We start from the raw sequence: 109,082 nt of genomic DNA on the forward strand, positions 1-109,082 counted from the left end.
CCACTCGGAACTGGACACCGCGCCGGACGGTCTGGCTGAACCCGGACCGGGAAGACCCGCTGGTTCAACGCGATCAGCGATTAGAAGCCGCCTGATTCCAGGTTCCAACAAGCTTGACAGGCATCGCATGGCAATGGCGGCCGATTTTTCACCCTCGGCTTCGGTCACGGTGGCGCGACGCTTCCGCTCGGCGGCCATCTGTAGGCGCATGGCCGACTCGACCTCTTCCGGCATGGCGATATCCTGCACTTCCACCCGGGAGATCTTGACGCCCCACTTGGAGGCAGGCTCTTCCATCGCCGCCTGAATCTCGTTGTTGACCTCCGCGCGGGACTCGAACAGTTTATCCAGCTCCATCTTACCGACCACCGAACGGAGCGTGGTTTTCGCCAATACCTCGACGGCTTGGCTCATGTTTTCGACTTCATAGACCGCCCGCTTGGGATCGATGATTTGGTAATACAGCGCGCCATTGATGCGCACGGTGACGTTGTCCGTGGTCACCACGGGCTGGCCGGGGAAATCCATCACCGTCTCGCGGCGGTCGATGCGGGTCTCATCGGTGGTGATGGCGGTGTACTCCTCGCCCATTTTGCGATAGCGCAGCATAGTGATGGCGCGGGGCTGTTCGATGAACGGAATGATGATGTTGATACCGCTCTCCAGCACGCGGTGAAAAGAGCCGAGACGCTCGATCACCATCACTTCCGACTGGCGAACGATCACCAAGCCTTTCGAAATGATCAAAATGCCGATGACGACGATGATCAGGCTAATCAGTAGGCCGGGGCTTATCGGTAAATCCATGTCAAGACTCCTGGGTGTTGGGGGTGGCGCGTGAACGATCATCCGTGTCGGATGGCGTTAAGGTGACCAGCGCGGTCGTGCCTTCAAAGCGTTTGAACACGACCTGCGTGCCTTCGGGCAGCTCGGTTTGGCCACTTTCGAGCACACGTAAACGGAAAAAATCGCCATTCACTTTAATGCCGGTGGCCTGATCATACTCGCGTAAAAGCGTGGTATAGCGGTTGCCTTTTTCGACGCCGGTACCGGTGGTGCCGTAGGCAACCCCTTTGGGGGAGAAGCGTGGCCGAATCACCATCACGCCCACCGGCACCATCACGCCGGCAAAGATGCCCATGCTGAGCAACTGCCAGGGCAGCGATAGCCCCAATGCCGTGACGGCGGCGGTCAGCGCCGCCGCTATGCCGAGCGCCAGCAGCACCATGGCGCCCGAGGTCAGTTCGGCAAGACTCAACAGCAAGGCGAGCACCAGCCAGCTGTAAGCAGGGTTCCAATCCATATTGACTCCATGAATGACGAAAAAGATTGTTTAACAGAGTAACGCACTTAGCCCATATTGACCTGTGGGCTGCCTATAGGTTTTACACTTCGTTCGGCTTTATTGGTAAGTGTTAATGGTTGTGACACGCGATCACGCGTTCCTTCATCAGGAGAAGTCTATGTCTCGTTATGTTGCACTTCGGGCGGTGTCTGCAAAGCCACGTGTGATGCCGGTACTGAGCCTTTGTTTGCTGTCAGGCTTTTTAATCTCCTCGAATAGCTATGCGCACCATCACACAGAAGAGGGGCATGGCGGCCATCAGCAGCATGGGGGAGAGCACAGCGCTACCCATAGCGACAACCCTGCTGTTATCGCTTATCGAGCCGCAAATGATCGCATGCACAACGATATGAATATGGCGTTTACCGGCCAACCCGACGTGGACTTTGCGCAGGGCATGATTCCACACCATGAGGGCGCTATCGCCATGGCAGAAATTGTGCTGGCGCACGGCGAAGATGACGAAATTCGTCAACTGGCCGAGGACATTATTGCCGCCCAAGAGAGTGAAATTGCTTTCTTGAAAGCGTGGTTGGCTAGGCAAGGGTATTAACGCAAGCATTGAGTAGGGTGAGCTAAAGAATTAATTGTTTGACTCTGTAATAATGCGCGATTCATTATTTAAAGAGGTATGTTGCCTCGATACTCCCGCTCTTTTGTGAGTCCAAGCGGGAGTTGCATGTCTTTTTGTGAGATAGTCTCTCAGCTTTATTTTTTCTTAGCTGCTTTTTCCTAACTTTTCAGTGCCTAAGAGCCACCTCCATTGTTAACTTCGTGTCAGCTGATTTTTTAGTTCGCTACTATTATTGCTGACTTTTTGGGTAAGCCCAGTAAGAAATAATCCGGTCTTCTTCATAATCATAATTTAACTTCATCTCATAGGTTCTATGAAATCTATTAGGTGACCAAATTCGTGCCTCATTAGAATATTCACATGTCAAGGTTTGTCTAGACTGGTAAAATTCTTTACATTCTTTTGGATGCATTTTTCTCCAGTTAACTCGAAGATTGTTGGCCATCCAGTTAAGCTGTGTTATTTCATCTTCGATCCACTCTCTTGGGTTAATACTCGTCTGGCTAGCTTCTGAATAAGATGGCCACGCTCCATCGCAATCCATTTGATAAGACTGATCGCTTTCATTGGTTTTGTTTTCTCTCACATATGTTTTACGGTATATCTCTCTATTGTGAGATGAAAGCAAGTACAATGTTGCTTGCTCATGATCTTGATTCTTAATAGCTTCAATGAAGTTGGTCATTGTAGGGTGAGGGGGAGGCCCTTTTGGTTGCATGTATAAAAATATTGATACTGAAAACGTCGCTACTATTGAAAATATAATGATCTTGAGTTTCATTTTAAAAAAGCTCGCCGGTTGAACGCCAACCGAGAAATAGTTGGCGTAAAATTTTATTAAGATATTAAGATGAGTAGAGCTCAGACCTAAACAGCCGCAATTCGGCCTCTACAAATCTTTTTCTTGCTTCTTCATTTTCACAGTTGATTGTGCTGCAGAATTGTTCATCTAGACTATACTGTGAAATTGTATCGCTGGCTTCTAACGAAATATTTTTAGCCGCTTCAATATTGCTGTTTCTATGATACGCTTTGGCAACTTCCAGTTGCACGATAGTTATGCTTAGCGAATTTTGTAAACTGGGAATAACTTCGTTAGCTTCTTCAATGTTTCCTTGTCTAGCCAGCGATATCCCATGGCTTTCCAAACGGTGGTTGCGAATTTCAGGTGTGGGTATTGCATCAATGATAATACGCTGTATTTGAATTTCAGAAAGCTCATCTGATGCCCTGTCTTCGAGCGCTAATGCTTCTGATATTATATCCTCGGCAGTCAAGTCAGATGAAAGGATTGAGTTTTCGAGAAGCTCTTCACCTTTTTTGGTAGCTGCATAGCGTGTACGAAGTCTTTCTATTTTGTGTTTCGCTTGACTATAGATTGTAAGCTTTTCGATGATAGAAGTGTTGTTTTCTAACGCATCGATTGCTTCAATATCTTTCATTAAGGACTCATGTAGGCTGTTTGCTTCACGCTCTTCCTTTGAACATCCTGCCAAAAGTATTGTGATAATAATTAGGGTAATGAGTTTTATCCAAAAATTCATTTTATTCTCATCCTTGATGATGTTTTTGCTGTGATTTTGAAGTGTTAAAGAATAGGTCTTTATCTTCTTGGTTAAATTCATTTCGCATGCTTTTTGAGGTGTTTATGCTGTTGGTTTTTAAGTAAAAATTAGATAGGAGCTCCCTTGTGGTTTGCCAGGCAATACTTGCGTTCAGCCAAAGAATCATTTTTAATTTTTTTCAGCTGCACTTGCATGAGAGATAACTTTTTTCATTGTTGGAGACCTACAGCCAATACCTTGCTATTTAGCAGCTTGCGTCTCGTCATCCAGCGCCCAGGCGAGCGGCGCCATGAGCGCTGTCAGCGTTAGCCCTGCTAACTCTGCCCGCCAGCCAGAGCGTTGTATTAACGGCATCAGGGTCCAAACTTCTCTGGAAAGTAAGAGAGGGGCGGTTCGAGGTTGAGCCATTCATCCATTATGCGTTCTCCTTCCTCGCGCTGTTCTGGGGCGACGCTATCGTGGTAAGCACGCAAAGCATTTTCAGAGGAAGTGCCAGGCACCTCTTGGTTGATAGCAAGGAAGATAGCCCATCCTTCTGCCGGATTTGGTTCCGGAGCTGCTCGGCATAAGCTCCGCCCTTCTTCGTTAGGTGCTATATGACAAGCAGCTAGCCAGCCTCGCCCATTGATATGCCCTGCTTCAGAAGCTTTTGTTATCCATTTCCAGGCCTCTTCGGGCTGATCTAAATGATTCAGAACAGAAGCAAGATTATTATTGCTGGCGCATGACCCGCCTCTGCCGCTTGACGAAACCATGGCTCTGCGGCTTCTAAGCGCTCCACGTCGTTGGCGTAACTCTCTTCATCGTTACGGGCAATTTTGCCGAGCAAGTTCATGGATTCCACGTGGCCTGCCTCAGCGGCGCGCAGTAACCACTCCATGGCTTTTTCTTCGTCGGGCTCTTCGACGTAGAAGTAGATGTCATACAGGACGGACATCGCCTCAGGATCACCCGCCTCGGCCTTGGGTAAGGTCAGTTCCAGTGCCGCCTGTGGCCAGTCATCACCGTTTTCGGGGCAGACATTACCTAGTTCACAGGCACCGCCATCGAACAAGCGAAGCATGGCGTAGGGTTCACCGTGTTGGGCCGCCTGATAGTACCAGTCTAGTGCGGCTTGGTTCATGCCGCCCATGACCAAGCGGCGGTTCGCTTCGCCCAGGTAATACATCGCCTCTGCATCACCAGCCTCTGCTGCTTGTTCTAAATAAGATATAGCTGTTTGTGGTCTACTGATACCATATAGCCGCATGCCTTCATCCTTGGCAGCTTGCGTCTCGTCATCCAGTGCCCAGGCGTGCGGAAACATGAACGTTGTCAGCGTTAGTCCGGCGAATATCACGGAGCGTTGAATTAACCGCATCAGGGGCCAAACTTTTCTGGGAAATAAGAGAGAGGCGGTTCGAGGTTCAGCCACTCATCCATCATGCGCTCTCCTTCCTCGCGCTGTTCTGGGGTGACGCTTTCCCGATAAACACGCAGTGATCGTTCTGAAGAAGTGCCGGGGACCTCTTCATGTATAGCAAGGAAAATCGCCCAGCCTTTTGCTGGCTCTGGGGCGGTAGCAGAATTACATAGAGTCAACTCTTCCCAATCAGGTGCAATGTTACAGGCAGCCAACCAGGTTCGTCCGTAAATATGTCCTGCATCGGAAGCTTTGTTGACCCATTCCCATGATTCCTCGGGCTGGCCTAGGTGGTTTAATACAGATGAGAGGTTATGCATGGCAGGTGCATAGCCCACCTCTGCGGCTTGGCGGAACCATGGCTCTGCCGCTTCCAAGCGCTCAGTGTCGTTGGCATAACTATCTTCATCGTTACGGGCAATTTTGCCGAGTAAGTTCATTGATTCCACATGGCCTGCCTCGGCGGCGCGCAGTAACCACTCCATGGCTTTTTCTTCGTCGGGCTCTTCGACGTAGAAGTAGATGTCATACAGGACGGACATCGCCTCAGGATCACCCGCCTCGGCCTTGGGTAAGGTCAGTTCCAGTGCCGCCTGTGGCCAGTCATCACCGTTTTCGGGGCAGACATCGCCTAATTCACAGGCGCCGCCATCGAACAGGCGCAGCATGGCATAAGGTTCACCGTGTTGGGCAGCTTGGTAGTACCAGTCCAAGGCGGCCTGAGATAGCCCACGGCTAAGTAGTCTATTAGCCTCGCCTAGGTAATACATTGCCTCTACGTCACCACTGGCTGCGGCTATTTCTAGTGGAGGTTGCATCTTTTCCCACTGATGAATACCCCATAGCCGCATGCCTTCATCCTTGGCAGCTTGCGCCTCATCATTCAGAGCCCAGGCGAGCGGCGTCAAGAGCGTTGTCAGCGCTAGTCCGGCTAGTATTGCCCGCCAGCTCAAGCGTTGCAGTAACGACATCAGGGGCCAAACTTCTCTGGGAAGTAGGAGAGGGGCGGTTCGAGGTTGAGCCACTCATCCATCATGCGCTCTCCTTCCTCGCGCTGTTCTGGGGGGATTTGTTCACCAAAACGCTGAGTGGTCGCTATTGAGTATGTGTTTGGCACTTCTTCTTGGATTGCCAGCATCATTGCCCATCCTTGGGCTGGATCTGGCTTTGGTGCAGAGTTACATAAGTTCCGGCCCTCTTCATCAGGCACAATGTGGCAAGCCACTATCCATCGGCGGCCATTTATATGTCCTGCCTCAGAAGCCTTTGTTATCCATTCCCAAGCTTCATCGTTGCGTCCTAAATTGGTCAGAATAGCAGCCAAATTATTCATCGCTGGCGCATAGCCCGCTTCTGCCGCTTGGCGAAACCATGGCTCTGCTGCTTCTAATCGTTCCGTGTCGTTGTCGTAACTCTCTTCATCGTTTCGGGCGATTTTGCCGAGTAAGTTCATGGATTCCACATGGCCTGCCTCGGCGGCGCGCAGTAACCACTCCATGGCCTTTTCTTCATCGGGCTCTTCGACGTAGAAGTAGATGTCATACAGGACGGACATCGCCTCAGGGTCACCCGCTTCGGCTTTGGGTAGAGTAAGTTCCAGTGCCGCCTGAGGCCAGTCGTCACCGTTTTCCGGGCAGACATTACCTAGTTCGCAGGCACCGCCATCGAACAGGCGTAGCATGGCGTAGGGTTCGCCGTGTTGGGCTGCTTGGTAGTACCAGTCCAAGGCGGCTTGGTTCATGCCGCCCATGACCAAGCGGCGGTTCGCTTCGCCCAGGTAATACATCGCCTCGGCATCCCCAGCGCTGGCTGCCTGTTCTAAATAAGGGATGGCTGAATCAACTTTTCGAATACCGTAGAGCCGCATGCCTTCATCCTTGGCAGCCTGCTCCTCGTCATCCAGTGCCCAGGCGTGCGGCATCACGAGCGTTGTCAGCGTTAGTCCGGCTAGTATTGCCCGCCAGCTCAAGCGTTGCAGTAACGACATCAGGGGCCAAACTTCTCTGGGAAGTAGGAGAGGGGCGGTTCGAGATTGAGCCACTCATTCATCATGCGTTCTCCTTCCTCTCGCTGTTCTGGGGTGACGCTTTCCCGATAAACACGCAGTGATCGTTCTGAAGAAGTGCCGGGGACCTCTTCATTCCTGGCAAGCATAATAGCCCAGCCCTTAGCAGGGTCTTCCTCTGTTTGACACAATTGGCGGCCTTCTGCTTCAGGCTCTATGTAACAGGATGCTAGCCATTGCCTACCATTAATATGGCCCGCCTCAGAAGCTTTGTTCATCCAATCCCATGCTTCTTCATAACGTTCCAGATGACTCAATGTAATAGCCAAATTATTCATCGCTGGCGCATAGCCCGCCTCTGCCGCTTGCCGAAACCATGGCTCGGTGGCTTCCAAGCGCTCGATGTCGTTGGCGTAACTCTCTTCATCGTTCCGGGCAATTTTGCCGAGCAAGTTCATGGATTCCACATGGCCTGCCTCGGCGGCGCGCAGTAACCACTCCATGGCCTTTTCTTCATCGGGCTCTTCGACGTAGAAGTAGATGTCATACAGGACGGACATCGCCTCAGGGTCACCCGCTTCGGCTTTGGGTAAGGTCAGTTCCAGTGCTGCCTGTGGCCAGTCGTCACCGTTTTCCGGGCAGACATCGCCTAGTTCACAGGCACCGCCATCGAACAGGCGAAGCATGGCGTAAGGTTCACCGTGTTGAGCTGCCTGGTAGTACCAGTCCAAGGCGGCTTGAGATAGTCCACGGCTAAGTAATCTATTTGCCTCGCCTAGGTAATACATTGCCTCTACGTCACCACTTGCTGCGGCTATTTCTAGTGGAGGTTGCATCTTTTCCCACTGATGGATACCCCATAGCCGCATGCCTTCATCCTTGGCAGCTTGCGTTTCGTCATCCAGTGCCCAAGCTTGCTGTAAAAAGGATGTAATTAACCCAGCGAGCATTGCCAGAGTAATTGGTCGTATAATGTCATTCCTTTCACAGCTCATTTTAATTAGTTTGCGCATATTTCAGCTCCCAAGCCTGCGACATATCGGCGGTAATCACTTTTAGCGAGCCTTGCATCCTCATTACCTGTTCCTGAAACCTGATCCATAAACCTATCCAAGGCCAGCTTATGGTTATGGTAAGCGGTGTCTGGGTAATTATGGGGCGGCTGACCGTCGGCGGTCATTCTGACCACTGCTTTGGTAAACAGGTACTGCGAAGGGGTGGGGTCTTCGCGGCTGAAGCGGCATAGCGGGCCGTAAACGCTCATGGTGACGCCTTCCACTATCCAGCCCAAGCAGTTGGCAATGGCGATCTGCTGAAAATCCAGTGCTTCCTGAGAACTAAAGCTTTGGATTCTGCCGCCACTCCTGCCCCTGCCGGGCTCTTCTACTTCAAATGCCCTTGGCTCACTGACGAGTAGATATAACAGTGCTCCGAGTCCTTCTGGGGTTAATTGCTGCACCCAGTCGCGCATTTTGTCTTGTCTTGGGTCATTAACGATGACGTATGCAATCGGCCCCGCATTTTGGCCACCCGTCATGGCGTTGTAGAGCCGTTCAATACCGGCTTGTCCTCGTGCTGCCAGTAGGCCGACGTTCAGCAGGGTGGTGGTCGCGAGGTAGCCCAGCCAGCTCATGCTTTCGTAAGCCTCTTCGTCGATCCACTCGGGCTTCACGTAGTTGTTGTCCACCATGGCGCGATGGAGCATGGCGAGCCACAGGTCCAGGCTATCGACATCCAGCTCTACCGAGAGCCCACCCCCTGCGCCCTTGCCAATCACGACACGTGCGGCCATGCGCAACACGAACTTACCGTTCTGCATGCCCAGCGCAAAACCGAGTCGCCCCCCTAAGCCTGCTGCAAGCTCTAATGCCAGGGTAGCAGTGCCCAGACTGCGCCACCCAGTGAGTGACTGGTTGGGGTTTGCCATGCTCATGTCGGAGAGCGCTGCGCGGCCGGGGAGGAGGCGTTCCAGGTTGGCGGGGGGCTCCCAGCTCATCGAGCAACGGGTTTCGACGCCCAGCTTAGCCCCCGCGAAGGCTTCGATGGTCGCGCCCTCGGCTTCCCGTTTTGTCCAGTCAATCCCGGTAATACTGAGCCCATCTTCGCCAAGCGAAAAGCCTGTCTCTGTGGCCAGTGCCAAGCTGGCCCCGGCAAAGCCTTTGGCCACGGCATCCACCACAACGACATAGCGGCCCAGTTCACGCTGCTCGTTCACTTCATTCAAGGTGGCAACGACTTGCTGGGCCTGCTCTTCTCGGGGGAGTACCAGACGCCCCAAGGGCAGCTCTCCCCGTGCCAGGCTGAAGGTGCCCTTGGCCTCCCAGCGGTAGGCCACCGAGGCAGAGGTCTTGTTCGGGTCGCTCTCATCCAGTTGCCAATGGCCATTGGAGGGCCTTTTAATGGCTAGTTCATCGCGCCGGGTGGTAGAAAGCCCATTGCTGCCCCCACTGCTCATTTCAAGATCAGCGTCGAAGAAGGTGAGTGTGGGTTGCTGGGCGACGACTTCCCATGGCGTATCGCGCTCATCGTCACTTCGTGGCTCGTTAAGATCGAATCTGGCCATGCCGACCAGTCGCATCATTTGTGCTTGGGCGCTGGCATCAAACAGGCGTAGCTGTTCCCGCCCTGGCCCCGTAAAGAGCACTTTCTGCAAGGCGGCTCCCCAGCGTTCCTTGCTGTCGCCGTTTAGAGAGGTGATGTCATGCCCTTGTTCCTCCAGGTAGGCGAAAAAACGCTCAGGCTGGAAGAATCCCAATGGGTCATCGTGCCACTCACCTCGGTGCTCGATGGGTTCACACCCACGCCCGCGTAGCCACTGCGAAAGCGCCGTTTCCAGTGACTCCCATAGCTGAGCGGGCAGCACGCCATCCGCGCTCATCGCCGCGTCTAGCCGTTGCCGCTCGATGGGCGTCATGGCGGGCATCAACTGGTACAGGCTGAGGTGGCTAAGCGATTGATCCGCCTGAGGAGAGCTGAACTCTCTCAAAGGGAAGTCGCGACGCACCAGCAGTTCGATCTGACGCTTCTGATAACCCATGGCATGACGGTCATCTTCGATATCGGTATGCCAAATCAATACGCGGCTGGGCTCCATTTTTTTAATGGCAGCATCCGCTTGCTGGAATAGATCACCTAATTCTTCCTGAATACTTTCATAGAGCTGCCGTTCCTGCTCGAACAAAAAGATAGGCAGCTTGGCTTGGCCTGCCGTACCGCTTTCCCACTCGCTGAGTTTTTCCTCGACCGCACGGTGCAGCTCAACGCTTTGCTTTAGAGTGCTGCAGTAGGTATCGAAGGCGCTGACGCCGTCTTCTAATGGGGGAGCGCCATCTTCCGTGAACGATAGGGCCAGTTCAGGCGTGGCAATGCCCAGGGAAGCGAGCGTCAAGATGCTATTGAGGTAGTCGGTGTATTTGCTTTCTTGATGCTCTGACAGCTGCTGTACGTAGCCCACGAAACGGCACGCCTGCGCAGCCTCGTCAGGGGGCATGGATTCACATAAGCGGATGAAGGTTTGATATTCGGCGAGCACCTCTTGCAGTGAAAAAGGCGTAGCTTCTCCTTCGCTGCCTGGGTTGAAATGGTATTCACGCTGCGCCGCCGCTCGGCACGTGCGGTAGGTTTCCAATGCTTCTGCAATCTCGGCTTCCCAAGGGCCGTAATAGCGCTCGCCTTCTACGCTGTAGCCCGCTTCCTGCGCGCGTTGCAAACCTGCTTGATAAAGGTCACGTAGTTCACTTTCCAGCCGCACCGCTTCGGCATTGGTCAGGTGGCGCGCCAATTGATTCAGTAGTGCTGGCGTGGTCAACTGCCAAAGGCTTTCCAGAAAAGAGCGTTGATGTGCGATCTGTTCCTCAAGCGTGGCTTCGTCATCGGCCGTGATGTCGATCAACTGCCCGAAACATGACTGGTAACGCGCTCGCTCGCTCTCGTCGAGAAAATTTTCGGCTCTCGTCGGTAACAGGCACTCCATCAAGCCCGCTTCATCATTGAGCAGGCGAAGTCGCTCGAATGCGTCCTCTTCCTGGGTCCACGCTTTCAGTTGCTCGGCGGCCTCCAGCAGTATGTCTGAGACCTCTTCTGTCAGCAGCCAAAACGTATGGGTGCCGGGTAGATACAAAATATCGGCCCAGCACTGCTCCTGACAGACATGCGTTGCGTTTTCACCAGCGCTTTCACCATCAGATTCGGGTGGTTCGAACACATTCACCACCACAGGGTTCAAATGGCGCTCTTGGGTTTGCTCGGCACTCATAACAGGCGCTCCAACTGCTGTACTTTTTGGCGTGTAGGAAGGTGGTAGTGGAGAATGTCGTCTAACTGCTCATGCCGCCTATCGCTTTCATCCGTCATCAGCGGTAGCAGTCGTTTCAAATGATCAGAGCGGCTGATGCCTGCGCTCACCAGGGTGTTCATGCGAGCCAGCCATACAGCGGGTAAAGAGGTGAGTGGCGTCTCTGTCATGCGGCTCAGCCACCACGCTTGCTGGCTCTCCTTCAGGGCGGTTTCCATATCGCTCGTCAGTGACCAGGTGGGGGTGGCAGGCTCTTCGGATGTGCCCGGCTGCCAGAGGAGCCATTGGCTCTGTGGCGTGGGCGTGGCCACCTGGCCCAGGAGTAACGAGCACTGGGCGTAACAAGTTGGGGGTGCGCTGGCCAGCAACGCACTCCAAACGGAGGGCTGCTGAAGGTTGATGAGCGATTTGCCCCCCTGCGGGTCATCCAGCACAAATAACGTCTGAAGGTAGTTGGCGAGACTAAGTAGTGTCTGGTCAGGGGCAGGCTGGCACACCCATCCCAGGCGCTGGTGGCAGAGGGTTTGGGCATGCCGCCAAGCGGCACTGCCCACGCTGAGTTCTAGCAGCCAAGGGCTGGCGTCCAGCAACGGCGATAAAGCGGTGCCTGCAAATAGGCTCGTAAAATCGCGCTTGCCCTCGCAGGCCAGCAGAGTTCGACTTTGTTCGGGAGCACGCCGTTGATCGAGCACCATATAGGCGGTCTGGCCCGCAGTGAGGTTGCCTGTCAGCGTTTGGGCGTGGCGGGTACGTTCCGCCAGTTGGCTCAACCAGCGAGACATGGGCAATCCTCACGACTGCACTGGGTGTCGTTGATCTTGCCGCATAGCGGCATGATGGCTGCTTCGCTGAGCTGGTAATCCTTTAGCTTGGGCAGCGAGGTAGGTGGTATGGCTTCATGCACTTCCGCCACCGCCCGCCCCGGCAATAGCGGGCCTTCCACTGCCTGCCCGGAGCCGTTGCCAGGGCTGCCGCCTGCGTTGACCCGCACCTTCGGGCCGACCATCGTCACGCCGCCGCCGTCCAGCTTGAGAAAACTGCCCCCGGCGTTCAGGGTGAGTTCGTTACCGGCTTCCAGCACCACCTTGTGGCCTGCCTTGATGTGCAGCTCTCGGCCACTTTCGCTAAGCCACGCTTGACCTGCCTTGATGTGCAGCGTGCCCTGTACCGTGAGGTGCTGCTGGCCTTCGGTGTGCTCAAAGCGATTGCCGTGCACCGTGTGATGGTCGTCGTTACCGATCTCGCTGATGCGGTCGTTCTGAACTTTCAAGAAGCTGTCGTGGCGGATTTCTTCGGTGCGGTCATTCAGCGTGAGCAGCTCCAGGTCTTTCTGGGCGTGGAGCCAGATTTGCTCTTCGCCCGCTTCGTCTTCGAAGTGCAGTTCGTTGAAGCCGTCGGCCTTGTGGCTCTGGGTGCGCAGTACCGTGCGGGTCTTGTGCTCCGGCAGCGGGTACGGGGCGGTGTTCACGGCGTGGTAGGTGCGCCCGGTGACCAGTGGTTGGTCCGGGTCGCCCTCTAAAAACGATACGACCACCTCGTGGCCAATGCGGGGAATGGCGATACTGCCGTAACCGCCCCCAGCCCAGCCCTGGGCCACGCGTACCCAGCAGCTGGCGTCTTTTCCTGCGGCTGCGCCGCTAGCACCGGCGGTGTTGGGCTCCGCGTAGCGGTCCCAGGGGAACTGCACTTTGACCCGGCCGTGTTCGTCGCAGTGGATCTCTTCACCTTCCGGGCCCACCACGAAGGCCACCTGGGGGCCGTCTACCCGCGGTTTGGGGTTGGCGGTGGCGCGCCAGGGGGCGTCGCCGGGGATGAGGGTGACCTGGTTGTAGTAGCGGGTCATGCCGTTGGCATCCGCTTGAGTCATTCCGTCTTCTTCCAGGGCCTGAGGCTGCTCACCGTAGTGCACCACGTCGATGGCTTGCCAGTCGCGGTTCAAGGTGTCGGTGTCGTGGTCGGTGAGGGTGAAGCGGACGCCGGGGGCGAGTTCGGGCAGGTCGCTGTCGGCGTGGGCGGTGAGCGCTTCGCGGCGCAGCTGTTCCAGGCGAATGCGGCTGAAGGGCTTGCCGGAGGCGTCCTGCTTGTAGCGGCCGGGGTAGTCGTAGTGTTCGTAGTCGTCCCGCTGGCCGTGGGCTTCCACGTCGCGGCCCTGGTGCTCGTGGAGCTGGGCATAGGCGGGGGTCTTGAAGCTGTAGTCCTTGAGGGTGGCCGAGGCGGTGGCCACCCGAGCGGTGTGGCGCAGCTTGCGCACGTGGCGCTGGGGGGCGGTGCCGCCCGCCCGGCTGTGGTAGCTCCGTTCACCCACGCTGGTCAGTACGCTGGGGTCGTCGGCGAAGATCAGGTGATGGCTGTTCTCGTCAAATTCATGGAAGTAGAACAACCCCTCTTCGGCGGCCAGGCGCTCGATGAATGCCAGGTCGGTCTCGCGATACTGCACGCAGTACTCGCGCTCCGGCAGTTCGCGGTTCACGGCAAAAGCTACGTCGGTGATGCCCCGCTCGTCGCACAGGGTATTGATGATGGTCAGCGGGTCGACCTTTTGGAAGATGCGCGAGTTGTGGCGCAGCGAGAGCCGCCATAGAGCGGGGCGTAGTACCAGCGAGTAAAACGTGCGGCGGTGGCCACGGTCGCCCCGGCCAAACTCGCTGACGATGCCGTGTACCCGGCGCAGTGGCTCGCCATCCTGCCAGATGGTAAGGCTCGCTTCGCGATCCAGCAGTTCGGCGGCATCGAGGTTGCCGTCGCGGCTGGCCAGGTTGAGTACCAGCTCGAAAGGCTGGGAGAGGGCTTCACGGTGGGTGAAGTCGATCACGGCCACGTCGTCAACGCCGGGTAGCGTCACGGTAAAGTGCAGTCCGGTGCTGAGTGCCATGCCCCCTCCTGGGAAGTTTCAATGCTCATGAGTACAAATGAGAAACGCTCAGGTTAATCATCAGAATCGATACTGCAACCCGCCAAGGCGACAAAGCGGCAATGTCTTACAAGCCGTGTCGGCAATCTCTTACAAAATGCGCGTTGATTGATTAAAAAATGAGCAGATATGGCAGGGTGGGGCTGGCAAGAAGTGGTAATCTTCGCCTCTGATGGCGATGAAAAGGAGAGCCGCGTGTCGGGTGTGATTTATGGGTTGGATATGGCGGGGGTGATCGTGTTTGCCCTGTCGGGCGTGATTTTGGCCTGTCGCTCGCGGATGGACCCGTTCGGTATGCTGGTGTTGGCGGCGGTGACGGGCATTGGGGGCGGTACGCTGCGAGATTTGGTGCTGGGTGTGCGGCCGGTGTTCTGGGTGACCGACCCTACCTACTTGTGGGTGATCTTGGCCACGGTGGGCGTGTCGCTGGTGGGGTTTCACTATATCCACCGGCTCTCTCGGGGCTTTTTACCGGTGGCGGATGCCTTTGGGCTGGCCTTGTTTACCGTCATCGGCACGCACAAAGCGCTGCTGCTGGGCACCTCTGGCGTCGTCGCGGTACTGATGGGCATGATGACCGGCGTGGCGGGCGGCATGATTCGTGATGTGCTGGCCCAGCGGGTGCCGATGGTGCTGCGCGAAGAGATTTACGCCACCGCCGCCATGGCGGGTGGAATTGTCTATGTCGCGCTGCAGGCGCTCGATGCGCCACTGACTATCGCCATTGCCGCCTCGCTCAGTGTGACACTGGGGCTGCGCTTAGCGGCAATTCATTGGCACTTGGCTTTGCCGGTGTTTGCCTGGGTCACGCTGCCGCCTAAACACCAAGACGCCAACGCGCCGCTGTCGACACCGCAAAAGGCCAAAGAGCGTGTACGTATGATTCGTCGGGAGCGCACGCGCCGCTAAGGCCTGGGAAAACGCTGGGCGTCGCGCCAGCGGTCAAACCAGCGCTTGGGCTGGAGTACACGCAGGGCCGGTTCGCTGTCGTTCAGCTCCACGCCAAGGCCCACGGCACCAAGCCGGGCATAGAGGGCGCCATTGGCTTGGCCGTTGGCTAGGGTCACATCGGAGAGCAGTCGCAGCGGCCCGCCTGTGAGCGTGAGATCATGCAGGCGTATTTGCTCTCCGCTCATCGCCAGTGCCGCACTGCCATGGATGTCATGCGCGTTCAGTAGCCTACCCAGCCAGTCTCTCTCCCGGGCGCGGGCGAGAAAGAGCCGTGCCAAGAGCCCCGTATCGCGCATCCCTAAACGTAGCTGGCTAGTGAGTTGAATCGGATCACTCCACTCCAGTTGCGCCTCCTCCATGGTGAGCTGTACCCACCAGCCCGCATCCTGAGTGCCATCGTCGCTGCGACGAAAGACGTTTTCCAAGCGCAGGTAAGAGTCGTTGGCGGTGAACCGATGTGTCTCGATATCGCCTTCGGTAAGCTGTAAATGCAGCGTCACGTCGCCCCTCAGGCGCTGCTCCAGTAGCGCCATCTCGGTGTCGAAAGCGCGCAGCGTGATATCACCTTGGGCACGCAGCCCCTCCAGCAGCCATTCGCTTGTCAGGCTGGCGTTGCCGGAGAGAAGCTCGACTCCCGCATCTTCTGGCAGGTAGCGGTTGTAGCGGGTAATGTCCGGCACCTCGGTGATGGGTAGCGCAACGCGGGTGGTGAAGTGTTCGGGAGCGGGTGAGTCCAGCACGTCGCTAAAGCGGTCGGTTTGGGTGGTGAGCGCAAAATGGCGGCCTTCCAAATGCGCGCGGTCGTCCTCTTGCTGCCGTAGGACAAACTGCGGAATCCCCAGCGAAAGCTGCGCCTGCTCGGGGCTGTCGAGCTGGGCGGTCAGCTCGCCGCGCCCGGTGGCTAAATAGTCGAGGAACGTCACTTCTAATTGGTTAGCATTGATCCGCAGCCGCGTCGGAGCTTGCAGCGCGTCATCGATGAACGCGCCCTGCAAAAAGAGCTGGCCGTTGCCGGATAGCGTAACGCCGTGGGCATCCGGTAAAAACGTGTTGAGAAATCCCAGCCGCTGCACGCTGCCCTCCAGCGTGAACTGCCCGCTAGGCGTAGCGTTTCGGCGCTGGAAACGGCCGTTGCGCAGCACCAGCGTGCTCTCCAGCGCTTCGCTGGGATGTTGCGGGTCGGCGACTTGCCAGCTCAGCCGCGAGCCGCTGATGTCCAGTGCCGTGCCATCCAGCGCCGCTTGGCGAATCGCCAGTGTGAGCTGCGTATTGCTCACCAAGGTGCCGCGCTGCCCGCTACGTTGCCAGCCGGTGGTCAGCGCGTTGCCGGCTAGATGAAGCTCTCCGCTTAGTTGCTCGGTCGTGAGGATTAGCTGCCCATGGCTGGTGGCCGTGCCACTGTTTAACGTAAGCGGAGAAGGGCTGGGCAACACCGACGCAAGGTAGGGTTGTAGCGTTTGGATATTGGGCAGCGTGGCGTCTTCCCAGCTCAGTTGCGCCGTGGCACTTTGTTGGGCCTGCTCGGGGTCGAGGGGGCTTTGTGCCGCTAGTGTTAGCGCTGCGTTTGCCAGCAAGGTGCGCTCCTGATGGCGCAGCGTGGCGTCCGTGAAGGCCAGTTTTGCCGTTATCTGTTCCTTAGTAGAGAGCGCCGCGTCGAGGGTACCGCTGCCTTGCGCGGTGAGTTCGAGCAGCTCTGCGCCTAGCGTGGGGGCTTGAACGGTTAGCGATGCTTCGTAAAGGCGTGCATCCTGGAGCGTCGCGCTGGCGGTGATGCTCCCCTGGCCGGAAAGCCGAACCCCTTGGCCATCGAAAGCCGTTGCGAGATAGCGGTCGAGCATGTCGAGTCGTGTCACTTCGCCCGATAGCTCAAATGACGCACGGGTGGGCAAGTCGAGCTGATCCAGGCGCTGATTGGGAATGTGGGTAGCGAGGGCGAGCTGGGTATTCGTCGCGTAGGGATGCGTATCGGCTAGCGTGACGTTTTCCAACTGGGTCGTGAAGCGCAGTTGACCCTCTTCCACGGCGAGTCTGACGCGCCCCTGGCCCGTGGCGGTATGCGGCGGCGGTGTGTCATCCGCTACCAGCCAGCGGCGCGTGTTATCGGTACTTCTCAAGCGCTGCTCATCCATCGAGAGGGCCAGCTCGGGGGCTGCTAACGTCAGTTCGCTGTCCGGCTGCAGTTGGCCCTCGGCGAGCGCAAGCTCGCCTTCCAACACGCCGCTGCCTGCCAAGCTTAGCCAGGGCAGTGCCTCTAAGTAAGGCATGAACACATCCCAAGCGTCGGCTTGAGCCGTGATGGCAAGCTGGGCGGTGAGGGCGTCGAGCAGCGCCTCCGTCAGCGCATCGTTACTTTGCTGGGTGGACAGTGAGTCCAGCGATGCCGTACTGCGTAGCTGAATGTCCTGCACCAGCGTGGTTTGATCGCTCAAGCGGACGAGGCGGCCCTGGGTAATATCCAAGCCTACATAAGGCACGCTGAGGGTCTCTTGGCTGAACTGGGTATCCTCGACCTTCAGCTGGCCCTCTGCTTCCAGGGCAATGTCCCCGATGGTAAAGCGGCGAATGCCGTTCGCTTCCAGTGCTTGAATATGTAGCTCTCCGCGCAGCAGGGCAAGCAGCGATAGCGACAGGGTGGCTTGGCTGGCCTCGACGGTAATCGGTAGCGCTTCGCCTTCCCGGGCTAGGTAGAGGTTGTCGACTTCCCAACGGCCAGGGTGAAGGCTCTGGGCGTTCGTCCAGCGTACCTCGACCCCTTCGATGGTGGAGAGTCGTTGCGGTAGCCATTGGCTGTTAAGCAGCCAGTGGCTGCCTACTAGCCAGATCAGCACGAGGGCTAGCGCGCCAAACAGCAGGACGATCAGTGGGCGAAAACGACGTGGTGCAGCGGGCGTGTCACGGGACATACGGGCTTCCTAGCAGATGACTCCTGTTGGCGCGTGTTTTATGGCATTATGCGCGACGTGGGGCAGTTATGGGTTTTCGATTTCAACGCTAGGCAGGCAGCAAAGCCATGTTCAAGGATTTTTACGCGCAGCGCGGAGAGTATGTGGTGATCTCCGCGGAGCAGGCCAGCCGCTTCGCTAAAAGCGTGGCTGGCGACTACAACCCGATTCACAACCCGGATGCGCGGCGTTTCTGCGTGCCCGGCGACCTGCTGTTTACGCTGGTGCTGGTGAAGTTTGGGCTGTCGCGACAAATGGAATTTCGCTTCACCAATATGGTGGGTGCCGACACACCGATCAAGTTTAGTGAAACCGTTGACGGGGATATTCACGTTTGTGACGACAGCGGTAAATGCTATTTACAGGTCGTCCGCAGCGGCGATATGACGCGTGATGAGGCGGTGGTCGAAGGCTTTGCCCGCTGCTACGTCGCCTTCTCGGGTAAGAATTTTCCCCACTATCTCAAGCCGCTCATGGAGCAGCATGGGGTGATGTTCAATCCCAAGCGTCCGTTAGTGATCTACGACAGCATGGGGTTCTGCCTGGATCGCTTGGATGGCTTTTCGCCTCATTTGGCGCTTACACAATCCTCGTTGGACGTACAGGGAAAGCGTGCCGACGCGCTGCTGGAGTTTTCCATCGAATCGGCTGGTGAAGCGGTCGGTGTGGGCTCAAAGAAGCTCGTGGTGAGCGGTCTGTGCGACTACGATGCTACCGAAATGGCGGCCATCGTCGACGAGTTTTACCGCTTGAAAGCGGCCTACGAAGCCGCCTAGGGCAGTGGATGCCTACCCGTCATTGCGACGCTGCGTTAGCGCAATGGCGGGTGCCATTAACGCTACCGCTCAGGTATTCTCAAAGCCGACTAATTAAAAAAATACCCAAAGCGCCGACCGGCACTTTGGCTGGACAATGAGGCTTTGCATGAACCGAATGAAAACGCTGACGCTTGCCTGTGCCGCAGTGACCCTGGCCGTTACCTCTATCAGCGCCCAGGCACGTGATTTTCGTCTAGGGCTGATTACGCCCGCCCAGCACTTGTGGTCTACCGAAGCCGAAGCGTTTGCCCAAACGCTGAGCGAGCGCTCAGGCGGTGAGCATAGCGTTAGCGTGTTTCCAGCTCAGCAGCTAGGCAACGAAGCGCAGATGGTGCAGCAACTGCAAACCGGCGCGCTGGACATGGCGTTTCTGACCATTGCTGAAATCTCCAACCGCATTCCTGATTTTGGCGCGCTCTACGCCCCTTATTTGGTGGATGACGTGAACCATGCCGCGCGTCTGCTGCGTTCCGATGCCGCCGGAGAGTTGCTGGATCTGATGCCGGAAGGTGTTGGCTTGGTCGGTGTGGGTTACGGCATGGTGGGCATGCGCCAAGTATTGAGCCGCAGTCCTATCGAAAGCGCTGACGATCTGCAAGGCCAGCGGCTACGTATCACGCCCTTCGAGCCCATTCGCGATTTCTATACGGCTACCGGTGCAGCACCGGCCCCCATGCCGCTACTGGAAGTTTACGATGCGCTGGCCAATGGCCAAGTCGACGCCATCGATATGGACTTCGACTCGATTTTGATTCTGAAATTCTACGAGCAGGCGAACAACCTGCTGATCTCCAATCATATGATGTTCCCCATGGTGGGGGTGGTGTCTGGGCGCGTTTGGCGCGAGCTCTCTGAAGAGGATCGCGAGCTGATCGATACCGCCATGGCCGAACATCTGGAGAACGTGCTGACGGGGTTCGAAGAGATGGACGCCGCTCAGGAAGAGGAGATTCGCGGGTTGGACATCAATATCGTCGAAGCCGACGCTGAGTTTTTCTCTGAGGCGATTGCCGAGTGGGAGCGTATCTGGGCACCCAAAGCGCCCATGCTGGAAACCCTGCGTGCGGAAGCGGATCGCTTGCGCGACGAGTAGTGTCAATAAAGGCTAATAATCATCATGCTGCAACGCCTGTCCAACGGGCTTGCCCGTTGTGAAGAGATCACCGCCGCTGCCTTGGCAGCGGCGGTGACGTGTTTGATCCTCACGAATATCGCCTTTCGCGCGCTGGGCAGCCCACTTTACTGGGTCAGTGAACTGGCGATCTACGCCATGATCTGGATGACCTTCTTGATTGCTGGGGCGGTGCTGAAACGTCGCCACGGCATCGCGGTGACACTCGTGAGCGACCTGCTGCCGTCTGCAGGAAGAAAGTGGGTCATCGTCGCGGTAGATACGATGGTGCTGCTGTTTGCCCTGATGCTGGTGTGGCTCTGCTGGCGGTGGTATCAGCCGCTGACGCTGGCTCAAACCGGCTTCGATATACGGGCGTTCCAGGGCCAGACGTTCAATTTCATCTATGCGGAAAATACCTCCACCCTGGGCATTAAAAAATTTTGGGCATGGCTGATCGTGCCTTGGTTTGCAATCTCGCTGAGCCTGCACGGCGTGTCGAATCTAGTGCAATCGCTAACGGCCATGAGGGGACGTGTATGACGGTCGTGGTGTTTCTGCTGCTGCTTCTGGGCGCCGTGCCCATTGCGTTGGTACTGGCGCTCACGGCGATGTGGTATATCCAAGCCTCCGGCAATACGGTGCTATTCGACTCCTACCCGCAGCAGCTGTTTAGCGCCATCGAAAGCTATGGGCTGTTGGCGATTCCGTTGTTCATGCTGGCCGGGGAGTTGATGAACGAGGGCGGGTTGACCAAGCGATTGATTGCTCTGGCGCGCATTTTGGTGGGAGGCTTTCGCGGCGGCTTGGCCTATATCAACTTGGTGGCCAACATGATGATGGCGGCGATCATTGGTTCGGCGGCGTCACAAATCGCCATCATGTCTCGCGCCATGGTGCCTGCAATGGAGCAGGAAGGTTACGATACCCCCTACAGCGCGGCGATCACCGCCGCAGGGGGCCTGCTATCGCCGATCATCCCGCCCTCCATGCTGTTCGTGCTATTTGGGGTCATGGCTCAGGTGCCCATTGCAGAGATGTTTATTGCAGGGCTGTTACCAGGGCTTTTGTTGGGCGCAAGTTTTTTTGTGGTCATCGCTTTGGTGGGGCTGGTGCAGCAGTACCCGAAAGGGCAGTGGCCGAGCCGTCAACAAGCGCTGCATGATGCGTTATGGGGGTTGCCCGCACTGCTGATTCCCGTGATTATCATCGGCGGCATTTTGTTGGGTATCGCCACGCCCACGGAATCGGCGGCACTGGCCTCGCTGGCGGCGCTGCTGATGGGGCGCTTCGTGTATGGTGATCTGCGTTTGACGCAGCTTCCCATGGTACTCACACGCACGGCGATCAATGCCGGTCTTGTCATCATGCTGATTGCCGCAGCGGGTGTGTTTGGCTGGGTAGTGATCTACGAGCAACTGCCGCAAATGGCCGCTGAATGGATTGCTGCGTTGACCAGTAGTCCGTTTCTTTTTTTGCTGTTGGTGATTGGGGCGCTGCTGCTAGTGGGAATGGTGATCGATGGGATTGCCGCGCTGATTTTGGTAGTGCCCATTTTGATGCCTATCGCCCAGAGCCAGTTTGCGATTAGCCCTTATCAGTTTGGCGTGGTGGTCTGCTTAACCTTGGTAATGGGCTTGCTGACGCCCCCGGTGGGAGCTGGGCTGTTCATTGCCTCTTCCATGACCGGCGCACCGCCGCTAAAAATCTTCCGAGCGTTGCTGCCCTTTTTACTGGCCACCCTGGTCACGCTGGTCCTGCTGGCGTGGTTGCCATGGTTGACTAACGGATTGATTCAACGGTGATCGTCTCGCACGCGCGGTTTAGGCCGCGCTGTTGCCCGTGAGGGGCATTACGTCTACCTCCACCTCGAGCTGGTGGTCGCCGCCGCCATTCATCACGCCTTTGAGTGGTGCCACGTCCGCATAATCTCGCCCCCAAGCCAGCACTGGGTGCTGTTCACCGGCTACCGTACCGTTGGTTGGATCCAGCGCTAGCCACCCCCAGTCCGGAATCCACGCGGCTAGCCACGCGTGGGAGGCATCGGCGCCAATGAGTCGTGGTTGGCCAGGTGGCGGCTGAGTCTCCAAGTAGCCGCTTACATAGCGTGCCGCCAAGCCCACCGAGCGCAGTGCGCCAATGGCGAGGTGGGCAAAATCTTGGCAGACCCCCCGTCGGTTAGCCAGCACCTCACTCAATGGTGTGGCCAACGTGGTAAAGCTGGGGTCGTACTCGAAGGTGTCGTAAATCGACTGATTGAGCGCTAGCGCGGCATCGACCAGCGGTCGGCCGGGAGTGAAACAGCTGCGCGCAAAGGCCGCCAGCTCATCGTTACGACGAATGAACGGCGAGTCGAGCCGGTAGAGCTGCATATCGAAGCGGCTGTCGTTGCGCAACTGCTCGGCTACACGCTCCCACGCCGGAGAGCTGCTCGGCAATGGCCCGAGCGGTTGAGTGTTGAGCGGCGTCACGACGGTCACATCCAGCGTTTGGTGCACGTCTTCCAGTGCGAAGTAGAGCACTCGATTGCCAAACACATCGCGGCGCTCGGCCTGCACCTGAGGCATTGGGCTGATCGTCAGTTCCGAGGCACCACACTGCTGGTGCTGGGTTTTACGTGGCAGTACCCGGGCCTCGCTATGACAGAGCGTCACCGGTGCGCTGTAGTGGTAGCGTGTGGTGTGCCGCAAGGTGTAGTTCATTCGTCGGGCTCCATGCTGACAAGTTGGCGCGGCCGTTCCACGTGGCTGAAGTGGCTGTGGCTAATGGCATCAGAGAGCGCATTGAGCGGCGCAATCAGCTCGTCCAACAGTTGCTCCAGCGCGGCCTGCGCATCTGGAGTATCGGCCAAGTGGCTAATTCGGTCGATGTCGGCGAGATGCAGAGCGGCGTTGGCTTGAATGAGCAAACGTCGCTCGGCATTTCGGTAGGGCGACGAGCTGCCGGGCAGCCGATCCATCTGCCGTTCCAGACGTTTGAGCATGTAGCCCACCGAGCGCGGGTTGGTTTCGTCGAAGAGCAGCAGGTCAAGAATCGCTTCGGGGTGCAGCTCGCTTCGGTAGCGTCGCCGGTAGGCCGTAAAGTTATCGGTGGTGGCGAGCACCACCTCCCATAGCGCCAGCCCCGGTGAGTGGGGAGCGTTGAGAGTGAGTTTGAGCAGCGACAGCAGGCCTAACACGCGATCCAGGAAGCGGCCAATGTCCATGAAACGCCAGCCGTAATGGTGGGGCATGGTTTCGTTGCACAAGCCAAAAAAGGCGGCAATTTGCGCCGACAGCCCTTCGCAGGCACGCCGCGCCGCGCTGGCACCCAGGCTCGGGTTGAACGTATCTACCCGCTGTCGCAGTTGGTGTACCACTCGCCAGGAGTCATCTCCCAGATGTTCGCGCACGCTGCGAGCGTTCCGCAGCATTTGGGCGAACAGTGGCTGCAAGGCTTGGGCGTCGCGCTCATCGAACTGGGTCAGCAGCGCCGTGCGCTTTTGCGCAAAGCCCACCAGGGGCGGCTTGGTGCTTTCCCCTTCATGGTCGAGCGTGGTGATATCGAGGGCTAGCAGCAGCTCATCTAGCAGTTGATCCGCGATCTCGTCCTGGTCGTACTCCATCAAACGCAGCAGCGCTTCGCGCAGCAAGCGGGCGCGGGCATCCAACCGTTCGCCGTAGCGTCCCAGCCAAAATAGACTTTCGGCCACCCGACTGGGCAAGTCGGTGCCATCGCGGGTGGCGACCACCGGGCCACGCGCTTGGCGTAGCTGGCTGACATGGGGTTGGGGCGTATTCGCGGTGACCCAGACATCTTTGACGATCGGGCTGCTTAACGATGGTGAGCCCGGGGAGCCAACCCACGCCAGGCCGCCGGGCATGACATGATAGTCACTAGGCTGCGGACGTTGGGTCGCGATGCTGCCAGGCATTCGTGTAACGAAGCAGCGCAAGTTCAGCGTTGCGGGGGATAACCGCTGCATGTTGGCATCGAACACTGGGGCCGATGCTGGTTGGGTACTGGCATCGGCACTAGGCAGCAGCAATTCCTCACCGAGTAGATGCTGGCATAAGGCAGGGAGGTAGTCGGCCAGCTCGGCCATTTCCAACACGCCAACGCCGAGTGCATTCGACATGGCCACGCCGCTGGCGCGGGTGGCTTGTAGCAGTCCAGACACGCCGAGTTGTGAGTCGCCGCGTAGTTCGAGCGGATCGCAGTAAGCGTCGTCGCAGTGGCGCAGCACCACATCCACGGGTTGCAGGCCTCCTAAGGTACGCAGCCATAGCTGGCTATCGCGTACCACCATGTCCTGGCCTTCGGCGAGATCGATATTGAGATAGTTCGCCAAATAGGCGTGCTCGAAGTAGCGTGGGCTGCCTGGGCCGGGGGTGAGCAGCACGATCGTGGGATTGTCACGGTGCTGGTAGGCCAGCGCGGTCAACGTACGGTGATATTTGTCCAAAAAGCCCGCCAGCCGCTTGAGCGGGGCGTTTCGATACATTTCCGGCAGCGCGCGGGCCATGAGTATGCGGTTCTCCAGCGCGAAGCCAGTGCCAGACGGCGCCTGCAGGCGATCGCCCATCACCCGCCAACGCCCATCGGTATCTTGAATGACATCGATACCGTGAAAACTGATCGATGGACGGTCGCTGGGTTGCGAGCCATGGCAAGGCAGTAAAAAGTGGGGCGAAGCGAGAATGGCCTGCGTAGGAAGAAGCCCTTCATCGAACAGTGTGCGCGGGCCATAAATATCGTCGTAGAGCGCATTGAACAGGCGCGTGCGCTGGGTCAAGCCGACCTCTAGTGCTTGCCACTGCACCTGATCGATCACCCAGGGAAGCGGATCGAGCCGCCAAGAGCGGCCCTGAGTGTCTTCGTGCATGTTAAAGATCACGCCGTTCTCTGCCAGCAGGCGCTGAATCTCTTCATGCTGCTGATAGCGGCCATCCGCGCCGAGTGCTTCCAAGGCACAGAGCAGGCTCTGCCAGCCGGGGCGCAACTGCCCCTGCCGGTCGAGCATCGCATCAAACGTGCCGGGCTGTCCCTTGCCTAGCTGATTCGTGTAGTCCTCAACCAGCCCGGCAGCGCCGAGCCCGAGCAGTGAGGGAGAGACAGGGGCGGTCATGATCCTGATTGTCCTAAGCGAGTAGGGGGCGGATTATCCTGTAGCTAGCGCAGATAAGGAAGCACTCTTCATTCATCAGCGTGGGCTCCAGCGCAAATCGAGCGTGCAAGGCAGCTCCTGGCTCGCCCTTTCCGGTACGGGGGCCTGAAAGCCATGGCGGTGGCCACTGTCGCTGAAGCGTCCCAAACGGCGGGCTTCGGCTTCGAACGCATTGACAGGGAAGGTCTCGAAGCTACGTCCTGTGGGGTGTACCACATAGTAAGTGCAGCCGGCTACTGAACGTTGGTTCCAGGTGTCGATGACATCGAACACTAGTGGTGCGTGAATGGGGATTTGCGGGTGCAGCGCCGAGGGTGGCTGCCAGGCGCGATAACGAACGCCGGCCACGGCTTCGCCATTACGCCCGGTGGCGGTAAGTGGCACGGGGCGGCCGTTACAGGTGACGACGTAACGATCACCGCTCATGCCGCTGACTTTGACTTCCAAGCGCTCTACCGAGGAGTCGACGTAGCGCGCGGTGCCGCCTGCAGTCGCTTCTTCGCCGAGGACGTGCCAGGGCTCGATGGCTTGGCGAAGCTCGATCGAGAGCATCGGTGTATGCAAACGGCCGTGCACCGGGAATCGGAACTCCAAGAACGGCGCAAACCAGTCTAGCTCGAAGTCGAATCCGTGATGACGCAGGTCGCTGAGCACGTCGTTCAAGTCTTCCCACAAGTAGTGGGGCAGCATCCAGCGGTCTTGTAGCGCGCTTCCCCAGCGCACCGGCTTGCCACGGTAGGGCGTTTTCCAACAGCGGGCGACCAGCGCGCGAATCAGCAGCATCTGCATTAAGCCCATTCGCGCGTGGGGAGGCATTTCGAAGCCGCGCAGCTCCAATAGACCCAGGCGTCCGCTGTCGCTGTCCGGCGAGTAGAGTTTATCGATACAGAACTCGGCACGGTGTGTATTGCCGGTCAAGTCGGTCAGCAAGTGACGCAGCAGGCGGTCGACCAGCCAGGGTTGCACTACTTCGCCTTCGGGCATTTGCTGCAGAGCGATTTCCAGCTCGTAGAGCGTTTCGTGGCGCGCTTCATCGACGCGTGGTGCCTGGCTGGTAGGGCCAATGAACAGCCCCGAGAAAAGATATGACAGGCTGGGATGATGCTGCCAGTAGGTGACCAGACTGGCCAACAGGTCGGGGCGACGCAAGAAGGGCGAATCGTCCGGCGTGATGCCGCCCAAAGTGACGTGGTTGCCGCCGCCGGTGCCGGTATGGCGACCGTCCAGCATGAACTTTTCGGTACCTAACCGCGCTTGGCGTGCTTCATCGTAGAGACGCTCGGTTTGTGCCACCAGAGTTTGCCAACTGGTGGCAGGCATGATGTTGACTTCGATGACGCCTGGGTCGGGTGTGATCTGGAAACTTTCCAGCCGCGGATCGCGCGGCGGCGCGTAGCCTTCGATCATGACCGGGCAGGCAAGTTCGCGGGCGCACGCTTCGATACTGCTGAGCAGGTCGAGGTAGTGCTCGAGCTGAGTCAGCGGCGGCAAAAAAATATGCAGCCTGCCTTCACGGGGTTCGACGCACAGACTCGTGTGAATGATCTTGTGCTCCCGATCCTCCTCGGCGCTAGGTTGCTGCTGTACCGATTCGCCTTCCGGGTGGCTATGGCTTGGATGGGTGCTTTGGCCCAGGCGCTCAGCACTGGTGAAGCGGTGCTGTTCGGCGTTACGACGCGCCACCTCTCCGTGAATGTCGCCCAGCGCCGGGCGAGGAGCAAACAGCGACTGCGGTTGGGGCTGGTCTTCTGGGTCGGCCCAGGGCAGGGCAGAGAGCGGCAGGCGTAACCCCATGGGCGAGTCCCCGGGTACCAGGAAGAGGTGGTCGCGTTTCAGCGGCCAGCGTCCGCTCTCCCAACGGTGTGACTGGGCAATCGAGTGGCGCAGTGGCAGCGCATAGCCAACGACCGAGCTCAGATCCTGCTCCAGCAGGCGGGCAAGGCGTCGGCGCTCGGCGTCATCTTTCAAATCGGCTTTGCGTGGGTCTACGTTGACCGGCAGCGTTTGCTCTTTCCACAAATAGTAGTAAGCATCCTCATAGGCAGGAATCCAGCAGCGCTGAGCCACGCCCAGACGTTCGCTCAGCGCTTGAGTAAAGCGCTGAGCCATGGTGTCGTCGGCCACCACGTCGGGGGCACCTTCCATGCAGGCCAGCCAGCTTGGGTCGCGCCATAGCGGCACCCCATCTTTACGCCAGTAGCAGGCCAGCGCCCAGCGGGGCAGCGGCTCGCCGGGATACCACTTGCCCTGCTGCTGCTGAATCACGCTGCCAGGGGCGTAGGCGGCCTGCAGGCGCGACAATAGCGCTTCGGCGCGCTCACGTTTGTGCTCCCCCAAGGCTTCGGTGTTCCACTGAGGGCTCTCCATGTCGTCGATGGAAACGAACGTCGGTTCGCCGCCCATGGTCAGTCGAACGTCTTGCTGGTTGAGCGCTTGGTCAACCTCGTCGCCCAGCGTCAGAATGCGTTGCCACTGCTGCTCGCTATAGGGTTTGGTGACGCGCTGGTCTTCATGAATGCGCTCGACGCGCATCTCGACGTCGAACTCCACCTCGCACTTATCGGAAAAGCCAGTGATGGCGGCGGCGCTGCCGGTCGTAGGCGTAGCGGCGAGTGGAATATGACCTTCGCCTGCAAACAGGCCAGAGGTGGGGTCCAGTCCTACCCAGCCAGCGCCGGGCAGGAAGACTTCGGTCCAGGCGTGGAGGTCGGTAAAGTCCACGTCGGTGCCGCTAGGACCATCCAGCGCTTTCACATCCGGTGTCAGTTGAATCAAATAACCCGACACGAAGCGTGCCGCCAAGCCTAGATGACGCAGTATTTGTACCAACAGCCAAGCGCTGTCGCGGCAGGAGCCGCTCGCCAGGGTCAGCGTCTCTTCACAGCTTTGTACCCCAGGCTCCATACGCACCAAATAACTGATGTCCTTTTGCAGGCGCTGATTGAGGGCGACGAGGAAATCGACGCTGGTGGTCGGTTCGAGAGAGACGTCTTTCAACCAGTCCAGAAGTCGCGGTCCCGCTTCGGTTACCTCTAGGTAGGGGCCAAGCTCTTTGCTGAGTTCGTCGGGATAGGTGAACGGAATCTTTTGGGCGACGTCATCCAAAAAGAAATCGAACGGGTTGATCACCGTCATGGGGGCCACGAGTTCGACGGCAATGGTGAGCTCTTTACGTGGCTCGGGGAACACCACGCGGGCATTGAAGTTGCCGAACGGATCCTGCTGCCAATTCAAGAAATGGTCGTCGCCTGAAATATTCAGTGAATAGGCGTCGATATGGGTACGGCAGTGGGGGGCCGGACGCAAACGAATCACATGGGGCGAGAGCTTGACGGGGCGGTCGAAGCGATAGGTCGTGCGGTGATGCAAGGCAACGCGAATGGTCATGAGCCACCCTCAAAGAAAGCTAAAAGTCACCGTGCGTATTCCGCATAGCGCGTCGGTGAAGAAAATAAGTACCCAGAAGTATCGTTGGAGTTGAACTATTTTGCAGCTGCAATATGAGTAATGGCGTTTAAAGAGTGTGGAAAATTGTCATCGCACCATAATCGATAACTGGTATGCACTATTTTGGTGCTCTAATAACGATTAAGTACTAAAAAATGAGTGTTAATTTCTTTCATGTATAAAAGTTGTGCCAACCAAGCCATACAAAGAGAAGAGTAAACGCTAAGCGCCAATTGAGCGTTGAAATAGCGGGGAATATGGCGCGAGTTTTGCGTGTTTATATGGTCAAGTTGCTACGTACATTGCACGCGGCAGGCCTACACTACTGAATTAAGGAAGTTGCCGCTTCCACCCTAGCGCCAGGAGAGCGCCCATGAGCCAAGTAGATTGGAATAACTATGCGTGCCGTGACTTTTACGACGAGCTGTTGGCGGCGCCAGGCAAGCCTCGTGCTTCTGCGGACGAGTTATGTCACATGTTGGCGCGCTTTAGTGCGGAAGAGCTAGCTGAACGTAAAACTGCGGCAGAAATTGCCATTCGAACGATGGGCATCACGTTTACCGTTTATTCAGAAGGGGCGATGATCGACCGCGCCTGGCCTTTCGATATCGTTCCCCGCATCATTCCGGCCAATGAGTGGCGAAAAACCGAGGCGGGTTTAAAGCAGCGCGTACAAGCGCTGAACTTGTTCATCGATGATCTCTATCACGAGCAAAAAGTCGTCAAAGATAAAGTGTTGCCCGCCGAAGTATTGGCTCAGTCGGCCAATTTTCGACCTCAGTGTGTGGGCATCAATCCGCCCCACGGCGTGTGGGCCCATATTTGCGGATCTGACTTGGTGCGCGGCGGCGATGGCACGCTTTACGTGTTGGAAGACAACTTGCGTATCCCGTCGGGCGTTTCGTACATGCTGGAAAACCGCAACGTCACCAAGCGCGTGTTACCGGAGCTTTTCGCCTCGGGCAAGATCTTGCCAGTGGACGACTATGTCGCGCAGCTGTACGACATGCTGGCGGCCATGTCGCCCCGTCCGGGCGACGACCCGCAGGTAGTGGTGCTGACGCCTGGCATCTATAACTCTGCCTATTTCGAACACGCCTACCTGGCGCAGCAAATGGGGGTCGAGCTGGTGCAGGGCAGCGATATGCTGGTCGATGACGACGATGTGGTCTACATGCGCACGGTAGAGGGCTTGCGCCGTGTCGATGTGATCTACCGCCGCGTAGACGATGAGTTTCTCGACCCCGAGGCGTTCAATCCGCACTCCATGCTGGGCGTGCCGGGATTGATGCGCGCTTGGCGGGCGGGCAACGTCGCGCTGGCCAACGCGCCCGGGGCGGGCGTCGCCGACGACAAAGTCGTTTACGCCTTCGTCCCTGAGCTGATTCGTTACTACCTGGATCAAGAGCCACTGCTGCCGAACGTGCCGAGTTATCTCTGTATGTTCGACGAGGACCGCCAGTACGTGCTCGATCATTTGGACGAGCTGGTGGTAAAACCCGCCAACGAATCCGGTGGTTACGGCATGCTGATCGGACCGCGCTCCACCAAAGAAACGCGGGACGAGTTTGCGCGCTTGATCAATGAAAATCCGCGTAACTATATGGCCCAACCGACACTGGCGCTTTCCACTACGCCAACGCTGGCCAACGGTTTGCCTCAGCCCCGCCATGTCGACCTTCGCCCGTTCATCCTCTCGGGACCGGAAACCCATGTAACCACAGGCGGTTTGACCCGCGTGGCGCTGGTCGAAGGGTCGCTGGTGGTCAATTCGTCCCAAGGGGGCGGGAGTAAAGACACCTGGATCGTCGAAACCGACGAGAACGCGGCGGGTGCCGCTGAGCAGAAAGGAGCCTAGCGCCATGCTGTCACGCGTTGCTGAAAACCTCTATTGGATGGCTCGCTACATCGAGCGTGCCGAAGACACCGCACGGTTATTGAGCGTCAATACGCACCTGATGCTGGATTTGCCACGCCATTTACCGCTGGGCTGGGCGCCGCTGATCGAAATGACCGGGACGCTGGATGCCTTCAACGCTCGGCATACCAGTTTCGATGAGCGAAGTGTGATGCACTTTTTGTGCGCCGATGCCGAAAACGGCAGCTCGATTCTCTCGGCGCTCGCCAGCGCCAGAGAAAACCTGCGCACCACGCGGGACGTGGTGCCCCGAGAGATTTGGGAAGAGGTCAACCAGCTCTATCTCAGCGTGGCGGATCACGCGGAGAACGGCGTGAGCCCTCGGCGTCGGGATGCATTTTTGAAAAACGTCATTCGAGGCTGCCAAACGCTAACAGGGCTCATCGAAGGCACCTTGAGCCACGGCCCGGCGCGTACGTTCATCAAGCTGGGCCGTCAGTTGGAGCGGGCGGACATGACCACACGGATCGTCGACGTGCGTTCGGCGAGCTTGCTGCCGCAAAATCCTGAAGAATTGCTGCCGTTCGAAAATCTACAGTGGATGAGCGTGCTGAAATCCCTGACGGCGTATCAGATGTATCGTCAGCAGGTCAGGCTGCGCGTGCGTGGGCCGGACGTATTGCGTTTTCTGCTTCAAGATCCGCACCTGCCGCGCTCCATTGCCTGTAGCCTGGAAACATTGGGGCACGAGCTGCAGTTACTGCCTCGTCAAGATCGTGTGGCAGCCACGGTGTCACTGGTACGCGCCGATGTGGTCGATGCGGACATTCAGGCATTGGCCCACTCGCCGAGCAAACTGCACGCTTTCGTGGACGAGCTACAAATTGGTTTTGCCGCCATTCACGATACGCTCAGCGCTACGTATTTCGTGAACGGCGACGGCGTTCCTCGAGTCACTCAGCGCCAAACCCAGAGCCACGTGGGCGACCATGACAACGACTGATTAGGCCGCTTTAGGGCTGGCGTTCGCGCGTTGAATGAGATCGTGTAGATACGCCAGCTTTTCATGCACCGCGGGGGCAAGAACCCCTGGGGCCAGATCCAGTAGGCCCATGTCACGATTGAGTTCATTCACCGTCAAGCCCACCTGGTGAAACGCTTGTAGCATGCTCTCCAATGAGCCATCGTACTCGGCCCGAGAGAGGCCCATGTGCAGTGCCGTATCCAGCACGGCCACCATGTCCAGATAAAAGGCAAACGTCTCTGCGAAATCCTCCCACGGATGCATGGCGGCGTAGGCGGAGATGAACCGTGTGGGCCAGTCTGCCGGCGCGCCTTGCTGATAGTACTGCTCTAGGGCGTCGCCATAGGTGGGATGGTTGTGGTCGCCGAACACGCGAATGCTGGCGGCTTCGTCTTGGTCTTTGATCAGTAGGTCCCAGTAGTAGTGGCCGATTTCGTGACGAAAATGGCCGATCAACGTACGGTGGGATTCATTCATGTCGACACGCAGCCGCTCACGCTCGACGTCATCGGCCTCTTTGACGTTGATGGTGATATGGCCATTGGCGTGGCCGGTGTAAACTTTTTCTTGGTTTGCCGTGGAGCGCCACAGCCCTTGGTCGGGCAGCGCATCGGCCATGAACGAAAAACTCAGTGGGACGCGGATGTCCTCGCCCTCGACCCCGTGGGGAAGCTTGAGCAAATCCAGCGTATAGAAAAGCCGCCGTTTGGCGCTCTCCAGCGCTGCCCAGCGTTCCCGGTTGCCCTCGACCTCTAGGTCGGGAATCACCTCGTTGTAGCGGCAGCAGTCGCATAGCGTATCGGCGTGCCCGTCGGCCATCACCACCATCCGGTTGCAGACGTTTTCGACGGCATAGTTGTGGCACTTCATTAGTGCCGTGCCGCAGTCTTCATGGGTACAGAGGTAGCCGCCGCTATCTAACGGTTCCAGCGCCACGATGTTACAACACGCGGGGCACCAGCCAACCTCCGACTCACAGGCCAAGCAGTGGGTATTTTCGAAAAACAGCGGATTGCCACAGCGGCAGCTAAACGTCTGCATGGATACCTCCTTGTGATCACCACCGCGCATCTCACGAGGGTGAGTAGTGATACGTCATTGTCTCAGCATAGCGATGCCCTCACCGAGAGGGAAAGCCAAATCGTCGAGCGGAGGGCATATTGTCTTTGTCCAGTTGCTAATTGACGTTTACGTCAACTTGCTGATATACCCTAATGGTTCCCTATTCGATCCCATAACAAACACAAGCCGAGGAAACGCATCATGTCCGTTCGTGAAATTCCGATGTACATCGATGGCCAGCCGGTCATGTCGCAAAGCCAAGAGTGGCGCGATGTGGTGAATCCTGCCACCCAGGACGTGGTGGCGCGAGTACCGTTCTGTACGTCCGAAGAAGTCGAGCGCGCCATCGCCAGCGCCAAAACGGCGTTCAAAGAGTGGCGCAAAGTGCCGCTCGGCAAGCGCATGCGCATCATGCTCAAACTGCAGGCGTTGATTCGCGAGAATACAGCGGAACTTGCCGCCTTGATCACCGAAGAGCACGGTAAAACCCTGCCGGATGCCGAGGGTGAAGTGGGGCGCGGGCTAGAAGTGGTAGAGCACGCCTGTTCGATTACCTCCCTACAGCTTGGCGAGCTGGCGGAGAATGCGGCCAACGAGGTGGACGTCTATACCATGCATCAGCCGCTGGGTGTGGGGGCGGGCATTACCGCCTTCAATTTTCCGATCATGCTGCCCTGTTTCATGTTCCCGTTGGCGATTGCAACCGGAAACACCTTCGTCTTGAAGCCTTCCGAGCAAGACCCGAGTTCTACCATGCGGCTCGTGGAACTGGCACATGAAGCGGGTATTCCGGCTGGGGTATTGAACGTCGTGCACGGTGGGCCTGACGTCGCCAATCAAATTGCCGACCATCAAGATATCAAGGCGCTGTCGTTCATCGGTTCGACCCATGTGGGGTCGCTGCTTTATAACCGTGCGGCCGCTGCTGGCAAACGTATGCAGGCCATGATGGGTGCAAAAAACCACTGTGTCGTCATGCCGGATGCCAACCGTAGTCAAGCCATCGATAGCCTGCTGGGCTCTGCCTTTGGTGCCGCCGGTCAGCGCTGCATGGCGAACTCGGTGGTCGTGCTGGTGGGGGAAGCGCGCGAGTGGATCAAAGACATCGAAGCCGGCGCGCGCGGTATGACCGTGGGACCCGGCACCCAGCGCGAGGCCGATCTGGGGCCACTGGTTTCTCCGCAAGCCAAGGGGCGGGTCGAGCGTTTGATTACGGCAGGTGAGAAGGAGGGTGCTACGCTGCTGGTCGATGGGCGCGGCTACACGGTCGACGGCTACCCAGACGGTAATTTCGTCGGGCCGACTCTGTTTTCCGATGTGACGGCAGACATGACGATCTATCGTGAGGAAATTTTTGGGCCGGTGCTGTGTGTCGTCAACGTCGAAACGCTGGACGACGCCATCGCTTTCATTAACGCCAATCCGAATGGCAACGGCACCTCGATCTTTACGAACTCGGGCTGGGTCGCGCGACGCTTCGAGACCGACATCGACGTCGGCCAAATTGGCATAAACGTGCCCATTCCGGTGCCGGTCGCCTACTTTAGCTTTACCGGTTCTCGGGCGTCGAAGCTGGGCGACCTAGGGCCTAACGGTAAACAGGCGATTGCGTTCTGGACGCAGACCAAAACGGTCACTGCCCGCTGGTTCGAGCCCGAAAACGTCTCTAGCGGTATCAATAGCACGATCTCGCTATAGCGAGCGGCAACGCGCTGCGCCTCCTCGGTAGAGGAGGCGACCTTCACACGTCCTGAAACAGCGGTAAGCTCTCCGAGAGCAGTTGCCCTATGGGACCAAGCTGGCTCTCGTGTAGTACGAGCAGGTAGGGCGCCTCCTGCTCATCGCGAACGGGCGCCAGCAGCGCGAATTCTCCCTCTTCGAGGTGAAATTCATGAATTTCACGAAGGCCGTGGGGGGTCTCACATTGTGAGCAACGGTAGGTATCGTCCTCGCCATATACGAGGCGATGGTACATTTTGAACAGAGTGTAGAGGGCAAGCCCACCCTCGAACGCGGGCCAGCGAGCCGGTGTGGCACGAATATCGTCGGTGAGCGCGTTGCCTTCTGCTTCGGCATCGGCAATGGCATCGGCCAGGGGAGCCGCGAGAATAGCGGTTTGATCTGCGGGTAGGGGGGCATTTCGTTCCGCCGCCGCGTGAAAGGAGGTGGCCGCCGCCTCGAAATCTTGCAGGTTGTGCAGCGTAAAATCGGCATGCTGTAGGTCGGCAGGTTCGAAACCACCGTTCTCCCAGCCGTGAATCACACGAAGCGTGACCAGGCCGCGCTGCATAGGCTGGGCCAGCAGGGTGTGAAGCATGACACGGATATGCAACTGACGCTCATCCGTATCGTTCTCGAACGCACGGTACGGGTCTGCGAACAGTTCATGCAAACGCCCTGGCGTGTGCTCTTTTGCTTCGGAGTATGACATGGTGGTTTCCCTGTAAGTACGCCGCTTGGCTAGCCGAATAGCGTACGGCTTTTATGACATTAGATCACTAAAAGTATGGCGAGCGTAAAGCCATATGAAAAGAGTCTTTAGTTAGCAATTTGTTACGGATAAAAGTGAGTTGGTAGTGGGACTCTACTTCAAAATAAAAAAGGAGCCTTTATGGCTGCATCGATCAGTCGGTTCAAACTTCCTGACACTCTGGATAATGTTCCCAATGATATTCGGGAAGCCATGTTGGCCGTGCAGGAGAAAGCGGGCTTCGTGCCCAACGTATTTTTGATGTTGGCTCACCGACCCGACGAGTTTCGCGCTTTTTTTGCGTATCACGATGCGTTGATGGAGCGACCATCGGAGACGCTGACCAAAGCAGAGAAAGAGATGATTGTCGTTGCGACCAGTGCCCGCAATCGCTGCTTGTACTGTGTCGTCGCCCATGGCGCGCTAGTGCGTATCTACAGTAAAGATCCGTTACTGGCGGATAATATCGCCATCAACCATCGTGTGGCGGGATTGAGCGAGCGTCATCGGTTGATGCTCGACTTTGCACTGCACAGTGCCATCGATCTGGGCGAGTTTTCAGAAGAATGGCAGGCGCGTTTAGAGGCAGTGGGGTTCACGCTGGATGATTGCTGGGACATCGGTGCCATTGCCGCGTTTTTTGGCATGTCCAACCGCTTGGTGACACTAGCTGGAACACCGCCCAACGCCGAGTTTTACCTGATGGGGCGTGTCCCCAAGAAAGTGGAATAAGCAGCCCGGCTCCATGGGCAAGGCTTTACTAACGCACCACTTTGATTGAGGATACTGCCTCCACTCACTGTCGCCAGGGGAGCCCCAATGGGGCTGAGAATGCGCGCAACGCAGACCCTGGAACCTGATCCGGTTCGTACCGGCGGAGGAAGCGCGACATGCCTTACCTAACGTCTTTCGTGTTAGGCGCAGCGTTATGCTGCTTTGCTTTTCTGGGTCTTCGGGCACGTTTCAGTGGCGGCTCGCTGGATGATTATGTCACCGCCCGTAATTCGCAAACGTCGGCCACCCTGGGGCTCTCCTTTTTGGCGTCCGGTATGGGGGCTTGGATACTCTTTGCACCCCCTGAAATCGGCGCATTGGTAGGGCCCGTGGCGCTACTGGGCTATGCCCTTGGTTCGGCGCTGCCGTTCATCGTTTTGGGTCTCTACGGGCCTAAGATACGCCAAGCACTGCCCGAGGGACGCAGCATTGCCGAGTTTGCCGACGCCTGCTACGGCAAGGGGGTACGCCATTTCGTGGCGCTTGTTTCCGTGGCTTACATGGGCTGCTTCCTGGCTGCTGAACTCACCGCCATCGGGGCGATTACCGCGCTGCTCTCCGACGTGCCTCCCGCCGTGGTGATCATCGGGGTGGCGCTCACCACGCTGGTGTACACCGTCATGGGCGGGCTGCGGGCAAGCTTGGCCACCGACCGCTGGCAAGCGTGGCTGCTTTTGGCGCTGCTGCTCGCCGTCGCCAGCGTGACGCTCTGGCGACTGCCCAGTATGCCGAATGACGCACAACTCCCGTCGCTCCCCATCGGCAGCTCGCTCAGCGTGGCGTTGACGCTGGTGATCGCCGTGACGGCGGCCAACTTGTTTCACCAAGGCTATTGGCAGCGGGTATGGGCGGCCCAAGACGACGCGAGCCTGGGGCGCGGTGCCTGGTTGGGTGGCGGCTTGACCGTACTGGTCGTCATGGTGATCGGTGGCGTAGGTATCATGGCAGCGATGAGCGGGGTCAGTCTCGGCGAGCCGCCCATGCCGTTTTTTGCGCTGCTTAGTGATGCCCCGGTATGGATCACGCTGCCTTCATTGGTACTGGCCGTCACGCTGGTCACCTCGAGCGTCGACACCTTACAAAACGGCATTGCGTCGCTGTGGGCCAATGGTCACCGGCCCGAGGCCCTCAACAAGGCGCGCTGGCTCACCGTGGCGATCATGCTGCCCGTGATCGTGATTGCCTTGCAAGGGCTCTCCGTGCTGCGGCTATTTTTGATTGCCGATCTGCTGTGTGCAGCGATCGTGGTGCCGGTGCTGCTGGGTTTGTGGCAGCGTATGACACCGATGGCAGCAATAAGCGGCGGGTTGGCGGGGCTCGTAGGGGCCGTGCTGCCTGGCTGGATCGGTCAGGGCAGCATCAGCGCAGGGGTAATGGCCGCCACGTTCCCCGGCAGCGTACCGACGTTAGGCCCGTTCGTAGGGGCGCTGCTACTCTCAACAGCGGTCAGTGTGGCGTTGGCTCTGGTGAGCCGTCAACGTGTCGAAGTCCGTTAATCAAGGCGTTAAGCAGGACATTTCGTTTCGCGTTATGCTGTTAAGGGTTTGATGACCATTTAGGTGTGATCGCCATGAGCCACCTGTTACCCCCCAACGAAACTGCCCGTTTGGCTGCGCTTAACGAACTGGCCCTCCTGGATACGCCAGACGAGCCCGTTTTCGATCGGATCACGCGATTGGTCACCGTGCTGCTCGGCGTTCCTAAATCTACCATCAGTCTGATCGACACCGATCGTCAGTGGTTCAAGTCTCAAGTGGGCATGGCGGTATCGGAAACACCTAGGGACGTCGCGTTTTGTGCTTACACGGTACTCGAAGATGAGCCGCTAGTGGTCGAAGACGCTCAGCAAGACGCACGCTTCGTGACCAATCCCTACGTGATGACACCTGGCGGCATCCGTTTTTATGCCGGGATACCGCTGCGTAGTTCACAAGGGCTGGTCCTCGGATCGCTATGCGCCATGGACAGCCAGCCACGCAGCTTAAGTGACCAAGAAAAGGCTGCGATGCAAGATTTGGCCGATATCGTGATTGGCGAAATCCACCTGCGCGAACGGCTCATCAACGAGCAGAAGATTCGTGCCGCCACTCAGCAGGCGCTCACCGCGCTGCATCAAAGCCTCGAGCAGCGTATCGAGCAGCGAACCCGCGAACTCAATCTGGTGATCGAGTCGGCATATGATGCCTATTTGAGCGTCGATGAGCAGGGGCGCGTGCTGGATTGGAACCATGCAGCCGAGACCATGTTCGGCTGGAGTCGCAAAGAAGCCCTCACTCGACCGATTACATCGCTCATGTTTCCCGACGGAATCACCAGTGACGATGTCGCCATGCCAGTGACCGGAGAAGCCCTACGGCGCGATGGCGTTCGCTTGCCGGTCGAGGTGCGACTGAAGCGTTTCGAGGTGAATGGCCGCCCACGCCGCAGCTTGTTCATTCACGACATTACCGAACGCCAGCAGCTAGAGCGCCTACGCGACCAGCAGGCCCGAGAAGACGTGCTCACCCGTTTGCCCAACCGCCGCGCCCTAGATGAGCGTTTGCCGGAGGCAATGGCACGGGTACGCCGTACGCTCGCACCGCTGGCCGTGCTGTTTCTAGACCTCGATGGGTTCAAACGCATTAACGATCAGCACGGCCATGCCATGGGGGACGAGCTGCTGCGCGACATCGCGAGCCGTCTTCAGCGAACCGTCCGCGAGACGGATTTCGTTGCCCGATGGGCGGGAGATGAGTTCGTCGTGCTGCTCGAGGGGGTGACCAGCGACGCACCGGAGCCGCTGGCCCATAAGCTGATCGAGGTGATCGAGGAGCCGCTCAGCGCAGGTGGCGTGACCCTGCAAGTAAGTACCAGCATTGGTGTGGCGCTGTTCGTCCACGACGCGGCGGAGACACCTCAGGAGTTATTGAAGCGCGCCGATGAGGCCATGTACAACGCCAAACGCGCAGGCAAAGCGCGTATCGCGCTGGCACGTCCGGCGGATACGTCTGCCCCCCATTAACGAACCCAAGGACGAGTATGATTCGTTGTCTATTGACCACCCCAGAGGGCGACGTGCGCGAGGGCGACATTCGCCTGATGGACGAGTGGATGCGCATGCCCACGGCACACTTGTGGGTCGACATGAAAGGAGAGAGCGAAGCGCAGGAGCGTGAGATACTGGAGCGCTTCGAGTGTCACCCGATGGCCATACAAGACGCCCACAAAGAGCGCCATCCGCCGAAAATCGAAGAGTTCGACAATCACACGCTGATCATCTATCGCGGCATTTCCTCGTTCGATGCCCAGCTAAACTTCGTACCTCAGCAGATCTGTTTCTTCGTCGGCGAACGCTTTTTGGTGACCTTGCACCCCGGCGAGGCGATGAGTATCGAACGCTTACTCAATGAGCACGGCAAAACGCTATTGGCCCAGTCACCCGAGCAGGTGGCACTGAGAGTGATGTACACCTCGGCGGGCTTTTATATCGATAGCTTGCTGGAATTCGAAACGGAGCTCAGTGATCTCGAGGACGAGCTGCTAGACAATGGTAACGACGTGTTGATGCGTAAAATCACCACGTATCGCTCGCGTCTGGTCAAAATGCGCCGGATCTTCAGCTATCACAAAGGCATCACCCAAGAGCTGACGGCGTACGACTACGCGCACTTGCCGCGAGGCGAAAGCGAAACGCTGCATGCCATAACCGATGTCGAAGAACGTTTCGAGCGACTCTACACCCTAACGCAAATGTACTACGACATTTGTGGCGATCTCGTCGACGGCTATATCTCCATTTCATCACACCAGTTGAACATCACCATGCGGGTGTTGACGGTGATTACCGCTATTTTCGTCCCGCTAACCTTTATCGCCGGTATTTACGGCATGAACTTCGAGTACATGCCAGAACTGAGCTATCAGTACGGCTACTTTTTCGTTTGGGGGGCCATGCTAGGGATTGGTGGGGTGCTCATTTGGCTGTTCAAACGGAAACGCTGGTTTTAACCCCCTTGTCGAACCGCCAATTGCCGCAGACGACTGGCCAACAGTAAGAGCCCCAGCGCAATCAGTAGCCAAAGCGTGGCCAACAATATAGGAAACGCCCCCGCACCCGCCAGATCCAGCAGCGGGCCGGTCAGTGACGGAATGACCAGCGCCCCGCTGCCCGCGGCGGTAAAGATGGCGCCAGTGGTGCGCCCGCGCATGACAATCGATTGGTTGCACAGTGCAAACAGCGTAGGGAAAAACGCCGAGGCTGAGAGGCCAAACAGCAGCGCGCCAGCGCTTGGCGGCAGCGCGTTGAGGTGCAGACCTGCCGCTGCGCTCAGCCCCAGCGCTAGGCAGCCAGCGAGCACCTGCCAAGGTGAGCAAACGCGTAGTAGCGGGATGGCGAGCAGGCGTCCCGCCGAGAGCGCCAGCCAGAACAGCGTTGCCAGCAACGTCGCCTGCTCGGTGGTCAATCCAGAGAGCGTACCGTATGCGGTGACCCAGCCGGCGAACGTAATTTCGATGCCCACATAAAGAGAAAACAGTAGCATGAATAGTCCCAGCAAGAGCGGGTCGCGGTGTTTGAGCGTAGCCAAGGACGCGGGATTAGGGTCAACGGTGGGCATGGACGGGCTGACGAAGCGCGACAGCGGCCACAGCATGGCAGCCACGCTGGCCGCGACGATCCAAAACGTGAGGTGAAACTGTCCGGTGAGGGATAGCGCAGCAATCATGATCAGCGGCGTGAGCATGTTGCCGAAACTGAAACAGAAGTGCAGCGCGCTTACATTGGGGCCCGCTGCGTCTCGGTGCAGCCACAAAAGCAGCGTGTTCCCGCCCGCGTTGAGCGATACCTCCGCAAATCCCAGCAGCATGAACAGCAGCGTCAACAGCAGCAGAAGCGGGCTAAGCGGGGCCAGCGCCAGTCCGGCTACCGCCAGCACGCCCATCATCACCAACACGCGGTGGCCGTTGAAGCGATCCATGAGCAGCCCGGTGACCATGGCGCCGCTCATGTTGCCAACGGCACGTGCAGTGAACAGCACGGCGATTTGGCTCATGGAGGCACCGCTGGCCTCGGCCAAATGGGGCAGTGCTGGCCCAAGCAGTCCGCCGGTCATCCCAATGGCAATGAACAGGCCAAAGTAGGTCCAGGTGAGACGGCGATGGTACGTCGAGGTGAAGTGAAGCATACCGATCCTTGGCAGGGGCAGAAGCATGGTCGACCCGTAGCTTGACGGGTTTTGCTTACTCTCACTATTGGCGAAAAGTTGACGACCCGCCAGGCGGCTGACTGGGGGAGTGTGGCTTAAGGGGCACTATGTGCTTTACTCATCCATCGTGATCGAGGGCATGCTGTCCTTCGCTCGCCCCCTTGAACCTCGCCCGGCGTTTGTTATCGTCGCGACATATGCACTCAACAAGGAACCACCCATGGCCCACACGGATAACAGCGCAACGATTCCGGCCACGATGTCGGCGATGCTCTTGACCGGTCACGGTGATGTCGACGCTCTGCAATACCGTCAGGACGTTCCCACGCCAACGCCCGGCCCTGGGCAGGTGCTGGTGCAAGTCACGGCAACGGCGAAAAACAACACCGACCGCAAAGCGCGCGAAGGCTTATACCCCACCAAAGGCAAAGAGGACGTGACCTCGTTTGCCATGGGTGGGTCGCCGACCCTGACGTTTCCGCGTATTCAAGGCGCTGACGTGGCAGGTCGGGTCGTTTCTGTCGGCGAGGGGGTCGATCCCCGGCGTATCGGGGAGCGCGGGCTGCTGGATTTCAATTTGTATGCCGACGAGCGTCGTGACATTAACCTGACGCCGGACTACTACGGACACGGCGAAGACGGCGGCTACGCCGAGTACGTGGCAGTGCCTGCCGACCAGTTTCACCATGTCCCCAACCCTGAGCTACACGATGCCGAGCTTGCGGCCATGGGCATGTGCTCGTATCAAACGGCCTACCACATGATGACGGCGGCCAACGTTCAGGCGGGCGAGCGTATCCTCGTCAGCGGCGCCAGCGGCGGGGTGGGCACGGCGTTGATCCAGCTATGCCGTATCGTCGGCGCGATTCCCTACGCCGTTAGCCAGCTCGATAAAGCCGACGCGCTACGTGCGTTGGGCGCAGAAGCCGTCATCGATCGAGGCGACCTGCCCACTTTCGTCGAGCGTGTGCTGGCCGCCACCGATGGTCAGGCCATCGATGCCGTCATGGATCTCGTTGGTGGCGAGATGACCGATCTGTTCATCGATACCATGATCGGCGATATGCAGCGTCGTACCACCTACCCCCGGCTCTCCATTGCCGGTGCCAGCGGCGGTAACCTCAGCGAGATCATGTGGACCCGCATCTATCTCTATCAGGTGCAGATAGTCGGCGTGTCCCACGGTACTCGGGAAGAAGCAGAGCAGTTGATAGCGTGGATACGCAGCGGTGAGTTAAAACCGGTGCTGCATGGCGCGTTCAAACTCTCTGACTTGCATCAGGCCGAGCGCTACTTCGTGAACCGAGGCAGCAACTACCTGGGGAAAATCGTCATCGTTCCCGATGCCCAGTGGGACACCCACGGTGCCCCATTTGCCATAACCTCTGCCTAGGAGCCGGGTGAGTGAAAAACCTGCATACGATTCGATTGTTGGACACCCATGCCGGGGGAGATGTCAGCCGCATCGTCACGGGCGGCATCGATGCATTGCCCGGTGCGACGGTGCGTCAACAGATGGAGTACCTGCGCGACGACGCCGACGGGTTGCGCCGTTTGTTGTTAGAAGAGCCCTACGGCATTCCCGAAATGTCGGTGGATCTCTTGGTGCCTGCCACCGACCCGGAAGCCGTGGTCGGATACATCATCATGGAAGTGATGGGCTACCCGATCTATTCCGGCTCGAACACGCTGTGCACGGCCACGGCCGTTCTGGAAACCGGCATCGTGCCCAAGCAGGAGGGAATTCAACGCTTCAAGTTAGAGGCCCCGGCAGGGCTGGTTCAAATCGAGGCCCGAGTGCACAACGGCGTGGTGGAGTACGTGACCTGCGAAGGCCTGCCGAGCTATATCGATACCTATCGCGACACCATTCAAGTGCCAGGGATTGGGGAAGTCACCTACTCCGTCGCCTATAGTGGCGGTTTTTACGCCTTGGTCGATGCCGAGGCGTTGGGCTTCAAGCTGGTGCGTGATGAAGAGCAGGCGCTGGCGGCTTGTGCGTACAAAATCGTGGAGGCCATCAAGGCGCAACGCGGTTTCTCCCACTACACCCTAGGCGACGTGGGTCCGCTGCCTTTTCTGCACTTCATGGGGCCCGAAGAGCCGATCGCCGAAGGTTATATCCGCTCGCGGTCGACCACCTACGTGCACCCCGGCGTCATTTGCCGGAGTACCACGGGCACCGGCACGTCGGCAAGGCTAGCGCTAATGAATTACGAGGGGCGGTTGAGCCTCGGCGATAAGCTGGAAACCGTATCGCTTAGGGAAACCGGCTTCATTGGCACGTTTACCGGCACGCATCAAGAAGGGGCTTATCAAGTGGTGGAAAACACCATTACGGGACGCAGCTACGTGCTGGCGGAGTCGAGTATCGTGATCAACTGCGACGACCCGATGGTCGCCTGTGGCGAGTTGCATCATATCCTGAGTGATCGCCAACACGAAGAGACGTAGCCCTCCTGTTCGATTCGTTCCCACACCGGGGCCTTCTCGGCCTCGGTCATGCTTCCCCAGCAGGCAATTTCATCCAACGTGCGCCCGCATCCCTGGCACGTTTGGGTGTTCGGCTCGATCTGGCATACGTGAATACAGGGCGATAGCGGGCGAAGTGTCGATGGCATCTAGTTCACTGTGTCAAGTAGTAGAAAGGGGAAAGCGATCAGCGCTCACTGGCTGGCACTTTACCACGTAGCGACTTGAGCTTGCCTTTCCGGGTTTTGTGGTCCACTCGGCGGCGCTGAGAGGCTTTCGTAGGTTTCGTAGGACGGCGCGTTTTGGGCTGTTTGGCCACGCTCTTGATCAGCGCCTTGAGGCGGTTCAAGGCGTCCTCTTTATTCAGCTCGAGCGTGCGGTAGCTCTGAGCTTTGATGATCACTACCCCCTCTTTACTGATACGCTGGTCCGACAGGGCCATTAGTCGCTCTTTGTAGACCGGCGGCAGCGTCGAACGCTGAATGTCGAAACGTAAATGCACCGCAGACGCGACTTTATTGACATTCTGACCGCCTGCCCCCTGTGCGCGAATTTGGCTAATGTCGATTTCCCAGTCGGCCAAGCTAACGCTATTGGTAATAATGAGCATTCCGTTCCCGGATCGTTGTATGAGTCTGTAGGCTAACATACTTGACAGAGGGTAGGCGCCAGCGGCCTATTAAGGGCACCGTTCTTGCCACGCCATCAGGAGAGTCCATGAATACTCTATTGACCGAGTCGCCGCTCAGTGCAGGTAGTCTCTACCGGCTGCTATCGGGCTGCGTTTGCCCACGACCGATTGCCTGGGTGGCTACTCAGGACAAGCAGCGGAACGCCAACCTAGCGCCATTCTCGTTTTTCAACGTGGCCAGCATCGACCCGCCCATTTTAGCATTTTCGCCGCTGTTGGATGGTAGCGCCCAACCCAAAGACACGCTGCGAAATTTGGCAGAAGTCCAAGAGTGCGTGGTACATGTCGGCACCGAAGGGTTGGTCGATGCGCTCAATACCACGAGCGCCAGCCTGCCAAGACACGAAGACGAGTTCACGCTGGCGGGGCTGGAAAAGTCCACCATGCCGGGGGTGAGCGTGCCACGCATCGCAGCGGCCCCGGTGGCATTTGGCTGTACACTGTTGGAAGTGAAGCGTTTTGGCGATCGGCCGCTAGCGGGTAGCCTAGTGTTGGCGCAAATCGTGTCGATTCATATCGACGATACGCTGTGGGACGGTCGTCACGTGGATATGGCCGCGCTGCAACCGATCGGCCGCTTGGCGGGGAGTGACTACGTGCGCATCACTGACCGCTTCGCCATCGAGCGGCCTGCTTAAATCAAGACACGTTTTTTTACACTCTGTTTAAAAGCTCGCCAAGCTTAAGTCGTATACTCTTCCGCCGATATTAGAAAAAAGCATCGCGATGTGGGAGAGAACCAATGCGTCGAATCACAACATGGCTAATGGCGGCGGGGCTTTTGGCTGCTCCGCTGGCTCATGCCGCACTCGAAGTCGGCATGGTGGCGCCCGCAAGCGGCGGTGCTGCTCCTCTGGGCATTGGTATGCAGCAGGGCATCGACACCTACTTTGCCAAGCTCAACGACGAAGGTGGGATCAATGGTCAAACGATCAGCCTCACGACGTTCGATGATCAATACTCGCCGCTGCAGGCAGCCAAGTACACCCGCGAGCTAGTGGGTAACGATCGCCTGCTTGCCGCGATTGGCAATGTAGGAACGCCTACGGCAGCGGTCACTATCCCGATCTATAATCAGCAAAAGACGCTGCTATTTGGGGCATTCACCGGGGCGGGAATTCTGCGCCGCTCACCGCCCGATCGTTATGTCATCAACTACCGTGCCAGCTACGTTCAAGAAACGGCAGCAATGATCGATGGCCTTCTTGCGGCTGGTATAGAGCCCGAAGAGATCGCATTTTTTACCCAAAACGACAGTTTTGGCGACGCGGGCTATAACGGCGCAATTCGCGCGCTCAATGCCCAAGGCGTCTTGAATACCTCCCAACTGGTTCATGGTCGTTTCACCCGCGGAACGCGTAACGTTCATCAAGGGCTTGCCAGTATTCTTCAGGCACCGGTCACACCCAAGGCAGTGATCATCGTCGGCACCTTTGGCCCGGCCGCTGACTTCATTCGTGAAGCGCGACAAGACCTGCCCGATGCGCTGTTTCTAAATGTCTCATTCGTCGGTAGCCAGGCGCTGCTAGAGGCGCTTGGCCCGCAGGCGGAGGGGGTCATCGTGACGCAAGTGGTACCGCCGTTGGATGCCGATCTGCCGGCCGTCGAAGAGTATCGTCAGGCGTTGGCTGAGTACGCCCCCGACGCCACCCCCGACTTTATTTCCCTTGAAGGCTACCTAGCCGCCAAGCTGTTTGCCGAAGGCCTCAAGGCGGCGGGTAATAACCCTGATCGAGAAGCGGTGGTCAATGGCCTTTTGAGCCTGGGCAGTATCGATATCGGCGTTGGCGAACCGCTCACATTGGGCCCGAACGACCATCAAGCCAGCGATGCCGTCTGGCCTACCATTATCCGAAATGGCCAGTTCGAGCCGGTGGATTGGAACAGCCTAGCCCGCTAGCCGTGGCTCTCTATTCCGTTTGCAATCTCTGACACAGCGAATACCCCTGATGAAAAAAACCATAAGTATCCGCGCGATGCTCATTAGCCTCTTTGTCGCCGCCGTGCTGGGCAGCATCGTGTTGGCCGGCACTGGGTGGATGACCAACCAGCGGCTGATCAACGTTCAGCACTTCGTGGCCGATGAGGTGCTGCCGCTGCAAGATGCGAGCCGCAGCATGGTATTGACCATGGGTGCCTTTGGCCAGCGACATGCCGATCTACTCGCCGCTGGTAATCTCCAAGCGTTGGAAGAGGTCACGCCGCGCAGCGAGTTGACAGCACGCTATGGCCAAGCCCGCACGGGGCTTGCGCGTATCGAGCAGACCAATGCCGCAACGCAGCTCGCTGCACTGGATAGCCAGTACCAAGAGCTAATGGCTGGCGACGAGGCGTTGGAAAACGTGCGGCGCGATGCGCTGAGCCTGCAGGCCCAAATGGCCGAGCAGATTGCTCAAATGCAGGCGGCCATCACTAACGTCATGCGCAGTGCCGAAGACATCGCCGGACGTACCGCTCTGGCTCAGGTGCGCGAAGAGCGTCGGCAGCGCGAACTCATGGAAGCATGGCGGGAAGAGGGCACCACCACGCTGCCGACTCAACTGTTGGATAGCATGTTCTCTGCTCGTGTCGATATCGGTCGTCTGAGCGGCAACGCCCGTATGGCCGTTGCCACGCTGTCCGATCTGGGGCGACAAATGATGCAGGTGGAGAGCATCGATGCGTTGGTCAATCTGCGTAGCAACGAAATTTCCCAACAGGTGGCGCTGGCACGACAGTCTTTGGCGGCCATTGCCGAGGCCCCCAGCACGACCGTAGAGCAGCGCGTGCTCATTGGCGAACTCGATGAGGTCATCGTCGAGCTGAACGGGTTGATGGTGGAAGATGCCGATTCGGTCTACGCGCTACGCCAGCAGCAACTGGATCTGGGTGCTCAAGTGCAAGCGGCGTTGGCGAACGTGGCGGCGGCAACACGTGAGATGCGCTCAGCGCTAAGCGATATCGAAGCCTACACCGTCGCCCAGGCGGCAAGCGCCAGTGAAGAGGCCGAGACGTTGGCGAATGCGGGCCGTACGCTGCTGGTGTTGGTCACCTTGGGCGTGATCGTCGTACTGGCCATCTTTGGCTGGCGCACATTGGTACGCGTACTGGGGCCGCTGGTGGCCATGCGTCGTCAGATGGAGAGCATCAGCGGTGCCGCCGGTGAAAATGCCGACCTTTCCATGCGGCTGGCGCTGCAGCGTGATGACGAAGTCGGTCAAGCTGCCCAAGCGTTCAACCGTATGATGGACACCTTCGAAGGCATGGTGTCTCAGATCCGTGAAAGCGCCGAGGCGATTGCCGCAAGCAGCCGCCAGATCGCCTCCGGTAATGAAAACCTCTCTCAGCGTACTGACCAACAGGCGGCATCGCTGGCAGAGACGGCTTCCAGCCTCGAGCAGATTACCGCCACCGTCAAGCAGACCGCCGACTATGCCGATCAGGCCAAGGGCGCGAGCAACAGCGTGGATGACCGCGCGCGCTCGGCGGGTGATGTCGCCAAACGCACGACGGCGGCCATGAGTGACATTCGTCAAGCGAGTGAAAAAATCACCTCCATCATCAAAGCCATCGACGATATTGCCTTCCAGACTAACTTGCTGGCACTGAACGCCTCGGTGGAAGCAGCCCGAGCGGGTGAACAAGGACGAGGCTTTGCCGTGGTCGCTCAAGAAGTGCGTAAGCTGGCAGGGCGCAGTGCAGAAGAGGCCGCGCAAATTCGCCACTTGGTAGACGACAGCGTACAAAAAGTAAGCGAAGGCGAGCAGTTAGTAAACGCATCGAGCCATCATTTGCAGGATATTGTCGATAGCCTCTCCGAGGTAACTCGTTACGTCACGGAGATTGCAGACGCGACGAAAGAGCAGTCGGCCGGTATCGATCAGATCAACCAGGCCATTTCACAGTTGGATCAAGTAACGCATCAAAACGCACGCTTGGTGCAAGAGGCCTCCAGCGCTAGCCATACGTTGGATGAACGCGCAGGCGATATGCATACCTTGGTAAGCCGGTTTCACGTTAGTCATGGCGTTGGCCAACCGGCCGCGCTGCCAAGCCAGCCCGAGCACCATAGCCTGACTTAGCCCCGGGGTGGGGCGTTCGGTCTTGTCGCGGGCACCGGAAGGTGCCCGCCGTGTTTGTATTGACGGTTGAACTTTGGACGCACCGCCTACACTGATACAGGGGACACGATAGACAAGGAGGCAAAATGACGACCTTAGTGATTGGTGCCAATGGTCAGATCGGTAAACAGTTCTGTGCATTAGCCAAAGAGGCAGGCACGCCCATTAAAGCCATGATTCGTAACGAAGAGCAGGCCACTTGGTTCCAAGAACGGGGAATTCGTACCGTCGTGGGCGATTTAGAAGGCGAGATGGAGCACGCCTTCGAAGGATGCGATCAAGTCGTTTTTACCGCCGGTTCTGGCCCACACACAGGCCCTGACAAAACGCTATTGATCGATCTATTTGGCGCGATTCGTGCGGCCGATATTGCCAGCCAGAAGGGGCTCTCGCGCTATATCATGGTCAGCGCCATGCGGGCAGAAAAGCCGCTGGAGGCGCCTGAAAAAATGCGCCCCTATATGGCGGCCAAGTTCGCCGCCGATGCCCACCTGCGCCACAGTGACGTTTCCCATGTCATCGTCAAGCCTGGCCGTCTTACCGACGAAGCGCCGACCCTCAAGTTCGCTAGCAGCGTGGACGAAGCGGGCGATAACCAAATTTCCCGGGCCAACGTGGCCTATGCACTGCTGCGCGTGGTGCAAACCCCTGGTCTCGTCAATCGAGACATCACGTTGTTGGACGGCAAGCGCCCCGTCGACGCGCTTCTGTAACCCCGACCTGTCGTGCCAAGCCCGCTCACTCGTAGCGGGCTTTTTTTGCGCTCTTTTTTGCGTTGGGGCGAGCCGTACGTATCGCTGACGCGCTGTAGTAATGGCGTACTACCCCCGTTCTCTGGCGGCTTGCTACTCTGCCACCACACGCCTACGGCGTGCTCCACCGACGACAATCACAAGGAGAACGGAGATGAGCAGCAAGCGTATTCTAATGATCACCGGTGATTTTACCGAAGATTACGAAACCATGGTGCCCTTCCAAGCGCTGATGGCGGTAGGTCACCGTGTCGATGCGGTTTGCCCCGGCAAAGCCTCGGGAGATACCGTGGCCACCGCCATTCACGATTTCGAAGGCGACCAGACGTACACCGAGAAGCCGGGCCACCGCTTTGCGCTGAATGCGGATTTCGCCAGCGTCGACCCTGCCGATTACGACGCCCTGGTGGTGCCCGGTGGCCGAGCGCCAGAGTACCTGCGGCTGAACCAAGAAGTGTTAGCGATGGTGACGCACTTCTTCGATGCCCAGAAACCGGTGGCGGCGATTTGTCATGGCGCCCAACTGCTGGCCGCGGCCAAGGTGCTGGAGGGAAAACGGTGCTCGGCGTACCCTGCTTGTCAACCTGAGGTCGAGTTGGCAGGCGGGCAGTTCGCGGACATAGAGGTCACCGACGCGGTGACCGATGGCAACCTGGTCACCGCACCCGCATGGCCTGCCCATCCTGCTTGGCTGGCGCAGTTCATGGCGTTACTCGATCAGTAGCGGCGATCGGCAACAGGTGCGCGCCTGCGCTGGGCGCGCGCTTGCTCGGCGGCTATGCTGAATGAGACGAAGAGGGGAGATGGCCATGTGCAAACTGTTTATCGATGCGGACCCTGACCTATGGCGCAGCGCCACCCACTCGCTGCGCATCGATGGTATGGTGACCAGCGTGCGGATGGAAAATTATTTCTGGCGACTGCTGGAAGAGATCGCGCAGCGCGACGGAATGAACACCGCACAGATGATCACTCGGCTATATCACGAGTCGATCGATGCGGACCATGACCTGGGGAATTTCACCTCGTTCTTGAGGGTCTGCGCGCTGCGTTACCAGGCGCTACAGCTTAGCGGCGATATTCCCGCCAACGTAGCCGTGCCCATCGGTGAGCTGGACGCCCAGCAGATTCTTTCCCGTGAAAGCACGCTGCATAAAGACGTCCTCAACAAAAAGCACGTTCACTAGTCACGTCCGGCTGAGTTACTCCAGCCGCTCGCGCAGCGCGCTCATAAACGTCTCGATACGCTGCGCATTGGTGCCTACATCGCTGGCCCCCAGCCGCGAAGCCGAGCGCATGTCCACCCTAGTGCGGTTGCCCTGCTCGGTCAGCCGAATGACCACGTCATCTTCGAACCCAAACCAGCGCGTCACGGCGGTGGCTTCCAAACCGTTAGGGGTAATCTCGGCAATGTTCCAACCGGCGGCCTCTACTTCGGCCTGCACTGCAGCCAGTACGGTGGCGGCAGGGGCATCGACGACCAAGGGGCGAACGTTCGGGTAGGCCGCTTGCTGCTGCTCGGCGGTCGCCTCGCCTGGGTAGTCTACTTCGTTGGGGGCGGCTTCGCGGGCCTCCCGCAGGGCAGCGAACGCTGGCGGGTTTTGGGTATCGGTGGTGATGTCATGGATGACCGGCGCCTGCTGAGCGCGCTGCCACTGTTGCCAGGGCATGTAGAGTAGGGCTGCGGTGAGCATGAGCACGCCAATGGCCACGATCGCCGTGCCGCCCCGCCGAGTGAATGCGCTGATGAGTAGCACCAACACGCTCAGCGCCACTGCCGCCGTGGCTGCATAGACACCATTACGTAGCAGGTTGAAGGCCTCTCCTAAGCCGACCCACTGCCAGCGATAGGCGGGGCCAGCCCCTGCCATTAATAGCGCTGCCGCCACGAGCGCCAGCACGCTTAGCCAGGCAAAGGCTTTAGGCCAGCGGCTGTAATGTCGCTGATTGCGTCTACCGACCATCTGTCTCTCCTCGCAGTGATAGGAACGTATCGTCTGGCCACAGCATAGCCAGCGATGTGGTAGCGTGGCTATTTCTACCACATGATTGAATCAGCGAGTCACGACCCAATGCGCTCATCCGATGCCATCGCTATGCTTGCCCACCAAGTGCGCACGCTCCTCATTCAGGCACCCACCAGTGCACTGCCCATGAACTATCAGCAGGTTGCTAACGCCTTGGGGCTGACGCCACCGCGCACCATTGCACGGGTGACACAAGCGCTGGAGCAGTTAATGGAGCAGGACGTCGCCGCCGGGCGGCCGATGATCGCCGCCCTGGTGATCAGCCGTCGGGGAGACGATATACCGGCCACCGGTTTTTTCCAAAAAGCCGTCGCGTTAGGCCGGTTTCCGAACGACCCCGCCCAGCATCGCCGCCGTTACGTCGAAGAGCGGGAGCAGGCGCTGCGCGCTCGTTAGCGGGCGCGCAGCGGCGTGAGCAGGTCGCTCAGGCCGTTATGGTCGATTTCATGCATCAGGTGCAGTAGCTGACCGATCTCCCCTTGGGGAAATCCTTCCCGAGCAAACCAGTTCAAATAAGGGCCCGGCAAATCCGCAATGAGCCAGCCCTCGTATTTACCGAAAGGCATCTTGCGCGTGACCAGTTTTTCTAAATCCTCGGGTTTCATTCGTTAATTCCTTTCATTCTCATTTAAGCTCTCTTTTATATTCCCGCGCCCGCGGTTATTTGTTAGACTTTCGTCGCAATTCTTTTACCCTCCTCGACGCTGGGCACCTGCTGTTCCGGTACGTCATTTCTGTATCGTCAGGGACATGACATGCAAAAACGTTTAAGTCTGTTACTTTGTTCACCACTTTTAGCCTTGGCGACATCGCCTGTTTCCGCCGATGAACCGATCGATGTGGTGCTCATCGGCGGTGGTATCATGAGCGCTACGTTAGGCACTTACCTGCAAGAGTTAGAGCCGGAGTGGGACATTCACCTTTACGAGCGTCTTGGTGAAGTGGCGCAAGAGAGCTCCAACGCGTGGAACAACGCCGGTAGTGGCCACTCTGCGTTCATGGAAATGAACTACACGCCGGATGCCAGTGGCCGTGTCGAGATCCAGCGCGCCATCAACGTCACCGAGCAGTTCGAAATTTCTCGTCAATTCTGGGCGCATCAAGTCGAGAACGGCATTCTTGGTGAACCCTCCTCATTTATCAATAGCGTGCCGCACATTGCCGTGGTGTGGGGCGATGAAGACGTCAGCTTCCTGCGCGAGCGTTACGACGCCATGACGCAGAACCCGCTGTATGCGGGCATGGAGTACTCGGAAGATCGCGCAGAGCTGGCCGAGTGGATGCCGCTGATCATGGAAGGTCGTGACAACGACGACCGCCCAGTGGCCGCCACGCGCATGCAAATGGGCACCGAAGTGAACTACGGTGCTCAGGCCCGTGAAATGGTCGAAGCGCTGACGCGCAGCGAGCACTTTACGCTCGGTTTGCACAGCGAAGTACGTGACCTGAGCCGTAACGACGACGATACCTGGCAAGTCACCATTGCCCACCTGGACAGCGGTGAAGAGAGCACGGTCTATGCTCGCTACGTGTTCATCGGCGCCGGTGGTGCAGCGCTTCCGCTGCTGCAGGCATCGGGCATTCCCGAAGCCGAGGCTTACGCCGGTTTCCCTGTGGGTGGCCAGTTTCTCTACACCACCAATCCGGATGTCGTGTCACAGCACGACGTGAAAGCGTATGGGAAAGCGGGCGAAGGCTCGCCGCCCATGTCCGTCCCGCACCTGGATCTGCGCTACCTGGATGGCGAGCCTGCGCTGTTCTTCGGGCCCTTTGCCACGTTCTCCAGCAAGTTCTTGAAAGAGGGCTCTTGGACGGATCTATTTGGCTCCATGACGCTGGATAACACCTGGCCGATGATGGAAGTCGGTCTGGATAACTTCAATCTGGTCAGCTATCTCGTCGGCCAGGTCTTGATGTCCGACGACGACCGCTTCGAAGCGCTGCAGGCGTACTATCCCAACGCCCAGCGTGACGATTGGACGCTGTGGACGGCGGGCCAGCGCGTACAGATCATCAAGAACGACCCCGAGCGTGGCGGCGTGCTACAGTTCGGTACGGAAGTCGTGACCTCGCAGGACGGCACCATGTCCGCGCTGTTGGGCGCGTCGCCGGGCGCCTCTACTGCGCCGTCGATCATGCTTGGCTTGCTGGATCGCGTCTTCCCGACTCAGGTGGCCAGCGACGAGTGGCAATCTACGCTGACCGAGATCATTCCTTCGTACGGCCAAAAGCTGGCGGAGAACCCTGAGTTGTTGCGCGAGGTGCGCGCTTACACGGCACAGACGCTCAATTTAGACGAGCCCATGAACCTACCCAGCGCTGACGAGGCGTCGCAAGACGAGCCGAGTGCAGACGAAGAGAGCATGACAGAAGAGAGCATGACAGAAGAGAGCATGACAGAAGAGAGCAGTACGGAAGCCAAAAGCACTACCGAGGCTTAAGCCACATGCGTTCCGTGCTCACTAGCGCCAGCCCTCGGGCTGGCGTTTTAGTGTTCGGCTGCGGCGACTTGCGTCAGCAGGGCGGCCAGTGCCTTGGCCGGTTTGCTGAGCTGGCCGCTAGCGCGATGAACGATACCGATATCGCGATGGAAGGTGTGCTCTTTCAAGTCGATGGCACGCACGCCCGCGGGCCAGCGCCGAAGGGCGCTTGGCTGCGGCACTAGCGCCACGCCCACGCCGTTGGCCACCAGCTGTATGATGGCGTCTAGCTCGTCTACCTCGCACACGTCCCTGACGTGACAGTGGTTGTCACGCAAGAAACGATCGACCTGACGGCCGCCGAACGAGGCACGATCGTAGCGGACGAACGGCTGTTGAGTGAGTAGCGCCCGCCAGTCGTCCGTGGTTAGCCTGCGGGGCACCAGCAGACGAAACGGCTCATGGGCCAACGGCTGCCAGCGCAGGTCGCTATGCAGCGAAAACGGCGGTCGAATGATCACCGCCATGTCCAGTTCCCCTGCATCCACTTGGTTCATCAATGAGAGAGACAGCCCCGGCACCACGCGGGAGCGGCATTCGGGAAACTGACGGTGAAAATGCGCCAATACGTTCGGCAGAAGCGAGCGTTGAATGGAGGCTATCGCACCCAAGGTGACGCGAGTGGCGGCTTCCTGTCCAGCAGAAGCGGCGCCTAAGGTGCCGTATAGGGCTATCAGTGCCTGCGCTTGTTGCAACGTCTCTTGTCCGCGCTTAGTCAGTACCGCTGCCCGCCCGCTGCGCTCGAACAGCGCTACGCCAAGCGCTGCCTCCAAACGTTTCATCTGCGCGCTGACGGCGGCTTGGGTCAGGCCGATATGCTGGCCCGCTGCCGCAAAGGTGCCGTGCTGGGCAACGGCGATGAGCGTTTTGAGTTCGCGGATCATGGTGAGATTTTCATCAATAAAATTTGTGAATAGATCAAAAAACAATTGATTTAATTTTTACATTGCGCCTTTTAGGATAGTGACACGGGTCAAGCGCAGCGCGCTAGCCGTGTACCAACAAAAGCACCTATCAGGAGACATCCATGAGCCTTTCCCCCTTTCACTTAGCCATTCCCGTTTATGACGTCGCTTTGGCGCGCACTTTCTACAACGATGTGTTTGGCCTAGAAGAGGGCCGTTCCAGCGATCATTGGGTCGATTTCGACTTTTTCGGGCATCAGTTGGTGATCCATGAGCACCCCAAAACGCCCGGACAAGAGAGTGCCCACACCAACCCGGTAGATGGTCATAACGTACCGGTGCCTCACTTTGGGGTCATTTTGGAGTGGGACGAGTGGGAAGCGCTAGCCGAGCGCTTGAAAGCGCGTAACACCGACTTTGTCATCGAGCCTTACATTCGCTTCAAGGGCGAAGTGGGCGAGCAGGCCACCATGTTTCTGCTCGACCCCTGCGGCAATGCGCTCGAATTCAAGGCATTCAAAGACAAGAGCCAGATCTTCGCTAAATAGGCAGGGCGTGTCTAAAGGCCACTAAGCGCGCAGCGCCTGCTCCTGGCGACGATGCTGAAGGGGTGACTCGCCAAAGTAGCGCTTATAGTCGCGGCTAAACTGCGGCACACTGCGGTAGCCCACCGCCAGCGCCGCCTGATTCACGTTATGGCTATCTTGCAATAAGAGCTGCTGCGCTTTGATCAAGCGCAGCCGCTTGAGATACTGAGCGGGCGAGGCGCGGGTAATCTGCTTGAAATGCTGGTGAAACGTCGACACGCTCATGTTCGCCTGCTGCGCGAGCCGCTCTACCGAAAAGTCCTCTGCAAAGTGGGTATGTAGCTGCGAGAGCACCTGCACGATGCGTGAATAGTTGCCGTGCCCCTGCACCAGCGCCCTCAAAGCCGGGCCTTGTTCACCTTTGAGCGCTTCGAACACCACGTCACGTATTCGGGCATCGCCCATGGCGCTGCACGCAACCGCATCGTGCAGCGTATGGGCCAAGCGCATGACGGCATCCTGCATCCCTTCGTTCATTGCGACCGATGCCATGGGCAAAGGCGCGGTGCTGCTTGGCGGGTATCCCTCGCCCATCGCGGTGACCATTTCACTGAGCAGTGCTGGGTCGAGTTTGACCGACATACCCAGTAGCGGGGCCTCGGGAGAACCGTACGTTTCGCACTCGAACGGCATGGGCAGCGTCTGGACCAAATAGTGCCCGGGGTTGTAGTGAATCTCTCGGTCGCCCAGATAGCCCACTTTGCGCCCCTGAGCGATGATGATGAGACAAGGGTCATACATCAGAGGTGTACGGACTTGCTGCCTGCCCAGGCAGAGCAGGCTGACGCGATCCAAGCGGGAAGGGCTGGGGCCGTCGCCTTTTACGAGCGGTATGATGAGGTCGGAAAGCGCATTACCAACATGTGCGGTACTGGCCACAAGGCCCTCCTTACGCAAATGAAATCGAATCGTTCGCGAGAATTATGACGTTTTGTTGTGCATTTTTGTTATTTTATTACCCATTTATAGAGAAATAAGCAAAAAAAACGTAGCTTCGTTCATCGCTATCTCCGCCCAGGCAGCCAATAATGAAAACACCTTCCGCCTCTGCGGGATGTATCAAAAAAGGAGTTTTCATGAGCCAAGCAAAATCTTACGCCGCGTTTTCCGCTGACAAGCCGCTCGCGCCGTTTACCTTTGATCGTCGTGAGCCTCGCCCTGACGATGTTGCCATTGAAATCCTTTACTGCGGCGTATGTCACAGCGACCTGCACTTTGCGCGCAACGACTGGGGCATGACCCAGTATCCCGTGGTGCCTGGTCACGAAATCGTGGGCCGTGTGACGTCCGTGGGCAGCGACGTGACCCGTTTCAAAGCCGGTGATTTGGTCGGTGTGGGTTGTATGGTCGATTCCTGCCGCACCTGCTCCGCCTGTCAAGATGGCGTCGAACAGTACTGCTTGGAAGGCTTCACCATGACCTACGGCAGCCCGGACCGCCAAGACGGCACCATGACGCAGGGTGGTTATTCCGACGCCATCGTCGTCAGTGAGCACTTCGTGCTGAAAATGCCGGACGGTATCGATCTAGCCTCAGCAGCCCCCATCCTGTGCGCCGGTATCACCACCTACTCTCCGCTGAAGCATCACGGTGTAGGCAAAGGTCATAAAGTAGGCGTGATTGGTATGGGTGGCCTGGGCCATATGGGGGTCAAACTGGCCAAGGCATTGGGCGCCGAAGTGACAGTCTTCACGCGCTCCGATGCCAAGGTGGAAGAAGCCAAGCGTAACGGTGCCGACCATGTGGTGGTCTCCAGCGACCAGGCGCAAATGGACGCCGTGGCCGAGACGTTCGACTTCATGCTCGATACCGTGCCGGTTCAACACGACTTGAACCCTTACCTCGCATCGCTGAAGTACGACGGTACGCATATTCTGGTCGGCCTTCTAGAGCCCATCGAACCGGCCATCGAAGCATTCAATCTGGTGTTCAAGCGCCGCGTCGTCGCAGGCTCTCTCATCGGCGGTATTGCGGAAACCGAGGAGCTGCTCAAGCTTTGTGCCGAGCAGAACATCTCTTGCGATATCGAAATGCTCGATATCCACAAGATCAACGAAGGCTTCGAGCGTATGGAGAAAGGGGACGTGCGCTACCGCTTCGTGATCGACATGGCGACGTTGAAAGATACCGCTGCCTAAGCCATCGTGCTCCAGCAAGCCCACCGCAAAATGGCGGTGGGCTTTTTTGTTCGTTCGTTATGTCATCTTCGTTGGTAGACAAAGGTCTTAGTGTCTTCATATTACTTCCTGTGATGCTTTACCCTCGTGATGAGTGGGGTGACGACTAAAAAAGCAGAAGGGAACAGAATGATGAAACGACTCTCCATAAAATGGAGCCTGACGGCGGCCCTGGCGCTGCTCGTCGTCATGATTGGCTTGATCAGTGCACTGGGGTTTTACACCAATACAACGAGTGATCGAGCACTCAACGAGATCAATAATATCAACGTGCGGCTTGCCAACTTGGCGAACCGTACTCAAGTGAACGCGCTCAGAGCGCAAACCTTCCTCGACCGTTCGGCCAGCTTCAGTACCCAAGGCAACCCTGACAAAGGGCAGCAGAGCTTAGCCATGGCGGCAGAGGCCGTGGCGGCAGCGCAAACCCGCTTCGCTGAGTTCTCGGCGATCCCGGTCACGCCGGGCAGCGAATTGGCCCAACGGCGTGATAGCGTGGTCGAGGCCTACCATGCCTTTGTGACCGACGGCATCGTGCCGCTCTTGGACGCCGCGCCGTTTCAAATTCAGCGCCAACAGGAGGCGTTGGGGGAGCTGGGAGCCGACCTGGATGTCGCGATGGGCGAGTTCGTGGCCTACACCGAAGCACGCGGCCAGCAGGTCATGAGTCAGGTAGAGCGCTTAGCGACGATCGGCGGCGCGGTGGCGATAGGTTTGCTGCTGTTTTCACTGCTGGCGGCGATCGCCATTCGTATCGCGATGATGCGTGGCGTGGTGAACCCGCTCCAGCAGGCGCTCGGCCATTTCGATCGCATCGCCAACGGTGATTTGACCGGGCGTATCGAGGACCGTGGGCATAATGAAATTGGCCAGCTCTTCATCGGCCTGGCGACCATGCAAGAGAAACTGAAGACGCTGGTCATGTCCCTTCGCAGCAGCAGCGAGCACGTCTACAACGGTGCCAGCGATATTTCATCGGGTAGCCAAGATCTCTCGTCGCGCACCGAGCAGCAGGCCTCGGCGCTGCAGCAGACGGCCTCGAGCATGGAGCAAATGGCCACCACGGTGGGTAAAAATGCCGAGATAGCGCAAGAGGCCGATCAACTGTCGGTCACGGCGTCTCAGTCTGCCGAAGCGAGCGGTGAAGAGGTCGAGCGTACCGTTCAGCTCATGCGTGAGATCGCCGCCAGTGCCGACCGGGTCAACGATATTATCGGGGTGATCGACTCGATTGCCTTTCAAACCAACATACTGGCGCTGAATGCTTCGGTCGAGGCGGCCCGGGCTGGCGAGCAGGGGCGTGGCTTTGCGGTGGTGGCGAGCGAAGTACGTTCCCTAGCGACACGCAGTGCCGAGTCGGCCAAAGAGATACGGGGCCTGATCGAACAGACCACGTCGCAAATCACCACGGGCGCCACTCAAGCCGAGCGCAGCGGGGAGACCCTAAGCCAAACCGTCGATGCCATCCGCCAAGTCACCACGTTGATGGGCGAGATTTCCACGGCAACGCGCGAGCAAAATAGCGGCATCGAGCAGATCAATGCCGCGCTGACGGAAATGGACTCGGTGACGCAGCAAAACGCCGCGCTGGTGCAGCAAACCAGCTCGGCAGCCAGCGCGCTGGAAGCTCAGGCGAGCCAGTTGGCAACGCTGATGGCCACCTTCAGGCTGGCCGAAGGTAGCCAAGCGCCAGCGGCCAGCGCACCCACATTAGCGCAACCGCCGCAGCATGCGCCTGCCAAGCCCGCTACGTCTGCGGCGGCGCCCAACAACGACGATTGGGATGAGTTCTAGCCAAGCAGCCATCTCGAACGTCACGAAACAGGGCGGCTAGAGGGCCGCCCTGATGATGGATGCCGACATCGATAGGAAGGAGCGCGTTTTAGGTGTGGGCGACAACGCGAATACGTACGTAGTCCGCCGTCCAGTTACCTTGGCCGTCGCTTAGGCTATGGGCCAGCAGGTTGAGGGTGTTGTCGAAGATAGCGTCTTTCAGGTCCGGGTCTAACCCGTGAAAGAAGGGACTCGCAAAGGTGTCTAGCCAGCTTGCCATGCCTTTGGGTAGCGGCGTAGGGCGCGGAATGAGTTCGACGCTTTCCACACGAAAACCGACCGTTTGCAGAAGGTTGGTGTACTCCTGTGTGGTCGGAAAATACCAGGGGTGGCGTCCCTTCGAGCTAATGCCGCGAAACTGTAGCGAGGCAATCAGTGCGGTGCAGATCGCTGCCACATTGCCATGGCCACCAAACTCCGCCACGAATCGTCCGCCGGGTTTCAAAGCACGCTTTATTCCCGCCAGCACGGCTTGAGGGTCGAGCATCCAGTGCAGCGCCGCATTGCTGAAGACCGCATCGAACTCGTGGTCGAAGGGCAATTGATGGCCGTCGATCACACGCGCCGTCACCCCTCGCTGTTGGGCGGCGGCGACCATCTCTTCTGACGCATCGATACCCAGCACGTCGGCGCCAAGTTGCATGATGCGCTCGGTAAGCGCACCGTCACCACAGCCCAAGTCCAAAATACGCTGTCCAGGCTGCGGCGATAGCAGGCGCACGACCTCCATACCTAGGTCAGGAACAAAGCTGGCGTGTTCCGCATACCGACCGGCGTTCCATGCCTGACCGGGCGGTGTGTGAGAGGCGTGTGACATATCGGCTTCCTAGCAACGTTAATAGGCCTGAGTATTACAAATAGTATAGCGAGCCTTGGCTATCCCGCGTGCAACAGTGCGTAAAAATTCTTTTATCCACCGTACGTTAACCCGCTCGAGTAGCTACCCAATCTTAGACAATAGCGTTACGCTGAAACCTCACCAGGGAGAGAGCCGGTATGAACCAACAACATCAAGCGGATGATAATTTTGAAGGGGGGGATCAGGGTCGTGAGGCGACCGGCCAGCGCGAACCCACCTCCCAGGCGTCCGGTACTCAGCAGGAAACACGAGAAGCGAATTTGCCTTCAAGAGCGGCCGTGGTGCATCAGCATTTACGCTTAGAAGGGCAAAAAGAGCTCTCGAGAGACTCCATGGCGTTGCTATGGTCAGCCATTGCGGCGGGGATTTCGATGAGTTTCTCCATGGTGGCACGTGGCGTACTGCATGCCCATCTGCCGCAAACCGATATTGGCTTCTTAGTCGAGTGTTTAGGCTATACCGTGGGCTTCATCGTCGTCATTTTGGCCCGCCAACAGTTATTTACCGAAAACACGGTCACCGCCGTTCTGCCTGTGATGAGCCGACCCACGTTACCCAATCTGGGAGCATTGGGCAGGCTATGGGGCGTGGTATTGGTAGGCAACCTGATGGGGGCGGCGCTCTCCTCGTTTACTTTTTTGCACATGCCGATGTTCGACGAAGCGACGCACCAGGCGTTCATCGCGCTAGGAGAGCACATGATGGCCAACACGCCCATGGAAATGTTCTCTAAAGGGATTCTCGCTGGTTGGATGATTGCGACCCTGGTATGGCTGATTCCCGCTGCCGATCAAGCCAAAGTGTGGATGATCATCATCGTGACCTATGTCATGGCGATTGGTGAATTCACCCACATCATCGTCGGCACCAGCGAAGCGCTGTATTTGGTGTTCGATGGCCATATTACATGGTCCGACGCGGTCGTCGGGTTCGCGCTACCGACGCTGGCTGGTAACGTCATTGGCGGTACCTTCATTTTTGCGCTGATCAGCCATGCGCAGATTCGCGGCGACGTCGAGGCGCAGCGAGAGTGTAAGCAGGGCCTGTTCAACCGTCGCCAGCGCTAACTTTCTCAATAGACGATTACTCAGGAGGCAACTGGTATGAATGATGTCATCAAGCTACTGAACGCCCACCGTTCGATTCGTAAATTCACCGATCAAGCGATCCCCCAAGGCCTGCTGCGTGAACTGATTCAAGCGGGCCAAGCGGCGGCAACGTCGAGCCATGTACAGGCCTATACGGTGATCCATGTGAAAGATGCCGCCAATCGAGAAGCCATCGCGGAGCTGGCCGGAGGCCAAGGCTACGTAGCCAGCAGCGCGGCGTTTTTGGTTTTCTGTGCCGATATGAAGCGACCTACGGAAGCGTCTGCGCGCACCGGTGCCAACGTCGAACGCGGTATGACCGAACAGCTCTTAGTGGCCACCGTGGATACGGCGCTGATGGCGCAGAACGTGGCCGTGGCAGCGGAGTCCGAGGGCTTGGGCATTTGCTATATCGGTGGCATTCGCAATAACCCGGAAGCCGTTAGTGAACTATTGCGCCTGCCAGCCCATGTGTATCCCGTGTTCGGCATGTGCCTGGGCTACCCAGCGCATCAGCCGGAAGTGAAGCCGCGTCTGCCCGTTGAAGCGATTCTGAAAGAGGACTACTACACTGAGGATAGCGATCATGTAGCCGCCTTTGACGACACCATGCAGGCGTACTATCAATCGCGTAGTAGCGGTAATAAAAACAGTGATTGGTCGCACAACCTAACCCCTCTATTCGATAGCAAGCTGCGCCCCCATATGCGTGACTTCTTGGTGAAACGCGGCTTTACCATGAAATAAGGAGTCCTCTATGTCTCTACAGCGTGCCTATGTGCTACTGGCCGGGCTTTATAGCCTGTTACCCGTCATGGGCGTCGTGGCGATCTTTGCCGGCGGGGGAACGCCGCTGGCCATGGCGCACTTATTCTTCGGAGCGCTAGGCGTGGTGGGGCTGTGGGGATACATCTTGAATCGCGCCATGATGAGCCAACGCATGTGGCGGCCGCTGGCAGCGGTCTTGTTGGTCGGTAGCGTGATTCAGCTTGTCATCATGCTGACCATGCCGGTATCGGGCGTACTGTTGACTTGGATGCTGACCAGCAGCATTTTCGCTGTTCTGCTGGCGGTCCTCCTCTACCACTACGGTAACCGCGACCAGCCGTTATGGGCCACCGACGAAGAGCGTGATGCGGCCAAGCGGCTGGCGACGCTGTTGGAGCAGCAGTCGAAAGTCACGCTGGTGTACCGGGAGCCGGGGCATGAAAATAGCGTTAACGTCGTCAAAGCTGGCAACGACTACCTGGCCAACGTGACGCGTCGCTACCAAACGGACGATGAGCATCGACAGGAAACCTTCGAGCGCCGTTTTCGGCATCCTGAAACGCTCGTGTATTTTGTCGATAAGTTTGCCAGCATCTCGCCCACTAGCGTTTCGACGTCGTCCTCCATGACGCCTGCCGTTTAGGGGAAACGTCTATCGGCAGCGGGGCAGAACGATGCCAAAAGCTGCACAGCCAGCTGCGTTTTGATGGTGTGGTACAGCGGGACGATGCGCTTGGGAAGATGCGCCTCCGCTACCCGCTGGTCGATGTAGTAGGGCGCTCGGCTGCCGCAATAATTGATCACCCCACCTACTTGTTGAAAATGCAGTCCGGACGCTTTCAATAAACGGCTAAAGCGAGGCTCCAACATGGCAAAGACATGGTGGCGCCCGCTCAACCCCACCATGGCCGTGGCGGCAAGAAAGAGGCTAAGACTCAACAAGGCCGGGCTCTCTTTGATGCTTTCGTAAGGCGTTTGAGCCGTTGGTGAAGTCGAAGGGAAGTCCTGAGAGGCAAGCTCAGGACGCGAGAGCGGTTTTTTCCGCACGGTGGGGTGGACGGCCAATCGCGACACTTCGCACGTTTTGTCAGAAGAAAAGGCATGTGGATGGGTATCAGGCATGAAGAGAGGAGCAGGATAGTACGCTTCCAACGGTAGGGAACATAAAGGTCGACCACGGACGGGTTCGATCAACACGACCCTGACGCAGCCCACGTCGATACCCGTCGCGTTATGGTGAAGCAAGCAGAGCAGCGAGTGTTGATCGTGTGCGTCGCACTCGATGTTCAGCGTGTTTTCATTACCAATGGCATAGTTGAGTTCTTCGATGAAGACCGCGTGGCGCAGCGCAAACGCTCGATATTGTTCGTCTGGGGTCTGGGCAATGATCAACGTAAAGTGGTCATTGAAAAACGTTGGGCTAAACGTGCTCTCTTGAAGCGTATCAGGTGACGTCATGGTGGGTTTTATTGTCGTTATCCCCATCGTTCATCCTCTCAGTAGCTGCGCTAGGGGCAGTGGCTTGCCTACATGAAAGCCTTGCCCGTATGTAATACCGTACCCTTGTAGGATAGGCAGTAGCGGCGCTTGGTCGACGAACTCTGCAATGGTTTGCTTGCCAAACCCTTTGGCGATGTCGGCTATGGCTTTCACGATGGTATGGCTATCGGGATTGATCAATAAGCTACGAATGAACGAGCCGTCTATTTTGATGTAATCCACCGGTAGCTGGCCCAAATAGTGAAAGCTGCTAAAGCCAATACCGAAATCGTCCAATGCCGTGCGGCAGCCTAAATCGCGCACCGTTTGTAACACGTTGCGTGCGGTCGAAAAGTCGGTGATCGCAGCGGTTTCGGTGACTTCGAGAATCAAATGATGAGGGTCAGCGCCACTACGCTGCAGCTCGTCGGTTAGATACTGCTTTAGCTCCAGGTCATGCAGCGACTGCCCTGACAGATTCACCGCCAAGGAAATACCGCGATCTTGCAGCGTACCAAGCGCTTGCACGCTATGCTGGATGACCCATCGGTCCAGCGGCACCACCAAGCCACTCTGTTCGGCAATGGCAATGAAGTGCTGTGGAGCGATCAGGTTGCCGTCGGGATGGCGAAGACGCAGCAGTACTTCATAATGTTTGATATCTTGATCGGCCAAACGCACGATGGGTTGTACCATCAGTTCGAAGCTGTCGTTTTCCAGCGCGTGATGCAACTGCTCTACCCAATACACGCGATCCTGTAACTCGTCTTTTGCGTTTTCGGCCTGGGATAGGAGATACCAACGCTGGTGAGTGCTCTCCTTGGCTTTGTACATCGCCATGTCGGCGCTCGCCAGCAGATCGGCGGGGTTGCGCCCGTGAAGTGGGAAGAGCGCAATGCCCATGCTGGCGGAGATATGGTGCTTTCTGCCCGCCGATTGGAAACCGATCCCGCTTAGCAGCTGATGAATATACCCCGCCATGCTAATGGCCTGCTCGCTGCTGACCCCTTCCAGCAGCAGCGCGAACTCATCCCCACCCAGGCGTGCAATGATGCTGCGCTGGCCAAGGTTCAAGAACAGCGTCTCGGCGACCTCGCGCAGAAGATGATCGCCAACGTGGTGGCCGCTGAGCTCGTTGATCTCTTTGAATTGATCCAAATCCAGCAGCAAGATGGCGCCTTCGCCGTTGTGCAACAGCGCATTTTGCAGGGCATCCTGAAAATAGCGGCGATTGAACAGCTCCGTGAGCGGGTCGCGTTCTGCTAACCAAATCAGCCGCTCTTCGGCTGCTTTGCGTTCGGTAATGTCCAACCCTACCGAAATGCACAGCGCCTCTTCCCGGGGGCTAGCGGGCAGGACGGAGTGGTACCACGCAACGATGCAGCAGCGTTTATCGGCGGTTTGTAGGGTTTTCTCTTCCTGGCGTGGCGTGGACGATGCGGAATCGAACGACGCATCTTTTGCCATGAAGCGTCCCGGCAGCGCCGTGTGGCGGGCTTGATCGAAAATATCGCTAAAGTAGCGGCCAATGAGTTCGCTATCTTTCAGCGCCAAGCGGGCGCGGGTGTAGTCGTTGACCCGCCGAATACGCCCTTCCTGGCTGTGTACCACGATAAATACCTGAGCGGTATCTAGCAGACTGTTGACGAAATCTCTCTCATGAGCCAGCTCGTCGATACGCTCGGCCAACTGGCGGCTGTTTTCGGTCACGCTGGCTTCCAAGTTCGCTAACTGGTTCGCCAGCGTGCGAGTCGCGCGCTCAACCACATCGATTTCGTTGGAGAGCCGTGGCGTGCGCGCAGGCAGTTTGCCGCGTACTTCCGTAAAGTCCCTTCTGGCCAGCGCCGGTAACAGCGCGGCTACTCGACGTAGGCGCGCCATGGGACCCAGTAGAATGGCGAGGAGTAACAGCTGAGCAGCCAGCCAGCCTGCTACGCCGAGCAGCAGCAGCGTATTGGTGGCTTTCTGAATCGCGACGACCTGCGCCGTCACATCGGAAATCAGCAGAAAATAGCCGGTGCTGCGCCAGTCGGCATCGTTCTCCATGTATACGGCGCTGAGTTCTAAGTCGCGCTGCGCGTAAGACAGGTTGAGCGGCCGTTTGGCCAGTTCCGCAATGGGCGCCGAGCGCGCCGCGCGTTCCAGCAGAGGCAGCGTCGTCTCGCGGCTGGTAAGGGCAACCAAGTGGCCATTCCACTCCGACAGTTGGCGGCTCGCCTCTAAGCGGTTCGTGCCGGTGTAGCCCGCCACTAGTAGGGCAACCTCACTACCAGAAACTTCCCTGGCTTCCCGGGTCACGTCAGCCAGCGAACGAGACAGCACCACCATGCCAATGCTGCTGCCTGCCAATAAAATAGGCACGGCGGCGAACTGCTGACAGGTCAGCCCGCAGCGCAGCGTGGTCATCGGGGCCTCGCTTGACAGCACCTCGTCGACCCAGCCCTCGACGGGTATATCTAACGGGGGGTGGTTGCCACCGGAGTGGCCGAGCAACCGTCCCAATGGGTCGAACACAAAGACCTCGTCCACACCCGCCTCCAATTGCAGCGGTGGCCACTGATCGCGTAGCGCGTCATCGATGGCGGTAACATCGCCGATGGACAGTGCCTCGCCGAGGGGGGCTGCCGAAGCAGTGAGCCCCGCCAACTGGCGTAAGTTATCAGCAGAGCGTTGAAGGGCAAGGCGTATCTCGCGCTGCTGGCGCTCGTGATGGGCCACGCGGCTATTGGCAAACTGTTGGGTCAGGTGGTGATGCCCAAGCCAAATGAGCAGTGCCACCAACGTCAGCAACAGAAGGCTGCTAAGCGCGGTGACCCGCCAAGCGAGGCTAAACCGATGACGTGCTGGTAAAGAAGAAAACCGACTCATCACAGCAGTTCCCGATCAGGTCCATGGGTTAGAAGCGCAGCGATAGTTGAAAAAGCAGCATATTCCAGCGTTGGCGTGTGGCGTTGGCGTCTGGATTGTCTTGATTGGGTAGCCAGCCAGTGCCATCCACCGCGTGGTACTCGCCTGCCAACATCAGCCTGGGCGTGGGCGTCCACTGCACGCCCAGTGTCAGGTCGTCGGCAAACTGTGAATGGGCCGGGCCAAGGCCTGCCTGCTGATAGCGCTGGCCCGAGCGGTCGTCAGTGTCGTTGATCAAGCGATCGAAACGGACCAGCCCGCTCCAGGTAGGCGTAAAGCGGTACTGATATTGCACGTACCAGCTCTCGCCGGTGATATCGAAGGTGCGCGGCAAGGAGTCGCCGTCGAGGGACTGTTGGCGACGCGCGTACTCGGCGGTCAGGCTCCAGTACTCATCGTTGTACTGAAGCGAAGCGATCCAGGGCTGGAACTCGAAATCGGCAGCCTGTCCGCCAAGCGATGTATCGCTGTTCACCGTGGCGGTACTTAGCGCCGCGACCCACTGACCGGTAGGGTCTTCGAAAAGCAGTTGGGCAATCGCGGAAGGCTCTGCCGCCGAGACATCCTGCGCCGCACCATTGAAGAGCTGGCGCGTGAGCGTCGAGCCGGTTTGCGGGCGGCCAAGCCCACTGCGAAAACGCAGCGTGCCTGCGTCAGTGTAGGCTTCCCAATAGACGCTCACGCCATCGGCGGCCAGGCCCAGGGCGCGGGTGCGATCGAAATAGATAGATTGCGGCAGTAAGATACTGGGCCGTGTGAACGCCACGTCGCGGGTTTGGTTGTAGAGTCCGAAAGGGTTCTTGAAACGTCCTAGCTGAATGCCCACCGTGCGTGAGGTATTGGAGCTCATTTGATAGTCGATGACGCCGTAATCCAGCGTGGGCTCGGCATCCTCGGTGTCGCCGCCAGCGCGGCGGCTCAACAGTTGGGCGGCCACCAGCACCTTACGGTGAGGACGAAACGACGCGTTCAACCCAAGCTCGGTGAACTCCAGGCTGCCTGCGTGATCGCTACTGGCACCAAAAAAATCGTTATCATCGGTGACCACCAGCGCTTGGCTAAGAAAGCCATGTACCTGCAGCGTATTGCTTGGGTGGTCGTCACCATGGGCGCCCAAGGGCAGCAGCGTCAGCAGCCCCGCAGCCAGCCATGACGTGAGTGGGGAACGTTCACTCCATTGAAATGACACGGACGCTCTCATCCAGGTACTCCCTTTCAAGGTAACCCAGCGCGCCGGGTGTGCTAGCGACTTGCTGACGCATGTCGGCTTGGTCGCGTGCTCGGTTAGGGGCTTGCCCCATGCCGGAAAATACCATTCTGTCCCATGCTAACTGTAGTTGATGGGGATAGACCCCCAACTGCTCTTTGCTAAATCGACCGTGAACCGGGTCCCGATTGGGTAGCACGTACACTTGCGCAGCCTGTCCGTTGGGCCAAGTGCGCTGGCGCATGGCGAACATGGCGCGCGCGGTATCCCGGCTAACGTTGGCAGTGCCCACCGACGGGTGGGCAATCAAAACGATCGTGTTCGGTAATTCGTTGGGCTGGGCTGACGCGGGGGTAAAAAGCAGGCCAATGGCTATGAGCGCTGTCAGTGAAGCGCTCAGCAGCGTACGTCGCGGCCTCTTAGACGGCATGACCTAAGGGGTGTCCGTGCTGGCCAAACGTCAGCGTGATGCCTCCTGTGGGGAGTGCCCACCCATTAGCTGTGAATGAATAAATGACGCGTCCCCCTTGCGACGTACGACCAAAAAAGAGCAGCCAGAGCCAAACGCTTATCGACTGTATTCAACGACGCAAGCGACACGCAATGGCAAAAACTGACCAGGGTGTCATGGTAATTTACATCACCTTTCGCATGCGTGCGTTGGCCTGTATCAACGGTGGTGTAGGTAGCCTGGCTTACTCGCTGACGAGCTCCAGCAGGCGATCAGGATAATCGGTAAACAGGCCATCGACGCCTAGCGCCATCAACCGCTTCATCTCGTCCTGCCCATTGATGGTATACACGTGAACCGACAGGCCATGTGTCTGCGCCTGACGAACAAAATCAGCATCGATGACCTCGTGGCCCCGGTAGGCGGCATTGGTGCCAATCCCCACGGCGTATTCGGCAATGCGCTCGAAATCCTCATCTCGGATGCTGTCGGCCCCCGGCGTGGTGTCGTTCCACTCGGTCAACGTGGCGCTATCCTGCTCGCTTGGGGAGTACCAGAGCAGTTGAATGAGCGGCACATGGGGGTTCGCCGTACGCACTTTGAGCAGGCTCTCTTGGTCGAACGACTGCACCAGCACACGGCCTTGCTCGATCATGTCGTAGGCTTCCAGGCGTTCGACCAAGGCTTCTTCCAAGCCAGGGTTGAGGTCGGGGGATTTGGTCTCGATGTAATAGCGGGTTGTATGACCGAAATGATCGAACAGCTCGTCCAGCGTCAGGATTTGCGCGCCGCGATACTCCTCTTCCGTACGCTCGGGGTGGGCCTCGTGGAACCATGTCCCCGTATCCAGCGTTTTTAACTCGGCCAAGGTGTAATCGTGAATATGGCCTTCGCCGTCGCTGGTACGCTCGAGGGTGTCATCGTGAAACAGCACCACCTCGCCATCGGCGCTGAGCTGCGCGTCCAACTCTAAATAGTCTACGCCCCAACGGTGGGCGAGTTCGTAGGCCGCTAACGTACTTTCCGGTGCGTGGCCGCTTGCGCCGCGGTGGGCAATCACCTGGAAACTAGTTAAATCCTCACGCTGCTGTTTCAACGGCGTATCGTTTGCCGCCGTAGCAGCGGTAGCAATGCCCGTGATCACCATCGGAGTCATCAACAGAGCAGTCATCAGGGAATAGCGCGACATGAACACTCCTTGAAAACGAGTCATAACGAAGGTCATGTAACGACCTTAACCTCGCCACATGACAAACGCACGCAGCGTCGTTGGGAATAGTGCACTGACCGTTGAATCAGTAACGGAAAACGTAAAAGCGACCAAGCATCGCCGAATGTTTTAGTCTGCTGGATAGCGTTATCAAAAAGAACCACTATAGAGGTGCGTTATGACCCAACCGCTCAGCGTCGGAGCGCGAGTTCTGCGTTTTGTCATCGCTTTGTTAGCAGGCGTTATCCTGGGGAGCGTGGTGCAGACTCAGATCAATCTGGCAGCACTACAAGCGTTAGGCGTGGCTATCCCGTTTAGCGTAAGAGCATCGACTACCGGGAAAGATCTCATCCACTTTGCCCCCCTTTATGCAGCCGTACTGCTGCCTGGGTTTGCCATGTCACAGGTTGCTGCTGCGCTGATAGTTCGCCGAAAGGTGAGGAAGTGTCGCGCGCTGATTCACGCCTTAGTGGCCGTGGTCGGGCTGTGGGTCACTTTTTGGCTGGCGAATGCCTTTGCGCCCATGCCCACGTTGATTGCGGCGACTCGCGGGCCGTTAGGGTTGGTAGCCATGCTGGCTACGGCAGGGCTTGCGGGGTGGCTGTTGGCAGTGCTCACACGTGACAGGAGTAACGCTCGAGGGGCGGCCAACATAGCCGTGATGGCAGGGGCGTTACTACTGCCCGTGGCACCTTCGGTAGACGCTCAGCCTGCTCAAAGCACCTACCAAATAGACATTTTAACGGAGGGCTTGGCGCATCCGTGGTCGCTGGCATGGTTACCTGATGGGCATATGCTGGTCATCGAGCGCCCTGGGCGTCTTCGGCTGTTAAGCGCGCAGGGCGAGACACTGGTGGAGTCGCTGGGGGGTATTCCCGACGTTTATGCCTCTGGGCAATCGGGCCTTTTTGATGTGCTGTTATCACCCCAATTCGAGCAAGACCAGCAGCTCTATCTTAGCTATGCCTGTGGCACCGCTAGCGCTAACCACACGTGCTTGGCGAAAGCGACGCTCGGGGAGAATCGCTTGGAGCAAGTGGAAGAGATATTTCGCGTACACCCAGCAAAAAGCGGCGATGCCCACTTTGGCGGCCGCCTCGCGTGGCTTGCGGATAGCACCTTGATCATGACCCTAGGCGATGGATTTGATAACCGCGAAGAAGCGCAGCGAACGACCAGCCATATTGGCGGGATTGTGCGCCTGAATCCTGATGGCAGCGCTCCAAGCGATAACCCCTTCATCGCAGATGCCAACGCACTGCCAGCGCTTTACAGCATTGGCCACCGCAACGTGCAGGGGCTGGTCTTCGATAACGCCAATCAACGTCTCATCGCCCACGAGCACGGCCCACGAGGCGGCGATGAGTTAAACGTGATCACCCCAGGAGGCAACTACGGCTGGCCTATTGCCACTGGTGGGCTAGATTACACCGGCGCTCGGGTATCCCCGTTTGAAGCGTACCCCGGCATGCTGCCACCTGCGCTTGAATGGACGCCCTCCATCGCGCCTTCCGGTCTAGCGCTATACCAAGGTGAACTGTTTCCCGAATGGCAGGGCGATCTACTCGTCGGTTCGTTGGTCAATCGTGAGGTCCGCAGGGTGCGGCTGCGTGAAGACGGCGGCGCAGAAGAGGTAGAGAGGCTGTTCGGTGAACTCGATGCCCGAATTCGCGATGTGCGGGTCGGCCCCGAAGGGGCGGTGTATCTGCTCACCGACAGCCCAGATGGGCAACTACTGCGGGTGGTGCCCCGTTAATCAACTAAACTGAATAAAGAAAGCGCTAACAGGTAGGTTGCTCAGGAGATGTCATGATTCATAAGGAACATCACCGCTCTCATCGGTCGGGCTGGTTAAGGGCCGCTGTACTAGGCGCCAACGATGGCATTGTGTCGACTAGCAGCTTGATTTTAGGGGTAGCCGCAGCGGCTACGGCACAAAGCGATATTTTGCTGGCGGGGGTGGCAGGGTTAGTCGCTGGGGCGATGTCGATGGCGGCGGGGGAGTACGTCTCAGTCAGTTCGCAATCGGACACTGAGCGGGCCGATTTGGCCATGGAGCGGAAGGCGTTAGCGCACCATTTCGATGACGAAAAAGAGGAGCTGGCCGCCATCTATGTCGAGCGTGGCCTGACGCCTGAGCTGGCCCACCAAGTCGCGGAGCAGCTGATGCAAAAAGATGCCTTGGGGGCACATGCGCGGGATGAAATCGGCATTACCGATGTGAGCCAAGCGCGGCCATTGCAGGCAGCGTTCTCATCGGCGGTGATGTTTACCCTCGGTGCGCTGCTACCGCTACTCGTCGCTTGGTGGGCACCCTTAGTGCTGCTGATACCTCTCGTTGCCATTGCGTCATTGGCGTCGCTGGCGCTGTTGGGTGCACTGGCCGCCAAAGTGGGCGGTGCGCCAGTGCGTACCGCCGCCTTACGGGTGCTGTTTTGGGGTGCGCTGGCCATGGCGTTGACATCGCTGATTGGCCGATTGTTTGGCGTTATGGCATAACCTGTATATGTCCATCGCTTGTAAGGAGAACGCGCATGCTGGCCTATACCATGGTGGGAACGAAAGACCTCGCGCGTGCTCTGCGGTTCTATACGCCGCTGTTCAATGCCATGGGGCTGGATATTTGTTGGCAAGATGATAGTTGCGTCTCATTTGGTGACCCGGACGATGTCAACGTGCCCCAATACTTCGTAGGCTACCCCTTCGATGGTCACGAGGCCACCGTCGGCAATGGCACCATGACCGCTTTCCAATTCGCCGATATCAAAGAGGTCGATACGCTGCATCACCTCGCCCTGGAAAGCGGCGGAAGCGACGAAGGCGCACCGGGCTTTCGACCGCAGTATGGCGACGGTTTCTACGCCGCCTATGTGCGCGACCCCGATGGCAACAAGCTGGCGTTCGTCGTTTACCCACACCGGGTAGGGCTCTAACCTTTCAACTCCCTTAGTAACCAATCCACCAGCGCTTCGCTGCGGCGGGCGTTGGTGTGTTTGGGTAGCCATAGGCAAAGTCTGGCCGGGGTTTCGATGCTGCCCCAGGGGGCGACTAGCCGGCCGCTATTTAGGTCGTCCTCCACCAGTAGCCTAGGGGCGATAGCTACCCCCAAGCCCGCTACGGCGGCTTCCATTAAGTAATAAAGGTGCGCGAAGCCTTGGCCCTTCTTCAGAGCCGTTTCCAAGGTGCTGCCATTCAACTTTTGAGCGGCTGCCCACTGGGGCCACGCTTGGGGGCGCGAGGCGGTATAAAGGAGCTTATTGGCAAATAGCGTTGCCGGATCAGCGTTTTGGCAAGCGCAAGCCAAGCGGGGGCTGGCGACGGCGCAAATTTCCTCAGGCATCAGCGTGATCAATTCACCCTCTTCAGGCCAGGGCGGTTCGAAAAAGGCCAGCGTGACACTGGTTTCCGGCTGCCCAGGCTGCTCGGCATCGCTCACCACCACCTGAAGTTTTAGCTCCGGCAGCGCTTGGTTCAAGCGGTCTAAACGAGGAATCAGCCAGCGGGCCAGCAGACTGCCGGGGCAGGCCAGGGTAAACGGCGCTTCTTCCACCTCATGCTTGAGCAACGTGCAACTATCCCTCAGTTTTGCAAAGGCTTCGCCCACGCCGCTTTGCAGCCGCTCGCCGTGGTGGGTAAGTACCAACCCGCGCCCGGACTTGGTGAACAGCGCCACGCCAAAATGCTCATCCAGGCTCTTTAGCTGGCGACTTACCGCGCCGTGGGTCACGCTCAGCTCATCGGCAGCAGCGGTCACGCTGCCTAGCCGGGCAGTAGCTTCAAAGGCGCGCAGGGCGCTCAAGGGCGGCAGGCTGTGTTGCATGGGGTCTCCTGAAACAGTTGCGTAAAACTCACAGGTGCTTGCCATCTTATCGATTTTTCTTCCCGCCTGCCTGCGCTAACGTCATTACAACCCTAAATCGCACCCAAAACGCAGAGGTCGTGATGAACCAACCTTTAACCTTGCCCGATGCCAACGGGTTGTTTGGCAGCTTTGGCGGCCGCTTTGTCGCGGAAACCCTGATGCCGCTGATTCTCGAGCTGCAGGACGAGTACGCCGCTGCAAAAAATGACCCCGAGTTTCAGCGCCAGCTCGCCTATTTCCAGGGCGAGTATGTAGGGCGCCCCAATCCGCTCTACTTTGCCGAGCGCCTCACCGAGCACTTCGGCGGTGCCAGCATTTACCTCAAGCGTGAAGAGCTGAACCACACTGGCGCGCACAAGATCAACAACTGCATTGGCCAGGTACTGCTGGCCAAGCAGATGGGCAAGAAGCGCATCATCGCGGAAACCGGAGCAGGCATGCACGGCGTGGCCACCGCCACCGTCGCCGCCCGCTTTGGGTTGCCCTGCGTGATTTACATGGGCGCCACCGACATCGAGCGCCAGCAGCCCAACGTATTCCGCATGAAGCTGCTGGGCGCGGAGATCGTGCCGGTCACTTCCGGCACCGGCACCCTGAAAGACGCCATGAACGAAGCGCTGCGCGACTGGGTCACGAACGTCGACGACACCTTCTACATCATTGGCACCGTGGCAGGGCCGCACCCGTACCCGGCGATGGTGCGCGATTTCCAAGCGGTGATTGGCCACGAAACCCGCGCCCAAATGCTCGAAAAGCAGGGCCGCCTGCCGGATTCACTGATTGCCTGCGTGGGCGGCGGTTCCAATGCCATGGGCCTGTTCTACCCGTTCATCAACGATGACAGCGTGCACATGGTCGGCGTAGAGGCGGGCGGCAAAGGGGTCAAGAGCGGCCTGCACGCCGCCAGCCTGAACGGCGGTACGCCAGGTGTCCTACACGGCAACCGCACCTATCTGCTGCAAAACGAAGACGGCCAGATTATCGACGCTCACTCGATTTCCGCCGGGCTCGATTATCCCGGCATCGGCCCCGAACACGCCTGGCTGCACGAACAGGGGCGGGTCGAGTACGTCTCTGCCACCGATGACGAAGCGCTGGAAGCCTTCCAGATCTGCTGCCGCCAGGAGGGCATCATCCCCGCCCTGGAAACCGCCCACGCCCTGGCCGAAGTGGCTAAGCGCGCGCCAACACTTCCCCGCGAGCACCTGATGGTGGTCAACCTCAGCGGACGCGGCGACAAGGACATGAACAGCGTGGCCGAGCATTTAGGCGACCGCTTCGGCATGACACATTCATGAGCGCGACCCAGGAGAACACCATGAACCGTACCTCTCGACTCGACGACTGCTTTGCCGCGCTCAAAGAGCAAAACCGGCCCGCGCTGATCAGCTACCTCACCGCCGGCGACCCGGACGCCGAGACCTCCCGCCGCCTGCTGCACGGGCTGCCGGAGGCCGGTGTGGACATCATAGAGCTCGGCATGCCGTTCAGCGATCCCATGGCCGATGGCCCCGCCATTCAAAAGGCTGCCCTGCGCGCCCTGAAAAATGGCCAAACCCAGGCCAAAACGCTGGACATGGTGCGCCAGTTCCGTGAACAAAACGGCACGACTCCCATCGTGCTGATGGGCTACTACAACCCGATTTACTGCTACGGCGTCGAGCGTTTTCTCAGTGACGCCGCCCAGGCCGGAGTAGACGGGCTGATCGTGGTGGACCTGCCTCCCGAGCACGACGAAGAGCTGTGCCAGCCCGCCGCCAAGCACGGCATCGATTTCATCCGCCTTGCCACGCCCACCACCGATGCCAAGCGGCTACCCAAGGTGCTGGCCAACGCTTCCGGGTTCATCTACTACGTTTCCGTGGCGGGTGTGACGGGCGGCAGTGCCCCCACACCCGAGCGTCTGGAAAGCGCCGTGCACCAGCTGCGCGAACACACGCCGCTACCCATTGCCGTGGGCTTCGGCATTCGCACCGCCGAACAGGCCGCCACCATTGGCCGCTTCAGCGACGCCGTGGTCGTGGGCTCCGCGCTGGTAGATTGCATCGAACACGCCAGCAGCGGCGATGACGCCGTGTCGCGGGTGCATGGGCTCGTCAAAGCGCTGGCGGAGAGTGTGAGAGGCTGCCGAGAAGCCCAGCAGGAACATGCCAGTTTGCCAGCCTGAAGGAAGTGGGAAAGCGCTATCAAAAACACAGAGCGGGCCATGATGGCCCGCTCTGTGTTTTACTGAATCCACCACGCCCGACTTGCCGTTGTTTCTAGAAAACAGGCATCATCCACGTTTGACGGCGGGATAACGTCACGTGTACTCAAACAGAGGAAAATTATGGGCAAGCTCTTTTCGTTGCTGGTACTGCTGGGGTTGGGCTACGCAGGACTCTATTTCTACTACGGCGTGGTGATCGAGAAGGAAGTCGAGCAGCAGCTAGAAGCCCGTGGGCTGTCATCGGTGAGCGTGGATGACGTCGAGTACGATTGGCTGGCCCCGGTGAGCGACAGCGCCAACATTGCCGTGACGCTTAGCTACCGTGGCTCCCAGGCAGCAGTCAATGTGCAATTACAAGGCCACCCGCTGTTCTCTGATGACGTCACGTTACAGCTCGATAGCCTGCAAGCGCTGCGCTTGGGGATTAGTTTTGGGCAGTAACCACCAGCCATACATGCTCGTAGCCAATCGATAATGATACAGCCACCAGCAATCCTGCCATTATCCAGTTAAACCCTTTGATAAACATTGGCTGTCTGACGCGCTGGCCAAGCAAGCTGCCGATCACCACATAGCTGCCGGGGGCGCCTGCCGCCAGAGCGGCCAGCCCTAGTGCCCAGATAAACAGGCTCATGCCCTGAATACCCTCGGCAGGAAACTGCAGCGTCGCGATAGGCAGTGTCGCGACCATGGCTTTGGGGTTGAGTAACTGCATCATCAGGCCATCACGAAAACTGAGCATGCGTGGTGCCGGGGCGTGGGTATCCAGGGTGGCATTGGCGCGGGCCACCTTGTAGGCCAGATAAAGGATATAAGCGCAGCCGAGCGCGCTGAGCAGCACCAGGGAGTCTTGAGATATCCAGGCGGCTCCCGCCCACCCCAACACCAGCAAGTACAGCAGCATGGCCAGCCCCACGCCCAGGCAAAACCCCAGCGAGGTTTTACCCTGCCCGTTGATACCGACATTCAACCCCAACAGATTCACAGGCCCAGGCGTGTACATGACGCCCAGGGCATAGGCGACGATTGCTAACATGAGAAAACCTCTAGGTGGACGTGATGCTTAACGCGTGATGTCGCGTTGGTACTGGAAAGGGGTCATGCCGTAGATGCGTTTGAAACGGCGGTTGAAGTGGCTCAAATCCGCAAAGCCGAAACGCAGCGCTATCTCGGTGAGTGGCGCGCCCTGGTCGAGCGCGGAGCGGGCGGCGTTCACGCGGCAATTGATCACGTATTGATGAGGGGTCATGCCGAACTGTTGGCGAAATAGCCTCAAAAAGTGGTACTTCGACAAATGCGCGGCCTGGCTGATATCGTCCAGCGAGATATCTGCCTCAAGATGCTCATGAATATACGTTTTGGCGTGGCCCAACAGCGTGTCTGGGCGAGTGGTACGTTGGCCAGTCACCTTGTGCCCGCCAAGCTGAACCATACGCTCGATCACGCGATACAATGCGTTTTCCTGGTCGATGCAGCTGCCCGCTTGATGCGTGGTCAGGCGTGCGATTTCCTGTATCGCCTGGCGCAGCAGCGGGTCGTGAATCAGCGTACTCCGGGAGCGAAACGGTGACGTTTGGGGGCGGCCAAGCAGCTCCTCGAACAGCGGCAACACTTGGTTGGGATGCACGTATACCATCACGTAGCCCAAGGCCTGCTCACCGCCAGCGTGGCCGTCGTGAACCTCTTCAGGGTTGAACAGAATCACGTTGCCCGGTGGGCTACGATGAAACTGCCCGCCGCTGAAGAAATCCTGCCGCCCCGCCAGCGTCACCCCAAAGGCGTACTCCTCGTGGGCATGACGGTCATAGCTAAAATCCTCGATGGCCGCTTTCAAGACGGTCAGTGACGGCACATGGTGATTTTTGAAAAACTCGAACTGGCTGCTGCCCATGCCAACCTCCTTGATCGCATTCGGCCCAGGGCGGGCTTAACCTGACCCGTTTCAGGATATGACGCGGGCGCCAGCGTGGCTTGTACATAATTGCTCAACGGCGGTGTCAGTGTATATTCACTAGACGTACACAGTGGGCGGCATTCGCAAAACGCTGGCAAACGAGGAGAGCGCATGGCAAACCCCAACGTGGTGGTGATTACCGGCGGGAGTCGAGGCATTGGTGCCGAGACGGCCCGGCTGTTCGCCCGGCATGGCTACGATGTGTGCCTCAACTATGTCGAAAACGACGTGGCCGCCGAGCGTGTGCGCAGTGACATCCTTGCTCTGGGCGTGCGCTGCCTGGCCGTGAAGGCGGATGTGTCGAAAGCCGATGAGGTGGCGAACCTGTTTCGCCGGGTCGATCAGGAACTCGGCACACTGACGGTGCTGGTCAACAACGCCGCCATTCTCAACACCCAGGCGCGGCTGGTGGATATCTCGCCGGAGCGTTTTGGCAACGTGCTGCAAAAGAACGTCATGAGCTGCTTTCTCTGCTGCAAGGAGGCCGTGCAGCGCATGTCTACCCGCCAGGGCGGCGCGGGCGGCAGTATCGTCAATGTTTCCTCCATGGCCGCCAAAAGCGGCTCGCCCAACGAGTACGTGGATTACGCCGCCTCGAAAGGGGCCGTGGATACCTTGACTCGGGGGTTGGCGCTGGAAGTCGCGGCCGAAGGCATCCGCGTGAATGCAGTGCGTCCCGGCCTCATCTACACCGAGATGCACGCACTCGGTGGCGAGCCTGCCCGCGTAGACCGCTTGAAGTCTCGCATCCCCCTGCAGCGGGGTGGCCAGCCTTCCGAAGTTGCAGAAGCCATTGTCTGGCTGGCCAGTGACAAGTCATCCTTTGCCACCGGCACTTTACTGGATCTGGCGGGTGGCCTGTAACGCCCTGACCAGCCCCCTTGGCTGCCCAGGCAGACCCCAAAAAAGGACACCCCATGTTTACCGGCCTGAGTGCGTTTCCGCTGACCCCCATGAACGAGCAGGGCATCCACGAGCAGGAGTTCATCCAGCTAGTGGCCCGGCTGGCCCACGCGAAGGTGGATTCCATCGGTGTACTGGGCTCGACCGGCAGCTACGCCTATTTGAGCGTGGAAGAGCGGGCTCGGGTGGCCAAGCTGAGCGTGGAAAACGCCGCTGGGGTGCCCGTGGTGGTGGGCATTGGCGCGCTGCGCACTCGCGATGTGCTGGCCAATGCTGAACATGCCCAGCAGGCCGGGGCGAGCGGGCTACTGTTAGCGCCTGTTTCGTATCAAAAACTCACCAATGACGACGTGTTTAACCTGTTCAGCACCGTCAGCCGTGCCATCAGCGTACCGCTGTGCGTGTATGACAACCCTGGCACCACGCATTTTACGTTCAGCGACGAACTGCACGGGCGCATTGCCGAGCTGCCCCAGGTGCGCTCGATCAAAATTCCGCCGGTGCCCAACCATCTAGACGAGGCCAACGCCCGGGTGGCGCGGCTGCGGGCGCTGATTCCCGAGGACGTGACCATCGGCATCAGCGGCGACCCCGCCGCCGCCACGGGCCTGCTGGCAGGCTGCGAGGCGTGGTACTCGGTGATCGGCGGGCTCTACCCAGAACTCGCGCTGGCGCTCACCCGTGCCGCTCAAGCGGGCAACGCCGAAGAAACCCAAGCCCGTTCCGACGCCTTGGCCCCGCTATGGGCGCTGTATCACGACTATGGTGGCAGCCTGCGGGTGGTGGCGACCATGGCCGAACTCACTGGCCGCGTGAGCGCCCCCTGCCTGCCCCAGCCGCTGAATACCCTGCAAGGGGAGGCCCGCCAGCAGGTGGCAGCGGTGATCGAGGCGTTGGGGCTTCACTAGATCGCATCAAGCGAAGCGCACGTGGTTTACAGCCCTTGCGCACCGCGCCGCAGCCAGTCGTGCACGAATGCCAGCTTGCGCAGGGCCACATCGGAGAGCACGAATGGATAGAGATCCGACAGGCCCATCGAGCGATTCACGTGGTTCACGCCCGCTACCAAAGAGGCCGCAATATGTATCAGCCGCTCGGCGTCTGGCTCGGCGTAGGCATCCCAGTTGTGGTCGTCCGGTAGCGCGGGCGAGGTCATGCCCGACGATACGAAGCTGTCGGTGATATCCGTCAGGTGCAGCAGGTGCGAGGCGGTTTCTGCCCAATCCTCGTGGGGGTGGGAAGAGGCATAGGTGGAAAGAAAGCGCGTTTGCCAATCCGCCGGCGGGCCGTTTTGGTAGTGGCGCTGCAGCGCCGCCGGGTAGTCTTCCCGCTCATCGCCAAACGTCTCGCGGAAGGCCGTCAGAAAATCCTCTCGCAGGCTAAGCCGCCACCACAGCATATGGGCGATTTCATGGCGCATATGGCCAATCATGGTGCGGTAGGGTTCATCCAGCGCCTCTTTACGGGTGGTGCGCAGCACGGCATCCGCTTCCGCCACGCTGATCGTCACCACGCCCCCCACGTGTCCCATTGGCACCGGCGTGCCGCCTTCGGCCAACATATGAAACACCGGCGGCGCGCCCGGGTCTTCCGGGCGAAACCAGTGCCAGCGGCCCAGATTATCGATGACCCAGCGCTTGGCCGCCTCGGTGTGCGCCCAATGGGGTATCGCATCGGAAATGGAAGGGTCTGGCGCCAGGGCGGTCATCGCGCAGGCGCGACAGAACTCGCCCTGCTTCGGGGCAATCCAGTTACAGCCAATCACCTCGCGGTTGGCGCAGAAGGGCGGCATGGGAATGAACGCCCGCGCTTGGGGGTCGTAGGCCACCGGCACACCATCCGCCGTGACCAAATTATCGAACCAGAGTGAACCGGCACCGACCGGATTAGAAAACACGCGCATAGGCCGGGTATCTCAAGAGAAACGAAGCTTCAGTCTAGGAGCCGAGGCCAAGGGACGCCAACGGCGATTGCGTAAGGATGAAAGGAGCGTGGTTTCGATGCGACGAGCGCACCCAAAAAACGTTTCTTGAACGCCAGGCGTGCCAGTTCATATGCCAGTCATAGTGAATAAAAGTAGGTGTTTATTAGACGTTATCTTTACCAATAGTTAGGCGTGAGTGTTACTTAATAGCGAGCTAATTAAAAGCGTATTGAGTGAAAAAGCTGTTTTCTCAATAAATATGTTCAACACCGTCAAAAGCACGTCGATCAACCTACATACTTCCATTTATGTGTTTTTATTAACACTTTGTTTTGTATGGATTTTATATTTGTTTACGATTGCAGCAGCGATTTTTGTAAGACATCCGCCATTTGTTTTGTAGGATATTTGCTATCTGTTGTGTAAGACATTGTCTGTGTCGTAAAGTCCTCGATACCCCAGCCAACGGATAACGCGCATTGCCTCTTTGAACGTGCCTCATCTCGGCACTTGTCTTGACGCAATGACACTCCTTTTATCAAAGCGGTTCGCTGCGGACTAATGAGAATAATGGCCATGCTATATCTTAAAAAAAGCGTGAAAAGACGGCTGGCGGTGAGTTTGGGCGCCTGTGTTGTCATGCTGGTCGCTGTTGGAGTATTCGGTCTCTACCATTTAAGCAAAATGAACGATGCCATTACCCGAACGTTCGAAGGCAACGTGCTGACACTGGTCGACCTGGGGGAAGTGAACGAGGCACTGCTTAGCACGCGCGTAAAAATCACGGCGGAGCAGCGCGACCGCAACCCTGCCTCTGCCGTGACGACACGGCAAGAGATCGCCGAGAACGATGCCCTGATCGATGCCGCTTGGAACGACTATTTCCCCAAGCGGGTGTCTGACGAGGTCGAACGCGGTATCGCCGAAGAGTTCATCGCGTCGCTGGCGGTGCTGCGCGCGGGAATCGATGAGGTGAACACAGCGATGATCGACGATGATTTCGACGCGGCCCGCCGCATCGCCACCACGACGTTACGGGCAGCCTACCCTCAGGTGCTCGATTCGCTTCACGCACTGATCGACCGTAACAGCGCCCAAGCAGCAGCGTCTCATCAGCAAACGTCCGCAGACTATGTATGGACGCGCAATATCATCATCGGCGTGATCGCAGGGGCGGTGATCGTGAGCATTCTGCTGGCGATGTGGCTGATTCGCGGCATCATGACCCCGCTAGGCAAAGCGCAAGCGCTCGCCAACGCCATGGCGCAAGGCCAGCTGGATAACGCCATCAACATTACCTGCAAGGATGAGTTTGGCGACATGCTCAAGGCATTGAAGGCCATGGAGGTCAAGGTTTCCCAAGTGGTGATGTCCGTTCGTCACAACGCCGAATCGGTGAACGGGGCGGCGGAAGAGATTGCCCATGGCACCGAAGACCTGAGCAGTCGGACGCAGCAACAGGCGGCCAGCATCGAGGAAACGGCCGCTTCGATGGATGAGATCACCTCCACGGTTCGGCAAAACGCAGACAACGCCTCCGAAGCCGAAAAGCTCGTTTACGCGGTGACGCAACAAGCCAATGCCGGTGGTGAAATCGCGGGGAAAGCGGTGAATGCGATGGAGGGCATCAATGCCTCGAGCCGCAGAATCGCTGGTATCGTCGGCTTGATCGATGAGATCGCCTTCCAGACCAACTTGCTGGCGCTCAATGCCTCGGTGGAAGCCGCCCGAGCTGGCGAGCAAGGCCGCGGCTTTGCCGTGGTGGCCGGTGAGGTGCGTAACCTGGCCGGGCGCAGCGCCAATGCAGCCAAAGAGATCAAGCAACTGGTCGAGGAGAGCATCGAGCAAGTCGGCAATGGGTCTACCCTCGTCAACCAGGCAGGCAAAGCCCTCGAAGAGATCGTCAGCGGTGTCCAGCGCGTCTCGTTATTGATGGGCGAGATCGCCACGGCCAGCCACGAGCAGTCTCAAGGCATCGACCAGGTCAATACGGCCATTGCGCAGATGGACAGCGTGACCCAGCTCAACGCGAGCTTGGTGGAGGAGTCCAGCGCGGCGGGCCGCTCCCTGCAGATTCAAGCCGAGGCGCTGATGAAAGAAGTGGCGTTCTTCAAAGGGGCGACCACGGAGAAGCCCCAGGCAGCGTTACCGCCCAAGGTTCAGCGCCCCGCCGCCAAGCCCCAGGCGACGGCTCTCCGTCCGGCGCAGGCCGCCCGCCAAGAGGTCGAGGAGTGGGCCTCATTCTAAGCCCTTGAAAGATATGTGCCCCGGCCTGTGCTGGGGCATTTTTAACTGGGCGCCCTCAATTTTTAGGTTACTGTGTCAGTATCCTGGCTGGCTAGCCACTGCCTTTCCACCAGCGGTAGAGACACATGACCCAGCAAAAATTGATACTGCTGTTCGATGGCACCTGGAACGACCCAGAAGACCAAACGAACGTGTACCGACTGACGCGGCTTCTCCATGATGACGACAAGGGTGTCAAACAGCGGTTCTATTACGACCCTGGTGTGGGCACCTCTCGGTATCAACGTTTCATTGGTGGCGCCTTTGGCTACGGGTTGAGTGACAACCTGCGGAAAGGCTACGACTGGCTGGCAAGGCGTTACCGCGAAGGGGACGAGATTTGGATATTCGGGTTCAGCCGCGGCGCCTATACCGCTAGAAGCCTCGTGGGGATGATGCGCAAATGCGGACTAGTGCATGTGGTGACGCCCAGCCTGCTCGATAAAGCCGAGCAACTGTATCGAGACCGGGAACTGCATCCGGATAGCGATACGTGTAAAGCGTTCAAGGCAAACTTCAGCCGCCAGCCACGGGTTCATTTCATTGGGGTATGGGACACCGTAGGCGCGCTGGGTGTGCCCGGCACCAACCTGTTCAAGCGCTACTACGATTGGCACGATACCCAGCTTTCCAGCATCGTCGACTACGCCTATCAGGCCGTGGCGCTGGACGAACACCGAGCGGACTACAACGTCTCCCTCTGGACCAGCGCGGACGGCCAGCAAAAACCGGCTAATCGCGACGTACAGCAGCGCTGGTTCATTGGCGCTCATGCCAATGTGGGCGGCGGGTATGGCCCGCAAGATGCATTGGCCGATATACCGCTGCTGTGGATGGTCGAGAAAGCGGCCCAGGCGGGCCTGAAACTGGATTATCCAGACGTTGCGGAAAACGCCTGGGCAACCGATCCCATCGATTCCTACGCCGCCTTCCTGGGGGGCTGGTACGCCAAATACAAACGCCTGCGACAGTCCAGCGACGCACGTTTCTACCGATGCTACGCGCAAGGAGTGCAAGGGCTGCCTGCGGTGAACGTCTCCGTCGATGAGTCCGTTTGGTCGCGCTGGGCCGACGCCGCGTGCCACTACCGGCCGCGCACCCTGACAGACGCCAACGTGACTCCGCCAGGCCCCTAGGAAGCGCCCGGGTGCGCCAGGGCGTGAACGCTCGTCGCCAAAAACGCCCTGGCTGGGTATTATCACCGCTCATTCATTACAGAAGCTGCTGCTTATGTCTTGCCCGCCATGCCCCCGCTGCCAATCCGAATTCGTCTATCAGGACCAGCGCCTGTTCATCTGCCCCGAATGCGCCCACGAATGGAACCCTGAAGAAGCCGCCGCCGAAGAGGCCGTGAACGTAGCCGATGCCCACGGCACGCCGCTGGCCGAAGGCGACAAGGTCACGCTGATCAAAGACCTCAAGGTGAAAGGCAGCTCCCTGGTGCTCAAGATCGGCACCAAAGCCGTCATCAAACGGCTAAAAGAGGGCAAAGACCACCAGCTAGACTGCAAAGTAGACGGCGCAGGCGACATGATGGTGACTGCGCAGTTTGTGAAGAAGGCGTGAGCAGGGCGATCGTGCGCCTCGGTGTTTCCTAAATCCAACCTCACGAGCCTTGCAAGGAGGCAGCGACGCTTGCCAGGGCGACACCCTAAGGAACTGGCGTGATGACGCGACCCCTCACTACCGACGATTTGCCTGCGCTGATGACAGGCATCATGGCGACCCTCGCGGCGATTGGCATCGCGCGCTTCGCCTACACGCCCCTATTACCCGCGATCATTCAGCATGGCTGGTTTAGCGCCAGCCAAGGGGCTTATTTAGGGGCGGCCAACCTGCTGGGCTATTTTGTCGGCGCGCTCGTTGCCCATGCGCTGAGTGAGCGTTTCGCGCCCCGCTGGGTGATGGCGGCGAGCTTTGCGGGTATCGGGCTCAGCTTCGTGCTCTGCGCTGGGGCAGGTGGTTTTCTCTGGTTCTTTTTCTGGCGATTGGTGTCGGGAGTGGCCGGGGGGATCTTGATGGTCGTAGGCCCTTCGTTGGCGCTAGCGGCCACGCCCCCGGAAAGGCGAACCCGTGTCGGCGCGTTGGTGTTTACCGGTATTGGCGCTGGCGCGCTGCTGTCCGCCTTCGTTGTGCCGTTACTGCTCGGGGTCAGCCTCTCGCTCACCTGGGGGGCGCTGGGGCTGCTTAGTTTGGCGGCGGGCGCCTTGTGCGACCGTGGCGTCGCGCGCTTGCCCGCACCCCGCATCACACGCCCGGTGGGTAATAGCGCCGTACGTTATGCGGGCGTAAAGGTGATCGTGCTGCTGGTCATTGGCGCTTACGCCCTGGATGCGGTGGGGTTCGTACCGCATACCGTATTCTGGGTGGACTATCTTGCCAGGGAGCACGCCCTCGGCCAGCAAGCCGCCTCCCTGCAATGGGGCATTTTCGGGGTGGGGGCGCTGTGCGGGCCGTTCATGGTGGGGGCGCTGGCGCAGCGCGTGGGTTGGCAAGGCGGCTTGATGATCGCTTTTGCCGCCAAGGCCGCCGCCGTTCTGCTCCCGGTGTTCTCGCTTGCCCTGCTCAGCCAATCGATTTCCTCGTTCATGGTAGGAGCGATGATTCCCGGCATTGTCGCCCTCACCTCTGGCCGCCTGGCCGAGCTGGTCGGGCCCACCGCCCACAAACAGCTCTGGGGGCGAGCCACGGCCGCGTTCGCCGCCGCCCAAGCAGGGGCAGGGTATGGCATGTCGGCGCTGTTTGGCATGTGGGGCAGCTACACGCCACTCTTTACCATCAGCGGCATGGCGCTTGCCCTTGGCTTGATGCTGGTACTGATGAGCCGGGGCGTACAGCAGCGCCGCACACATCCTTCTGCCCAATAACCTAACAAGCACTATTCAGACAAAGGGAGGCCACCATGGAACTCTACCTGAACGCAACATCCCCCTATGCGCGGCTGGTGCGCATCGTGTTACTGGAAAAAGGCCTGATGGACGCCGTGACGCTCAAATGGTGCGACCCCTGGGCCGATGACGCCGACCTTCTGAAGGCCAACCCCGCCGGGCGCATCCCCGCGCTGGTGACGGAGGAGGGCACCACGCTGAGCGAATCCATGCTGATCGCCATGTACTTGGACAGTCTGGACAGCGGAACACCCACCCCGCCCATACTGCCCACCAACCCGTTGAGTGACGTGCTGCACTTGGCAGGCCTGGGCCAAAACCTCATGGATGCCGCATTCACCACCGTGATTGCCCGCAAGCACTATGGCAAAGGCATTGACCAAAGCGAGCTGGGCCAACGCCGGGCAAGGGCCATGCAGCGGCTGTTGAATCAACTGAATAGCGAGCTGGGCGGCAAACCCACGGCGGCATCGATCCACCTAGGCGATATCGCCATTGCGGTCGCGCTGGAGTACCTCGCCTTCCGGCTGCCAGAGATACGCTGGAAAGAGGAGCATGCCCAGCTTGCCGCGTGGCATGCGGGTGTCACGGCACGAACCAGCTTCGTGCAAACCGCCTTCGCCTAGCCTGCGACCTTTCCCGCACCCCGCCAGCCAAGGGATAAAAGTGACCAACAGCCAAGCCATCACCATCGCGCTCGCCCAACTGCCCGTCACGAAAGCGGCGGTAAACGACAACCTACGAACGCACCTGGCCTACATAGAACGCGCCGCCGCGCTGGGGGCCAACGTAGTAGCCTTTCCCGAACTCTCGCTCACCGGCTACGAGCTGGCGCTACTCAGCCAACTGGCCATGCCCCGTGACGATGCCGCCTTTGCCACCCTCATTGCCGCTTCCGTCGCCAATAACACGGTGGTGATCGCGGGCTGCCCACTGCACAACCCCCACGGCAAACCTTACATCGCAGCGGTGATCTGCTTCCCCAACGGTGCACACACCTTCTACCTAAAACAGCACCTTCACGAAGGGGAGGAGGTTTACTGTGCTCCCGGCCATGAAAGCGGCCTGATCAACGTGAACGGCACCCGCATCGCCCTGGCCGTTTGCGCCGACTTCACCCACCCAAACCATGCTGCCACCGCCGCCGCCCAACAGGCGGATGTATATCTCGCCAGCGCGATGATCTCCCCTGGCGGCTATGCAAAAGATGCCGAGCTGCTCGCCGCCATCGCAAAGCGCCACCAACTGCCGGTACTGCTCGCCAACCATGTTTCCACCACGGGCGGCTGGCAAACCTGCGGCAATAGCGGCGGCTGGAACGCAGCAGGGGAGCTAGTCATTAACGCCAGCGGAATGCAGCCCAGCTTAGTGCTGTGCCAAATTCACCACGGTGTATTAAGCGGTGGCGTAGAAGTGATGACTCACCTACCTTCCAAAGCATCCATTACCGACTAAAAACTAATTCGGTAAGGTGGGATTAACCTAAATTAACTGCTAGTCTCGAAGCATTAGAGCGAACAACGCCGCAGGGACAACACGATGCAGGATGCCCGCATAACGCTTCACCCTAGCCAGCAGCGCCTGCAAGTGCGGGTGGATGGCATTCTGCTAGTGGAAACTATAAAAAGTACCAATACACTGGAACTCCGCGAACACGGCTACCCGCCACGCCACTACTGCCCTCGTGAAGACGTGCGAATGGACTTACTCACCATTTCAGAAACGACCACTCATTGCCCGTCTAAAGGGCATGCAGTGTAATTTTCGCTGGGTGAGCGGCTGGATATTGCTTGGAGTTATGAGCAGCCGATTGAGGGGTTAGAATCTATTGCGTGTAGGATGGCGTTTCGCAAGGTCAAATAATCACATGTTCATGAAATGTATGTTTTACTGGAAATGTTTATAACTTGTAGTTATCAGTTGTTAAAGTATTTCAGCTTTATAACCATATTTATAAATTTAAGTTATAATTAATAAGGATGGCGAAATTATGATTGATCCAAATCTTATAGAGCAAATTAAGAGAGGGAAGGCTGTGCTTTTCCTAGGAGCTGGCGCTTCGATTGGAGCGATCACACCAGGGAATGAGCCACTCAAACTAGGTAATGGGTTGCGCGATTTTTTATGCGATCGATTTTTGGGGGGGGGATTATAAAGAAGAAAGCTTGAAGTTCGTTGCTGAGTTAGCCATCTCTAATAGTGACTTGTTTCAGGTGCAGAGGTCTATCGCTGACTTATTTGAAAACGTGCAACCTGCTGAGTTTCATAAAAAAATAAGCTTATTTAGATGGCGAGCTATTTTTACCACTAATTACGATACGATAATAGAAGATGCATATCGGTTGAGTGATGCAGCTAATCAAAGATGTGAGGTTATACTTTCTAATAAAGATGGTCTTGATGAAGTAACTAGAAACGCTAAAGTTGTACCTTTTTTTAAATTGCATGGCTGTATTACTAGAGCAAGAGATGAAAACCTACCCTTAATACTTACAACTGATCAGTATAATCAGTATTTGGAAAATAGAGACAGGCTTTTTAGCTATTTATACGAATTAGGACACGAGAATACTATAATTTTTGCGGGTTATAGTAACCAAGATTCTAATATTAGATATTCAGTCGAAAGAATCGAAAAGAGTGTTGGTGCTGGTAGGCCGAAATATTACATAGTTAAGCCTGGTATGAAAGAAATAGAAAAGGATCTATGGGCCTCAAAAAGAATTTCTGCGATAGATACGACTCTCGAAGGCTTTATAAATGAGCTTGAAATTTCCGTCTCTGATGTCGAAAAAGCCCTTTCTGCAGCGAGGCCAGTCGGTAACCACCCCATTCAAGCTCGCTTTGTTACAAACTCGACGTTGAAAGACGACATTAGAGATGCTCTAGAGCATGAATTGGTATTTGTTACAAACTCAATAAGTGACTCTGGCGAAGTAAATAAGTTTTACGCTGGAGCGAATCAAGGATGGTTTCCAATTTGTAATGGTTTAGATTGTGCTAGAACTTTAACAGACGTGATTGTTAATGAAGTTATAACTTGTGGAGAAGGTGAGCGTAAAAGTCCAGTGGAGTTTTTTGTAATCAAAGGTGAGGCTGGATCAGGTAAAAGTGTAGAGCTTAGAAGATTAGCTTGGAATGCTAGTCTACAGCACTCTCGTTTATGTCTTTATGTTAATTCTCTATGTCAACCAAAACCAGAAGTTATAGAAGAGATAAGTGCTCTTTCTGAAGAGCGAGTTTTTCTTTTTTGGGATAATGCAGGTAATAATATCACTGGGCTATTGAGGCTTTTGAAGCAAGCAGAACATAGGAAAATAAAGTTAACTGTATTTACAGCCGAACGGTATACTGAGTGGAATACGAAGTGTAGCTCTTTGAGTGGTTTTGTTACAAGAGAGTACAAGCTAAATTATCTTGGTAGAAAAGAGGCGGAGTGCCTTGTTGATCTTTTAGAAAAACATAACTGCCTTGGACCAGCTTTAAATCCATTAACTCGCGATCAACGTATAGAAAGGTTTATGGATGTTCTGGATAGACAGCTCCTTGTGGCTCTACATGAGGCAACTATGGGCCGTCCTTTTGAAGATATTATAGTAGATGAGTATGAAAGTCTTAATCCACAGAGCGCGAAAGACTTATATAGAATCATATGCTTGTTAAACAGATTTCGAATACCTGTTAGAGCTGGTCTTATTTCCAGAGTAACAGGTATTACTTTTGAAAGTTTTTCTAATAATCTCTTTAAACCATTAGAAAAAGTCGTGATTACCAATCGCTCCCCGGGTGGCGATGTATATTACACAGCTAGACATGCAGAAATAGCCGAAATTGTTTTTGATCGTGCTTACGAAACAGTTGAAGACAGATATTATGAGTATGTTAGGATTTTGCAGTCTTTAAATATATCTTTTGGTTCTGATAGGCAGTCATTTAGACGTATGATAAGAGCTAAAAGTCTCATTGAGTTATTTTCAGATCATCACTATATCGAGAATATTTACACCATCGCTTTAGAGTCAGGTGGTCGAGAACCATATTTGCTCCAACAAATGGCAAATTATGAACGAATCAGAAGTAATGGTAATTTTAAAAAAGCAATTAGCCTTTTAAATGAAGCAGCTGAACTAGCTCCTAGAGACGAATCAATACTCCATACTTTAGCTGTGGTTTGGAAAGCAATTTCTGAAAATTCTATTGAATCATCTGAGAAAGATAGGTGTAGACAAGAGGCTAGATCGATCTTAAATGCCCTTGTAAGAGTGAATGGTCATACTCAAGCTATAGATAATGTTTTAATAAATATTGAGTTGAGTGTTCTTCAAGAGCATTTTAAAGATGGGCGCACAACTGAATTTGTTATTGATAATGCTATTAGAAATGTTGAGAAGTTGATCACGGATTGTAAGAAAAGATATCCGCTAGACGATGGGTTTCTTGCTCTTGAAGCTTCGTTTGCGACTATGATAAATGATGAGCCTAGAGCTTTGAGAGCGCTTAAAAGTGCTTATGAGAAAGACTCTAAAGATACATTTATAGCAATAAGGCTGGCTGGGATATATGAAAAAAATAGTGAAATAGATGAGGCGGCTAAGGTATTGCAAGATACGCTTGCATCTAAAAGGCATGATCAGAGGCTGAATTTTTCTCTTGCTGAACTGCTTCGGAAAAAAGGAGGTAGTTCTGATGAAGATCTTGCTTTTTATTATCGTCGTTCATTTACTCCCGGTGATAAAAATTATCAAGCTCAATTTTGGTACGCGCGATTTACATTAGAGTCAGATAAGCCTGAGTTAAGGAGAATGGCGAAAGAAATTTTTGAAAGCTTAAGTTCAGCAAGGCTTAGTTTTGAGGCTAAAACATTAGTTAGAGATTATATAGAAAAAGATGGCAAAGTGACAATACTTAAGGGAAGGCTGGTTTTTAGAAACTCTTCATATGGGTCAGTGCAGCCTGATAACTTTAGCAGTGAGGCCTTTGTTAACGAAGAGTCTGTCGATGATGAGATGTGGGAGGCTTTGATGACTGGCGATGAATTAAGGTTTAAGCTTGGTTTTAATTATATGGGCCTGATTTGTAAAGAGGTTGTTGTTTTATAGTATAGGGATTTTTTGGTAAGCTAGTTTTTTGTAGAATTAAGTTGTAAGTGTTTTTGGTATCTAATAAATATTTTGCTGTTATTTTTAAGTTTGGGATTGTTTTTGTTGTTGAACTGGTTGATGTTGCGCTCTCAGTCAACCTTGGGTAGTGTTTGATAGGTTGTGTGGTGTTTAGGCTATAAATTTTGATAGTTATAGCAAGCACGAAGTGAGCGATAAACAGCTTTAGATCATTATTAAAGATATATGGAGTTTTTTGTTGATTCGCAAAAAAATATTTAGGAGTACATTAGTCGGGACCGTTCTCGGTGGTATCCCTTGTGCTCTAATAACTGCTACAGAAGGCATTTCCGGGCTGTGGGAGTTCCTGAGTGGAATTAATCCACCGCCTGTTGTGCTCACGTTTTTAGCTATACTCTACACCTTATACCTCGCCCATTCTGGGTTGATGTTATGGTTGAAGAAGAAAGGTTTAAACATTCCATATTGGCTTCATTCAGTACACTCATTTCTTGGAGAAGTAGGGCATGCCCTGCAGGGGGTTCTACTAGCAGTTGCTGGCGGACTTTTTGTATCCTTGCCTCCAGTTTTGATAGTCCAGCCAGTGCCTTTATCAATTGCGTCGGTTATTCTCGGATATAGTCTTTCAGTTGGTGCCTTAGTTGCGAGCTGTGGTATGGCCGCAACCAAAGATTATGTTGACAACTCGCTCAATCTCTAGCGGACGGCATAATCGTGAGCACTGTTCCAGTGTTCTACTACTGTATGTCAGCACCTGAGCATGGCGCTCATTAATACCCTCTTAAATCACAATACTCACTGAAAACCAAAATCGTTAAAACCAATGTTATTAGCTTCAATCAAACCCCAACCCCACTAACCCTAACCACCTCCCTAACCACCGCCTCATTCAACACTCCGCGCTTGGCTTCCACCACCGTGAGCCATTCGCGGGCGCGGGTGATGCCGGTGTACACCAGCTCGCGGGTCAGGATGGGGTTGAGCGTGGGCGGTAGCAGTAGGGCGGTGTGCAAGAACTCCGAGCCTTGGGATTTGTGCACCGTCATCGCAAACACGGTTTCTACCGCGTGGAGGCGGGAAGGCAGCACCCAGCGGATAGGCTTGTCGGTGTCGCTGGTGGCACTTGATGAAGGAAAGGCGACTCTTAATAACTTCTGCTGCGGGTTGCGCGGGTCGGGCACCGCCAGAGTAATGCCGATATCGCCGTTCATCAGTTTTAGGCCGTAGTCGTTTTGAGTAACCAGTATCGGGCGGCCCTCAAACCAGCCTTTCTCCAGGGTGTAGTCATTGCCGTACAGCAGCTTTTCGCTGCGCAATGTGCTGGCGATGCGCTGGTTTAACCCTTCAACCCCCCAGGGGCCTTTGCGCAGCGCGCACAGCAGTTGGAAGTGGCTGTAGGCGCTGAGCACCTCACTGGCCCAGGCGTTGTAGGCAGTTGTGTTCTCCTCGAACGACTCCCCCCGTGGGCGCTGTGCGTGCAGCACGTTGAGGTAGTGGCGATAGCCCGTGGGCGGGGCGATGGGCTGGCCTTCGCGGTCGGTGCGGCCTTCGCCGTTGCCTGCAAAGCCGCTGGGGCTGCCGTGAATCACCAGCTTGTCCAGTGCGGCGTCGTCGCTCATCACCAAGTGGTGAATATCCGGGTAGCCGTGGCGCAGCACGGCGCTTACTGCCTGCTGTTTTTCCCGTTCGCTTTGGGTATGGCCCGGCTGGTTAATGGCTTTCGCCAGTTGCCCTATGCCGCTGTGTTCATTAAAGCGGTGGCTAACCCGCAGCATGGTAATGGCTTGGTCGAGCGGTTGGCCTGCGGGGTCGATGAAATCCTCAGGCAGCGGTTGGCCGGTGGCCTGGGCTAGCCAGTCGGCGGTGGTCGGGGTGTAGTGGGCGGCTTCCGCGCGGCGGCATAAATCGCCGAGTACCGAACCGGCCTCTACCGAGGCGAGCTGGTCTTTGTCCCCCAGCAGAATGCACTGGGCATGGGCGGGCAGGGCGCTGAGGGTGGCGGCCATCATTTCGATATCCACCATCGAGGCTTCGTCGATCACCAGTACGTCCAGCGCCAGCGGGTTGGCGGCGCTGTGGCGGAAGTGGCGGGTGTCGGGGCGTGCGCCGAGTAGGCGGTGCAGGGTGGTCACGTCCGTGGGAATCGTGATATCGCTGGCTGCCGCCGCAGGTGAATGTTCACTTAACAGCGTTGCTAATTCATCAAGCGGTAACGCATTCACCTGCCCGGCGATGGATTCGTTCAAGCGGGCGGCGGCTTTGCCGGTGGGGGCGGCCAGGCGCATGCGCAGCGGCGGGCTGGGGTGCTGGGCCAGTTGCAGGGTTTGCAGCAGGGCGAGCAGGCGCACCACGGTGGTGGTTTTGCCGGTGCCGGGGCCGCCGGTAATAATGCCGAAACGGCTGCGGGCGGCCAGGGCGCAGGCGGTTTTTTGCCAGTCTAGCTCGTTGCGTTGTTCGAACAGAATGTTGAGCGCTTGGGGGAGTAACCCCGAGGCGCTGGCGTCATTCGTCGCTTCCAGGCGGGCAGCGATGTGTTGGTGCAGGCGTTGTTCGTACTGCCAGTAGCGGCGCAGGTAGAGCCGCGTGCTGGGCGTGCCGCTGGCTGAGTGAGTGGTTACTACGACCAGCGGCGTGTTGCCGGGGCCTTCGCTGGTGAGCAGCGGGTGGTGCAGGGCGGCTTGCCATTCGCTGAGCGTGAGCGTGGTCAGCACGTCGCTGGGTAGCGGCGGCGGGTCGGTGAGGTCGTCGCCTTCGGGTGGTAGCGAAAGGGCGAAATCCGGCGCGTTGAGCGTGGCGTTGATATCCAGGCACACGTGGCCGCGGCCTAGCTGGTGGCTGGCCAGCGCGGCCGCCAGTAGCAGCAGCGTGGGGGCGTCCGGGGCTTCACTGGCTAAAAAGCGCACCAGGGCGCGGTCTAAATCTCGCAGCCAGCCTCGCGCTACCCAGCGTTCGCACAGGGCCAGCAGTTCTGGAGTGCTGCTGAGTGCAGGATGGGCGCTGGCGACATCGCCGAACATATCGAAGGTGTGAGTATCGTGCTGGCGGCTCATGCCGTGGCCTCCTGCTGGGTGGCGTGTGGCTCGCCTGCAAACAGGCTATCCAGGGCTTCGATGAGCTCAACCGGGGCGGGCTTGCCGACTACACCGCGCCCAGGGCTGCGGCTGCCGCGCAGAAATACCGTCATCGAGCCGCCCAAGTGCTGGTGCGGGTCGTAATCCGGCAGGCGCGCTTTTAACAGCCGGTGCATGGCGAGTAAGTAGAGCGCGGCCTGCAGGTCGTAGCGTTTAGCCAGCAGCGCGTGGCGCAGGGCTTCGGGTTCGTAGGCGCTGTCGTTGGGGCCCAGGTAGTTCGATTTCCAGTCCAGCACGTAAAAGCGCCCCTGGTGCTCGAAGGCTAGGTCAATAAAGCCTTTCAGCATGCCGTTCAGGGTGTCGGCATCCAATGCTGGGCGCTCGATCCCTGGCAGTAAGTGCTTGCTTACCAGCGCATCAACGGCTTGGGTATTCACCCGCTTGGCGGCAAACCAGAACTCCAGCTCTACCTGATAGCTTTCCAGCTCATTCAACGCCACGCTTTGCGGGGTGGGCGCGGCCAGCGGCAGCGGTGTGGTGAGCAGGGCGCTTAGCCAGCCCGCTAGCGGTTCTTGCCATGCTTGCCAGCCACGTAGCTGCACCCGCCGCCACAGCATGTCGTTGAGGGCGTCCATATCATTCGCGGCGGTATCGAAGCCTTGCTTGCCTGCCCACTCCAGAAGCCCGTGCAGAAAGGTGCCGGGGCCGGGGCCACGTGGAAACTTATGCAAGTGAAACGCTTCTAGCTGGGATCGTTCTTGAGATAGCTCCCGAGGTTCATCCAGCACTTCAAACGCGGTGGCTTCCTGGGCGGTGGTCGGTTCCAGCGGTGGCAACACCGGGGCGATAAGCGTGCCGGAAAGCCGCAGCGCGGAGTAACTGGCAATCCACCAGTGCTCTTTGGCGGGTCGCGTGGGCGTGCGGGCGTGGCCCAGCTCACTGCTTTGCGCCACTTGTGCCACGCGCTCTGTGGTGGGCGCGGGCGGTTGGTGAACCTGTATCTCGCTGCCTTTCACCAGTTCATCAAGCGCGTTATTGAGCGTTTCCGGTGACAGGGCGCTACCGCCTTTTAGCAGATAGCCCAGCGCGCTGTTCTCCAGGCCTTTCAGCGGGGCCAGCCCTAGCCAGGTGGCGTGGCGGGCGCGGGTGAGCGCCACGTAGAGTTTGCGCAGGTCTTCCCCCAAGCGTTCGCGGTCGGCGGTGGCGAGTATCGCTTCATCCGCCTCTAGGCTGAGTTGTAGGTTGCCCTCGCCGTCGTGCCAGCGCAGCGGTACGTCTTCGGCTTTCACCGAGCGATGGTTGGCGATGAACGGCAGGAACACCAGCGGGTACTCCAGCCCTTTGGATTTGTGGATGGTGACCACCTTGACCAGATCCGCGTCGCTCTCCAGGCGCAGCTTGTGGCTGTCGCCGTGGCTTTCCGGGTCGGCAATGGCATCAAATAGAAAGCGAATCAGCGCGTGTTCGCCGTCCAGTTCGGCGCTGGCCTGTTGCAGCAGTTCGCCCAGGTGCAGCAGGTCGGTGAGCAAGCGCTCACCCTCTTCAAACTCCGCCAGCAGGCGGGCGGGAATATCAAAATCCACCATCATGCGGCGCACCAGCGGCAGCACGCCCTGGCGCTGCCATAGGCGGTGGTAGTGGCTGAACTGCTCTACCCGCTCTTCCCAGGCCAGCTCGTTTTGTTGCAGGTGGTCCAGCTCCGCCAGGCTTAGCCCCAGCACCGGCGTGGCCAGCGCGGCGCGCAGGTGCGCTTCGGCTTGGCGGGAGCTGGCCAGCGGTTCGGCGCAGGCGCGCAGCCAGCGCTCTACCTGGGCGGCCATGGGCGAGCTAAATACCTTATCGTGATCGGAAAGATACACGCTCTTCACTCCACGGCTGGCCAGCGCTTGGCGAATGGCGCGGGCTTCTTGCAGGCCGTTCACCAGCACCGCCATATCGGAAGGCTTGAGCGGGATGAGCGTATCCTCGGTTTGAAAGCCGCTCTTGCCGTGTTGGCCTGCGCTGAGCAGTTCCGCCATATACGAGGCGCAGCGTTCGGCCATCTCGGTTTGGTAGGCGGTTTTGGAGAGCGGCTCGTCGGCGGCGAGCGGCCAGAGCGTCATGGCGGGCAGCGGCTGGCCTTGGTGAATGAGCTGCTCACTGCGGCCTTTGGCCTCTACCGGCAGAAAGGGCAGCGGGTTGTTGCCGCCTTCTTCGCGGAACAGGAACGCCCCGGCCGGGTGCTGATCAGCGTAGCGGAAGCAGTGGTTCACCGCCTCGACCATGGCGCGGCTGGAGCGGAAGTTGGTGCCCAGCGTCACGTGGCGGCCTGCGGTGTCTTCGCGAGCTTTCAGGTAGGTGAAGATATCCGCGCCGCGAAAGGCGTAAATGGCCTGCTTGGGGTCGCCGATCAGCAGCATGGCGGCGTCGCGGCGGGGCCTGGCGACCTCATACACCGCGTTGAAGATGCGGTACTGGATGGGGTCGGTGTCTTGAAACTCGTCGATTAGCGCCACGGGGAACTGGCGCAGTATCTGCGCGGCCAGCGCCTCTTTGTTGGGGCCTTGCAGAGCGCGGTCCAGGTGGGTGAGCAGGTCGTTGGGGCCCATTTCGGCGCGGCGCTCTTGCTCCCGCTCCAGGCGCACTTTGCACCACTGCACGGCGTGAATCAGCAGGTCGTTGCGTGGCTCGGGCAGGGTGTTCAGGGCGGCGGGAAGTTCGGCCAGTGCTTCCCAGGCGGCGGGGCAAGGGGGCGCGCCCTCTTTCCATATTTCTGCCATGCCCTCTGGGGTGAGGCGTTTCCAGGCGGCGGGGGTGAGTGCGGGGCGGGTGGCGTCGCTGTCGCACCACTCCCGCAGCGAGCTTAGCCAGTTGGCGCGGCTTTTGGCATTGAAGCTTTGGCCTTTGAAGGCTTTGCGTTTGGCGGCGTCCTCCAGTGCGGGCACTAGGTCGTCTAGCCATGCGGGCCAGGGGGCTTTTAGCTCGGTTAGCCGTGCGCTGCGCTCAGCTTGGGCGGCGCTCAGGGTTTGATTGGGTTCGGGGCGTGGGGCGCCCAGCGCGTCGCTTTCGTGGAGCAGTTTGCGAACGTCTTGGTGTAGCTGATCGGGGGATTTCCAGTAGCCGGTGATGCTGCCCAGGGCCTCGGCGTCCAGCGGGTAGTAGAAGGTGCGCCAGTAGTCGCGCACCACTTCTTGCTCCAGCTCTTGCTGGTCGTTTTCCAAATTGAGCGAGAAGAGGCTGCCGCTATCGAAGGCGTGCTCACGCAGCATGCGGTAGCACCAGCTATGGATGGTGGACACGGCGGCTTCGTCCATCCACTCGGCGGCCAGCTCCAGGCGTCGGGCGCAGGCGGGCCAGGTGGATGGGTCGTATTGGTCGCGGAGTGTTAGGAGTAAGGGATCTAGTGCAACCACCGGGGCCTCCTCGGCGGCAAGCCTACGTGGAGGCGCTGTGAACCCATCCGTGGGCGCTACATTCAACATCCCTGTCGAATGACCTCCACTACGGCTTGCCCCCGGCGCCCCTTCGCTTGTGCCCTCAGCTCGAAACACACCAGCGGCTTCCACCAGCCGATGGCGGATACGTTCGCGCAGTTCTTGGGTGGCGGCGTTGGTGAACGTGACCACCAGAATTTCCGGCGGGGTGAGCGGGCGTACGAAGGCAGTGTCGTCGTCACTGTGCTGCCCGCCCAGCACCAGGCGCACGTAGAGCAGCGCAATGGTGAAGGTTTTCCCCGTGCCCGCGCTGGCTTCGATCAAACGGCTGCCGTGAAGCGGCAGCGTCAGCGGGTTCAGCGGGGCGGGCTGGCTCATTCTCATTCTCCGAACATCACGGCAGGCGAAAAGCAAAGCGCCTTGGGTGGCTGACCCAAGGCACCGGCACTATATCGCGTCGCCGGGTACTGGGCAAAAGAGCAAAGCCGCGTTAGAGGCGGGGTTGAAAGACGCTATCAAACTCGCTGGAGATGTCTTGGCTCATGCGGCTACCTCAAGCGTCATTGGCCGTGACTGGGCGAGTGCAATGGCTTGAAACGGAGTAGGTTCAGCTGTTGTTACGTAGGTCACGATATCAAGCGGTAGCTGGAGGCGTTGTTCTAGCGCCATCTTGAACTCAGCACAGGCGAGTAGCGGGATGGCGTTGGGGGATATAAGCAGCAGATCGACATCGCCGCCGCGCTTACTATCATCTAGCCGCGAGCCGAAAACATGCACTGCCACCGAAGGCCCTACAAACTCACGGACGCCTGACAGAATAAGCTCGCGCTGTGATTGCGAAAGACGCATGGAGTCCGCTCCTAGTGATAAACCGGTGTTTAAATGGTAGCACTCTACTCACGATAGCAGATAGCCGTTCGCCCACCTGCTAGCCACAGTAAACAGGGGTTAGGCTGTGAGGTATCGTCGCCAACTGGTAATCTAATGGGCTAGCCGCTCTTGGCGATCTGTTGATGCTGGTGAAGGGATCTCATGCTGACCTCGCTTCTGGATAACGATTTTTACAAGATCACGATGCAGAATGCCGTGATCAAACGCTTCCCCTATGCCCACGCCCGCTACGCGTTCATCAATCGCGGTGAGCATGCGTTTCCCGAGGGCTTTGGTGAGGCGCTGCGCGGTGAAGTGGATCGCATGGCGACGCTGCGCTTGTCGGATGAAGAGAAGCGCTACCTGCAAACCACCTGCCCCTATTTGGATCCCACCTATCTCGATTTTCTGGCGGGCTTTCGTTATGACCCCAGTGAGGTCACGATCGAGCAGCAGGGCAGCGAGCTGTCGGTGGTGATCGAAGGCCCGTGGTACCGCACCATCTTATGGGAAGTGCCGCTGATGGCGGTGATTAGCGAGCTTTGGTACCAACTGCGTGGCGTGGCGGTGACCAAAGAGGACGAAGCGCTCATCGAGCAGCGCACCCGCGAGAAGATCGAGCTGTATCGCCAGCACGGGCTGAAGATTGCCGAGTTCGGCACTCGGCGGCGCTTCTCGTTTGCGGTACACGACCGGGTCGTGCAGGCGCTGCGCTATTACGGCGGTGAGGCGTTTAGTGGCACCAGCAATGTACTGCTGGCGATGCGCCATGGGGTAAAACCCATCGGCACCCACGCTCACGAGTGGTTCATGTTCCACGGCGCTCGTTTTGGTTTCAAAATGGCCAATAGCTTGGCGCTGGAGCACTGGGTGGATGTCTACCGGGGCGATTTGGGCATCGCGCTGACCGATACCTTTACCACTCGTGCTTTTTTCGAGAGCTTCGATAAGAAGTTCGCCAAGCTGTTCGACGGCGTTCGCCACGATAGCGGCGACCCCATCGAGTTCGCCGATGCCACCATGGCCCACTATCAGCGCTTGGGCATCAACCCATTGAGCAAAACCATCATCTTCTCCGATGCCCTGACGCCTGAAAAAGTGGAGCGCATTCGTTCGTTCTGCCAGGGGCGAATTGGCATGGCGTTTGGTATTGGCACCAACTTCACCAACGATATTGGCGTGGCGCCCATGAACATGGTGATCAAGATGGTCGAGGCCCGCCCCGAAGGGCAGGGCTGGCTGCCGGTGGTGAAGCTCTCCGATGTGCCTACCAAGCACACCGGCGACCCGGAGATGATTGCGTTGGCGAAGAAAGTCCTCAGCATGGGCCGTTCCTAGCCGTGTGGCTTTACTCCTTTTTGCCCTTAACAGCGAAAAAGAGCGGTGCGTAAAGTGATTCGGTCAGTGTGGCAAAAGTATGTCCGTTGGCCTGCTCGAAAAACAGCCGCTCGAATCGGGGCCATTGGTGGCCTAGATAGGCGCTTTGCGCTACTTCCCCGGTCACTTTGTAGCCGCCTTCATAGGCGGCTTCGGCGGCGGCGTAGGCGTCGCTCTCTCGTCCTTTCTCTTGTGCCATGTCCGGCGTGCCTTGCTTGGCCAGCCAGGCAAAACCGGCCTGTGGGGATAGCGGCAGCGGGGTTTCTAGGCCCGATTGCCACGCGGCGAGCTGGGTTTCTAGGTGCTGGCGTGCGGTCTCGGCATCCATCGGCTCCAGCGTGACGTGTCCGGCTTTGGAAAGTAGCAGGGTGGTCATCGGGCCGTTGAGGTTGCCTGCCAAGTGGGCGACCCAGGGGCGCAGCAGGTGGCTCCAGCGGTATTGGCCGCGCCCGCTGCCCTGGCTAATCAGGCTGCTGCTGAGCAGCAACAGGCGGCAGCGCTGGCCTTCCTCATCCTGGCGCAGCTCGCCCAAAGGCTCTTCCAGCGTTAGGCCGTGGGCCTCGAAGTGGATCAGGCTGTCGGGCAGGGGATGCGGCCATGCGTCTAGCGCCTCTTCGTAGGCGTTGAAAAGCGCCTCCATGGGATCGGCGAGTGCCGCGCGCATGCGTTCGCCGAACGCGCCCATGGCTAGTACGCCTTGGCCTTGAAAGCGCTCTAGCGCCTCGTGCAATGCCTCGATACGCGGCTGGCCGTGATCCACCGCGTGGCGCTGGGCGGCAATCAATTGGTCTTGGAGCTGCCAATTTTGCAGGCCATCCAGCGCGAAGGGCTCGGCGTCCAGCTCGGCCATTGCCTCCTGCTCGAAATAGACCCCCAGCCGGGTATTGAAGAAGCTGCGTACCGGCTCGCGCAGAAAGCTGCCTAGCTGCCCAAGCGAGAGGCTGGTGGGGGCGTTTTCCGGCGCTGGCAGCGTGCGGCTCGCAGCGGCGGGCGTGCGCGGGGCGTGTACTTCCCGCCATTCGTGGGCATAGGTGAACAGTCGGCTTGCCGGATGGTTGAAGTAAGCGCGGCTGAAGGGCTGCAGCGGATGCTCGGTGGTGAGGCTTTCCAGCAGCGGCGCGCCGTTTTCCGTTTGCCAGCCAGCCTCCAAATGGTCGCGCAGTTGGCCCACCAGTACCGAGGGGGGCAACGGGGAGTTGTCGATCTGGCTGCGGCCGACCCAGCTCACGTAGAGCTGGTCGCGGGCGGAGAGCAGCGCTTCCAAAAACAGGTAGCGGTCGTCTTCCCGGCGGGAGCGGTCGCCGGGGCGGTAGTCGCTGCCCATCAGGTCAAAATCCAGCGGCGGCTGGGAGCGGGGGTAGTCGCCGTCGTTCATGCCCAGCAGGCACACGCGCTTGAAGGGAATGGCGCGCATGGGCATCAGCGTGGCAAAGTTGACCGCCCCGGCCAGGAAGCGCTGGGAAAGGCTGTGCTCATCGATCTGCGCTAGCCAGTGCTCCCGCACCATGGAGAGCGGCAGCGGGTCGTCGAGTTCGGCTTCCTGGCTGCTTTCCAGCAACTGCTGTAAGCCGTTTTCCAGCTTGGTGAGCATGATGCTCTCTTGAGCATCATCGGTCAGGAAGAAGGTTTCCAGCAGCGCCCGCAGCCGCGCGACCCAGGTGGCGGCATCGGTGGGCTGGCAGAAGGTTTCCCAGGTGGCGTCGAGCTTCTCCAGCAGCGTGGCCAGCGGCCCCGCCAAACCCGCTTCCAGCCCGCCAATATCATCGAAAGGCTCGATGCCTTGCCAGGCGTGGCCGTCGCCCACGGTGTAGCCCAGCAGCAGGCGGCGCAGGCCGAAGGCCCAGGTGTTTTGGCTCAGCCCGCCGGGCAGCTCCAGCCGCTGGCGCTGCTGGGCGTTCAGCCCCCAGCGGATGCCCGCGCCTTCCATCCAGCGCTCCAGTACTGGCAAGTCGCGCTCTTCTAGGCCAAAGCGCTGGCGCAGGGCGGGTACATCCAGCAGGTCGAGTAAATCGCTCACCGACAGGCGCAGCTCCGGCAGCCGTAGCAGCTTTTCCAGCGCAATCATCAGCGGCAGGCGGTGGCGGCTGGCTTGGTCGGAGAGCGTATAGGGAATATGCCGCGGGTCGTCGGTGGGCAGCTGGCCAAATACTGCTTCAATGTGCGGCGCGTAGCGGTCGATATCCGGCACCATGACGATGATGTCGCGCGGGCGCAGGGCGGGGTCGGCGCTGAAGGCGGCCAGCAGCTGGTCGTGGAGAATCTCCACTTCCCGCTGGGGGCCGTGGGCGATATGGAACACGATGGAGTCGTCGTGCTCGGGCAGTGCGGGCCAGTGGCCTTGGGTTTCTGCCACCGGGCGTAGCTCGCGGATATCGTCTTGCAGTTGGCTGAGCAGGCAGTGGCGCTCCTCGCCGCTGAACGGCTCGAACATATCGATGCGCAGCGCCTGCTGCTCGAAAAGCGTTTGGTAGTTGCCCGCGTCGTCGTGCTCATCGAGTAGGCGGAGGTAGTCGCGGCCCTGCTTGCCCCAGGCGGCCAGCAGCGGCTGGGCGTGCAGGTGCAGGGCGTCATCGGCATCGCCGGTGCCTAGTACGTCCAGCGTGTCAGGCATGCCGGTTTTGCGCCGCTGACGATAACGCTGGGCGCGTAGCAGGTCTTTGTGCTCGATGATGTCCGCCCAGTAGAACTGGCAGGGGTTGTGCACGCACAGCACGATTTGGCAGCAGCGGGAGAGCGCTGCCAGGGCTTCCAGGGTTTGTTGGGGCAGCGACGAAATACCGAAAATGATCAGCCGACGGGGCAGCCCCGGCGGGCAGGCTTGGCCCTCTAACTTTTCGGTGGCTTTCAAGAAGCGCTGGTGTACCTGGGCGCGGCTGCTGTTCAGCCCGGCCTCGCCTTGGGTGGCGGCCACATCGTCACGCAGGATGCGCCACAGCGAAGGCTGCCAGCGCTGATGCTCTTCCAATGGGCGGTGCTCGCCTTTGGCAGTAATCAGCACATCGTGGCCGTTGGCCCAGGCGTCCAGCCAGTCGGCGCGGTACACTTGGTACTGGTCGAACAGGTCTGCTAGCCGCTCGGCCAACTGGTAATGCTTGCGCTGGTCGCGGTCGGTTTCTAGAAACTGCGCCAGCGGCTCGAACACTGGTTGCCCGGCCAACGTAGGCAGCAGGCGCAGTAGCCGCCAGACCAAGCGCGACTTGTCGAACGGCGAGGTTTCCGGCACGGCATCGGCGTGTTGGGAAACGTGGGTAAGCACCGTGCGGTAGGCCTGCCATAAAAACCGCGCGGGCAGCATGACGTCCAGCGCCGCCGCAATGCCCGCACCGCCGTTCTTAGGGTCTTCCGCTAACGCCAGCTTTAGCCACTGCCCAATACCATTGCTCTGCACCAGAATGGTTTCGTTCTCTAGCGGCCCCAGCGGGTGCAGCCGCATCCACTCCACTGCCAGCCCGCGTAAATCCTCCAGGCGATTGGCGTGCACCACCATAAACCCGGGCGTCAGCGAGGTGGGGGAGAACAAGGCATTGGCATGCATACGGCGGCGTTCCTTCACGGCAATCGGCGTTACGGGGTGCGGTGACGCTATGGTGCCATAAGTTGGGAGTACTCGCGTCTATCTGGAGTAGGAACTTTTATACGCCTTGAGTTATCATAAAGGATAACTTTGGTGGGGTGGGCTATGGACTGGCAAGTTGAGTTTTACCCAGGGGTGGAAAAGAAATTCTAGGCATGCCGCCTAAAATACAGGCCAGAATACTCCGGTTGCTGGAGATGGTAGAGACTCATGGCGCTAACCTTGGGCCACCACACACGGAATCGATGGGCGACGGTTTGTTTGAAATTAGGGCAAAGGCAAGAGAGGGGATTGGTCGTTCTCTGTTTTGTTATGTACATGGAAAACATATTGTTGTTCTTCATGCGTTCGTCAAAAAAAGCCAAAAAACGCCACGTCAGGCGTTAACGTTAGCGCGGACAAGACAGCGCGAGGTGCAGCCATGATGAACTTAAAGGCACTAAAAGAGCAGGCGTTACAAAACCCTGAAGTGAAGACGGAGTATGAACGTTTGGCACCGGAGTTTGTGTTGGCCTCCACACTGATTTCTATGCGCCAGCGTGCCGGTTTGACCCAAGAAGAGCTTGCCAAACGCTTGGATACACAAAAAAGTAACATTAGCCGCTTGGAGCGGGGAAGCAGTAACCCCGGCTGGAAAACACTACAGCGCTATGCACACGCCTGCGGTTTTGAGCTGACAGTACATGTTGAACGACAAAAACAGCCAACCCATTAAGCAGTCAGCGCGTTGCAATATTGGAACTCTTCTTGCGTCATCGGCTTACCGCCGCCAAGCTGTGGCCTTTGCCATGCCATTGAGAGGAGTCCGTGATGACCGAGCCGACCAATCATAGTACCCGCCGCCACTCTGCCCCGGTGGTTGATGGCCCCGGTAAAGCGGCTAGCCGCGCCATGCTGCGCGCCGTGGGCTTCAACGATGACGATTTTCGAAAGCCCCAAGTAGGTATCGCGTCCACCTGGAGCATGGTGACGCCGTGCAATAGCCACATTGGTGAGTTGGCGGAGCTCGCCCGCGATGGGGCTGATGCCGCAGGCGGCAAAGGCGTGGTGTTCAATACCATCACCATTTCTGATGGCATTGCCAACGGCACCGAAGGCATGAAGTACTCGCTGGTCTCGCGGGAGGTGATTGCCGATTCCATCGAAACCGTGGCGGGCTGCGAAGGGTTCGATGGCCTGGTGGCGATTGGCGGCTGCGATAAGAACATGCCGGGCTGCGTGATGGGGCTGGCACGGCTCGACCGCCCCAGCGTGTTCGTTTATGGCGGCACCATCATGCCCGGCAAGGGCCACACCGATATCGTCTCGGTGTTCGAGGCGATGGGCGCCCATTCCCGTGGCGACATCGACCTGATCGAGCTGAAAAACATCGAAGAGACGGCGATTCCCGGCCCTGGCTCCTGTGGGGGCATGTACACCGCCAACACCATGGCCTCGGCCATCGAGGCGCTGGGCATGAGCCTGCCGGGCAGCTCGGCGCAGAACGCGATTTCCCAAGAGAAGCGCGACGACTGCAAAGCTGCAGGCGAAGCCGTGTTGGCGCTGCTGGCTCAAGACATCAAGCCTTCCGATATCATGACCCGCGAAGCGTTCGAGAACGCCGTGACCGTGGTGATTGCCCTGGGTGGCTCCACCAACGCGGTGCTGCACTTGATCGGCATGGCGCGCACCATCGGCGTCGAGCTGACCCTGGCCGATTTCACCGAGATCGGTAAGCGCGTGCCGGTACTGGCCGACCTGCGCCCCAGCGGCCACTACATGATGAGCGAGCTGGTGGCGATTGGCGGTATTCAGCCGCTGATGAAAATTCTGCTGGACGCTGGACTGCTCAACGGCAACTGCTTGACCGTGACCGGTAAAACGCTGGCGGAAAACCTCGCCGATGTCGAGCCCTACCCGATGGATCAGCAGATCATCGCGCCGCTGGGTAACCCGATCAAAGCCGAAAGCCACCTGCGTATTCTGTTCGGTAATCTAGCGCCGGAAGGGGCGGTGGCGAAAATCACCGGCAAAGAGGGCACCCGCTTTAGCGGCTCGGCGCGGGTGTTTGGCTCGGAAGAGGAAGCCCAGGCGCGTATCAACGATGGCACCGTGGTGGCGGGCGACGTGGTGGTGATCCGCTACGAAGGCCCGAAGGGCGGCCCCGGCATGCGCGAGATGCTCACGCCCACCTCAGCCATCATGGGGCGTGGCTTGGGTAACGACGTGGCGCTGATTACCGATGGTCGCTTCTCGGGCGGCAGTCACGGGTTCGTGGTGGGGCATGTCTCGCCGGAAGCGTTCGACGGCGGCCCGCTGGCGCTGGTCGAAGATGGCGACCCCATTACCATCGATGCCGAAGCCGATACCATCGACGTGCACATCAGCGATGACGAGATGATGCGCCGCCGCGCGGCCTGGCAGCAGCCTACGCCTCGCTATACCCGCGGCGTGCTGGCCAAGTACGCGCGGCTGGTCAGTTCGGCAAGCACGGGGGCCGTCACCGACCAAGAGTAACCTGTCCGGTTAGGCTGTCACTAAGTCGTCAAGCGCAAGGCGTACCCTCAACGCTTTGCGCTTTTTAATGAGTAAACGGTGGGCATGATGGCGGTAGAAAATAAGATTCGAGGACGCGCTAGCGAGGTTTTTTGGGCGTTTTTAGCGCTGGGGCTGACGTCGTTTGGCGGGCCGGTGGCGCACCTGGGCTATTTTCGCACGGCCTTCGTTGAACGCCGCCAGTGGCTCAGCGAGCAGGCGTACGCCGATTTGGTCGCGCTGTGCCAGTTTTTACCGGGTCCCGCCAGCAGCCAGGTGGGCTTTGCCTTAGGGTTGATGCGTGCTGGCCCCTGGGGAGCCGCGCTGGCGTGGCTGGCGTTTACACTGCCCTCGGCCATCGTGTTGGTGCTGTTTGCACTGGGTGCCGCCGTGCTGGAGGGCCGGGTGGCCAGCGGCATCATTCACGGCTTGAAAATCGTCGCGGTGGCCATCGTGGCCCACGCGGTGTGGGGCATGGCGCGCAACCTCTGCCCGGATAAAACTCGCACGGGCATTGCCTTGGCGGCGGTGTTTGCGGTGGTAGTGGTCACCGGGCCGCTGGGTCAGGTGGCGGCGATCGTGTTGGGCAGCGCGGCGGGCTTGCTGCTGTGCCGCGACAGCACGGCATCGGCGTCCAGCGAATCGCTGCACTTCCCGGTGTCGCGCCGAGCGGGCACGTTAGCGTTGGCGCTGTTCGCCATTCTGTTGGTGCTCTTACCGCTGTTAGCCGGAAGCGCCGGTTGGTTGAACGTGGTCGATGCCTTCTACCGCTCAGGGGCGCTGGTATTTGGCGGCGGCCATGTGGTGCTGCCGCTGCTGGAAGCGGAAGTGGTGCAATCGGGTTGGGTCACGGCGGATGCGTTTTTGGCGGGTTACGGCGCGGCACAAGCGGTGCCGGGGCCGCTGTTTACGTTTGCGGCGTATTTGGGAGCGCTGCTGCCGGGCATCCCTAGTTTGGTGGGTGCGCTGTTAGCACTGCTAGCGATTTTTGTGCCGGGGTTTTTGCTGCTGGTCGGCGTGCTGCCCTTTTGGAATCAGTTCCGTCAGTGGAGAAGCGCTCAAGCGCTGATGCGCGGTGCCAACGCTGCGGTGGTGGGGATTTTAGGCGCGGCGCTCTATCAGCCGGTGTGGACCAGTGCCATCGTGGGGCCTTACGCGTTCGTGCTGGCATTGACGGGCTTTCTGCTGCTCTCCGTGTGGAAGCTGCCTGCTTGGCTCGTCGTCATTCTGGTGGCGCTGGGCGGCGTGATGATTCCGCCCCTGTAATCGGGGCGGGAAGATACTCAAAGAGGGTATCGAGCGGGAGGTGGCGTGGCTACTATGGCGCCTCCGGCTCTAACGTGCGACGCAGGACATTCAGTTCGTCGATGTCCAGATGCTCGAGCCTTCCGGCGAGCAGGTCGCTGATCTTTTGAACGGGTAAGCCAGCCCGGCGGGCGATTTCACGGCTCCCCAGATCTGATACGGCGATCAGGCGGGTAATGATGCGCATAAGGCGCGTACGTTTTTCAAGTTCCCTGACATCGAGGTCAGGGCTGCTTCGCGGAGGATCCATCGCTTCTGCGTGAGCAGTCGAGTATGCCGTACTCATGTGACTCCATCAGTCTGAAATGACAAACACACAATGCCGCCAACTCACGCGGTTTTCAATGCCTAATTCGAGGAAAATTTCACACGCCTCACCACGCCCGCAAACGCCCGTGGCTCTGGTAAACTATGCGCCTTCCTAATTCTGAGTGAGCCGCGCTTTGCACGGCTTATGGACTGCTTTCTAGCTTATGTTAGGCCGTTGGCCGAGGAGTTTTGCATGTCGAACAGCGCACCCAAAGTGGGCGTGATCATGGGGTCGAAGTCCGATTGGCCGGTCATGGAGCACGCGGTGGCGATGTTGGAGCGGCTGGGCGTTCCCTACGAGACTCGCGTGGTGTCGGCGCATCGCACGCCTGACTTGCTGTTCGATTATGCCAAAAGCGCTGCCGAGCGCGGCTTGCAAGTCATCGTGGCCGGTGCCGGTGGAGCGGCTCATTTGCCTGGCATGGTGGCATCACAAACGGCGCTGCCGGTACTCGGCGTGCCGGTGGAGTCCAAAGCGCTGAAAGGCCTGGACTCACTGCTCTCGATTGCGCAAATGCCGGGCGGTATTGCCGTGGGGACGCTGGCCATCGGCAAAGCGGGGGCCACCAATGCTGGCCTGCTGGCGGCTCAAATCGTTGGCCTGCACGACAGCGCCGTGCGCGACGCCGTAGATGCCTTCCGTGCCGAACAGACGCAGATGGTGCTTGACAACCCCGATCCGCGCCCCGAAGCGGACCAAGCCCAATAGGTAGCCCTCATGAGCGGACAGAGTGCAAACCGTATGATTGCAAAAAACATTGGTGTTCTTGGGGCGGGTCAGCTCGGCCGTATGCTGGCGCTGGCAGGCTATCCGCTGGGCAATACCTTCACGTTTTTGGATACCACCGGTAACCCCAGCGCGGGCATCGGTGAGGTGATCGTCGACCCTGATAACCAGCACTTGGCGGCGTTCCTCGAGAAGGTCGACGTGGTCACCTACGAGTTCGAGCACCTGCCCGTGGCGCTGGTCCAGCAGATCGAGCAGCACAAGCCGGTGTATCCCGGCAGTCGCGCCATTGCGGTGTGCCAGAACCGAGTAGAAGAGAAGGCGCTGTTCGACCGCTTAGGTATTCCCACGCCCGCCTACCGCGTGGTGGAAAGTGCTGAGCAGCTCGCCGCCGCCGCCGCCGAGCTGGGCTGCCCGGTGGTAGCCAAGTCGGTCACCGAAGGCTACGACGGCAAAGGGCAAGCGGTGCTGAAAGCGCCAGAGCAGGCCCAAGAGGCGTGGGAGGCCATTGGCCATTCACAGCTCATCGTCGAGGCGTTCGTCGATTTCGTTCGCGAAGTTTCGATGATTGCCGTGCGCGGCCGCGATGGGGAGGTGGTGTTCTACCCCATGGCCGAAAACCAACACGTGGGCGGCATTCTGCGCTACTCCGTGGCGCCGCTACCGGATTTGGACGCCAGCGTTCAGCAGACGGCCGACAGCTATATTCGTGCGCTGCTTGACGAGCTGGATTACGTTGGCGTGTTGGCGCTGGAGCTGTTCCAAACCCGCGACGGCAGCCTGTTGGCCAACGAAATGGCCCCGCGAGTGCATAATTCTGGCCACTGGACGATGGATGGCGCCGTCACCAGCCAGTTCGAGAACCATCTGCGGGCAGTGCAAGGTTTGCCATTAGGCGCAACGAACGCCACTGCGCCCACTTGCATGGTGAACGTCATCGGCTTGGAAGGCGACAATGCTGCGCTGCTGGCCATGGCCGACACGCATCTACACCGCTATGACAAGGAAGAGCGCCCTGGGCGTAAGCTGGCGCATGTCAACGTCGTGGCCGCCACCCACGCCGAGCTGTTAGAGAAAGTGCGTGCTTGCCAAGCATTGATTCCCGATGCGCCTCCCGTGGCGTGGAGTTTCGAATCCATGCTATAGGGATTCCTACAGGTCGACCCCTCGCCTTTTACTACTTCACCTCCATCGTTGGATGCCCCAGCGATGGAGGTGAATTTTTGTGACAAGGACTCCTCAAACGACGCCACCATGATACAAGGACCATGTCGTTTGGATGTCGCCACCGTTCACCCACGAATGCGTGAAAGGCATTACCTATGTGAAAGGTCGCTCTCCGTATCACTGAACGTATGGTGTCTTGCCCATGATAACGTCTTCAGGCTTGCCCAGTGATTTTCCTCAACCATGCTCGGTAGACACCATGCGTTTACGCAGCGAAAAAGTGCGCCTTCTTTACGCCAACATCTGGCAGCCTGTGTCAGCAGGCATTTTAGGTGCTCTCGTATTAGCGGCCGTCATGCGAAACGTAATGGATACGGCACATGTAGTGATGTGGTTTATCGTCCTTTTGGCCGTGTCTGCCTGGCGGTTGTGTGACGCCCGTCGTTTTTTGCAGTCGTCGCTGGAAGAGCAGGCAAAGGCCCAGTGGCTGTGGCGATTCGCTCTGGGAGCGCTGGTGGCGGGGTGCACATGGGGCGGCGGTGGCGTCTTGATGTTTCAGGGTGAGCAAACGGATTATGTGGCTTTTCTCGTGATTGTGCTGTCAGGCGTGCCCACACTGTCAAGCTAGTTGGAGTGTCAACGGCTGTTAGACTCTGAACGATGTGGGGCGTGACGAGGTTCCGATGAAGTACTCCGATGAGCGCCGGGAAGCCATCCTCAAGAAGCTGCTCCCGCCG

The 109,082-nt window shown here is 58.3% G+C and carries 93 protein-coding genes and 1 riboswitch; of the genes, 54 read left to right on the forward strand and 39 right to left on the reverse strand.

Translation table 11 applies throughout. The features are described from left to right. Positions 1 to 807: paraslipin (locus MHM85_RS15225; RefSeq protein ID WP_239286387.1), on the reverse strand; the 807-nt coding region annotated here is incomplete at its 3' end. A 1-nt stretch (position 808) separates the two neighbouring features. Continuing rightward, positions 809 to 1,303 carry a nodulation efficiency, NfeD-like protein gene (locus MHM85_RS15230; RefSeq protein ID WP_153842669.1) on the reverse strand — a complete coding sequence of 165 codons (495 nt, stop codon included), beginning with the start codon at positions 1,301 to 1,303 and terminating at the stop codon, positions 809 to 811. 160 nt (positions 1,304 to 1,463) lie between these two features. Here MHM85_RS15230 and MHM85_RS15235 point away from each other — a divergent pair, with 160 nt between their 5' ends. Further along, positions 1,464 to 1,898: a DUF305 domain-containing protein gene (locus MHM85_RS15235; RefSeq protein WP_275443556.1), complete on the forward strand. Its 435-nt coding sequence runs from the start codon at positions 1,464 to 1,466 to the stop codon at positions 1,896 to 1,898. 250 nt (positions 1,899 to 2,148) lie between these two features. Here MHM85_RS15235 and MHM85_RS15240 read toward each other — a convergent pair whose 3' ends face one another. The 9 genes from MHM85_RS15240 to tssI all read right to left on the reverse strand — a co-directional run bounded on the left by MHM85_RS15240 (position 2,149) and on the right by tssI (position 14,057). Then, complete coding sequence (locus tag MHM85_RS15240; protein ID WP_239286388.1) at positions 2,149 to 2,700, reverse strand: hypothetical protein; 552 nt, start codon at positions 2,698 to 2,700, stop codon at positions 2,149 to 2,151. 64 nt (positions 2,701 to 2,764) lie between these two features. Continuing rightward, the gene (locus MHM85_RS15245) at positions 2,765 to 3,544 is read right to left on the reverse strand and encodes a hypothetical protein (protein ID WP_239286389.1); all 780 of its coding nucleotides are present in this window, start codon (positions 3,542 to 3,544) and stop codon (positions 2,765 to 2,767) included. Between the two features lie 631 nt (positions 3,545 to 4,175). Then, positions 4,176 to 4,844: a tetratricopeptide repeat protein gene (locus MHM85_RS15250; protein ID WP_239286390.1), complete on the reverse strand. Its 669-nt coding sequence runs from the start codon at positions 4,842 to 4,844 to the stop codon at positions 4,176 to 4,178. Then, the gene (locus MHM85_RS15255; protein WP_219861419.1) at positions 4,844 to 5,857 is read right to left on the reverse strand and encodes a tetratricopeptide repeat protein; all 1,014 of its coding nucleotides are present in this window, start codon (positions 5,855 to 5,857) and stop codon (positions 4,844 to 4,846) included. The genes MHM85_RS15250 and MHM85_RS15255 overlap by 1 nt, the downstream gene beginning before the upstream one ends. Then, entirely contained in the window at positions 5,857 to 6,873 is a 1,017-nt protein-coding gene (locus MHM85_RS15260) for a tetratricopeptide repeat protein (protein WP_219861417.1), read from the reverse strand. The genes MHM85_RS15255 and MHM85_RS15260 overlap by 1 nt, the downstream gene beginning before the upstream one ends. Beyond that, a complete protein-coding gene (locus MHM85_RS15265) occupies positions 6,873 to 7,904 on the reverse strand; it encodes a tetratricopeptide repeat protein (RefSeq protein WP_239286391.1) in 1,032 nt (343 codons plus the stop codon). The genes MHM85_RS15260 and MHM85_RS15265 overlap by 1 nt, the downstream gene beginning before the upstream one ends. Next, positions 7,892 to 11,146, reverse strand: a complete 3,255-nt coding sequence (locus MHM85_RS15270; protein WP_219861415.1) for a hypothetical protein — start codon at positions 11,144 to 11,146, stop codon at positions 7,892 to 7,894. The genes MHM85_RS15265 and MHM85_RS15270 overlap by 13 nt, the downstream gene beginning before the upstream one ends. Continuing rightward, entirely contained in the window at positions 11,143 to 11,967 is an 825-nt protein-coding gene (locus MHM85_RS15275) for a DUF4123 domain-containing protein (protein WP_239286392.1), read from the reverse strand. Before MHM85_RS15275 ends, MHM85_RS15270 begins: the two co-directional genes overlap by 4 nt. After that, on the reverse strand, positions 11,952 to 14,057 hold the full coding sequence (gene tssI / locus MHM85_RS15280) for a type VI secretion system tip protein TssI/VgrG (protein ID WP_239286393.1): 2,106 nt from the start codon (positions 14,055 to 14,057) through the stop codon (positions 11,952 to 11,954). The genes MHM85_RS15275 and tssI overlap by 16 nt, the downstream gene beginning before the upstream one ends. A 234-nt stretch (positions 14,058 to 14,291) precedes the next feature. Here tssI and MHM85_RS15285 point away from each other — a divergent pair, with 234 nt between their 5' ends. Further along, complete coding sequence (locus MHM85_RS15285; protein WP_153842727.1) at positions 14,292 to 15,005, forward strand: trimeric intracellular cation channel family protein; 714 nt, start codon at positions 14,292 to 14,294, stop codon at positions 15,003 to 15,005. Here the strand turns inward: MHM85_RS15285 and MHM85_RS15290 are convergent. Next, positions 15,002 to 17,950, reverse strand: a complete 2,949-nt coding sequence (locus tag MHM85_RS15290; protein WP_239286394.1) for a hypothetical protein — start codon at positions 17,948 to 17,950, stop codon at positions 15,002 to 15,004. The genes MHM85_RS15285 and MHM85_RS15290 overlap by 4 nt on opposite strands. Positions 17,951 to 18,057: 107 nt before the next feature. On the opposite strand from MHM85_RS15290, the gene MHM85_RS15295 reads away from it, so the two are divergent. The 4 genes from MHM85_RS15295 to MHM85_RS15310 all read left to right on the forward strand — a co-directional run bounded on the left by MHM85_RS15295 (position 18,058) and on the right by MHM85_RS15310 (position 21,723). Then, positions 18,058 to 18,765 (forward strand): DUF3581 family protein, encoded by a 708-nt coding sequence (locus MHM85_RS15295; RefSeq protein ID WP_044629245.1) that lies wholly within the window; start codon positions 18,058 to 18,060, stop codon positions 18,763 to 18,765. Positions 18,766 to 18,913: 148 nt separating this feature from the next. Continuing rightward, positions 18,914 to 19,900 (forward strand): TRAP transporter substrate-binding protein, encoded by a 987-nt coding sequence (locus MHM85_RS15300; protein ID WP_044629244.1) that lies wholly within the window; start codon positions 18,914 to 18,916, stop codon positions 19,898 to 19,900. 24 nt (positions 19,901 to 19,924) lie between these two features. Next, on the forward strand, positions 19,925 to 20,461 hold the full coding sequence (locus MHM85_RS15305) for a TRAP transporter small permease subunit (protein ID WP_137093496.1): 537 nt from the start codon (positions 19,925 to 19,927) through the stop codon (positions 20,459 to 20,461). Continuing rightward, positions 20,458 to 21,723, forward strand: a complete 1,266-nt coding sequence (locus tag MHM85_RS15310; RefSeq protein WP_137093494.1) for a TRAP transporter large permease — start codon at positions 20,458 to 20,460, stop codon at positions 21,721 to 21,723. Before MHM85_RS15305 ends, MHM85_RS15310 begins: the two co-directional genes overlap by 4 nt. An 18-nt stretch (positions 21,724 to 21,741) precedes the next feature. On the opposite strand, the gene MHM85_RS15315 is transcribed toward MHM85_RS15310, so the two are convergent. The 3 genes from MHM85_RS15315 to MHM85_RS15325 form a co-directional block, all read right to left on the reverse strand. Then, positions 21,742 to 22,620: a transglutaminase family protein gene (locus tag MHM85_RS15315; protein ID WP_139526641.1), complete on the reverse strand. Its 879-nt coding sequence runs from the start codon at positions 22,618 to 22,620 to the stop codon at positions 21,742 to 21,744. Next, complete coding sequence (locus MHM85_RS15320) at positions 22,617 to 25,025, reverse strand: circularly permuted type 2 ATP-grasp protein (RefSeq protein ID WP_239286395.1); 2,409 nt, start codon at positions 25,023 to 25,025, stop codon at positions 22,617 to 22,619. The genes MHM85_RS15315 and MHM85_RS15320 overlap by 4 nt, the downstream gene beginning before the upstream one ends. 75 nt (positions 25,026 to 25,100) lie before the next feature. Further along, entirely contained in the window at positions 25,101 to 28,451 is a 3,351-nt protein-coding gene (locus MHM85_RS15325) for a transglutaminase family protein (RefSeq protein ID WP_239286396.1), read from the reverse strand. A 433-nt stretch (positions 28,452 to 28,884) separates the two neighbouring features. Here MHM85_RS15325 and MHM85_RS15330 point away from each other — a divergent pair, with 433 nt between their 5' ends. Both MHM85_RS15330 and MHM85_RS15335 read left to right on the forward strand, forming a co-directional pair. Beyond that, on the forward strand, positions 28,885 to 30,369 hold the full coding sequence (locus MHM85_RS15330) for a circularly permuted type 2 ATP-grasp protein (RefSeq protein WP_044629238.1): 1,485 nt from the start codon (positions 28,885 to 28,887) through the stop codon (positions 30,367 to 30,369). 4 nt (positions 30,370 to 30,373) lie between these two features. Further along, complete coding sequence (locus MHM85_RS15335; protein ID WP_139526649.1) at positions 30,374 to 31,372, forward strand: alpha-E domain-containing protein; 999 nt, start codon at positions 30,374 to 30,376, stop codon at positions 31,370 to 31,372. On the opposite strand, the gene MHM85_RS15340 is transcribed toward MHM85_RS15335, so the two are convergent. Beyond that, positions 31,373 to 32,434: a putative zinc-binding metallopeptidase gene (locus MHM85_RS15340; protein ID WP_219861402.1), complete on the reverse strand. Its 1,062-nt coding sequence runs from the start codon at positions 32,432 to 32,434 to the stop codon at positions 31,373 to 31,375. Positions 32,435 to 32,656: 222 nt separating this feature from the next. Between MHM85_RS15340 and MHM85_RS15345 the strand changes: the two genes are divergently transcribed. Then, the gene (locus tag MHM85_RS15345) at positions 32,657 to 34,153 is read left to right on the forward strand and encodes a CoA-acylating methylmalonate-semialdehyde dehydrogenase (protein WP_239286397.1); all 1,497 of its coding nucleotides are present in this window, start codon (positions 32,657 to 32,659) and stop codon (positions 34,151 to 34,153) included. 43 nt (positions 34,154 to 34,196) lie between these two features. On the opposite strand, the gene MHM85_RS15350 is transcribed toward MHM85_RS15345, so the two are convergent. Beyond that, a complete protein-coding gene (locus tag MHM85_RS15350) occupies positions 34,197 to 34,886 on the reverse strand; it encodes a hypothetical protein (RefSeq protein WP_139526655.1) in 690 nt (229 codons plus the stop codon). 180 nt (positions 34,887 to 35,066) lie between these two features. On the opposite strand from MHM85_RS15350, the gene MHM85_RS15355 reads away from it, so the two are divergent. The 4 genes from MHM85_RS15355 (at position 35,067) to MHM85_RS15370 (ending at position 39,686) form a co-directional block, all read left to right on the forward strand. Beyond that, entirely contained in the window at positions 35,067 to 35,657 is a 591-nt protein-coding gene (locus MHM85_RS15355) for a peroxidase-related enzyme (RefSeq protein ID WP_219861397.1), read from the forward strand. Between the two features lie 65 nt (positions 35,658 to 35,722). Then, positions 35,723 to 35,826, forward strand: a riboswitch (TPP riboswitch). After that, positions 35,816 to 37,195 carry a sodium:solute symporter gene (locus MHM85_RS15360; protein ID WP_219861395.1) on the forward strand — a complete coding sequence of 460 codons (1,380 nt, stop codon included), beginning with the start codon at positions 35,816 to 35,818 and terminating at the stop codon, positions 37,193 to 37,195. Its footprint overlaps the riboswitch before it by 11 nt. Before the next feature lie 74 nt (positions 37,196 to 37,269). Continuing rightward, positions 37,270 to 38,700, forward strand: a complete 1,431-nt coding sequence (locus MHM85_RS15365; protein ID WP_219861392.1) for a diguanylate cyclase — start codon at positions 37,270 to 37,272, stop codon at positions 38,698 to 38,700. A 17-nt stretch (positions 38,701 to 38,717) separates the two neighbouring features. Next, positions 38,718 to 39,686 (forward strand): magnesium transporter CorA family protein, encoded by a 969-nt coding sequence (locus MHM85_RS15370; RefSeq protein WP_044628402.1) that lies wholly within the window; start codon positions 38,718 to 38,720, stop codon positions 39,684 to 39,686. Here MHM85_RS15370 and MHM85_RS15375 read toward each other — a convergent pair. Next, the gene (locus tag MHM85_RS15375; RefSeq protein ID WP_219861390.1) at positions 39,683 to 40,861 is read right to left on the reverse strand and encodes an MFS transporter; all 1,179 of its coding nucleotides are present in this window, start codon (positions 40,859 to 40,861) and stop codon (positions 39,683 to 39,685) included. The two genes, MHM85_RS15370 and MHM85_RS15375, sit on opposite strands and share 4 nt — an antisense overlap. Positions 40,862 to 41,102: 241 nt before the next feature. On the opposite strand from MHM85_RS15375, the gene MHM85_RS15380 reads away from it, so the two are divergent. Continuing rightward, positions 41,103 to 42,275, forward strand: coding sequence for a zinc-binding dehydrogenase (locus tag MHM85_RS15380; RefSeq protein WP_219861388.1), 1,173 nt, complete (start codon positions 41,103 to 41,105; stop codon positions 42,273 to 42,275). Between the two features lie 11 nt (positions 42,276 to 42,286). After that, entirely contained in the window at positions 42,287 to 43,336 is a 1,050-nt protein-coding gene (locus MHM85_RS15385) for a proline racemase family protein (protein ID WP_219861386.1), read from the forward strand. On the opposite strand, the gene MHM85_RS15390 is transcribed toward MHM85_RS15385, so the two are convergent. Beyond that, a complete protein-coding gene (locus MHM85_RS15390; RefSeq protein ID WP_219861384.1) occupies positions 43,300 to 43,503 on the reverse strand; it encodes a DUF1289 domain-containing protein in 204 nt (67 codons plus the stop codon). The genes MHM85_RS15385 and MHM85_RS15390 overlap by 37 nt on opposite strands. Positions 43,504 to 43,541: 38 nt before the next feature. Further along, positions 43,542 to 43,964 (reverse strand): alternative ribosome rescue aminoacyl-tRNA hydrolase ArfB, encoded by a 423-nt coding sequence (arfB, locus tag MHM85_RS15395; RefSeq protein ID WP_219861382.1) that lies wholly within the window; start codon positions 43,962 to 43,964, stop codon positions 43,542 to 43,544. A gap of 107 nt (positions 43,965 to 44,071) precedes the next feature. On the opposite strand from arfB, the gene MHM85_RS15400 reads away from it, so the two are divergent. The 6 genes from MHM85_RS15400 to MHM85_RS15425 all read left to right on the forward strand — a co-directional run bounded on the left by MHM85_RS15400 (position 44,072) and on the right by MHM85_RS15425 (position 50,084). Continuing rightward, positions 44,072 to 44,683, forward strand: coding sequence for a flavin reductase family protein (locus MHM85_RS15400; protein ID WP_219861380.1), 612 nt, complete (start codon positions 44,072 to 44,074; stop codon positions 44,681 to 44,683). A 104-nt stretch (positions 44,684 to 44,787) separates the two neighbouring features. Then, positions 44,788 to 45,945 carry an ABC transporter substrate-binding protein gene (locus MHM85_RS15405; RefSeq protein ID WP_219861378.1) on the forward strand — a complete coding sequence of 386 codons (1,158 nt, stop codon included), beginning with the start codon at positions 44,788 to 44,790 and terminating at the stop codon, positions 45,943 to 45,945. A gap of 49 nt (positions 45,946 to 45,994) precedes the next feature. Next, a complete protein-coding gene (locus tag MHM85_RS15410) occupies positions 45,995 to 48,106 on the forward strand; it encodes a methyl-accepting chemotaxis protein (protein ID WP_153842684.1) in 2,112 nt (703 codons plus the stop codon). Positions 48,107 to 48,231: 125 nt separating this feature from the next. After that, a complete protein-coding gene (locus MHM85_RS15415) occupies positions 48,232 to 48,858 on the forward strand; it encodes an SDR family oxidoreductase (RefSeq protein ID WP_139526671.1) in 627 nt (208 codons plus the stop codon). A 193-nt stretch (positions 48,859 to 49,051) separates the two neighbouring features. Then, positions 49,052 to 49,621 carry a DJ-1/PfpI family protein gene (locus tag MHM85_RS15420; protein WP_044628412.1) on the forward strand — a complete coding sequence of 190 codons (570 nt, stop codon included), beginning with the start codon at positions 49,052 to 49,054 and terminating at the stop codon, positions 49,619 to 49,621. A gap of 85 nt (positions 49,622 to 49,706) precedes the next feature. Beyond that, positions 49,707 to 50,084 (forward strand): ribbon-helix-helix domain-containing protein, encoded by a 378-nt coding sequence (locus MHM85_RS15425; RefSeq protein ID WP_153842685.1) that lies wholly within the window; start codon positions 49,707 to 49,709, stop codon positions 50,082 to 50,084. A 15-nt stretch (positions 50,085 to 50,099) separates the two neighbouring features. Here the strand turns inward: MHM85_RS15425 and MHM85_RS15430 are convergent, their stop codons facing one another. Continuing rightward, positions 50,100 to 50,861: a DUF1499 domain-containing protein gene (locus MHM85_RS15430; RefSeq protein ID WP_239286398.1), complete on the reverse strand. Its 762-nt coding sequence runs from the start codon at positions 50,859 to 50,861 to the stop codon at positions 50,100 to 50,102. Between the two features lie 108 nt (positions 50,862 to 50,969). Here MHM85_RS15430 and MHM85_RS15435 point away from each other — a divergent pair, with 108 nt between their 5' ends. Continuing rightward, positions 50,970 to 51,320 (forward strand): hypothetical protein, encoded by a 351-nt coding sequence (locus tag MHM85_RS15435; RefSeq protein ID WP_153842686.1) that lies wholly within the window; start codon positions 50,970 to 50,972, stop codon positions 51,318 to 51,320. On the opposite strand, the gene MHM85_RS15440 is transcribed toward MHM85_RS15435, so the two are convergent. Then, entirely contained in the window at positions 51,317 to 51,529 is a 213-nt protein-coding gene (locus tag MHM85_RS15440) for a DUF3820 family protein (protein ID WP_139526677.1), read from the reverse strand. The two genes, MHM85_RS15435 and MHM85_RS15440, sit on opposite strands and share 4 nt — an antisense overlap. Before the next feature lie 150 nt (positions 51,530 to 51,679). On the opposite strand from MHM85_RS15440, the gene mqo reads away from it, so the two are divergent. Beyond that, entirely contained in the window at positions 51,680 to 53,365 is a 1,686-nt protein-coding gene (gene mqo, locus MHM85_RS15445) for a malate dehydrogenase (quinone) (RefSeq protein ID WP_239286399.1), read from the forward strand. Between the two features lie 47 nt (positions 53,366 to 53,412). Here the strand turns inward: mqo and MHM85_RS15450 are convergent, their stop codons facing one another. Continuing rightward, positions 53,413 to 54,288, reverse strand: a complete 876-nt coding sequence (locus tag MHM85_RS15450; RefSeq protein ID WP_239286400.1) for a LysR substrate-binding domain-containing protein — start codon at positions 54,286 to 54,288, stop codon at positions 53,413 to 53,415. A 143-nt stretch (positions 54,289 to 54,431) separates the two neighbouring features. Here MHM85_RS15450 and MHM85_RS15455 point away from each other — a divergent pair, with 143 nt between their 5' ends. Then, the gene (locus MHM85_RS15455; RefSeq protein ID WP_044628417.1) at positions 54,432 to 54,857 is read left to right on the forward strand and encodes a VOC family protein; all 426 of its coding nucleotides are present in this window, start codon (positions 54,432 to 54,434) and stop codon (positions 54,855 to 54,857) included. Between the two features lie 21 nt (positions 54,858 to 54,878). On the opposite strand, the gene MHM85_RS15460 is transcribed toward MHM85_RS15455, so the two are convergent. After that, positions 54,879 to 55,775, reverse strand: a complete 897-nt coding sequence (locus tag MHM85_RS15460) for an AraC family transcriptional regulator (protein WP_153842689.1) — start codon at positions 55,773 to 55,775, stop codon at positions 54,879 to 54,881. A 197-nt stretch (positions 55,776 to 55,972) separates the two neighbouring features. Here MHM85_RS15460 and MHM85_RS15465 point away from each other — a divergent pair, with 197 nt between their 5' ends. Continuing rightward, positions 55,973 to 57,034: an NAD(P)-dependent alcohol dehydrogenase gene (locus MHM85_RS15465; RefSeq protein ID WP_044628419.1), complete on the forward strand. Its 1,062-nt coding sequence runs from the start codon at positions 55,973 to 55,975 to the stop codon at positions 57,032 to 57,034. 171 nt (positions 57,035 to 57,205) lie between these two features. Beyond that, the gene (locus tag MHM85_RS15470) at positions 57,206 to 58,864 is read left to right on the forward strand and encodes a methyl-accepting chemotaxis protein (protein ID WP_153842690.1); all 1,659 of its coding nucleotides are present in this window, start codon (positions 57,206 to 57,208) and stop codon (positions 58,862 to 58,864) included. Positions 58,865 to 58,952: 88 nt separating this feature from the next. Here the strand turns inward: MHM85_RS15470 and MHM85_RS15475 are convergent, their stop codons facing one another. After that, a complete protein-coding gene (locus MHM85_RS15475; RefSeq protein ID WP_139526684.1) occupies positions 58,953 to 59,720 on the reverse strand; it encodes a class I SAM-dependent methyltransferase in 768 nt (255 codons plus the stop codon). Between the two features lie 179 nt (positions 59,721 to 59,899). Here MHM85_RS15475 and MHM85_RS15480 point away from each other — a divergent pair, with 179 nt between their 5' ends. The 3 genes from MHM85_RS15480 to MHM85_RS15490 are packed head-to-tail and all read left to right on the forward strand — an operon-like array spanning position 59,900 to position 62,261. Then, positions 59,900 to 60,829, forward strand: coding sequence for a formate/nitrite transporter family protein (locus tag MHM85_RS15480; protein ID WP_044628422.1), 930 nt, complete (start codon positions 59,900 to 59,902; stop codon positions 60,827 to 60,829). Between the two features lie 36 nt (positions 60,830 to 60,865). Next, positions 60,866 to 61,597, forward strand: coding sequence for an oxygen-insensitive NADPH nitroreductase (nfsA, locus tag MHM85_RS15485; protein WP_139526687.1), 732 nt, complete (start codon positions 60,866 to 60,868; stop codon positions 61,595 to 61,597). 10 nt (positions 61,598 to 61,607) lie between these two features. Next, on the forward strand, positions 61,608 to 62,261 hold the full coding sequence (locus MHM85_RS15490) for a hypothetical protein (RefSeq protein ID WP_153842691.1): 654 nt from the start codon (positions 61,608 to 61,610) through the stop codon (positions 62,259 to 62,261). On the opposite strand, the gene MHM85_RS15495 is transcribed toward MHM85_RS15490, so the two are convergent. From MHM85_RS15495 to MHM85_RS15515, 5 genes are all read right to left on the reverse strand, one after another. After that, positions 62,258 to 63,076 (reverse strand): PEP-CTERM/exosortase system-associated acyltransferase, encoded by an 819-nt coding sequence (locus MHM85_RS15495; RefSeq protein WP_231125564.1) that lies wholly within the window; start codon positions 63,074 to 63,076, stop codon positions 62,258 to 62,260. The genes MHM85_RS15490 and MHM85_RS15495 overlap by 4 nt on opposite strands. Before the next feature lie 30 nt (positions 63,077 to 63,106). After that, positions 63,107 to 65,965 (reverse strand): EAL domain-containing protein, encoded by a 2,859-nt coding sequence (locus tag MHM85_RS15500; RefSeq protein ID WP_153842693.1) that lies wholly within the window; start codon positions 65,963 to 65,965, stop codon positions 63,107 to 63,109. Positions 65,966 to 65,993: 28 nt separating this feature from the next. Beyond that, entirely contained in the window at positions 65,994 to 67,193 is a 1,200-nt protein-coding gene (locus MHM85_RS15505; protein WP_239286401.1) for a porin, read from the reverse strand. Continuing rightward, the gene (locus tag MHM85_RS15510; RefSeq protein ID WP_218013974.1) at positions 67,174 to 67,641 is read right to left on the reverse strand and encodes a hypothetical protein; all 468 of its coding nucleotides are present in this window, start codon (positions 67,639 to 67,641) and stop codon (positions 67,174 to 67,176) included. The genes MHM85_RS15505 and MHM85_RS15510 overlap by 20 nt, the downstream gene beginning before the upstream one ends. Before the next feature lie 265 nt (positions 67,642 to 67,906). Next, entirely contained in the window at positions 67,907 to 68,851 is a 945-nt protein-coding gene (locus MHM85_RS15515; RefSeq protein WP_153842695.1) for a glycerophosphodiester phosphodiesterase family protein, read from the reverse strand. 199 nt (positions 68,852 to 69,050) lie between these two features. Here MHM85_RS15515 and MHM85_RS15520 point away from each other — a divergent pair, with 199 nt between their 5' ends. Genes MHM85_RS15520 through MHM85_RS15530 form a run of 3 tightly spaced genes read left to right on the forward strand, consistent with a single transcriptional unit; the run spans position 69,051 to position 71,805 of the window. Then, positions 69,051 to 70,628: a PQQ-dependent sugar dehydrogenase gene (locus MHM85_RS15520; RefSeq protein WP_239286402.1), complete on the forward strand. Its 1,578-nt coding sequence runs from the start codon at positions 69,051 to 69,053 to the stop codon at positions 70,626 to 70,628. A 53-nt stretch (positions 70,629 to 70,681) separates the two neighbouring features. Beyond that, entirely contained in the window at positions 70,682 to 71,371 is a 690-nt protein-coding gene (locus MHM85_RS15525; protein WP_044628427.1) for a VIT family protein, read from the forward strand. A 35-nt stretch (positions 71,372 to 71,406) separates the two neighbouring features. Next, positions 71,407 to 71,805, forward strand: coding sequence for a VOC family protein (locus tag MHM85_RS15530; RefSeq protein WP_139526703.1), 399 nt, complete (start codon positions 71,407 to 71,409; stop codon positions 71,803 to 71,805). On the opposite strand, the gene MHM85_RS15535 is transcribed toward MHM85_RS15530, so the two are convergent. After that, on the reverse strand, positions 71,802 to 72,692 hold the full coding sequence (locus MHM85_RS15535) for a LysR family transcriptional regulator (RefSeq protein ID WP_219861370.1): 891 nt from the start codon (positions 72,690 to 72,692) through the stop codon (positions 71,802 to 71,804). The two genes, MHM85_RS15530 and MHM85_RS15535, sit on opposite strands and share 4 nt — an antisense overlap. Before the next feature lie 122 nt (positions 72,693 to 72,814). On the opposite strand from MHM85_RS15535, the gene trpB reads away from it, so the two are divergent. From trpB to MHM85_RS15550, 3 genes are all read left to right on the forward strand, one after another. After that, positions 72,815 to 74,032, forward strand: coding sequence for a tryptophan synthase subunit beta (trpB, locus tag MHM85_RS15540; protein ID WP_239286403.1), 1,218 nt, complete (start codon positions 72,815 to 72,817; stop codon positions 74,030 to 74,032). 20 nt (positions 74,033 to 74,052) lie between these two features. Next, the gene (gene trpA, locus MHM85_RS15545) at positions 74,053 to 74,901 is read left to right on the forward strand and encodes a tryptophan synthase subunit alpha (protein ID WP_153842699.1); all 849 of its coding nucleotides are present in this window, start codon (positions 74,053 to 74,055) and stop codon (positions 74,899 to 74,901) included. 162 nt (positions 74,902 to 75,063) lie between these two features. Next, complete coding sequence (locus MHM85_RS15550; RefSeq protein ID WP_139526711.1) at positions 75,064 to 75,384, forward strand: hypothetical protein; 321 nt, start codon at positions 75,064 to 75,066, stop codon at positions 75,382 to 75,384. On the opposite strand, the gene MHM85_RS15555 is transcribed toward MHM85_RS15550, so the two are convergent. Together MHM85_RS15555 and MHM85_RS15560 are read right to left on the reverse strand one after the other, a co-directional pair. Then, a complete protein-coding gene (locus MHM85_RS15555) occupies positions 75,368 to 75,979 on the reverse strand; it encodes a LysE family transporter (RefSeq protein ID WP_153842700.1) in 612 nt (203 codons plus the stop codon). The two genes, MHM85_RS15550 and MHM85_RS15555, sit on opposite strands and share 17 nt — an antisense overlap. Before the next feature lie 27 nt (positions 75,980 to 76,006). Next, positions 76,007 to 76,834 carry an AraC family transcriptional regulator gene (locus MHM85_RS15560; RefSeq protein ID WP_153842701.1) on the reverse strand — a complete coding sequence of 276 codons (828 nt, stop codon included), beginning with the start codon at positions 76,832 to 76,834 and terminating at the stop codon, positions 76,007 to 76,009. A 174-nt stretch (positions 76,835 to 77,008) separates the two neighbouring features. On the opposite strand from MHM85_RS15560, the gene MHM85_RS15565 reads away from it, so the two are divergent. Together MHM85_RS15565 and MHM85_RS15570 are read left to right on the forward strand one after the other, a co-directional pair. Then, positions 77,009 to 77,761, forward strand: coding sequence for an SDR family oxidoreductase (locus MHM85_RS15565; protein WP_153842702.1), 753 nt, complete (start codon positions 77,009 to 77,011; stop codon positions 77,759 to 77,761). Positions 77,762 to 77,814: 53 nt separating this feature from the next. Then, positions 77,815 to 78,708, forward strand: coding sequence for a dihydrodipicolinate synthase family protein (locus MHM85_RS15570; protein ID WP_153842703.1), 894 nt, complete (start codon positions 77,815 to 77,817; stop codon positions 78,706 to 78,708). A gap of 26 nt (positions 78,709 to 78,734) precedes the next feature. Here MHM85_RS15570 and MHM85_RS15575 read toward each other — a convergent pair whose 3' ends face one another. Further along, entirely contained in the window at positions 78,735 to 79,703 is a 969-nt protein-coding gene (locus MHM85_RS15575) for a putative zinc-binding metallopeptidase (RefSeq protein ID WP_219861368.1), read from the reverse strand. A gap of 591 nt (positions 79,704 to 80,294) precedes the next feature. On the opposite strand from MHM85_RS15575, the gene MHM85_RS15580 reads away from it, so the two are divergent. From MHM85_RS15580 to MHM85_RS15620, 9 genes are all read left to right on the forward strand, one after another. Further along, complete coding sequence (locus MHM85_RS15580; RefSeq protein ID WP_239286404.1) at positions 80,295 to 81,971, forward strand: methyl-accepting chemotaxis protein; 1,677 nt, start codon at positions 80,295 to 80,297, stop codon at positions 81,969 to 81,971. Positions 81,972 to 82,096: 125 nt separating this feature from the next. Then, positions 82,097 to 83,146, forward strand: a complete 1,050-nt coding sequence (locus tag MHM85_RS15585) for a DUF2235 domain-containing protein (RefSeq protein WP_219861366.1) — start codon at positions 82,097 to 82,099, stop codon at positions 83,144 to 83,146. Positions 83,147 to 83,240: 94 nt separating this feature from the next. Then, positions 83,241 to 83,576, forward strand: coding sequence for a zinc ribbon domain-containing protein YjdM (locus MHM85_RS15590; RefSeq protein WP_039175928.1), 336 nt, complete (start codon positions 83,241 to 83,243; stop codon positions 83,574 to 83,576). A 101-nt stretch (positions 83,577 to 83,677) separates the two neighbouring features. Then, positions 83,678 to 84,877, forward strand: coding sequence for a YbfB/YjiJ family MFS transporter (locus MHM85_RS15595; protein WP_219861364.1), 1,200 nt, complete (start codon positions 83,678 to 83,680; stop codon positions 84,875 to 84,877). Positions 84,878 to 84,912: 35 nt separating this feature from the next. Then, positions 84,913 to 85,524, forward strand: coding sequence for a glutathione S-transferase N-terminal domain-containing protein (locus tag MHM85_RS15600; protein WP_219861362.1), 612 nt, complete (start codon positions 84,913 to 84,915; stop codon positions 85,522 to 85,524). Positions 85,525 to 85,564: 40 nt separating this feature from the next. Continuing rightward, entirely contained in the window at positions 85,565 to 86,353 is a 789-nt protein-coding gene (locus MHM85_RS15605; RefSeq protein ID WP_239286405.1) for a carbon-nitrogen hydrolase family protein, read from the forward strand. A gap of 84 nt (positions 86,354 to 86,437) precedes the next feature. Then, positions 86,438 to 86,659 carry a DUF427 domain-containing protein gene (locus MHM85_RS15610; protein WP_239286406.1) on the forward strand — a complete coding sequence of 74 codons (222 nt, stop codon included), beginning with the start codon at positions 86,438 to 86,440 and terminating at the stop codon, positions 86,657 to 86,659. A 404-nt stretch (positions 86,660 to 87,063) separates the two neighbouring features. After that, positions 87,064 to 89,997, forward strand: coding sequence for an SIR2 family protein (locus tag MHM85_RS15615; protein WP_239286407.1), 2,934 nt, complete (start codon positions 87,064 to 87,066; stop codon positions 89,995 to 89,997). A gap of 256 nt (positions 89,998 to 90,253) precedes the next feature. Next, complete coding sequence (locus MHM85_RS15620) at positions 90,254 to 90,718, forward strand: hypothetical protein (RefSeq protein ID WP_219861358.1); 465 nt, start codon at positions 90,254 to 90,256, stop codon at positions 90,716 to 90,718. A gap of 139 nt (positions 90,719 to 90,857) precedes the next feature. Here the strand turns inward: MHM85_RS15620 and recD are convergent, their stop codons facing one another. The 3 genes from recD to MHM85_RS15635 form a co-directional block, all read right to left on the reverse strand. Then, entirely contained in the window at positions 90,858 to 93,068 is a 2,211-nt protein-coding gene (recD, locus tag MHM85_RS15625; protein ID WP_219861356.1) for an exodeoxyribonuclease V subunit alpha, read from the reverse strand. After that, positions 93,065 to 96,880: an exodeoxyribonuclease V subunit beta gene (gene recB, locus MHM85_RS15630; RefSeq protein WP_219861354.1), complete on the reverse strand. Its 3,816-nt coding sequence runs from the start codon at positions 96,878 to 96,880 to the stop codon at positions 93,065 to 93,067. Before recB ends, recD begins: the two co-directional genes overlap by 4 nt. Before the next feature lie 162 nt (positions 96,881 to 97,042). Continuing rightward, a complete protein-coding gene (locus tag MHM85_RS15635; RefSeq protein WP_054641497.1) occupies positions 97,043 to 97,351 on the reverse strand; it encodes a nucleotidyltransferase domain-containing protein in 309 nt (102 codons plus the stop codon). A 183-nt stretch (positions 97,352 to 97,534) separates the two neighbouring features. Here MHM85_RS15635 and pncB point away from each other — a divergent pair, with 183 nt between their 5' ends. Next, a complete protein-coding gene (pncB, locus tag MHM85_RS15640) occupies positions 97,535 to 98,710 on the forward strand; it encodes a nicotinate phosphoribosyltransferase (RefSeq protein WP_139526737.1) in 1,176 nt (391 codons plus the stop codon). A 10-nt stretch (positions 98,711 to 98,720) separates the two neighbouring features. On the opposite strand, the gene recC is transcribed toward pncB, so the two are convergent. After that, entirely contained in the window at positions 98,721 to 102,284 is a 3,564-nt protein-coding gene (gene recC / locus MHM85_RS15645) for an exodeoxyribonuclease V subunit gamma (RefSeq protein WP_219861352.1), read from the reverse strand. Between the two features lie 236 nt (positions 102,285 to 102,520). Between recC and MHM85_RS15650 the strand changes: the two genes are divergently transcribed. From MHM85_RS15650 to chrA, 4 genes are all read left to right on the forward strand, one after another. Continuing rightward, positions 102,521 to 102,748, forward strand: a complete 228-nt coding sequence (locus tag MHM85_RS15650; RefSeq protein ID WP_239286410.1) for a type II toxin-antitoxin system RelE/ParE family toxin — start codon at positions 102,521 to 102,523, stop codon at positions 102,746 to 102,748. Further along, positions 102,745 to 103,038 (forward strand): helix-turn-helix transcriptional regulator, encoded by a 294-nt coding sequence (locus MHM85_RS15655; RefSeq protein ID WP_239286408.1) that lies wholly within the window; start codon positions 102,745 to 102,747, stop codon positions 103,036 to 103,038. Before MHM85_RS15650 ends, MHM85_RS15655 begins: the two co-directional genes overlap by 4 nt. A gap of 95 nt (positions 103,039 to 103,133) precedes the next feature. Next, positions 103,134 to 104,819, forward strand: coding sequence for a dihydroxy-acid dehydratase (gene ilvD / locus MHM85_RS15660; protein ID WP_153843782.1), 1,686 nt, complete (start codon positions 103,134 to 103,136; stop codon positions 104,817 to 104,819). 87 nt (positions 104,820 to 104,906) lie between these two features. After that, positions 104,907 to 106,103: a chromate efflux transporter gene (gene chrA / locus MHM85_RS15665; protein WP_153843781.1), complete on the forward strand. Its 1,197-nt coding sequence runs from the start codon at positions 104,907 to 104,909 to the stop codon at positions 106,101 to 106,103. Positions 106,104 to 106,155: 52 nt separating this feature from the next. On the opposite strand, the gene MHM85_RS15670 is transcribed toward chrA, so the two are convergent. Beyond that, positions 106,156 to 106,428, reverse strand: coding sequence for an XRE family transcriptional regulator (locus MHM85_RS15670; RefSeq protein ID WP_139526744.1), 273 nt, complete (start codon positions 106,426 to 106,428; stop codon positions 106,156 to 106,158). A 216-nt stretch (positions 106,429 to 106,644) separates the two neighbouring features. Here MHM85_RS15670 and purE point away from each other — a divergent pair, with 216 nt between their 5' ends. From purE to MHM85_RS15685, 3 genes are all read left to right on the forward strand, one after another. Beyond that, positions 106,645 to 107,160, forward strand: a complete 516-nt coding sequence (gene purE / locus MHM85_RS15675) for a 5-(carboxyamino)imidazole ribonucleotide mutase (RefSeq protein ID WP_139526746.1) — start codon at positions 106,645 to 106,647, stop codon at positions 107,158 to 107,160. 33 nt (positions 107,161 to 107,193) lie between these two features. Further along, complete coding sequence (locus MHM85_RS15680) at positions 107,194 to 108,324, forward strand: 5-(carboxyamino)imidazole ribonucleotide synthase (RefSeq protein WP_153843779.1); 1,131 nt, start codon at positions 107,194 to 107,196, stop codon at positions 108,322 to 108,324. A 223-nt stretch (positions 108,325 to 108,547) separates the two neighbouring features. Continuing rightward, positions 108,548 to 108,973: a hypothetical protein gene (locus MHM85_RS15685; protein WP_239286409.1), complete on the forward strand. Its 426-nt coding sequence runs from the start codon at positions 108,548 to 108,550 to the stop codon at positions 108,971 to 108,973. The last annotated feature ends 109 nt before the right edge of the window (positions 108,974 to 109,082 follow it).

It is taken from the genome of Halomonas sp. McD50-4 (assembly GCF_022348135.1).
GTDB lineage: Bacteria > Pseudomonadota > Gammaproteobacteria > Pseudomonadales > Halomonadaceae > Vreelandella > Vreelandella piezotolerans.

Excerpts from the sequence above, each read along its gene's own strand:
- MHM85_RS15230 (WP_153842669.1), bottom strand. The coding sequence starts at position 1,303 with ATGGATTGGAACCCTGCTTACAGCTGGCTGGTGCTCGCCTTGCTGTTG.
- MHM85_RS15235 (WP_275443556.1), top strand. The coding sequence starts at position 1,464 with ATGTCTCGTTATGTTGCACTTCGGGCGGTGTCTGCAAAGCCACGTGTG.
- MHM85_RS15240 (WP_239286388.1), bottom strand. The coding sequence starts at position 2,700 with ATGAAACTCAAGATCATTATATTTTCAATAGTAGCGACGTTTTCAGTA.
- MHM85_RS15245 (WP_239286389.1), bottom strand. The coding sequence starts at position 3,544 with ATGAATTTAACCAAGAAGATAAAGACCTATTCTTTAACACTTCAAAAT.
- MHM85_RS15250 (WP_239286390.1), bottom strand. The coding sequence starts at position 4,844 with ATGCGGTTAATTCAACGCTCCGTGATATTCGCCGGACTAACGCTGACA.
- MHM85_RS15255 (WP_219861419.1), bottom strand. The coding sequence starts at position 5,857 with ATGTCGTTACTGCAACGCTTGAGCTGGCGGGCAATACTAGCCGGACTA.
- MHM85_RS15260 (WP_219861417.1), bottom strand. The coding sequence starts at position 6,873 with ATGTCGTTACTGCAACGCTTGAGCTGGCGGGCAATACTAGCCGGACTA.
- MHM85_RS15265 (WP_239286391.1), bottom strand. The coding sequence starts at position 7,904 with ATGCGCAAACTAATTAAAATGAGCTGTGAAAGGAATGACATTATACGA.
- MHM85_RS15270 (WP_219861415.1), bottom strand. The coding sequence starts at position 11,146 with ATGAGTGCCGAGCAAACCCAAGAGCGCCATTTGAACCCTGTGGTGGTG.
- MHM85_RS15275 (WP_239286392.1), bottom strand. The coding sequence starts at position 11,967 with ATGTCTCGCTGGTTGAGCCAACTGGCGGAACGTACCCGCCACGCCCAA.
- tssI (WP_239286393.1), bottom strand. The coding sequence starts at position 14,057 with ATGGCACTCAGCACCGGACTGCACTTTACCGTGACGCTACCCGGCGTT.
- MHM85_RS15290 (WP_239286394.1), bottom strand. The coding sequence starts at position 17,950 with ATGTCCCGTGACACGCCCGCTGCACCACGTCGTTTTCGCCCACTGATC.
- MHM85_RS15295 (WP_044629245.1), top strand. The coding sequence starts at position 18,058 with ATGTTCAAGGATTTTTACGCGCAGCGCGGAGAGTATGTGGTGATCTCC.
- MHM85_RS15300 (WP_044629244.1), top strand. The coding sequence starts at position 18,914 with ATGAACCGAATGAAAACGCTGACGCTTGCCTGTGCCGCAGTGACCCTG.
- MHM85_RS15305 (WP_137093496.1), top strand. The coding sequence starts at position 19,925 with ATGCTGCAACGCCTGTCCAACGGGCTTGCCCGTTGTGAAGAGATCACC.
- MHM85_RS15310 (WP_137093494.1), top strand. The coding sequence starts at position 20,458 with ATGACGGTCGTGGTGTTTCTGCTGCTGCTTCTGGGCGCCGTGCCCATT.
- MHM85_RS15315 (WP_139526641.1), bottom strand. The coding sequence starts at position 22,620 with ATGAACTACACCTTGCGGCACACCACACGCTACCACTACAGCGCACCG.
- MHM85_RS15320 (WP_239286395.1), bottom strand. The coding sequence starts at position 25,025 with ATGACCGCCCCTGTCTCTCCCTCACTGCTCGGGCTCGGCGCTGCCGGG.
- MHM85_RS15325 (WP_239286396.1), bottom strand. The coding sequence starts at position 28,451 with ATGACCATTCGCGTTGCCTTGCATCACCGCACGACCTATCGCTTCGAC.
- MHM85_RS15330 (WP_044629238.1), top strand. The coding sequence starts at position 28,885 with ATGAGCCAAGTAGATTGGAATAACTATGCGTGCCGTGACTTTTACGAC.
- MHM85_RS15335 (WP_139526649.1), top strand. The coding sequence starts at position 30,374 with ATGCTGTCACGCGTTGCTGAAAACCTCTATTGGATGGCTCGCTACATC.
- MHM85_RS15340 (WP_219861402.1), bottom strand. The coding sequence starts at position 32,434 with ATGCAGACGTTTAGCTGCCGCTGTGGCAATCCGCTGTTTTTCGAAAAT.
- MHM85_RS15345 (WP_239286397.1), top strand. The coding sequence starts at position 32,657 with ATGTCCGTTCGTGAAATTCCGATGTACATCGATGGCCAGCCGGTCATG.
- MHM85_RS15350 (WP_139526655.1), bottom strand. The coding sequence starts at position 34,886 with ATGTCATACTCCGAAGCAAAAGAGCACACGCCAGGGCGTTTGCATGAA.
- MHM85_RS15355 (WP_219861397.1), top strand. The coding sequence starts at position 35,067 with ATGGCTGCATCGATCAGTCGGTTCAAACTTCCTGACACTCTGGATAAT.
- MHM85_RS15360 (WP_219861395.1), top strand. The coding sequence starts at position 35,816 with ATGCCTTACCTAACGTCTTTCGTGTTAGGCGCAGCGTTATGCTGCTTT.
- MHM85_RS15365 (WP_219861392.1), top strand. The coding sequence starts at position 37,270 with ATGAGCCACCTGTTACCCCCCAACGAAACTGCCCGTTTGGCTGCGCTT.
- MHM85_RS15370 (WP_044628402.1), top strand. The coding sequence starts at position 38,718 with ATGATTCGTTGTCTATTGACCACCCCAGAGGGCGACGTGCGCGAGGGC.
- MHM85_RS15375 (WP_219861390.1), bottom strand. The coding sequence starts at position 40,861 with ATGCTTCACTTCACCTCGACGTACCATCGCCGTCTCACCTGGACCTAC.
- MHM85_RS15380 (WP_219861388.1), top strand. The coding sequence starts at position 41,103 with ATGGCCCACACGGATAACAGCGCAACGATTCCGGCCACGATGTCGGCG.
- MHM85_RS15390 (WP_219861384.1), bottom strand. The coding sequence starts at position 43,503 with ATGCCATCGACACTTCGCCCGCTATCGCCCTGTATTCACGTATGCCAG.
- arfB (WP_219861382.1), bottom strand. The coding sequence starts at position 43,964 with ATGCTCATTATTACCAATAGCGTTAGCTTGGCCGACTGGGAAATCGAC.
- MHM85_RS15400 (WP_219861380.1), top strand. The coding sequence starts at position 44,072 with ATGAATACTCTATTGACCGAGTCGCCGCTCAGTGCAGGTAGTCTCTAC.
- MHM85_RS15405 (WP_219861378.1), top strand. The coding sequence starts at position 44,788 with ATGCGTCGAATCACAACATGGCTAATGGCGGCGGGGCTTTTGGCTGCT.
- MHM85_RS15410 (WP_153842684.1), top strand. The coding sequence starts at position 45,995 with ATGAAAAAAACCATAAGTATCCGCGCGATGCTCATTAGCCTCTTTGTC.
- MHM85_RS15415 (WP_139526671.1), top strand. The coding sequence starts at position 48,232 with ATGACGACCTTAGTGATTGGTGCCAATGGTCAGATCGGTAAACAGTTC.
- MHM85_RS15420 (WP_044628412.1), top strand. The coding sequence starts at position 49,052 with ATGAGCAGCAAGCGTATTCTAATGATCACCGGTGATTTTACCGAAGAT.
- MHM85_RS15425 (WP_153842685.1), top strand. The coding sequence starts at position 49,707 with ATGTGCAAACTGTTTATCGATGCGGACCCTGACCTATGGCGCAGCGCC.
- MHM85_RS15430 (WP_239286398.1), bottom strand. The coding sequence starts at position 50,861 with ATGGTCGGTAGACGCAATCAGCGACATTACAGCCGCTGGCCTAAAGCC.
- MHM85_RS15435 (WP_153842686.1), top strand. The coding sequence starts at position 50,970 with ATGCGCTCATCCGATGCCATCGCTATGCTTGCCCACCAAGTGCGCACG.
- MHM85_RS15440 (WP_139526677.1), bottom strand. The coding sequence starts at position 51,529 with ATGAAACCCGAGGATTTAGAAAAACTGGTCACGCGCAAGATGCCTTTC.
- mqo (WP_239286399.1), top strand. The coding sequence starts at position 51,680 with ATGCAAAAACGTTTAAGTCTGTTACTTTGTTCACCACTTTTAGCCTTG.
- MHM85_RS15450 (WP_239286400.1), bottom strand. The coding sequence starts at position 54,288 with ATGATCCGCGAACTCAAAACGCTCATCGCCGTTGCCCAGCACGGCACC.
- MHM85_RS15455 (WP_044628417.1), top strand. The coding sequence starts at position 54,432 with ATGAGCCTTTCCCCCTTTCACTTAGCCATTCCCGTTTATGACGTCGCT.
- MHM85_RS15465 (WP_044628419.1), top strand. The coding sequence starts at position 55,973 with ATGAGCCAAGCAAAATCTTACGCCGCGTTTTCCGCTGACAAGCCGCTC.
- MHM85_RS15470 (WP_153842690.1), top strand. The coding sequence starts at position 57,206 with ATGAAACGACTCTCCATAAAATGGAGCCTGACGGCGGCCCTGGCGCTG.
- MHM85_RS15475 (WP_139526684.1), bottom strand. The coding sequence starts at position 59,720 with ATGTCACACGCCTCTCACACACCGCCCGGTCAGGCATGGAACGCCGGT.
- MHM85_RS15480 (WP_044628422.1), top strand. The coding sequence starts at position 59,900 with ATGAACCAACAACATCAAGCGGATGATAATTTTGAAGGGGGGGATCAG.
- nfsA (WP_139526687.1), top strand. The coding sequence starts at position 60,866 with ATGAATGATGTCATCAAGCTACTGAACGCCCACCGTTCGATTCGTAAA.
- MHM85_RS15490 (WP_153842691.1), top strand. The coding sequence starts at position 61,608 with ATGTCTCTACAGCGTGCCTATGTGCTACTGGCCGGGCTTTATAGCCTG.
- MHM85_RS15495 (WP_231125564.1), bottom strand. The coding sequence starts at position 63,076 with ATGACGTCACCTGATACGCTTCAAGAGAGCACGTTTAGCCCAACGTTT.
- MHM85_RS15500 (WP_153842693.1), bottom strand. The coding sequence starts at position 65,965 with ATGAGTCGGTTTTCTTCTTTACCAGCACGTCATCGGTTTAGCCTCGCT.
- MHM85_RS15510 (WP_218013974.1), bottom strand. The coding sequence starts at position 67,641 with ATGCCGTCTAAGAGGCCGCGACGTACGCTGCTGAGCGCTTCACTGACA.
- MHM85_RS15515 (WP_153842695.1), bottom strand. The coding sequence starts at position 68,851 with ATGTCGCGCTATTCCCTGATGACTGCTCTGTTGATGACTCCGATGGTG.
- MHM85_RS15520 (WP_239286402.1), top strand. The coding sequence starts at position 69,051 with ATGACCCAACCGCTCAGCGTCGGAGCGCGAGTTCTGCGTTTTGTCATC.
- MHM85_RS15525 (WP_044628427.1), top strand. The coding sequence starts at position 70,682 with ATGATTCATAAGGAACATCACCGCTCTCATCGGTCGGGCTGGTTAAGG.
- MHM85_RS15530 (WP_139526703.1), top strand. The coding sequence starts at position 71,407 with ATGCTGGCCTATACCATGGTGGGAACGAAAGACCTCGCGCGTGCTCTG.
- MHM85_RS15535 (WP_219861370.1), bottom strand. The coding sequence starts at position 72,692 with ATGCAACACAGCCTGCCGCCCTTGAGCGCCCTGCGCGCCTTTGAAGCT.
- trpB (WP_239286403.1), top strand. The coding sequence starts at position 72,815 with ATGAACCAACCTTTAACCTTGCCCGATGCCAACGGGTTGTTTGGCAGC.
- trpA (WP_153842699.1), top strand. The coding sequence starts at position 74,053 with ATGAACCGTACCTCTCGACTCGACGACTGCTTTGCCGCGCTCAAAGAG.
- MHM85_RS15550 (WP_139526711.1), top strand. The coding sequence starts at position 75,064 with ATGGGCAAGCTCTTTTCGTTGCTGGTACTGCTGGGGTTGGGCTACGCA.
- MHM85_RS15555 (WP_153842700.1), bottom strand. The coding sequence starts at position 75,979 with ATGTTAGCAATCGTCGCCTATGCCCTGGGCGTCATGTACACGCCTGGG.
- MHM85_RS15560 (WP_153842701.1), bottom strand. The coding sequence starts at position 76,834 with ATGGGCAGCAGCCAGTTCGAGTTTTTCAAAAATCACCATGTGCCGTCA.
- MHM85_RS15565 (WP_153842702.1), top strand. The coding sequence starts at position 77,009 with ATGGCAAACCCCAACGTGGTGGTGATTACCGGCGGGAGTCGAGGCATT.
- MHM85_RS15570 (WP_153842703.1), top strand. The coding sequence starts at position 77,815 with ATGTTTACCGGCCTGAGTGCGTTTCCGCTGACCCCCATGAACGAGCAG.
- MHM85_RS15575 (WP_219861368.1), bottom strand. The coding sequence starts at position 79,703 with ATGCGCGTGTTTTCTAATCCGGTCGGTGCCGGTTCACTCTGGTTCGAT.
- MHM85_RS15580 (WP_239286404.1), top strand. The coding sequence starts at position 80,295 with ATGGCCATGCTATATCTTAAAAAAAGCGTGAAAAGACGGCTGGCGGTG.
- MHM85_RS15585 (WP_219861366.1), top strand. The coding sequence starts at position 82,097 with ATGACCCAGCAAAAATTGATACTGCTGTTCGATGGCACCTGGAACGAC.
- MHM85_RS15590 (WP_039175928.1), top strand. The coding sequence starts at position 83,241 with ATGTCTTGCCCGCCATGCCCCCGCTGCCAATCCGAATTCGTCTATCAG.
- MHM85_RS15595 (WP_219861364.1), top strand. The coding sequence starts at position 83,678 with ATGACGCGACCCCTCACTACCGACGATTTGCCTGCGCTGATGACAGGC.
- MHM85_RS15600 (WP_219861362.1), top strand. The coding sequence starts at position 84,913 with ATGGAACTCTACCTGAACGCAACATCCCCCTATGCGCGGCTGGTGCGC.
- MHM85_RS15610 (WP_239286406.1), top strand. The coding sequence starts at position 86,438 with ATGCAGGATGCCCGCATAACGCTTCACCCTAGCCAGCAGCGCCTGCAA.
- recD (WP_219861356.1), bottom strand. The coding sequence starts at position 93,068 with ATGAGCCGCCAGCACGATACTCACACCTTCGATATGTTCGGCGATGTC.
- recB (WP_219861354.1), bottom strand. The coding sequence starts at position 96,880 with ATGAGCCAGCCCGCCCCGCTGAACCCGCTGACGCTGCCGCTTCACGGC.
- MHM85_RS15635 (WP_054641497.1), bottom strand. The coding sequence starts at position 97,351 with ATGCGTCTTTCGCAATCACAGCGCGAGCTTATTCTGTCAGGCGTCCGT.
- pncB (WP_139526737.1), top strand. The coding sequence starts at position 97,535 with ATGCTGACCTCGCTTCTGGATAACGATTTTTACAAGATCACGATGCAG.
- recC (WP_219861352.1), bottom strand. The coding sequence starts at position 102,284 with ATGCATGCCAATGCCTTGTTCTCCCCCACCTCGCTGACGCCCGGGTTT.
- MHM85_RS15650 (WP_239286410.1), top strand. The coding sequence starts at position 102,521 with ATGGTAGAGACTCATGGCGCTAACCTTGGGCCACCACACACGGAATCG.
- MHM85_RS15655 (WP_239286408.1), top strand. The coding sequence starts at position 102,745 with ATGATGAACTTAAAGGCACTAAAAGAGCAGGCGTTACAAAACCCTGAA.
- ilvD (WP_153843782.1), top strand. The coding sequence starts at position 103,134 with ATGACCGAGCCGACCAATCATAGTACCCGCCGCCACTCTGCCCCGGTG.
- chrA (WP_153843781.1), top strand. The coding sequence starts at position 104,907 with ATGGCGGTAGAAAATAAGATTCGAGGACGCGCTAGCGAGGTTTTTTGG.
- MHM85_RS15670 (WP_139526744.1), bottom strand. The coding sequence starts at position 106,428 with ATGAGTACGGCATACTCGACTGCTCACGCAGAAGCGATGGATCCTCCG.
- purE (WP_139526746.1), top strand. The coding sequence starts at position 106,645 with ATGTCGAACAGCGCACCCAAAGTGGGCGTGATCATGGGGTCGAAGTCC.
- MHM85_RS15680 (WP_153843779.1), top strand. The coding sequence starts at position 107,194 with ATGATTGCAAAAAACATTGGTGTTCTTGGGGCGGGTCAGCTCGGCCGT.
- MHM85_RS15685 (WP_239286409.1), top strand. The coding sequence starts at position 108,548 with ATGATAACGTCTTCAGGCTTGCCCAGTGATTTTCCTCAACCATGCTCG.